Annotated in this window: 105 protein-coding genes (2 of these 105 only partly in view); 61 read left to right on the top strand and 44 right to left on the bottom strand. The window is 61.9% G+C overall.

Annotated features, from left to right (window positions below; translation table 11 throughout):
• Together OPV09_RS27275 and OPV09_RS27270 are read left to right on the top strand one after the other, a co-directional pair.
• On the top strand, positions 1-196 hold the 3' portion of the coding sequence (locus tag OPV09_RS27275; protein WP_338679949.1) for a hypothetical protein. It extends 782 nt beyond the left edge of the window; only the last 196 of its 978 coding nucleotides appear in the window; its start codon lies beyond the left edge, outside the window; its stop codon occupies positions 194-196.
• 248 nt (positions 197-444) lie between these two features.
• Positions 445-2,043, top strand: coding sequence for an ATP-binding response regulator (locus tag OPV09_RS27270; protein ID WP_338679948.1), 1,599 nt, complete (start codon positions 445-447; stop codon positions 2,041-2,043).
• Positions 2,044-2,069: 26 nt separating this feature from the next.
• On the opposite strand, the gene OPV09_RS27265 is transcribed toward OPV09_RS27270, so the two are convergent.
• From OPV09_RS27265 to tnpA, 5 genes are all read right to left on the bottom strand, one after another.
• Entirely contained in the window at positions 2,070-6,080 is a 4,011-nt protein-coding gene (locus OPV09_RS27265; protein WP_034754724.1) for a response regulator, read from the bottom strand.
• Between the two features lie 8 nt (positions 6,081-6,088).
• Positions 6,089-7,246, bottom strand: a complete 1,158-nt coding sequence (locus OPV09_RS27260) for a response regulator (protein WP_051959249.1) — start codon at positions 7,244-7,246, stop codon at positions 6,089-6,091.
• A gap of 600 nt (positions 7,247-7,846) precedes the next feature.
• Entirely contained in the window at positions 7,847-9,388 is a 1,542-nt protein-coding gene (gene tnpC, locus OPV09_RS27255) for an IS66 family transposase (RefSeq protein WP_338679944.1), read from the bottom strand.
• 29 nt (positions 9,389-9,417) lie between these two features.
• Positions 9,418-9,765 carry an IS66 family insertion sequence element accessory protein TnpB gene (gene tnpB / locus OPV09_RS27250; RefSeq protein WP_034754629.1) on the bottom strand — a complete coding sequence of 116 codons (348 nt, stop codon included), beginning with the start codon at positions 9,763-9,765 and terminating at the stop codon, positions 9,418-9,420.
• The gene (gene tnpA / locus OPV09_RS27245; RefSeq protein WP_217635066.1) at positions 9,762-10,199 is read right to left on the bottom strand and encodes an IS66-like element accessory protein TnpA; all 438 of its coding nucleotides are present in this window, start codon (positions 10,197-10,199) and stop codon (positions 9,762-9,764) included. Before tnpA ends, tnpB begins: the two co-directional genes overlap by 4 nt.
• Positions 10,200-10,691: 492 nt before the next feature.
• Here tnpA and OPV09_RS27240 point away from each other — a divergent pair.
• Positions 10,692-11,950, top strand: a protein-coding gene (locus OPV09_RS27240; protein WP_338679941.1) for an IS3 family transposase whose coding sequence is annotated in 2 segments (ribosomal slippage) — positions 10,692-11,031 and positions 11,031-11,950 — 1,260 coding nt in all. Because the reading frame shifts where the segments join, the coding sequence is not laid out codon by codon here.
• 502 nt (positions 11,951-12,452) lie between these two features.
• Here the strand turns inward: OPV09_RS27240 and OPV09_RS27235 are convergent.
• Positions 12,453-12,935: a GMC oxidoreductase gene (locus OPV09_RS27235; RefSeq protein WP_338679939.1), complete on the bottom strand. Its 483-nt coding sequence runs from the start codon at positions 12,933-12,935 to the stop codon at positions 12,453-12,455.
• On the opposite strand from OPV09_RS27235, the gene OPV09_RS27230 reads away from it, so the two are divergent.
• Complete coding sequence (locus tag OPV09_RS27230) at positions 12,872-13,210, top strand: FAD-binding oxidoreductase (protein WP_338682390.1); 339 nt, start codon at positions 12,872-12,874, stop codon at positions 13,208-13,210. The two genes, OPV09_RS27235 and OPV09_RS27230, sit on opposite strands and share 64 nt — an antisense overlap.
• Positions 13,211-13,710: 500 nt before the next feature.
• Here the strand turns inward: OPV09_RS27230 and OPV09_RS27225 are convergent, their stop codons facing one another.
• The 5 genes from OPV09_RS27225 to OPV09_RS27205 form a co-directional block, all read right to left on the bottom strand.
• Entirely contained in the window at positions 13,711-16,689 is a 2,979-nt protein-coding gene (locus tag OPV09_RS27225; protein WP_338679938.1) for a TniQ family protein, read from the bottom strand.
• Positions 16,690-16,691: 2 nt separating this feature from the next.
• A complete protein-coding gene (locus tag OPV09_RS27220) occupies positions 16,692-18,203 on the bottom strand; it encodes an AAA family ATPase (protein ID WP_338679937.1) in 1,512 nt (503 codons plus the stop codon).
• Positions 18,203-20,575 (bottom strand): hypothetical protein, encoded by a 2,373-nt coding sequence (locus tag OPV09_RS27215; protein ID WP_338679936.1) that lies wholly within the window; start codon positions 20,573-20,575, stop codon positions 18,203-18,205. The genes OPV09_RS27220 and OPV09_RS27215 overlap by 1 nt, the downstream gene beginning before the upstream one ends.
• The gene (locus OPV09_RS27210; protein WP_338679934.1) at positions 20,572-21,573 is read right to left on the bottom strand and encodes a hypothetical protein; all 1,002 of its coding nucleotides are present in this window, start codon (positions 21,571-21,573) and stop codon (positions 20,572-20,574) included. The genes OPV09_RS27215 and OPV09_RS27210 overlap by 4 nt, the downstream gene beginning before the upstream one ends.
• A 241-nt stretch (positions 21,574-21,814) precedes the next feature.
• A complete protein-coding gene (locus OPV09_RS27205; RefSeq protein WP_338679933.1) occupies positions 21,815-22,255 on the bottom strand; it encodes a helix-turn-helix transcriptional regulator in 441 nt (146 codons plus the stop codon).
• 289 nt (positions 22,256-22,544) lie between these two features.
• Here OPV09_RS27205 and OPV09_RS27200 point away from each other — a divergent pair, with 289 nt between their 5' ends.
• The 4 genes from OPV09_RS27200 (at position 22,545) to OPV09_RS27185 (ending at position 25,816) form a co-directional block, all read left to right on the top strand.
• Positions 22,545-23,195: a TetR/AcrR family transcriptional regulator gene (locus tag OPV09_RS27200; protein WP_034745948.1), complete on the top strand. Its 651-nt coding sequence runs from the start codon at positions 22,545-22,547 to the stop codon at positions 23,193-23,195.
• Between the two features lie 169 nt (positions 23,196-23,364).
• A complete protein-coding gene (locus OPV09_RS27195; RefSeq protein ID WP_338679932.1) occupies positions 23,365-24,015 on the top strand; it encodes a protein-L-isoaspartate O-methyltransferase in 651 nt (216 codons plus the stop codon).
• Between the two features lie 13 nt (positions 24,016-24,028).
• Positions 24,029-24,352, top strand: a complete 324-nt coding sequence (locus OPV09_RS27190) for a rhodanese-like domain-containing protein (protein WP_034745954.1) — start codon at positions 24,029-24,031, stop codon at positions 24,350-24,352.
• A 141-nt stretch (positions 24,353-24,493) separates the two neighbouring features.
• Positions 24,494-25,816, top strand: a complete 1,323-nt coding sequence (locus OPV09_RS27185; protein WP_034745957.1) for a TolC family outer membrane protein — start codon at positions 24,494-24,496, stop codon at positions 25,814-25,816.
• Between the two features lie 72 nt (positions 25,817-25,888).
• On the opposite strand, the gene OPV09_RS27180 is transcribed toward OPV09_RS27185, so the two are convergent.
• Entirely contained in the window at positions 25,889-26,356 is a 468-nt protein-coding gene (locus OPV09_RS27180; RefSeq protein WP_034745960.1) for a DMT family transporter, read from the bottom strand.
• A gap of 90 nt (positions 26,357-26,446) precedes the next feature.
• Between OPV09_RS27180 and OPV09_RS27175 the strand changes: the two genes are divergently transcribed.
• Complete coding sequence (locus tag OPV09_RS27175; protein ID WP_331777247.1) at positions 26,447-27,352, top strand: LysR substrate-binding domain-containing protein; 906 nt, start codon at positions 26,447-26,449, stop codon at positions 27,350-27,352.
• Between the two features lie 4 nt (positions 27,353-27,356).
• Here the strand turns inward: OPV09_RS27175 and gloA are convergent, their stop codons facing one another.
• The 4 genes from gloA to OPV09_RS27155 form a co-directional block, all read right to left on the bottom strand.
• Positions 27,357-27,764 (bottom strand): lactoylglutathione lyase, encoded by a 408-nt coding sequence (gene gloA, locus OPV09_RS27170; RefSeq protein ID WP_331777246.1) that lies wholly within the window; start codon positions 27,762-27,764, stop codon positions 27,357-27,359.
• 112 nt (positions 27,765-27,876) lie between these two features.
• Positions 27,877-28,299, bottom strand: a complete 423-nt coding sequence (locus tag OPV09_RS27165) for an OsmC family protein (protein ID WP_035828320.1) — start codon at positions 28,297-28,299, stop codon at positions 27,877-27,879.
• A 105-nt stretch (positions 28,300-28,404) separates the two neighbouring features.
• Positions 28,405-29,715 (bottom strand): sorbosone dehydrogenase family protein, encoded by a 1,311-nt coding sequence (locus OPV09_RS27160; RefSeq protein ID WP_338679926.1) that lies wholly within the window; start codon positions 29,713-29,715, stop codon positions 28,405-28,407.
• Between the two features lie 39 nt (positions 29,716-29,754).
• Positions 29,755-30,021 (bottom strand): hypothetical protein, encoded by a 267-nt coding sequence (locus OPV09_RS27155; RefSeq protein WP_070300998.1) that lies wholly within the window; start codon positions 30,019-30,021, stop codon positions 29,755-29,757.
• Between the two features lie 262 nt (positions 30,022-30,283).
• On the opposite strand from OPV09_RS27155, the gene OPV09_RS27150 reads away from it, so the two are divergent.
• From OPV09_RS27150 to can, 7 genes are all read left to right on the top strand, one after another.
• A complete protein-coding gene (locus tag OPV09_RS27150; RefSeq protein WP_235194145.1) occupies positions 30,284-31,255 on the top strand; it encodes an NAD kinase in 972 nt (323 codons plus the stop codon).
• A 47-nt stretch (positions 31,256-31,302) separates the two neighbouring features.
• Positions 31,303-32,970: a DNA repair protein RecN gene (recN, locus tag OPV09_RS27145; protein WP_338679925.1), complete on the top strand. Its 1,668-nt coding sequence runs from the start codon at positions 31,303-31,305 to the stop codon at positions 32,968-32,970.
• A gap of 185 nt (positions 32,971-33,155) precedes the next feature.
• Positions 33,156-34,265, top strand: coding sequence for a ferrochelatase (hemH, locus tag OPV09_RS27140; protein ID WP_338679924.1), 1,110 nt, complete (start codon positions 33,156-33,158; stop codon positions 34,263-34,265).
• A 344-nt stretch (positions 34,266-34,609) separates the two neighbouring features.
• Positions 34,610-35,146 (top strand): nucleotide exchange factor GrpE, encoded by a 537-nt coding sequence (gene grpE / locus OPV09_RS27135; protein WP_034745977.1) that lies wholly within the window; start codon positions 34,610-34,612, stop codon positions 35,144-35,146.
• A 91-nt stretch (positions 35,147-35,237) separates the two neighbouring features.
• The gene (gene dnaK, locus OPV09_RS27130; RefSeq protein WP_034745982.1) at positions 35,238-37,181 is read left to right on the top strand and encodes a molecular chaperone DnaK; all 1,944 of its coding nucleotides are present in this window, start codon (positions 35,238-35,240) and stop codon (positions 37,179-37,181) included.
• A 160-nt stretch (positions 37,182-37,341) separates the two neighbouring features.
• Positions 37,342-38,475: a molecular chaperone DnaJ gene (gene dnaJ, locus OPV09_RS27125; protein ID WP_034745985.1), complete on the top strand. Its 1,134-nt coding sequence runs from the start codon at positions 37,342-37,344 to the stop codon at positions 38,473-38,475.
• Between the two features lie 135 nt (positions 38,476-38,610).
• A complete protein-coding gene (gene can / locus OPV09_RS27120; protein ID WP_034788731.1) occupies positions 38,611-39,282 on the top strand; it encodes a carbonate dehydratase in 672 nt (223 codons plus the stop codon).
• 18 nt (positions 39,283-39,300) lie between these two features.
• Here the strand turns inward: can and OPV09_RS27115 are convergent, their stop codons facing one another.
• Positions 39,301-39,786 (bottom strand): tetratricopeptide repeat protein, encoded by a 486-nt coding sequence (locus tag OPV09_RS27115; RefSeq protein WP_081368238.1) that lies wholly within the window; start codon positions 39,784-39,786, stop codon positions 39,301-39,303.
• Between the two features lie 211 nt (positions 39,787-39,997).
• On the opposite strand from OPV09_RS27115, the gene OPV09_RS27110 reads away from it, so the two are divergent.
• The 4 genes from OPV09_RS27110 to OPV09_RS27095 are packed head-to-tail and all read left to right on the top strand — an operon-like array spanning position 39,998 to position 43,644.
• On the top strand, positions 39,998-40,882 hold the full coding sequence (locus tag OPV09_RS27110) for a TauD/TfdA family dioxygenase (protein WP_338679923.1): 885 nt from the start codon (positions 39,998-40,000) through the stop codon (positions 40,880-40,882).
• Between the two features lie 32 nt (positions 40,883-40,914).
• Complete coding sequence (locus OPV09_RS27105; RefSeq protein ID WP_425324013.1) at positions 40,915-41,928, top strand: ABC transporter substrate-binding protein; 1,014 nt, start codon at positions 40,915-40,917, stop codon at positions 41,926-41,928.
• Between the two features lies 1 nt (position 41,929).
• Positions 41,930-42,775: an ABC transporter ATP-binding protein gene (locus OPV09_RS27100; RefSeq protein WP_338679921.1), complete on the top strand. Its 846-nt coding sequence runs from the start codon at positions 41,930-41,932 to the stop codon at positions 42,773-42,775.
• Entirely contained in the window at positions 42,772-43,644 is an 873-nt protein-coding gene (locus OPV09_RS27095) for an ABC transporter permease (protein WP_338679919.1), read from the top strand. Before OPV09_RS27100 ends, OPV09_RS27095 begins: the two co-directional genes overlap by 4 nt.
• A gap of 12 nt (positions 43,645-43,656) precedes the next feature.
• On the opposite strand, the gene OPV09_RS27090 is transcribed toward OPV09_RS27095, so the two are convergent.
• Entirely contained in the window at positions 43,657-44,550 is an 894-nt protein-coding gene (locus tag OPV09_RS27090) for an HTH-type transcriptional regulator ArgP (protein WP_338679918.1), read from the bottom strand.
• Between the two features lie 136 nt (positions 44,551-44,686).
• On the opposite strand from OPV09_RS27090, the gene OPV09_RS27085 reads away from it, so the two are divergent.
• From OPV09_RS27085 to OPV09_RS27065, 5 genes are all read left to right on the top strand, one after another.
• On the top strand, positions 44,687-47,116 hold the full coding sequence (locus OPV09_RS27085) for a PBP1A family penicillin-binding protein (protein ID WP_338679917.1): 2,430 nt from the start codon (positions 44,687-44,689) through the stop codon (positions 47,114-47,116).
• Between the two features lie 4 nt (positions 47,117-47,120).
• Positions 47,121-47,744 carry a trimeric intracellular cation channel family protein gene (locus OPV09_RS27080; RefSeq protein ID WP_034746006.1) on the top strand — a complete coding sequence of 208 codons (624 nt, stop codon included), beginning with the start codon at positions 47,121-47,123 and terminating at the stop codon, positions 47,742-47,744.
• 97 nt (positions 47,745-47,841) lie between these two features.
• Positions 47,842-49,728 carry a beta-propeller domain-containing protein gene (locus tag OPV09_RS27075; RefSeq protein WP_338679916.1) on the top strand — a complete coding sequence of 629 codons (1,887 nt, stop codon included), beginning with the start codon at positions 47,842-47,844 and terminating at the stop codon, positions 49,726-49,728.
• 64 nt (positions 49,729-49,792) lie between these two features.
• The gene (locus tag OPV09_RS27070) at positions 49,793-50,344 is read left to right on the top strand and encodes a sigma-70 family RNA polymerase sigma factor (protein ID WP_338679915.1); all 552 of its coding nucleotides are present in this window, start codon (positions 49,793-49,795) and stop codon (positions 50,342-50,344) included.
• Positions 50,341-51,165: a hypothetical protein gene (locus OPV09_RS27065; protein ID WP_338679914.1), complete on the top strand. Its 825-nt coding sequence runs from the start codon at positions 50,341-50,343 to the stop codon at positions 51,163-51,165. Before OPV09_RS27070 ends, OPV09_RS27065 begins: the two co-directional genes overlap by 4 nt.
• Positions 51,166-51,169: 4 nt before the next feature.
• On the opposite strand, the gene OPV09_RS27060 is transcribed toward OPV09_RS27065, so the two are convergent.
• Entirely contained in the window at positions 51,170-52,315 is a 1,146-nt protein-coding gene (locus tag OPV09_RS27060; RefSeq protein ID WP_034746015.1) for an MFS transporter, read from the bottom strand.
• Positions 52,316-52,597: 282 nt separating this feature from the next.
• Between OPV09_RS27060 and OPV09_RS27055 the strand changes: the two genes are divergently transcribed.
• From OPV09_RS27055 to OPV09_RS27015, 9 genes are all read left to right on the top strand, one after another.
• Positions 52,598-53,365 (top strand): gamma-glutamyl-gamma-aminobutyrate hydrolase family protein, encoded by a 768-nt coding sequence (locus OPV09_RS27055; protein WP_034746016.1) that lies wholly within the window; start codon positions 52,598-52,600, stop codon positions 53,363-53,365.
• 56 nt (positions 53,366-53,421) lie between these two features.
• On the top strand, positions 53,422-54,792 hold the full coding sequence (locus OPV09_RS27050; RefSeq protein WP_099376355.1) for a glutamine synthetase family protein: 1,371 nt from the start codon (positions 53,422-53,424) through the stop codon (positions 54,790-54,792).
• Positions 54,793-54,804: 12 nt separating this feature from the next.
• Positions 54,805-56,265, top strand: a complete 1,461-nt coding sequence (locus OPV09_RS27045; protein WP_338679913.1) for an aspartate aminotransferase family protein — start codon at positions 54,805-54,807, stop codon at positions 56,263-56,265.
• A 200-nt stretch (positions 56,266-56,465) separates the two neighbouring features.
• Positions 56,466-57,614, top strand: coding sequence for an ABC transporter ATP-binding protein (locus tag OPV09_RS27040; protein WP_338679912.1), 1,149 nt, complete (start codon positions 56,466-56,468; stop codon positions 57,612-57,614).
• A 7-nt stretch (positions 57,615-57,621) separates the two neighbouring features.
• Complete coding sequence (locus tag OPV09_RS27035; protein WP_338679911.1) at positions 57,622-58,551, top strand: ABC transporter permease subunit; 930 nt, start codon at positions 57,622-57,624, stop codon at positions 58,549-58,551.
• Positions 58,548-59,393, top strand: a complete 846-nt coding sequence (locus tag OPV09_RS27030) for an ABC transporter permease (RefSeq protein ID WP_034746027.1) — start codon at positions 58,548-58,550, stop codon at positions 59,391-59,393. The genes OPV09_RS27035 and OPV09_RS27030 overlap by 4 nt, the downstream gene beginning before the upstream one ends.
• Before the next feature lie 196 nt (positions 59,394-59,589).
• Positions 59,590-61,077 carry an aldehyde dehydrogenase gene (locus OPV09_RS27025; protein ID WP_338679909.1) on the top strand — a complete coding sequence of 496 codons (1,488 nt, stop codon included), beginning with the start codon at positions 59,590-59,592 and terminating at the stop codon, positions 61,075-61,077.
• Positions 61,078-61,253: 176 nt separating this feature from the next.
• Entirely contained in the window at positions 61,254-62,546 is a 1,293-nt protein-coding gene (locus OPV09_RS27020) for a type II toxin-antitoxin system HipA family toxin (RefSeq protein ID WP_338679908.1), read from the top strand.
• A 1-nt stretch (position 62,547) separates the two neighbouring features.
• On the top strand, positions 62,548-62,880 hold the full coding sequence (locus OPV09_RS27015) for a helix-turn-helix transcriptional regulator (RefSeq protein ID WP_070301047.1): 333 nt from the start codon (positions 62,548-62,550) through the stop codon (positions 62,878-62,880).
• A 165-nt stretch (positions 62,881-63,045) separates the two neighbouring features.
• On the opposite strand, the gene panB is transcribed toward OPV09_RS27015, so the two are convergent.
• The 6 genes from panB to OPV09_RS26985 all read right to left on the bottom strand — a co-directional run bounded on the left by panB (position 63,046) and on the right by OPV09_RS26985 (position 68,374).
• Entirely contained in the window at positions 63,046-63,921 is an 876-nt protein-coding gene (gene panB / locus OPV09_RS27010; protein ID WP_338679906.1) for a 3-methyl-2-oxobutanoate hydroxymethyltransferase, read from the bottom strand.
• A gap of 109 nt (positions 63,922-64,030) precedes the next feature.
• Positions 64,031-64,507 carry a 2-amino-4-hydroxy-6-hydroxymethyldihydropteridine diphosphokinase gene (gene folK / locus OPV09_RS27005; RefSeq protein WP_319990562.1) on the bottom strand — a complete coding sequence of 159 codons (477 nt, stop codon included), beginning with the start codon at positions 64,505-64,507 and terminating at the stop codon, positions 64,031-64,033.
• The gene (gene pcnB, locus OPV09_RS27000; RefSeq protein WP_338679905.1) at positions 64,507-65,883 is read right to left on the bottom strand and encodes a polynucleotide adenylyltransferase PcnB; all 1,377 of its coding nucleotides are present in this window, start codon (positions 65,881-65,883) and stop codon (positions 64,507-64,509) included. Before pcnB ends, folK begins: the two co-directional genes overlap by 1 nt.
• Positions 65,876-66,547, bottom strand: a complete 672-nt coding sequence (locus OPV09_RS26995; protein ID WP_034747702.1) for an HAD family hydrolase — start codon at positions 66,545-66,547, stop codon at positions 65,876-65,878. Before OPV09_RS26995 ends, pcnB begins: the two co-directional genes overlap by 8 nt.
• Positions 66,547-67,215 (bottom strand): DnaA regulatory inactivator Hda, encoded by a 669-nt coding sequence (gene hda / locus OPV09_RS26990; RefSeq protein WP_046684405.1) that lies wholly within the window; start codon positions 67,213-67,215, stop codon positions 66,547-66,549. Before hda ends, OPV09_RS26995 begins: the two co-directional genes overlap by 1 nt.
• 76 nt (positions 67,216-67,291) lie before the next feature.
• Positions 67,292-68,374, bottom strand: a complete 1,083-nt coding sequence (locus OPV09_RS26985; protein WP_034746048.1) for an AI-2E family transporter — start codon at positions 68,372-68,374, stop codon at positions 67,292-67,294.
• Positions 68,375-68,562: 188 nt separating this feature from the next.
• Here OPV09_RS26985 and purM point away from each other — a divergent pair, with 188 nt between their 5' ends.
• Positions 68,563-69,606 (top strand): phosphoribosylformylglycinamidine cyclo-ligase, encoded by a 1,044-nt coding sequence (gene purM, locus OPV09_RS26980; protein WP_034788683.1) that lies wholly within the window; start codon positions 68,563-68,565, stop codon positions 69,604-69,606.
• Positions 69,607-69,670: 64 nt separating this feature from the next.
• Here the strand turns inward: purM and OPV09_RS26975 are convergent, their stop codons facing one another.
• Together OPV09_RS26975 and OPV09_RS26970 are read right to left on the bottom strand one after the other, a co-directional pair.
• Entirely contained in the window at positions 69,671-71,002 is a 1,332-nt protein-coding gene (locus OPV09_RS26975) for an MFS transporter (RefSeq protein WP_338679903.1), read from the bottom strand.
• 127 nt (positions 71,003-71,129) lie between these two features.
• The gene (locus tag OPV09_RS26970; protein WP_319990565.1) at positions 71,130-72,746 is read right to left on the bottom strand and encodes a choline dehydrogenase; all 1,617 of its coding nucleotides are present in this window, start codon (positions 72,744-72,746) and stop codon (positions 71,130-71,132) included.
• 163 nt (positions 72,747-72,909) lie between these two features.
• Here OPV09_RS26970 and OPV09_RS26965 point away from each other — a divergent pair, with 163 nt between their 5' ends.
• Positions 72,910-73,746 carry an IclR family transcriptional regulator gene (locus OPV09_RS26965; protein WP_083292463.1) on the top strand — a complete coding sequence of 279 codons (837 nt, stop codon included), beginning with the start codon at positions 72,910-72,912 and terminating at the stop codon, positions 73,744-73,746.
• Here OPV09_RS26965 and OPV09_RS26960 read toward each other — a convergent pair.
• The 6 genes from OPV09_RS26960 to OPV09_RS26935 are packed head-to-tail and all read right to left on the bottom strand — an operon-like array spanning position 73,743 to position 81,678.
• A complete protein-coding gene (locus tag OPV09_RS26960; RefSeq protein ID WP_070301051.1) occupies positions 73,743-74,957 on the bottom strand; it encodes a 6-phosphofructokinase in 1,215 nt (404 codons plus the stop codon). The genes OPV09_RS26965 and OPV09_RS26960 overlap by 4 nt on opposite strands.
• Before the next feature lie 33 nt (positions 74,958-74,990).
• A complete protein-coding gene (locus OPV09_RS26955; RefSeq protein ID WP_338679902.1) occupies positions 74,991-77,012 on the bottom strand; it encodes an alpha/beta hydrolase family protein in 2,022 nt (673 codons plus the stop codon).
• Positions 77,013-77,053: 41 nt separating this feature from the next.
• On the bottom strand, positions 77,054-79,102 hold the full coding sequence (locus OPV09_RS26950; RefSeq protein ID WP_331777221.1) for a sodium:solute symporter family protein: 2,049 nt from the start codon (positions 79,100-79,102) through the stop codon (positions 77,054-77,056).
• Entirely contained in the window at positions 79,099-79,413 is a 315-nt protein-coding gene (locus OPV09_RS26945) for a DUF4212 domain-containing protein (protein ID WP_338679901.1), read from the bottom strand. The genes OPV09_RS26950 and OPV09_RS26945 overlap by 4 nt, the downstream gene beginning before the upstream one ends.
• A complete protein-coding gene (locus tag OPV09_RS26940) occupies positions 79,406-80,947 on the bottom strand; it encodes a sensor histidine kinase (RefSeq protein WP_070301055.1) in 1,542 nt (513 codons plus the stop codon). Before OPV09_RS26940 ends, OPV09_RS26945 begins: the two co-directional genes overlap by 8 nt.
• The gene (locus OPV09_RS26935) at positions 80,944-81,678 is read right to left on the bottom strand and encodes a response regulator (protein WP_034746066.1); all 735 of its coding nucleotides are present in this window, start codon (positions 81,676-81,678) and stop codon (positions 80,944-80,946) included. The genes OPV09_RS26940 and OPV09_RS26935 overlap by 4 nt, the downstream gene beginning before the upstream one ends.
• Positions 81,679-81,933: 255 nt before the next feature.
• Between OPV09_RS26935 and recA the strand changes: the two genes are divergently transcribed.
• From recA to OPV09_RS26900, 7 genes are all read left to right on the top strand, one after another.
• Positions 81,934-83,037 carry a recombinase RecA gene (gene recA / locus OPV09_RS26930; protein WP_338679899.1) on the top strand — a complete coding sequence of 368 codons (1,104 nt, stop codon included), beginning with the start codon at positions 81,934-81,936 and terminating at the stop codon, positions 83,035-83,037.
• Between the two features lie 203 nt (positions 83,038-83,240).
• Complete coding sequence (gene recX, locus OPV09_RS26925) at positions 83,241-83,696, top strand: recombination regulator RecX (protein WP_034746072.1); 456 nt, start codon at positions 83,241-83,243, stop codon at positions 83,694-83,696.
• Between the two features lie 156 nt (positions 83,697-83,852).
• Positions 83,853-85,391, top strand: coding sequence for a class I SAM-dependent methyltransferase (locus tag OPV09_RS26920; RefSeq protein WP_338679897.1), 1,539 nt, complete (start codon positions 83,853-83,855; stop codon positions 85,389-85,391).
• Between the two features lie 277 nt (positions 85,392-85,668).
• Positions 85,669-86,229: a DUF2889 domain-containing protein gene (locus OPV09_RS26915; RefSeq protein WP_338679896.1), complete on the top strand. Its 561-nt coding sequence runs from the start codon at positions 85,669-85,671 to the stop codon at positions 86,227-86,229.
• A gap of 78 nt (positions 86,230-86,307) precedes the next feature.
• Complete coding sequence (gene sucC, locus OPV09_RS26910; protein ID WP_034746081.1) at positions 86,308-87,477, top strand: ADP-forming succinate--CoA ligase subunit beta; 1,170 nt, start codon at positions 86,308-86,310, stop codon at positions 87,475-87,477.
• A 13-nt stretch (positions 87,478-87,490) separates the two neighbouring features.
• On the top strand, positions 87,491-88,372 hold the full coding sequence (sucD, locus tag OPV09_RS26905) for a succinate--CoA ligase subunit alpha (RefSeq protein WP_034746085.1): 882 nt from the start codon (positions 87,491-87,493) through the stop codon (positions 88,370-88,372).
• 215 nt (positions 88,373-88,587) lie between these two features.
• Entirely contained in the window at positions 88,588-89,052 is a 465-nt protein-coding gene (locus OPV09_RS26900) for a pilin (RefSeq protein ID WP_338679893.1), read from the top strand.
• 21 nt (positions 89,053-89,073) lie between these two features.
• Here the strand turns inward: OPV09_RS26900 and OPV09_RS26895 are convergent, their stop codons facing one another.
• Positions 89,074-89,796 (bottom strand): flagellar brake protein, encoded by a 723-nt coding sequence (locus OPV09_RS26895; protein ID WP_034746089.1) that lies wholly within the window; start codon positions 89,794-89,796, stop codon positions 89,074-89,076.
• 162 nt (positions 89,797-89,958) lie between these two features.
• Between OPV09_RS26895 and OPV09_RS26890 the strand changes: the two genes are divergently transcribed.
• Complete coding sequence (locus OPV09_RS26890) at positions 89,959-90,339, top strand: DUF6713 family protein (RefSeq protein ID WP_338679891.1); 381 nt, start codon at positions 89,959-89,961, stop codon at positions 90,337-90,339.
• Here the strand turns inward: OPV09_RS26890 and moaC are convergent, their stop codons facing one another.
• The gene (gene moaC / locus OPV09_RS26885) at positions 90,340-90,846 is read right to left on the bottom strand and encodes a cyclic pyranopterin monophosphate synthase MoaC (RefSeq protein ID WP_338679890.1); all 507 of its coding nucleotides are present in this window, start codon (positions 90,844-90,846) and stop codon (positions 90,340-90,342) included. It abuts the gene before it with no gap.
• Between the two features lie 267 nt (positions 90,847-91,113).
• Between moaC and OPV09_RS26880 the strand changes: the two genes are divergently transcribed.
• Positions 91,114-92,622, top strand: coding sequence for a M48 family metalloprotease (locus tag OPV09_RS26880; RefSeq protein WP_419177869.1), 1,509 nt, complete (start codon positions 91,114-91,116; stop codon positions 92,620-92,622).
• Here OPV09_RS26880 and OPV09_RS26875 read toward each other — a convergent pair.
• From OPV09_RS26875 to OPV09_RS26860, 4 genes are all read right to left on the bottom strand, one after another.
• Positions 92,619-93,215, bottom strand: a complete 597-nt coding sequence (locus OPV09_RS26875; protein WP_338679889.1) for a DUF2946 family protein — start codon at positions 93,213-93,215, stop codon at positions 92,619-92,621. The two genes, OPV09_RS26880 and OPV09_RS26875, sit on opposite strands and share 4 nt — an antisense overlap.
• Positions 93,208-94,233: a YheT family hydrolase gene (locus OPV09_RS26870; protein ID WP_319990575.1), complete on the bottom strand. Its 1,026-nt coding sequence runs from the start codon at positions 94,231-94,233 to the stop codon at positions 93,208-93,210. Before OPV09_RS26870 ends, OPV09_RS26875 begins: the two co-directional genes overlap by 8 nt.
• Entirely contained in the window at positions 94,233-94,658 is a 426-nt protein-coding gene (locus OPV09_RS26865; RefSeq protein ID WP_034746103.1) for a YybH family protein, read from the bottom strand. Before OPV09_RS26865 ends, OPV09_RS26870 begins: the two co-directional genes overlap by 1 nt.
• A 72-nt stretch (positions 94,659-94,730) precedes the next feature.
• A complete protein-coding gene (locus OPV09_RS26860) occupies positions 94,731-94,925 on the bottom strand; it encodes a zinc-finger domain-containing protein (RefSeq protein WP_034746106.1) in 195 nt (64 codons plus the stop codon).
• Positions 94,926-95,183: 258 nt separating this feature from the next.
• Between OPV09_RS26860 and OPV09_RS26855 the strand changes: the two genes are divergently transcribed.
• The 11 genes from OPV09_RS26855 (at position 95,184) to OPV09_RS26805 (ending at position 106,498) form a co-directional block, all read left to right on the top strand.
• Positions 95,184-95,918 carry an AzlC family ABC transporter permease gene (locus OPV09_RS26855; RefSeq protein WP_338679886.1) on the top strand — a complete coding sequence of 245 codons (735 nt, stop codon included), beginning with the start codon at positions 95,184-95,186 and terminating at the stop codon, positions 95,916-95,918.
• A complete protein-coding gene (locus tag OPV09_RS26850; protein WP_034746111.1) occupies positions 95,911-96,261 on the top strand; it encodes an AzlD domain-containing protein in 351 nt (116 codons plus the stop codon). Before OPV09_RS26855 ends, OPV09_RS26850 begins: the two co-directional genes overlap by 8 nt.
• A 77-nt stretch (positions 96,262-96,338) precedes the next feature.
• Positions 96,339-97,550: a phosphoglycerate kinase gene (locus OPV09_RS26845; protein WP_331777216.1), complete on the top strand. Its 1,212-nt coding sequence runs from the start codon at positions 96,339-96,341 to the stop codon at positions 97,548-97,550.
• A gap of 110 nt (positions 97,551-97,660) precedes the next feature.
• Positions 97,661-99,109, top strand: a complete 1,449-nt coding sequence (gene pyk, locus OPV09_RS26840) for a pyruvate kinase (RefSeq protein WP_034780607.1) — start codon at positions 97,661-97,663, stop codon at positions 99,107-99,109.
• A 187-nt stretch (positions 99,110-99,296) separates the two neighbouring features.
• Positions 99,297-100,361 carry a class II fructose-bisphosphate aldolase gene (fba, locus tag OPV09_RS26835; protein ID WP_338679883.1) on the top strand — a complete coding sequence of 355 codons (1,065 nt, stop codon included), beginning with the start codon at positions 99,297-99,299 and terminating at the stop codon, positions 100,359-100,361.
• 104 nt (positions 100,362-100,465) lie between these two features.
• Positions 100,466-101,359, top strand: a complete 894-nt coding sequence (locus tag OPV09_RS26830; RefSeq protein WP_034746123.1) for a phosphoribosylaminoimidazolesuccinocarboxamide synthase — start codon at positions 100,466-100,468, stop codon at positions 101,357-101,359.
• Position 101,360: 1 nt separating this feature from the next.
• Positions 101,361-101,858 carry a 5-(carboxyamino)imidazole ribonucleotide mutase gene (purE, locus tag OPV09_RS26825; RefSeq protein WP_319990579.1) on the top strand — a complete coding sequence of 166 codons (498 nt, stop codon included), beginning with the start codon at positions 101,361-101,363 and terminating at the stop codon, positions 101,856-101,858.
• A gap of 15 nt (positions 101,859-101,873) precedes the next feature.
• The gene (locus OPV09_RS26820) at positions 101,874-103,070 is read left to right on the top strand and encodes a 5-(carboxyamino)imidazole ribonucleotide synthase (protein ID WP_338679879.1); all 1,197 of its coding nucleotides are present in this window, start codon (positions 101,874-101,876) and stop codon (positions 103,068-103,070) included.
• Entirely contained in the window at positions 103,067-104,086 is a 1,020-nt protein-coding gene (locus OPV09_RS26815) for an L-threonylcarbamoyladenylate synthase (protein WP_338679877.1), read from the top strand. The genes OPV09_RS26820 and OPV09_RS26815 overlap by 4 nt, the downstream gene beginning before the upstream one ends.
• A 241-nt stretch (positions 104,087-104,327) precedes the next feature.
• A complete protein-coding gene (locus OPV09_RS26810) occupies positions 104,328-105,713 on the top strand; it encodes an SGNH/GDSL hydrolase family protein (protein WP_072454931.1) in 1,386 nt (461 codons plus the stop codon).
• A gap of 98 nt (positions 105,714-105,811) precedes the next feature.
• Positions 105,812-106,498: an OmpW/AlkL family protein gene (locus OPV09_RS26805; protein WP_072454932.1), complete on the top strand. Its 687-nt coding sequence runs from the start codon at positions 105,812-105,814 to the stop codon at positions 106,496-106,498.
• 38 nt (positions 106,499-106,536) lie between these two features.
• Here the strand turns inward: OPV09_RS26805 and OPV09_RS26800 are convergent, their stop codons facing one another.
• On the bottom strand, positions 106,537-107,043 hold the full coding sequence (locus tag OPV09_RS26800) for a flavin reductase family protein (RefSeq protein WP_034746143.1): 507 nt from the start codon (positions 107,041-107,043) through the stop codon (positions 106,537-106,539).
• Between the two features lie 177 nt (positions 107,044-107,220).
• Here OPV09_RS26800 and msrA point away from each other — a divergent pair, with 177 nt between their 5' ends.
• Positions 107,221-107,754, top strand: coding sequence for a peptide-methionine (S)-S-oxide reductase MsrA (gene msrA, locus OPV09_RS26795; protein WP_072454933.1), 534 nt, complete (start codon positions 107,221-107,223; stop codon positions 107,752-107,754).
• 22 nt (positions 107,755-107,776) lie between these two features.
• On the opposite strand, the gene OPV09_RS26790 is transcribed toward msrA, so the two are convergent.
• Positions 107,777-109,024 carry an SAM-dependent methyltransferase gene (locus OPV09_RS26790; protein ID WP_070301069.1) on the bottom strand — a complete coding sequence of 416 codons (1,248 nt, stop codon included), beginning with the start codon at positions 109,022-109,024 and terminating at the stop codon, positions 107,777-107,779.
• Positions 109,025-109,151: 127 nt separating this feature from the next.
• Complete coding sequence (gene pdxH, locus OPV09_RS26785; protein ID WP_083292465.1) at positions 109,152-110,351, bottom strand: pyridoxamine 5'-phosphate oxidase; 1,200 nt, start codon at positions 110,349-110,351, stop codon at positions 109,152-109,154.
• A gap of 112 nt (positions 110,352-110,463) precedes the next feature.
• On the opposite strand from pdxH, the gene OPV09_RS26780 reads away from it, so the two are divergent.
• Entirely contained in the window at positions 110,464-111,321 is an 858-nt protein-coding gene (locus OPV09_RS26780; protein ID WP_070301070.1) for a tRNA threonylcarbamoyladenosine dehydratase, read from the top strand.
• Here OPV09_RS26780 and thpR read toward each other — a convergent pair.
• Positions 111,318-111,836, bottom strand: a complete 519-nt coding sequence (gene thpR, locus OPV09_RS26775) for an RNA 2',3'-cyclic phosphodiesterase (protein ID WP_070301071.1) — start codon at positions 111,834-111,836, stop codon at positions 111,318-111,320. The two genes, OPV09_RS26780 and thpR, sit on opposite strands and share 4 nt — an antisense overlap.
• Positions 111,837-111,931: 95 nt before the next feature.
• Here thpR and OPV09_RS26770 point away from each other — a divergent pair, with 95 nt between their 5' ends.
• The gene (locus OPV09_RS26770; RefSeq protein WP_034746152.1) at positions 111,932-112,396 is read left to right on the top strand and encodes an FKBP-type peptidyl-prolyl cis-trans isomerase; all 465 of its coding nucleotides are present in this window, start codon (positions 111,932-111,934) and stop codon (positions 112,394-112,396) included.
• Between the two features lie 99 nt (positions 112,397-112,495).
• Positions 112,496-113,428 carry a cysteine synthase A gene (gene cysK / locus OPV09_RS26765; protein ID WP_128141793.1) on the top strand — a complete coding sequence of 311 codons (933 nt, stop codon included), beginning with the start codon at positions 112,496-112,498 and terminating at the stop codon, positions 113,426-113,428.
• Here cysK and OPV09_RS26760 read toward each other — a convergent pair.
• Positions 113,389-114,690: an SGNH/GDSL hydrolase family protein gene (locus OPV09_RS26760; RefSeq protein ID WP_338679874.1), complete on the bottom strand. Its 1,302-nt coding sequence runs from the start codon at positions 114,688-114,690 to the stop codon at positions 113,389-113,391. The two genes, cysK and OPV09_RS26760, sit on opposite strands and share 40 nt — an antisense overlap.
• Before the next feature lie 99 nt (positions 114,691-114,789).
• Between OPV09_RS26760 and OPV09_RS26755 the strand changes: the two genes are divergently transcribed.
• On the top strand, positions 114,790-114,836 hold the 5' portion of the coding sequence (locus tag OPV09_RS26755) for a LysR family transcriptional regulator (protein ID WP_338679873.1). 859 nt of this gene lie beyond the right edge of the window; only the first 47 of its 906 coding nucleotides appear in the window; it begins with the start codon at positions 114,790-114,792; its stop codon lies off the right edge, out of view.

Here is a 114,836-nt window from a genome sequence, read left to right as displayed (position 1 = left end):
GTTCGATGCCCTCATCCGATTGCCAGATTACCTGGCTGGGACCCTTGCTGACATTGGTCCAGACATGTCGTACTCGAAAGAGAAGTTTCGCGAAATGTTGCTCGGGGTCTTTGTTGACTCGCCAAATAACTGGCTCGTGCATTTGACTTCAAATGGTGAGCGTATCTCTGCGCGTTCCGTCCAATACCGCTCCTGACGCGGGTTACGTAGGTTTTTCCAAAGTTGAAGCATGAAGAAGGTAAGTAAGCGTCTGCCCAGTGACGTCTTGGCTAGTTGCAGGATTTGATCGATGATGGCGTCACAGCGATTGACGTTTTTATACAGCCTGGGCCAGAAGCCGACCTTGACGGCTTGAAATGCTTTCATTTCAAATCGATAAAAAAATGCCGCATAATAAATGAAACGGTGTGCTACCCCACGTAGCAGGCCTCACATGGGGGAGACATGGCACAAGTGCTGAGAATACTGGTGGTTGATGATGTTGAAACAATGCGCAAGGTCACGGCTGGCCAACTGGCCTCGCTTGGCTACGGATCGGTGGATCTCGCAGCCGATGGCTCTGAAGCTTGGCGCATGATTGAGCGCAAGCGTTATGATTTGGTGATCTCCGACTGGAATATGCCGGCGTTGACCGGCATCGCCCTACTGCAGATGATTCGTTCCAGTCCGCGCCATGTGCACATGCCGTTTATTATGATCACCGCCGAGGCCGAGCGCAGCCGCATCGAAACGGCCATCAGCAGCGGTGTCAGCGACCTGCTAGTCAAACCCTACACGGCGGGCCGGCTGGCCACCAGCATCAAGCGGGCGATGGCGCATCAGGTTGCAGCACCGGCGCCGGATAAGGAAACGAACATCGACGCGCCGCAGGCCGCCACACCCGTGGACGATGTGATCGTCAAGCCACCGGCGGCGGTCCATTTACAATCAAGGGAACCGTTGCCTCCGACATTGCTCCTGGTCGACGACACCGCTGACAACTTGTACGTGCTGGCCAATGTGTTCAAGGGCCGCTACCGCATCAAGGCAGCGCACAACGGCGAGAAAGCACTGGCCTTGTGCTGTGGCGACACGCCGCCAGACCTAGTGCTGCTGGACGTGATGATGCCCGGCATGGACGGTTTTGAAGTGGCGCGCCGCATGCGCGAGCATCCCAGCGCAGAAAATGTACCCATCATCTTCGTCACCGCCCTTACCGACGACGCCGCGCGCCTGCAAGGCATGGAGTTGGGCGCGGTGGACTTCATTACCAAGCCAATCGACCCGGCCCAGCTGAAGCTGCGGGTCGACAACTTCATGCGCTACGTCGAGCTGCGCCGCCACCTGCAAGCCGATTACGACAACATGCTCGCCATCGCCCGCCTGCGCGATGACGTCGAGGCCATGACGCGGCACGACCTCAAGGGACCGCTGGCCGGCGCCATCGGCATAGTGCAGTCGCTGATCGACGCCGCCGACATGGACCGCCGACAGCTTGAGAATTTGCGGCTGGCCGAGCAGGCCATGCTGCAGGTGACCGACATGGTCAACCTGTCCACCGAGCTGTACAAGATCGAGACGGGAAAATACGTGCTCCATGCAGCGCCGCTGCCCATCAGCGACATGTTGCGGCGGGTGGTTGAGACGGCACGCGCCACTTACGCGGGTAAGCAGCTGGTGTTGGCGGTCGACACCGATTTCGATGTCGGCATCGACGCTCCGCTAGCGCTGGGCGATGCAATGTTGACCTATTCGCTGCTGAATAATCTGATCAAGAACGCCTGCGAGGCAGCGCCAGAGCGCACCCGTGTCATTGCCACGCTGTACACCGGAAGCCCGTTGCGCATCGAGATAGTCAACAAGGGTGTGATCCCGGAACCGATACGCGAACGCTTCTTTGACAAGTTCGTCACCGACGGTAAGTCCGGCGGCACCGGCCTGGGCACTTATTCGGCACGCCTACTGGCGCGCGCGCAATACGGCGAGGTGGCCTTCGCCGTCGATGACGAGCTCCAGACCACCACCCTGATTGTCAGCCTGCCGTCGGTGCCGCCCCCGGCCTAAGGCGAATCGCGCGGCGGCCTTGCTTGTCAGGCTGGCTGCACCACGGCATCAAGCGCTTCCAGCGCAGCGTCGAAGTCGAAGCGTTCAATTGCCTGGCTGACTTTGCGCAGCTGTCGCGCCAGCGGGTGGCCGGCGGCTTGCGATTCCAATGTCTCCAGCACATCCAGCGCGGCGGTATCGCTGTCGGCCAGCAGCTTGCGCAGCTGGGCAAGTGTGGCGGTCGCGTCCGGCGGCAGGGCGGGAGCCGCTGCGATGGCCCCGGCCCGGGTGTTCTCTGCCGCTGCAGTATAGTTGCCCAGCGCCGCCAGGCCGAGCAGCACCGGCGCCAGTTCGTTTTCGACCGCCGTCAGCAGCACAGCCAGTTCGGCTTCGGCTACACCAGCTTTGCATGCCAGTTCCAGTGCGGTAGCTGTCGCCGCCACGCCTTTGGCACCGACGTTGCCGGCGGTGCCGCGCAAGGTGTGGGCTACCCGCGCCGCCGCTGTGGGGTCATCGCTTTGCCGCGCAGCCTCAAATTCCCCCCGCAGTCTAGCGTGGCCGTCGCGGAAGCGCACCAGCATGCGCAGGTAAAGGTCCTGCCGGCCCATGCTGGTCGCCAGGCCGGCGCGCTGGTCGATACCGGGGAGTTCGGCAGGTAGGGCCGCAACCACTTTGCCTGCGGAATCTGGCTGCCCCGCTGGGGGCGCTGCTAATGCCGACTGCGCCGGGCGGATCCACTTGCTCATGGTGGCGAACATGGCGGTGACGTTCAGCGGCTTGGAGATGTGGTCATTCATGCCGGCAGTCAACGCCATTTCGCGGTCGCCGGCCATGGCGTTGGCGGTCATGGCGATGATCGGCAGCTGAGCGTAGCGGGGTTGGGCGCGCAGGCGGCGGGTGGCTTCGTAGCCATCCATCACTGGCATCTGGCAGTCCATCAGCACGCCGTCGAAGGCGACGGTCCCGGCTTGAGCCAGTAGGTCCAGCGCCTGTTGCCCATCGCCTACGATGGTGAGCACGATGCCAGCGCTTTCAAGCAGCTCGCGCGCTAGCTCCTGGTTCATATCGTTGTCCTCGGCCAGCAGCAGGCGGGCGCCGGCCATGCGGGCCTGGTCGGCCGCGCTGCGGTCCTGTCGCTCTGCCTGGCGCGTTTCGGCCACCACGCCCTTGCCCAGTACCTCGCCGATTGCTTCGAGCAGCGTCGACGGGGTGACTGGCTTGGTCAGCACGGCTGGCAGCGCCACCTGCTGGAGCGCCGCCGCTTCCTGAGCGTCGTCCCGGCCGAAGGCAGTCACCATGATGACAGAAGGGATGTGAGTCACGGCGCCGCTCTGCATGCGCTGCAGCGTTTCGACGCCGTCCATGCCCGGCATGCGCCAGTCCAGTAGCACCAAGTCGTAGGGCAGGCTTTTGCGCTCAGCCTCGACCATGGTGCGCAGCGCGCTGTGGCCGCTGTCGGCGAGGTCCACCTCCAAGCCGAAACTGCGAGCCATTGTCGACAAGATTTCGCGCGCGCTGGCGTTGTCGTCGACCACCAGCACGCGCAGGCCGAGCAGCTCGTCGGCGTGGAACATGCGGCGCGGCTGCACCTCGGTCTGGCGTCCGAAACGGGCGCTGAAGTGGAAGGTCGAGCCCTCGCCCGGCATGCTCTCGACCCAGATCCGGCCATCCATCAGCTCCACCAGCTTCTTGGAGATGGCCAGACCTAGCCCGGTGCCTCCGTATTTGCGCGTGGTCGAGCTGTCTGCCTGGCTGAACGAGTGGAACATGCGTTCGCACTGCTCGGCCGTCATGCCGATACCGCTGTCGCGCACCCAGAAGTGAAGCTCGACTTGATCCCCGGCGTCGGCAGCCATCTCGATCCCGACCACGATCTCACCGCGTTCGGTGAACTTGGCGGCGTTGTTGCCGAGGTTGACCAATACCTGACCCAGCCTCAGCGAATCGCCTACCAATGCGGTCGGCAGGTCGGCCGAAGTGGCGAACAGTAGTTCCAGGCCTTTTTCCTCGGCCTTCAGGCCGATCATGCTGGCGAAATTCTCCAGCACGTCCTCCAGCCGGAACGGGGCCTGCTCTATGTTCATCTTGCCCGCTTCGATCTTGGAGAAGTCAAGAATGTCGTTGATGATGCCCAGCAGGTTCTCGGCCGAGCGGTGCACCTTCTCGATGTAGTTGCGCTGTTTTTTGTCGAGATCGGTGCGTAGCGCCAGATGGCTCATGCCGATAATTGCGTTCATCGGCGTACGGATCTCGTGGCTCATGTTGGCCAGGAAATCGCTCTTGGCGCGCGTAGCGTCCTCGGCGATCTCCTTGGCGCGCAGAACCTCGGCCTCCGCCAGCTTGCGGTCGCTGATGTCGCGCACCGAGGCGCACACGCAAACGCCGCGCTCGGCGATAGCCGGCAGCCGCGACAGGCCGATCTCGACCGAGAAGCGGCTGCCATCCTTGCGCATACCGTGCAGGTCGGCGCCTGTCATGCCCATCTGGCGTGCCGTGCCTTGCTCGATGAAACCATTGCGCGAGCCGACGTGGCGCCCGTGCGCCTCCGGCGGCACCAGCGTTTCGATCGGCAAGCCGGCCAACTCGCCGGCCTCGTAGCCGAACAGCTGGTCGAGCTGCGGGTTGGTCATCATGATCAGGCCGTGCACATCGATTACCAGCATGCCGTCCGGCGCAGCCTCGATGATGCCGCGATACCAGGCCTCGGTGGCTTTCAGCACCACCTGCTGCGCTTCGAGTTCGATCGCCATGGCCTGCACCGCGTGGCTGCGTGCCTTGATTTCCAGCGACATCGCCAGTTTGGGCAGCAGCTCGTCCATCAGCACCCGGCCCGATTCGCTGGGAGCGTCGAAGCCGGCCAGCTCCAGCACGCCCATCAGGCGCTCGCCGTGCAGCAGTGGCAGCACCTGCAGGTGGCGTGGGCGCGACCGCCCCAGTTGCGAGTGAATCTGCACGTAGTCGTCCGGCAGGGCGTCGAGCCGGAGCGGCTGGCGGTCCTGCGCGCACTGACCCAGCAGGCCACTGCCCAACGCCAGTTGCGGCGCCGGCGGATGGTCCGGATCGGCGGCGTAGCTGGCGGCAAGGCGCAATGCGGCGGCGTTTTCGTCAAGCAAGTAGAGCGCGCCCTGGCCAGCCTGCACCAGCGGCGCGAGTAGCGTCAACAGGCGCTGCGCGGCCTGGTCAAGGCTGGCCGCTTGCTGCAGTTCGGCCTGGATCGAGGCTTCCTGCGACTTGATCCAGCGCTGCATGTCGAGCTGGCGCGATTCGACCTGCAACTTGGCGATGGCGCGGGCCAGGTCGCCCGTTTCGTTCTGGTAGTCAGTATGCGGAATCACGCTGTCGAGCTGGCCGGCGGCCAGCGCATCGACCGCCTCGCGCAGGCGGTTGACCGGGCGCCGGATCGAGATGCTGATCCACCAGGCGCATAGCAGCGCCACCGCCAGGCCACCGATCAGCAGGGCGTAGGTGAGGGTGCTGCTGGTGAGGGCGAATTGGCGAATCTGGTAGATGGTGCTGCGGGCGTTGGAATCCTTGACGGCGGCGATCTCGGCCATCTGCCGGTCGGCGGTGCGCATCGCGTGCTGGAAGCGCTCGCTGTTGAGCAGGGCGTTGGCTTCGGCGTTGCGGTGCAGCCGCGCCAGTTCGATTGCCTCGTCGGCGATGCGCTCGGCGCGCGCCAGCATGCTTTCAAAGACGTTATGGCGTTGCTGGTTGTCGATGCGCAGCAGGGTGGCGCGGGCCTCGTCGACGGCAAAGTGTAGCTGCTCGCGCGTCTTGTCTAGCTGTTCGAGCGCCTTGTCGACGGCAACAGGGTCCGGGGCGTTGGCCACCTTGTGCAGCATTAGCTCGAAGCGGTTGAGCTGGATGCGGGCCTCCTTGACCTGTACGATGCCGATCATGCCCTCGCTGAGCAGGCGCTGCATGTCGCTACTCAACTGGTCTTGGGTGCGCAGGCTTTGCAACCCCAGCGCCAGGGCCAGCAGCAGCACTGCGCAAAAGCCGGCCGCAAGCTTCTGGCGCAGGCGCAGCCGTTCAAGATAAGCCAGGGGCGAACGCATGCCGGCGCTCACTGTGCAGGCAGGGTGTGTGCGATGGCGGCAGCCTGCTTGGCCATGTCCTGGTCGCTGTCGGCGTAGCGCGCGGCGATCTGCTGGAAGGCGGGCAGGTTGGCCAGGAAGGCGTCGCAGACGTCGGGATCGAAGTGCGAGCCGCGCCCCTCGGCGATGATCTGCACTGCCTTTTCATGCGGCATGCCTTCCTTGTAGACGCGACGACTGATCAGGGCGTCGTAGACGTCGGCCACCGCCATCAGCCGCGCCGAAATCGGGATGGCGTCGCCGGCCAGGCCTTCGGGGTAGCCGCTGCCGTCCCATTTTTCCTGGTGTGAGTAGGCGATCTCCTTGGCCAGGCGCAGGAAGTCGACGTCCATGCCCAGTTGTTGTTCGGCGTGGGCGATGGCGTCGCGCCCGAGCGTGGTGTGGGTCTTCATGATCTCGAATTCCTCGGGTTCGAAGCGGCCAGGCTTGAGCAAGATGCGGTCGGGGATGCCGATCTTGCCGATGTCGTGCAACGGCGCCGACTTGAACAAGAGCTTGATGGTGTCGGGGTCGAGGAAAGCGCGGAAGCGCGGATGCTCGCTCAGATGTTCGGCCAGCACCTTGACGTAGTGCTGGGTGCGGCGGATGTGGTTGCCGGTCTCGTTGTCACGCGTCTCGGCCAGCGAGGCCATGGCGTGGATCGTGACATCCTGGATCGCGCCCAGCTCGCGCGTGCGGCGCTGGACTTCCTGTTCCAGGTACTCGTTCTTGTCGCGCAGGAAGTCGGCCGCGTCTTTGACCTTGAGTTGGGTGCGTACGCGCGCCAGCACCACGGGCGGGCTGATCGGTTTGGTGATGTAATCGGCCGCGCCCAGCTCCAGACCGTGCGTCTCGTCCTCGCTGGAGGCCATAGCGGTCAAGAAGATGATGGGTATGTCGCGCGTGGCCGGGTCGCCCTGCAGTGCCTGCGCCACTTCGTGGCCGGTCATCCCAGGCATCATGATGTCAAGCAGGATGAGGTCGGGCGGCGGTGCATCGCGCGCGATGCGCAGTGCTTTCTCGCCGTTATTCGCTGCTTTGACCGTATAACTATCCTTGAGCAAGTTGGCCATCAACAGAAGATTATCCGGCGTGTCGTCCACGACAAGGATTACAGGCCTGATGGGACGGGTATAAGATGAGTTCATGCCTAAATGCTCCAATCAGGTCCGCACTAATTTGTTGCCTAGACTATATCTGTGTCCTGTGTGCAAGTAAACCGCATATTAGTTTTGCTATGCGAATCGCTCCCGTCCTACACTACATTCTCCGATCTCTAGGTATATATGGATTGCTCATCACTCAACATTTCGAAAATGACAGTGTGGGGAGGGTGCGCTTAGGGAGACCTCTGCCGCCAAGCTGAACTTCTGCTTTGAGGCCAGGCTGTGTGGAAACGCAGAAAAATTCTGGTTCTTCAAAAATCGGCCTCTCAAAACGCGCGCTACCCCGTTTTCTCGGTGGCGGGAATGGTAACCCTACCCACAAATATTTTGAGATTTGAAGTTTTCACCCAGCCTGGGGCGGAACCAGCCGCTCCCTGCCTCTGCTGGTGGCGTTACGGAAGTTGTCAGTTCAGGGACGACGTCGTTCGCAGCCATTTCGTTATCCCTTTGGATTAGTCGCAGCTATTCAGCGAAAAATCGTCGCAGCTTTTAGCAAAATCAAGTTGGCCTAGCCCTGTGCCGCAATACCTTTCGTCGCGTCTATTTCAGAAAGTCACAACACCGCTGGGAAGCGGCGTGATCTCAAAGGGCTGCTGGCAGCTTGCAGTTCCAAGGCAAGAAGTCATCAACCCGGTTGACGGGATGATCGGTGATATGCGTCAGCACGTGACGCAACCAGGCTTCGGGTGCGACACCGTTCAGCTTGGCCGTGCCGATCAACGAGTAGATCGCGGCGGCCCGTTCGCCGCCGCTGTCGGTGCCGGCGAACAGATAGTTGCGCCGACCAATGGCGACACCACGCAAGGCGCGTTCGGCCGCCGAGTTGTCAATCTCGATGGCGCCGTCGTCGCAGTAGCGCAGCAGCGCCGGCCAGAGCTTGAGCGCGTACAGGATCGCCGCCGCCGTGTCGGACTTGCGCGACAGCGTATCGAGCGTGGAGCGCAGCCAGTGCTCCAAGTCCTCGAGCAGCGGGCGCGAGCGGGCTTGCCGAACTTGTCGTCGTTCGTCGGGCGGCTTGCCCCGGATCTCGGCCTCGATCACATAGAGCTCGGCGATCCGGCGCAGCGCCTCGGTGGTCAGCGGCGTCGCGCGCGCCGCGTGCAGGTCGTGGAATTTGCGCCGCGCGTGCGCCCAGCAAGCCGCTTCCTGGATCGTGCCGTCTTCGAACAAAGCGTTGAAGCCAGCGTAGGCATCGGCTTGCAGCACGCCCTCGAACTTGGCCAAGTGGGTTTGCGGATGGATGCCCTTGCGGTCGGGCGTGTAGCCAAACCAAACCGCCGCTGGCGTGGTGTCGCCGGCGGGCCGGTCATCGCGCACGTAAGTCCACAGACGGGCCGTCTTGGTTTTGCCATTGCCGGGCGCCAGCACCGGGATCGGCGTGTCGTCGGCATGCAGCTTCGACGCCGTCAGCACGTGGCGGCGAATGGCATCGACCAACGGACGCAGCAATGCGCTAGCGGCGCCGACCCAGTCCGCCAGCAGCGCACGATCGAGGTCGACGCCTTCGCGGGCGTAAATGACGGCCTGGCGGTACAGCGGCAGATGATCGGCGAACTTCGCAACCAGCACATGCGCCAGCAGGCCGGGGCCGGCGATGCCGCGCTCAATCGGCCGGCTTGGCGCCGGCGCCTGGACGATGGCGTCGCAGCAGGAGCACGCCAGTTTCGGACGAACATGGCGGATCACGCGGAAGCTGGCCGGCACGAACTCCAGTTGCTCGGCCACGTCCTCGCCCAGCGGCCGCAGGCCGCCGCCACAAGCCGGGCAAGCATCGGCCGGCGGCGCATACACCTTTTCGTCTCGCGGCAAATGATCGGGCAACGGCCGGCGCACAGACTTCTTTCGCGGCGCCTGGTCGGCCGCCGGCATCTCGCGCGCCGCCTCGGCCTCGTCGACTTGCAGGTCTTCCAGTTGCAGCTCCAGCTGCTCGATTTGATGATCCAGCTTTTCCGATTTGCGGCCGAATTGCATGCGCCGCAATTTGGCGATCTGCAGCTTGAGGTGCTCGATCTCGACGGCGCGCGTGTTCAGCTGTTCGCGCAGCCCTTCAACCACCTCGTTTTGAGCGAGCAGCAGCACCTTCAAGGCGGCGATGTCGTTGGGCAGGTCGGCTGGGCTGAGCATGTGCCAAGTTTACGCGAGCCTTGTGTCGTTTACAAGGCCGACGTTGGTCTCCAGGTCCGTTCCGGCCGCCGCCAGTCGATGCCTTCAAGCAGCATCGACAGTTGCGCCTGCGTCAACGCCACCGAACCGTTGGTAGCCTGTGGCCAGATGAAGCGACCACGCTCAAGCCGCTTGGCCAGCAGGCACAGGCCATCGCCGCTCCACCACAGGAGTTTGATGAGGTCGCCGCGCCGGCCCCGGAACACGAATACGTGGCCGCTGAACGGATCTTCCTCCAGCGCCGTCTGCACTTTGGCAGCCAGGCCGTTGAAGCCGGAGCGCATGTCGGTGGTGCCGGCGGCAAGCCATACCTTGGTGCCGGCGGGCAGGCCGATCATCGTAGAACCCGATCGAGCACCTGCGCCAGCGCGGCCGCGTTGGGCTGGCCTTCGATTCGCACGCGCACTTCGCCCAGCTCCAGCATGATCGTGCCGTCGGCGTCGGCGTCGGCGTCGGCGTCGGCGGTGGAGTTGCCCGGAGCAGGCGCCGTTGGCGCCAGCACCACTGGCAATAGGCCATCGTCGCGAATCAACGCAGGCACGCCGAGGCGTCCTTGTTGATAGAGGCGGCGCCAGCTAAACACCTGGTTGGCGTTGACGCCGTGTTCGCGTGCAATGCGAGCCACCGAGACGCCCGGTTCCAGCGACAACGCCACCAATGCGCGCTTGAACTCTAAAGAATGCTGCCGATAATGGCCGCGCGCATTCGTCGAAGTGATTGGTTGAAAATTTGTGTCCATAATCAGAATTTGTGGGCACAAATGCTGTGCCAAAATTCGATCATGAATGACGGTGGTCAGGGAGTCCAGACGGCGCTGGGAAGACGCTTACGAAGGTAACTCTAGCAAACAGCGTTGGAAAACGTATTCGGTGCTCATGCACGAGGGGCCGGAACCGTTCGCGCTACGGTGTGGCATGGCATTTAGCCGACGGCAGCGTCGAGCCAGTAGGCATGTGCAGCGCATTCTCAAAAGTGGGGCACATGGGTGAGTCTACCCAGATCCTGGCGGAATTCCGCCGAGAACTGGTAAGGACTGTCGCGTACGCCGCCAGAATGCCGTCGCATGTGTATTCTAGACTCGTGGCGATTCAGTAGACGGTAACGGGAACAGGCGATGGCACTGCCAAATTGCAGCTATCAGCGCCAGGTTTCGCCATAGAAATTCCGCAGGTAATCCACTCTGTTGCGCAGCTTTGAAATAGCCCCTTGATTCACCAGACACAGCCTATGCGTTATTCTTACGGATAGGAATAGGACTGTGCATATGACTAGGAACAAGCAAACAATCGAGGTGGTGACGGTGGGCCAGGAGCGCCGCAGGCGCTGGTCTGCCGAGGAAAAAGCGGCGCTGGTGCGCGAGACTTACGAGCCAGGCATGAACGTGTCGCTGGTCGCTCGCAAGCACGGCGTCGGTGCAAGCCAGTTGTTCAACTGGCGTAAGCTCGAACGGGAAGGCGCGCTAACGGCGGTCACTGCTGGCGAATCGGTGGTACCAGCGAGCGAACTGGCCGCTGCACGCGCGCAGATAGCCCAGTTGCAGCGCATGCTCGGCAAGAAGACGATGGAGGCGGAAATCCTGAAGGAGGCCGTCGAGTTTGCTCGCGAAAAAAAGTGGATTGCGCGCTCGCCCTTGTCGGGCAAGGACGACCAGTGAAGCCGGTCTGCTCTGCCCTTGGCGTAGCGCGCTCACACGTAGCCCAGTTGCTGGTTCGTCCCGCGGACTGGATCGACGGGCGTACCACTCAGACGTTCCACCAACCTACCGACGCCATCCTGGTCGACGCCGTGCGCGCCGAGATTACAGCGCTGCCGACCTATGGCTACCGCCGGGCTGGCGCTCTGGTCAACCGCACGCGCGCCTTGATGGGCTTGCCAGCAATCAATCACAAGCGGTTTTATCGCGTGATGAAGGCGAACAGTCTGCTGCTACCCAAGGCGCCGAAACGCCCAGTGAGCAGCCGCGTGCACAATGGCGCGGTGGCGGTGGACGAACCCAATCAGCGCTGGTGCTCGGACGGCTTCGAGATCGCCTGCGACAACGGCGAAGTGGTGACCGGTGTGTTCATGAAGGATTGCTGTGACCGAGAAATCATTGCCTGGCGTGCGTGGGCCGAACGTGGCCTGCCTGGCGAGCCCGTGCGCGACATGCTGGTGGAAGCGGTCGAGACAAGATTCGGCCAGGCCAGCGTCGGCTCGACCCGGCTGGAATTCTTGAGCGACAACGGCGGCGCCTATCGAGCCCATGAAACGCACGCGCTGGTGCGCGCACTTGGGATTGAACCGGTGCATACACCGGTATGCAGCCCGCAGTCGAACGGCATGGCCGAGAGCTTCGTGAACACGTTTAAACGGGACTACGTGAACTTGATGGACCGCAGCAGCGCAGAAATCGTTCTGGCTCAACTGCCAGACGCCTTTATGCACTTCAACGAGGTCCATCCGCATTCGTCGCTGAAATGGAAATCGCCTCGCATGTTCAGGAGGGAGCTGGCGCGCCGGGCTCAGGAAAGCGGCGCTAACTAAACGATTGGCTGTGTCTGGTTATATTGGGGCAAGATCAGTCATCGCGTCCTGTTGACAGGCGATGCAGGACGTGAAGCGCTACAAGAAGTCATTAACTATGCTCCATTTGCTGGACTCGCGCTACCAGGTATTCGGTATTTTCAAGTGCCCCATCACGGCGGACGCCATAATGTTTCAACTGAGATTCTGGATCAGTTGCTTGGTCCTCGTTTGGACAAGATGCCTGACCAGCCAACTTGGAACGCCATATGCAGCTCCGCTAAGGCCGATGAGGACCACCCCCGAAAGTCAGTAATTCGCGCTGTGTTGCATCGCGGTGGGCACTGGGCGGCGACCGAAAGCAAGGATATTTACTTTAGTGCTGGTATCACACGCGATGGCTGGGTATCAATTCCTCAAGCAGAGTACCCCGAAGAGCAAGAGGAGTGAGCGAAGCCACAAGGGCGTATTTGTCGATGACCCGGGCGGAGCGCCGCTCAGTGTAGGCTGTCATGCTGACTTACTAGGCTAATGCAACTTCATGACCTGTCAAACGCTGAATTAGACCCTGCGTTATCCGATTCACGATTCCATAGATGGAAAGCTGAGGGTTGGCTCCGATGCCGGTTGGAAATAGTGATCCATCGTGGACAGACAGGTTCTCCAATTGCCAATGGAGGCCATCGGGGCGCGAGACACCTTTGCGTTCGTCGGCACTGAGGCCGCAGCTCCCCATGACATGGGCGCTCAAAATCTTCGTGAGATACGGCTCTATCGGCAGGGATTGGATGAGGCGCCGCGCATCTTCCAGCGTGCTGCATAGCCTAGCTTGCTCGTGCAGCGGGAACACCGATTTCGTCCCTGCTACGAACTGGATCTCGGCCATGACCAGCATGGCGCGGCGGGCCCCTTCCAACAGATAGGGCGTCAGCGGATACCGTAATCGAAGAGACGCCGAGTACCAAGACTTTACGCATGGTGGCCGAAGACGGCGCCTCCTTGCCACCGTTTCAGGCGAGCCAGTATGTCCACCTGTTCGTGGAAATCGACGGCGTATCTACCGCGCGGCCTTACGCCATCTCTTCGGCGCCGTCGCAGCACCAGTATTACGACCTGACCGTTAAGCGGGCCCAAGGCGGCTTCGTCTCCAACTACCTGCTGGATCACGTGGCCGCAGGCCAACACCTGCTCAGCTCCGGCCCCATGGGTATCGGCCGCGATGCCGGGGACTGCGCGTCATGCCCAGTCACTGCTACCAGGACATCAGTAACGATGAATTGAACTCGCTGATTGCTTATCCCCTTCAGAATTTCCAGGCGATTGGGACGACTCGTCGTTGGCATCGAGAAATAGCTTCTGCACGTTATGCCAATTGCTGCGTGATCTCGTCGCCTCTGCCTTGAGAAGTATTGATAGCTGGAATGCATATTTTCCGATGGCGTGGGATGAGCGCCGTTTAGCGTACGCTGGCTCGATGGTTTCCGAGTGCAGGTAGGGCCCGTACGGTGTTTCTTGAGATGCCAAAACGCGTGGGGTTCACGCTCAATCGGACCTAGTCGCGAATATGCCAGCATCGAATAATGCTTAGTACTGCCATGTCGATCCCTCTAATTCCCAGATCAATTTGATGATGTTTGTTTGCTTGCAGAATTGCCCCACTCTGTTTGACCCGCCTTCCACTTCCTGGCAAACGCTGCCACGCGGTCGTATGACCCTGCATAACCCAGCTCTTTCATGTCCTCATGGATCTGCCAAATTGAGCTGGCGAGTGCTGCCGTGGCTCAGAACAGCCCAGGCTGCTTGTTCTTTGAACGAATAGGTAACGTGGCGTCGAACCAGGTTTGGTCAAAGCGCAACAGCCAGCGAAACGAAGTCGGTGCAGCCCTGGCAAAACGGCTACGCGTTGCTTTGCCATCTGAATCCAGAAATTCCAGGCATCTTCTCCGGTGTGTTTGCGGCGCAGCCTCCGGAGCGTGCCGTGCCTGTTGAGATGGTGTGCAGTCCATCGTCGCTTGCCAGTGGCAATGCTGATGAAATGCCTGCCAGGAGCCGAATAGCCAATCGACCAGGAGCAGGTTGTGGATGGCCGAACGCGGCGGTGCCGGATGAATAAAGCTACGCTGCAAGATGGCGATACCCTGCGGCGAGAGCGCCGGCGTGAAGTCGCGATGCCCGCTCAGGAATTGGTAACGATGCACAAATTCGCTGGAAAATGGTACACGCCGCAGCATGCCCGTGGCCGTCAGCAGGCCGTGATTATCGAGCGCGTTGAGCAAAGTCGCGTGTACGGTGTCCGCGTCGATACTTTGCCGGGTATCCTTCAGCACATCCATGCCCAGCATAGTCAGGCGATTCAATGTATGGTAGTGCGCTGCCCAATCGACGTACGCCTTGAGGGGGGCCGCTTCGATTTGCTCCGGTAGCAGGAAGCGCTTGTGACGTTCGAGAGGCGCCAGCATGCAGCTCGCCAGAGGCGTGGCGTGGATGGGGCAGACGAATGCTGTGGGCAGATGGTGCGCACGACGCCAGAATGCCGTCGCATGGCAGCGCAGGTCACTTTCGACACAATGCAGACACATCCTCCATCGGCCGGCGGCACCGTTCGACAACGTCGACAAACCATAGCCTGCGGCGATGATTGGTGCGGGAGCCGAGCCGCTATTCCATGGGCGGCTGCCCAGCCGCTCAAAAAAGCCACTCAATGTCATATCAGCGAGAACACGTGCAGGATCGCCAAAGCAATCTTGGGTAACGTCACAAAACCGTTTCAGGTTGACGGGGAAGTCGGACACTCGCGTGTTGCGTGAATGGCCAAACAGACTTTGGCAGGCATCGATGTCATTTCTTGCCGCGTTGGCCAGCCGTATCCTTGCGACGACGCTATAAAGCGTTTCGTCGGATCGTGCAATCGGCAAGCAATGGATATCCATCTGGCTTCTCTTTACACGGATCGTATGGCCGAGCGTCAGGCACCCAGTTGTGTATCGCCAGCGCGGCCGCCAAATGGGGCCCCGGCGCGCGGTGCGCAGGCGATAAGCCCGACCTGCCTTGTAGAATTCGCGTTCGGGACAAGGGCCTTGCCAATTCTTGGCAAGGCCGCGCGATTTCAGGATTGACTTGATGACCTGAATTGAGCCTCCTCCACAAGGAACAAAGTCGGAAAAATATTCCATGATGACCCTGAATTTATTGACTTCGAGCTTGGATAGCGCAATGATTTTGTGTTCGGTCGTGTGCGGATCATGAAGACATTGCAAGGTCCACAGGATGCGCCTAGCATAAAAATGCCAGAGGCTTTCCTCATTGGCACTGATCGCCGCGGCAGTCAACGGAAATCCCGGCCCTGCAGGCCAAGAGGATTTAGACTTGGATTTTGATGCTTGCAACAATCGATTCTTGGTAACTCGCACGGGCCTGGCATTTTCCCCATATAACTCGACCGCGCTTGCCTTGACAGCTTCCGACCACTGGGCATCGCGCACAAGACGCTGTTCTCGAACTTTGAGTGCCCTAGCGGCATCTTTTTTTTGCTTTGCCGCCGCGCTGGCCAAGCGGCGTTCAATCACTTCGCTGGCATTTGGCAGTAATTTGACAACCCGTTTCATGCTGCCGAAATGATGGCGCCATAACTGTGCGATATCGTAATGATCGCGCTGCGCCAGATTGACCAGTTCATCGAGTAGCTCTTCTTCCGGTCGTTTTATGGATTCGACGTTGTCATTGGACGAGCGCGGGGCTACACCTGTAATATGCGGAGGATCACCAAGTTCGGGCTTGGCATACAGGATGGCGTCGGCGCGGCTGAGAAAGAGGGTGGCATCGCGGAAAAGAAAATAAGCGGCCATCAGGTGCCGCGTCAGCGGCGCCTCCACCGCAGAGTGGGCACAAAGAATATTGAGCCAATGCTCCGTTTTTCCAGATTTGTAAGCCGGATCAATCTTGGCGAACAATTCGGCGCCGAAATGCGCTTCGATTTTCCCCAACAACATACTGTGATTGACGCGCTTGTCTCCCCACTGGCATCCAATTTCAATTGCGCGCACTTTGTAGATATCGATCAATTGTTCGATACTCAATTTGCTTGGCTTCGCAGCCAGGAGCACTTGTGCAAAGCGGGCGAATTCAACCTCTACCGCAGACGCTGGTTGCAGGTCAGGCCGTGCTTGATCGGCAAGAGCGCAACCGCACTCGCACCCCATCCATGCGGACAGGATCAATTGCTTTGGCTCAGCGAATGGGCACCCGCACGACGGGCAGCGATCGAGCAATCGGATGGAATGTTTCCAGCACGCGGTGACACCTGGGATCTGGTGTGCGCGGTGGATGTATGGACAGCCATGATCGCGTTCATCGTCGACCAGGCAGTGGGTGCAGATATAGGTCAGCCGGTTGTCGCCCTTGATACGTCGCGGCAGTTTGATCAAGGGGGGACCTGGGATACGATCCGGATGCCTTGTGGCGGACTTGGGGCCGAAGAACTGCTGGAATAGTGGTAACAGGGTGCTGTCATTTTGCAGTTGCACCAAATTGTGGCGAGGCAAACCAGGTAATCTTTCGGCCAGCTTGTCGAGGTTAGGCTGCACCAGCCCTGTCAAACTGAACGGCGCTTTGTCGAACAACTGCTTGTACGTTACCTGGATCGTTGGCCGGCCACGGCGAATATGGTAACGGCTCACTCGCGAGCCGATTGTCTCATCGGGAAAGCCAAGAGGGAAAAAAGGCAGAATACTTGGTACGCGCGCATCGGTCTTGACGGGCATGCTTACGCTCCTGATGAGGATGGATTGATCTGTGAATTGTTGGCTTGGAGTTGTTCCAGGCCGCTGATCAGATGTTCTTGCAAGCCTTGATTGCGCATGTCCTCCGGGTCAAGACTGGCTTTTTTGATGGCGTTTTCCGCTTTTTGATTGGCTTTTCTGGTGCGATTGCGTTGTGCGGTTTCTTTCGACTGTTGCGCCACGGGTTTGCGTGTTTTAGGCGGTGATGATGCTTTCGGTGGCGTTTCCGGCGCTGCTGCCTCCGATGCTGTCGATGCGTCCTGGGAGGACGGGTGCAATCCCCAGCGCACCGCATAACTGCGCCAGGGAATATCGTCAAATTGCTGAAGAAGGAGGGGATTTTTGTCGCGAAAGCCAGCGATCAAAGCTCTGTCCTTGGCGCTGAAGTCCGGGCCGTTGAAAGCTTGCTCCATATGGACTTCAGTAACATAAGAACAACCTTCGTCGAGCGCCAAACGCTGCGAACTGGCGCGGATGCGACCTGCATAATCACGGATGCCGCCGCAATATTTGAACAGGATCGCACCGTCCTTGTCGGCAATCGGCGACGCTTCTGGCATCACGTTGTATCGCCACAGTGCAGGCGCAAGAACGTCGGTAAAGTCATAGTCAAACGACTCCATCGGGTGCATTTCGATGTTGCCACCCGAGCCTACCCGGCGCATATCCTGTGAAAATGAATCGAGCGCATCCATGCCAAGAGGGTTGCCCATCAGTACCAGAGGGATGCCGAAGTTGAGTAAGCGCAGGAAAAACGTCGCGGCGAGGCCGCCTCGCACGCCACCGGCGAAATTGCGACCTTGTAATTCATCGATGACCAACACGCCGACGCCGTGGTTGAGCAGGATGATGCCGATATGGACGGCGAGCTTTTCATTGCTCAGGCCAGCGATGTCACGGGCGCGAGCATAATTGGTGCCGATGGCAGCGTCGAGCGCAGTCAATATCTGGAGCAGCAGGCCGCCGAGCGAGCCGTCGTGGCTCATTGCCACGTACAGCCATGGAGCTTGAATCATGTGGTTCCAGTCGGCGCTTTTGGACGGGCCGTGGTCTATGCGTTGAGGAATGAGGCTCAGTGCACGCAAAATCTCGTAGCTTTTGCCGAGCCCCGTGATACCACTCGCGCGCAATCCTTTTGCGTAGCTGGGTAACCAAGGCAAATTATTGAGTTCCCGACCGGCGCAGCGGGCAAGCGCCATCATTTGTTGCCGCGACGAGACCAAGGCCGGATTGTGCGATGTGTAGCCGCGACGTATCACCCGGAACAGGCGGCTTGTCGTATCAATAGCTGTCAGCGTTGGCTCAAACATTTGATCTTGCAGCCGATCGAGTAGATCAAGGCGCGTCTGCATGTCGAGGTTCTTGATGTCCAGGCCGTCCAACGGCCAATTCGACAGGCGTTGTTCAAGATTTTGCGTCGACAAATGCACTTCAAGCGGTTCCAGAAAAGGATTGGGGACGGGCGGTGAGACGGTGGTTTGGGCGGATGAGAACATCAAAACTTCCTTTCACTATTAAAGCGGGATAGGCGATGCTTTCTGATATCGGTCAAGGTCGATAATGCCGGTGGCGCCGGTTCGGCTGGCACTGGCGGCGATGCTGTGGCCGGTGGCTGTGCCGAGGGTGGTGAGGGTGCAATAGGTTCGGTTGCGCGCCGCACGGCATCGTCGAGCTGGTCGCGTTTTTCTTGTGCCTGTGCAGCGCGAACATTGCCCGCCTTATTGCTCTGTGCAGTCTTTTTCCCGAGGCTGTCTTGCGCCAGTTTTTTCCTATCCCTGGCATCGGCTTCAGTTTCTTGCCTGAATGCCTGCTGATCGATCTCATCCTGGTCGCGGCGCGATGTTGTCGTCTGAACGTACAAGCGATCCGCGTCATTGAGCCCGCACAGATCAGCTATACCACCCTCGTGTAGCAGTATGGCGTCATCCTTGATGTTGGGGATAATGTGCGTTCCGTTTTTATCCATCAATAAAATGTGAGACAGGTCGTCCGGATCGGCCCGCACTTCGATGTGGATGTTGCCGCTTGCTATGGCATCGCGAATAAGGCCGGATTCGGCCAGATACTGGTGATTGAACCGTGCTCCGTTTAGTAATTCCACAGCATTGCCGGTATTGGGCCTATGCAATACAAGTCCCCTGCGCTGAACACTCGCGGTGAAGCGCGGTAACAAATGCGAGCGCAGATAGGTTGGGTCAACCGGTTTTCCGGCAACATAACCATTCAATTTTGCCCATCGATAGATAGCGATGCGGGTACGTGGAACGATTTCCCCTTGTGCTGCATATTCCCTGCGCATTTCGCTCGGCACCATGTGCAAGGGAAGGTCCTGTTTGGTATTGGCCCAGTGTATCCAGAGCAAGAGCAGGCGCGTATAGGAAAAGCGTGAGATCAAGGCTTTGGTAATCGCTGGCCGCTCGCCGCGCTTCGATGGGCGCCCTTTTGTAGTGCCAGTGATGTGATGGTCGAAATTGCGGTGTCGCGAATGGTGTCCCGACTCCGATGGACTGTTGCGGTCCGCTCTGCCGCTGGCAATAAATTCGATGCGCGACGCCAGGTCGTCTACCATGGTCGTGATGCCGCCCTTGCTGCGCAATTCCCCGTTATCGCTGAGGTATTTGGTGAAAAACAGCGCGGGAAAATCTTCAGGCGGCAGATCGAGGTCGTAGCGTTCAAGCATGGAAGTTTTGTCGGTCGCGGCCCTCAAAATCGCCATCTTGGCGTCGTCCGTGCCCAATCCTCCCATGCCGATATGCCAGCCAAGATACAGTCCGAGCCACGCATCGCGTACGAACAGGCCCCGGCCTACGCCGATCGGTTGTCGCGGGTCACCACATGCGACGAAATTGACGTCGACCGGGGACGCATCAAGCGATCCGACCTGCCCGATCGAGACGATGCCGTCGCGCACCGTGCCGGCCAAGTGACGATAATCACGGGCCCATTTCCCCTCACCCATTAACCTGCGCGCGGCGCCGGTGGCGTCCGGCGCTTTAGGTCCGTGATAGCGAAAATTGTCTTCAGTCGGTCGTAAGTGGGCATCCAACAGTACTGGTGTCAGCAGGCCTTGTTGAAGAACATGGCCGGTGCTGTAATACGTCCCGGTCATGGACAGGAAGGCTTGCCTCACGGTTGTGCCGGGATGGACGAACGAAATATAGCCATCCTGAATGTTCAGCACGTCCTGATCGGTCAGGATGAGTCCAGCTTTCTCCGTGTCGCCGGCTTTGACGGCCGTGTTTTTGCGCCCCAACTTGACCTGATTTTTTCCCCGACGCGGAACCGCAGGTGCGCCGGATCGACCAACATTATTGGGTATCAATGCATTTTTGATGCATCCAAAAGCATAATAACGATGCAATGCATCAAATACCTGTCCCGCACTGACGCCAGCCTCCCTTGCCCGCGCGCGCACCAGAGAATCGAGGCAGGCCAGGTTCGGTGGCCGTATGCCGGCGCCGCTGGGAATGAGTGGTGCGATCAAAGTCCATTTGCGGTCCCGTCGAAGTTCGAGCGTTGATCGGTGCCGGTCTTCCGGCGCGATAGCCGGGTCGTTGCAAGGTGGCCACAGGCGGCGAAAATCTTCATCGCCAAGGTGCCAGTGGTTCGGCAAGGCCAATGTCGTCGGTTTAATGGCATCCGTTTCAAGCCAGAATTTCAACTGGGATAGCTTTCTTAAAAAGAATCCCTTGGCGTAATAGCTTTTTTGCTTCTTGCCCGGCATGTCCCGGCCGATACTCGGAATCGGGATGAGTGTGACTTGATCCAGGTACGAAGCCACTTCCAGCACGCGATACAGGCCAGGAAGAGGCGAATTGTCCGAAGTCCCGGCAAGCACCAGGCCCGGCTCGATGGTCGTTTCCGTCATGGCCATGTATCTCCGAAAAAGCGCCGGCGCAAGTCGTCTCGCATGGCCCGCCCGCCTGGCCGGACTGGGTAGGAGGTCAGAATACGTTGCGATGGGTCGATGTCGATGCTCTGTGTCCATGCGCAGTGCTGGAACAATAGCCAGGCCTCGGCGGTCGTGAGGCGTAGCGTACGGGCCGCATGGAGCACTGCTTCGTTGATCGGCAGATCAAGGCTGGCGTTGAGGTAGTGCGCGAACTCGCCGGCCCAGGTAATGAGATGCGGTGCGCAATACAACGTCGACGCGTCCAACCAGACTTCAAGCTGTCCGGCCATGAGTTTCGGTATCAGGGCGGAACTGGAAACGAAATAGGAACAATCGATAGCGGCGGTATAGCGCCTTTCTAACTCCAGCCGTTCAAGCGTGCGCCAGTCGACCTCCTGAGTGGGGTCAACGATCGGTTTCGACGAGAAACCTGCCAGCCTATCTCCCCCTGGCAGCGGTGCTGTGGCCAGCAGGTCAAGGCTCGCCACATAGGGAACGCCGGAACCGATTTCGTAGCCATGATCGATACCGGCTTCACGGGCGATATCGAGCAAGCCCCGAGACCACGGTCTTTGGATGGGAGCCGTGCCCGGCGTTCCATCGAGCGGATGGGGATGAGCGATTGGCCATAGCGGAAATTGTTCGCGCAGGTCCCGCACACCTAGCCATAACAGCAGCAACGCGGTGTGGTATTCGCCACGTGAGTAATAATAGGCACCACGGCGCAAAGGCGGCATGGAGGTGGCCACCTGATTCGAATAGGGCGAAGGGTTGTTGCGCCGCAGGATCAACCAAGGCAAATAGCCGCTGCCGTGACCCATGCCATGGCCCAGCCTGATGCGCTGGCACAACTTCTTGTGCGTCATGCCTTTTTGTAGTCGATGCTTGGGCGTCGGCTCGGCCGGAACGGCAATCAAGTCTGATGGGGCATCGAAACGCCCCGAACTGGTCAATTGTTGCGTAGTTCCCGACATGGACCGCTCCATCTCCAGAATATGTTTTTCCGCACGCAATGACGCACCGAAGCATTCATGTCGTCTTAGAAACGAAAAAGCTCAAATTTTGGAGGTAAATAGCTCACATTATGGACGTCGGTCAATGCACGACTATCGAGTGCGACTATTTACGTGATGCTTTGGCAGGGCAGGATTAATAGCGCGGGGCAGAGTAGCCAACCGTCTTGTCCTGATCTGGTGCCAAGCCGCCGGCTTGGCATTACCGTATTATTTCGACCACATCGGTTCTGTCTGGTTCTCCTTTGCGCTTGAGGGGGCGCAAAGGTTTGAAAGGTGGGTGCGACAACATGACAGGCATGCGCAATGCCATTCGTATCAGTTCCACTTGGGCCGGGTGCAATGCACCGATCTGGCGCCGAAGTTCATTGAACATCCTGTACATCTCATCGGGTGCCTCATTGGGCAACATAATTTTTCGCTGGGACTCGTCCAGCGCTTCAAGCAAGCGTTTCTTCCAATGCTCGTCAAGCTGTAAACGCTGCACCAGGCGCTCGATGAAATCGATGGATGGCGGCCCCTTGGTGCCCAGCTCAATAGCTGAGATATAACTTTGTTCGTAGCCAAGTTGGGAGGCGAATTCAGCCTGCCGTAGCTCGCAAAATATGCGCAATTCCCGAAATACTGTTGAGAATGGGCTCATATGCTAACTTTAGAAGTAAATAAAACTATTAATAGGAGTATTATGGACACGTTTTTTCCTTTGTCAATAAAAATATGAGCAGGCCCCAGAAGTCACGGCACGTGCCACCCTTACGGAAACCCTCAACTACTTATATGATTCAAGTTGTTATTAAAATGACCTGATCGTCCATTCAAGTTTCTATTACTGTGTTCAAGTTTCTATTCCGACGTAACATGCCTCGCGCTTGACCTTGGCGGTAGACAGGACTACTATTAATGACTCAAAAGTAAGTTACTTGGAAAGATACATGCAAGCCCCGATTGATACCAAGCCCCGCTGGGAGCGGCGCAAGGATGCCCGCCCGCAGGAATTGCTCGCCGCCGCCCTCGACCTGTTTGTCGAACGGGGCTTTGCATCGACGCGCCTGGAGGATGTGGCCAAGCGGGCTGGCGTGTCGAAAGGCACTCTGTACCTGTACTTTGAGAATAAACAAGAGTTGTTCAAGGCCGTGGTGCGCGACAATATCGTGCAGTCGATCGGCGAGGCGGAAGACAGCATGGCCGCCTCGGACAGCAGCAGCGCCGAGTTATTGCGCAGCATGATGATGCAATGGTGGGAAGAGTTCGGCGCCACCAAGCTGGCCGGTTTGACCAAGCTGATGCTGGCCGAAGCGAACAATTTCCCGGAACTGGCGCAGTTTTACAACGAAGAGGTGGTCACGCGTGGGAATGCGCTGATTGCCACCTTGGTCGAACGGGGCATGCAGCGCGGTGAATTCCGCCAGGTCGATCCCGTGCTCGTCAGCACCATCCTCAGCGCACCCGTCACCATGCTGATGATGTGGACGCATTCCTTCCTGCCGTGCGAGGTCAAGAATATCGATCCGATCGCCTACATGGATGCGTTTATCGACATGAGCTTGCGCAGCCTGCAGGTGGAGGCGCCCGGGAAAAGCTGACGCGCCGTGTCCGCTGATACCGTTCAGTTGCCCCTTTTCCAAGGTTCGCCCCCCCAAATCTGCAGATCGTCGCAAATTCCCTCCATTCCCCGCCTTTATGGTTAACATGTGCTTTCAGCCAGTTCAACGATAAAATGGCGGATTATTACTTCACTTACCGAGTCCAAAGATGAATATCGAACAAGCCCGCTTCAATATGATCGAACAGCAAATCCGTCCATGGGACGTACTGGATATCGACGTGCTGGAGCTGTTGAACGTGGTCAAGCGTGAAGATTTCGTACCGGCCGCCTATAAAAACTTGGCCTTCGTCGATACCGAAATTCCACTGGGCGGCGGCGAATGCATGTTGACGCCGAAGCTGGAAGCGCGAATTTTGCAAGATGTAGCCGTCAAGAAGCATGAAAATGTGCTGGAAATCGGCACCGGCAGCGGCTACATGGCCGCTTTGCTGGCGCACAAGGCGCGGCATGTGACGAGCGTGGAAATCGTTCCCCAATTGAAAACCCTGGCCGAGCAGAACCTGACCGCCAATGGCGTGACGAACGTCACCGTGGAACTGGGCGACGGCGCCCAGGGCTGGAGCAAAGGCGCGCCGTACGACGTGATCGTCGTGTCCGGCGCCCTGGCCGTGTTGCCGGAAGCGTTGTTGCAACAAGTAAAAGTGGGCGGCCGCATCCTGGCCATCATCGGCGAAGCGCCGATCATGTCCGCGCATCTGATCACGCGCAGCTCGGACAAGGCCTACGACACGCGCAAGCTGTTTGAAACCAATGTCACGCCGCTGCAAGCTGTTGCACCGTCGCATTTCCAGTTCTGAGGCGACCGATTCGATGGAGCATTTGAGTGCACCGCAGCTGGCCGCCTGGCTGGCTGACCCTTCCCGCCCGCGTCCGTTGTTGCTGGACGTGCGGGAACAGTGGGAGTTTGACCTGTGCCACCTCGACGGTGCCACCCTGATGCAGATGAACTCGATTCCTGCCCGCATCGATGACCTCGATGAAGACGCCGAGATCGTCTGCATCTGCCATCACGGCATGCGCAGCATGCAAGTGGCGGCCTTCCTGGAGCGCAACGGTTTTGGCAAGATCAGTAATTTGACGGGCGGCGTGCACGCCTGGGCGCTGCAAGTCGACAGCGCGATGCCTAAATACTAAGTTATTTTGCAGTAGATGCACCCAGGCATGTTTTCCTGCATGCCTGCGGAGGCCTGTACCCCGCTCACCCGGCGGGCGCAAGGCAAGCGGTAGCAGATTTTTGATTCCATCAACTTTTGACGACTCCAACGGAGAAATGCAATGCGGAAACCCCTTATCGCCGTGCTGATGACCAGCGCCTTTGTCTCGATGACATGCTCGCTGCAAGCGCAGGCGGCCGATCTCATCCAGGTGTACCAGCAGGCGCTGGCCAATGACGCGCAGTATGCGAGTGCGCGTGCGGCCCTGTCGGCCGGGATGGAGCGGGTTCCGCAGGGGTTGGCAGGCTTGCTGCCGCAAGTGTCGGCTTCGGGCAGCAATACGCGCAACAGTATCGAGCCGATCACCAGCACGATTTCCATGCCGACGGTCAAGGTGCACACGAATACCTACAATCTGACCCTGGCGCAGCCGCTGTTCCGCTGGGATCGCTGGGAAACCTATCAGCAAAGCAAGCTGGCGCAGGCGATTGCCGAAGCGCAATTTGCACAGGTACAGCAAGATCTGATCACGCGCGTGGCGCAGGCGTATTTCGACGTGCTGAGCGCGCAGGACAACCTGGGCGCCACGCAGGCGCAAAAAGTGGCTACGACAGAGCAACTGGCATCGGCCAAGCGCAACTTCGAAGTCGGCACGCAAACGATTACCGACACGCACGAAGCGCAGGCGGCCTACGACCTGGTGGTGGCGCAGGAATTTGCCGCCATCAATGACCTGGCCAACAAGCGCAGCGCCTTGCAAACCATCATCGGCGAAGCGCCAACGTCGCTGGCGCCGATGCGCACGGGCGTGGTCATCAGCGCGCCGGAACCGGCCGCCATCGAACCATGGGTGAGCTCGGCGGAAGAGCAGAACTTTGGCGTCGTCACGGCCCAGTTCAACGTGGAATCGGCCAAGCGCGACATCGGCCGCAACCGCGCCGGCCATTATCCGACCCTGGACCTGATCGCCAACGCGGGCCACACCTACACGACGGGCGGCGGCAGCGGCAGTTCCAACAACAACGCCATCGGCGTGCAGTGGAGCATCCCGATCTTCAGCGGCTTTGCCGTCACCAGCAAGGTGCGCGAGTCGATCGCGCTGGAAAACAAGGCCCGCAACGACCTGGAAACGGCACGCCGCACGGCATCGCAAGGCGCGCGCCAGGCTTTCCTGGGCGTCAACAGCGGCCTGGCGCAAGTCAAGGCGCTGGAAGCGGCGGAAGTGTCGAGCAAGTCGGCACTGGAGTCGAACCAGCTCGGTTATCAAGTGGGCGTACGCATCAATATCGACGTCTTGAATGCGCAGAAACAATTGTTTTCGACGCAAAAAGACCTGTCGAAAGCCCGCTACGACACCATCATGAACGGCTTGCGCCTGAAGGCGGCGGCCGGCACGTTGAAGGAAACGGATTTGATGCCCGTCAACGCCTTGCTCGACAAGTAATCTTTTTTCTGCAGATTCAGATGAAAACCAGCCCCGGTGACGGCGCTGGTTTTTCTTCGTCTTGACCTGTTTTCACGCGGCACGGCTGTTGGCTATTTGCGTGAGGATCACCCCCGCCACCACCAGTCCCGCACCGGCCCAATGCAGCGGAGAAATGTGCTTGACGGCAAAGCCCAGCAAACCGTAGCGGTCGATGGCCAGCGCGGCCAGCATCTGTCCGCCGATGACGGCCGCCATGAAGGGGCCGGAACCCATGCGCGGGGCCAGCATCAGCGCGGCCGTAATGTAAAACACGCCGGCCGCGCCGCCCAGCCAGGACCAGCCCGGTCCACGCATGGCGAGACCGACATCGGGCGCGGGCACCCGCCAGACCAGCATCACGAGCGACGCGAGCACGGCGCTGACGGCCAGCGAGGCGAGCGTGGCCCACAGCGGGTGGCCCAGGTTGCGGCCCAGCGCGGCATTCGCGCCCGCCTGGAACGGGACGACGGCGCCGGCCAGCATGGCCAGCGGGGCAAATACGGTAATCCATCCATGCATGTGTGACTCCAAAGTTGAGTTGATGGAGTCATCGTATTATGCTGTCATCATTAAATCCAATTCGTAGTTTGTCAGCCAACTATGCAGCAAATGAATAATCTGCGGGCCGTGGATTTGAACCTGCTGGTAATCCTGGAAGCGCTGCTCAGCGAGCGCCATTTGTCGCGCGCGGCCGAGCGCTTGCACATGAGCCAGCCTGCCGTCAGCCATGCGCTGGCCCGCTTGCGCCATCTGCTCGGCGATCCGCTGCTGCTGCGTGGCAAGGGCGGCTTCCAGCCGACGGCGCGTGCTTTGGAGCTGGCGCGGCCGCTGGCCGAAGCCTTGCAAAGCGTGCGCTCCGTGCTCGGTGGCGCCGTCTTCGAGGCGGCCACGGCGCAGCGCGTGTTTCGCCTGGCCATGTCGGATTACGGCGCGGCGCTGATCTTGCCGCGTTTGCTGCGCCGCTTGCGCGTGGAAGCGCCCGGTATCGACCTGGCCATCAGCTATGCCAGCCGATCGGCCGTGATCGCTGGCGTGCAGGATGGCGAGATCGACCTGGCGCTGGGCGTGTTTCCGCAACTGCCCGAGCAGTTACATCGTGAAACCCTGTTCGAGGAAACATTCGTGTGCGCGCTCGATCCTGCCAGCCTGGCGTCCGGTGAAATGCTGAGCCTGGAAACCTATCTGGCGCGCCCGCATGTGCTGGTGGCATCCAGCGAAGGCGGCATGGCGGCCGAAGTCGATGCTGCCCTGGCCCAGCTGGGACAGACACGCCGCATCGCCGTGCGTGTGCCGTACTGGACGGTCGCACCGGAGGTCGTGAGGGGGACGGACTTGATCCTGACGGTGGCGCAGCGCGCCTTGCAGGACAGTGCGGCGCAGGGGCTGGCGCTGTATGCCGCGCCATTTGCCATCGCGCCGTTTGCGTTTGAAACGATACGGCACCGCCGCACGGACGGCGATGCGGGCATCGCCTGGCTACGCGCGGCCATTGCACAGGCCGCCGAGCCAGGCTGAGGACTTACAGCCCGCCGCCCTGGCCGTCGAACTTGCGTTCGATCAATTCGATCTTGTAGCCGTCCGGATCGGTGATGAAGGCGATGACGGTATTGCCGCCTTTGACGGGACCCGGTTCGCGCGTGACGTTGCCGCCATTCGCGCGTGCCGCGCCGCAAGCGGCGACGATGTCGTCGGCCGAAATGGCGATGTGGCCATACGCCGTACCCAGCTCGTAGCTGGTGGTGCCATAGTTATACGTCAGTTCCAGTTCCGCATGATCGGGATTCGAGCCATAGCCGACGAAGGCCAGGGTGTACTGGTATTCCGGATTGTCGCTGGTGCGCAGCAGCGTCATGCCCAGGACCTTGGTGTAAAAATCGATGGAGCGCTGCAGGTCGCCGACCCGTAACATGGTGTGCAAAATACGCATCGTAAATCCTTGATGGTGATAGGGGAATGGCAGGATTTTATGCGTTTTACGGCTTTCTTGCCGAGACCGCCCCTGCCGCCCGCTGCTACCGGGGCGGCGGACGGTGGCGTGCTTACTCCAGATGGGCGTCCAAGGTGATTTCCGTGGCCAGCAACTTCGATACGGGGCAACCGAGCTTGGCGCGCAGGGCCGCGTCCTGGAACGCTTCGTCGGTGGCGCCGGGAATGGTCGCCACCAGGGTTAGGTGCACGGCCGTGATGGCATAGCTGCCATCGATTTTTTCCAGGCTGACATCGGCCGTGGTTTTCAGGGCGGTGGCGCGCAGGCCCGCCTCGCCCAGCTGGCCGGACAGGGCCATGGTGAAGCAGGCCGCATGGGCCGCGCCGATCAGTTCTTCCGGATTGCTGCCGGGACCGTCTTCGAAGCGCGTGTTGAAGCCATAGGCTACATTGTCGAGCGCGCCGCTTTGGGTGGAAATAAACCCTTTGCCATCTTTAAGGCCGCCACTCCAGACGGCTGATCCTGTTTTTTTCATGATGTACTCCTTGCGTGGTTCGAGCGCCCATCATGCGCGTGCCACCCTTGCCCTTCCGTTCGTTGCGCCACACAGGGGGCGCATGCGCGCGCCGGGCATCGCCGCTCACGGCGCCGGCGTCACGCGCCAGATGACATTGCCCACGTCGTCCGCCACCAGCACCGCCCCCGCCTTGTCGACGGCCACGCCGACTGGGCGCCCCTGCGCCTTGCCATTGCTGTCCAGGAAACCGGCGATGATGTCCTGCGGTGGCCCGCTGGGCACGCCATTCGCGAAGGGCACGAAGATGACTTTATAGCCGCTGAAAGGCTTGCGGTTCCACGAGCCGTGCTGGCCGATGAAGGCGCCGCCCCGGTAGCGTTCGGGCAGCAAGGTGCCGTCATAAAACGCCAGCCCCAGCGAGGCCGTGTGCGCACCCAGCGCGTAGTCGGGCGCGATGGCGGTGGCCACCAGTTCGGGACGTGGCGGCTTGACCCGCGCATCGACGTGCTGGCCGAAATAACTGTAGGGCCAGCCATAGAAGGCGCCGTCCTTGATGGACGTCATGTAGTCGGGCACCAGGTCGTTGCCCAGCTCGTCGCGTTCATTGACGGCCGTCCACAGTGCCCCGCTGTGCGGCTGCCAGGCCATGCCGACGGGGTTGCGCAAACCCGTCGCATACACGCGTGCCTTGCCCGTCGCGCGCGTGACTTGCCAGATGGCGGCGCGGCCGTCTTCGGCCGACAGACCATTCTCGCCCACGTTGCTGTTCGAGCCGACGGTAACATAGAGAAATTTGCCGTCGGCACTGGCGATGACGTTCTTGGTCCAGTGGTGATTGATGGGGCCGCCCGGCAAATCCACCACCTTCACGCCAGGCGCGGTGATGCTCGTCTGGCCTTCCTTGTAGGGAAAACGCATGAGCGCATCGGCATTGGCGATGTACAGTTCGTTGCCGACCAGGGCCATGCCAAATGGCGAGTTCAATCCTTGTAGGAACACGCTGCGCGTTTGCGCCACGCCGTTTGCATCGACGCCGCGCAGCAAGGTGATGCGGTTGGCGCTGGGCGTGGCGGCGCCCGCCTTTTTCATCTGCATCTGCATGATGGCGCCCTTGATGCCCTTGTTGTCGTCGGGCTTCGGCGGCGCATTCGTTTCCGCCACCAGCACGTCGCCATTTGGCAGCACGTACAGCCAGCGCGGATGGTCGAGGTCGCGCGCATACGCATGGATGGCCAGGCCGGGCGCGACCACGGGGCGCTGCGCCGCCGTCCAGCGCTGCACGGGCGCCACATTGACGGTGGGAATCAGTTGCTTGTCCGGCGCGGGCAGCACGGGTTGCGGGCCGAAGCCGACGGGCATGGCGGGCGCCTGGGCATGGGCGGTAGTGGGGCCGCAGACGGCGGCCAGCAGCAAGGAACAGACGTAACGGTGCATGACGTACTCCATAACGCTAGCAGTGCGTGACAGTTGGAGTCAGCGTGCCTTCTTTGGTTCCAGCTGCGGGTCGGGACGGGCCTGTTTCGGTTCGGTGGGCTTGACCTTTTCCACGCCGGGCTGGGCGCGGCGGTCCGTGTCGACCAGGCCCTGTTCCAGGTCGCTGGCCGCCTGTTGCATGATCTTGCGCGGATGCACGTTTTGCGCATCGGGCGACTCATCGCGCTCGTGCGGCAGACGGTCGACGCCGTCATTCTTGACCTTTTCATCGGTATTGATCTTGCGTTCGCTATGCTGGGTAACCATATGGCCTCCTGACAGTAAAAGTAACGTGAAATCAGTGTCCTGCCGCGGCAGGCCATCTGCAAGCGGATTTGTCCATGCAGGGAGCGCTGGCGCACGCATGGACGATTCTTTTTCTGCGCTACACTGCGTGCAACACCAAGAACGCCCCTTGCGGGCACACGGCAGCCGCACTATACTGTGCATATGTACAGTATCATGCGATGCCGGCGTGCGACGCGACAGCCTGGGGCGGTTTGCCACCGAATTCACTACCGAGACTCTTATGCCCGTCGATAATCACGCCGAACAGCGCGCCGAACAGCCAGCAGCGACCTTGCCAGCCCCGGGCGAGCGCTTCAACCTGGGCGCCAAGACCATCGCCCTGGTCGTGCGCCAGAATACGGATGGCATTGCCGAACCCGTGAAAAGCATCGTCGATTTCCTGCAAGTGCTGGGCCACACGGTGGTCTTCGAGGCGGAGACGGCCGCGCACCTGAACCTGGCGTTTCCCGGCGTGCGCGCCATGTCGCCGGCCGAGATCGGCGCCGCCGCCGATTGCGCCATCGTCATGGGCGGCGACGGCACCATGCTGGGCATTGCGCGCCAGCTGGCGCCATTTGACGTACCGTTGATCGGTATCAATCAGGGGCGATTGGGTTTCATGACCGACATCCCGCTCGAGCGCATGCTGCCCGTGCTGGCGCAAATTCTCGGCGGCCGATTCAAGGCCGAACGCCGCACCTTGCTCGAAGGCAGCGTGCTGCGCGACGGCGAGTCGATTCACGTGGGCATGGCTGTCAACGATGTCGTCGTCTCGCGCGGCGCCGGCGCCGGCATGGCCGAATTGCGCGTCGAGGTCGATGGCCACTTCATGTACAACCAGCGTTCCGATGGTTTGATCATTTCCACGCCGACGGGCTCGACCGCATACTCGCTGTCGGCCGGCGGCCCATTGCTGCATCCGACCCTGGGCGGCATCGTGCTCGTGCCGATCGCCCCGCATGCGCTGTCGAACCGCCCCATCGTCTTGCCCGACTCGAGCCAGATCGTCGTGGAAATCGTGCGCGGGCGCGATATCAGCGTCAATTTCGACATGCAGACCTTTGCCAGCCTGGTGCAGCAAGACCGCATCCTCATCCGCCGTTCGCCGCACACGATTACCTTCCTGCATCCGGAAGGGTGGAGCTACTACAACACCCTGCGTGAAAAATTGCACTGGAATGAGTACCCGTCGGGCGAGGGCAAGCTCAGCTAACTTTTTCTCCACCTCAACCCGCGGTGCGCCGCCCAACCACAGAAGCCATGCTCCATACACTGTCCATTCGCGATTTTGTCATTGTCGATACCATTGAACTGGAATTTTCCGCCGGCTTCAGCGTGCTGACGGGCGAGACGGGCGCCGGCAAGTCCATCCTCATCGATGCGCTGACCCTGGCGCTGGGCGGGCGCGGCGACGCCAGCGTGGTGCGCGAAGGCGCGGCCAAGGCCGACATCACGGCCGATTTCTCCGTCAGCGACGTGGCGCAAGCCTGGCTGGTGGCGCATGAATTTGCCAACGACGATGGCGGCGCCCTGCTGCGCCGCGTGATCGACAACGCGGGCCGCTCGAAAGCGTACATCAACGGCATCCCCGCCACAGCCGCGCAGTTGCGCGAACTGGGCGACATGCTGGTCGATATCCACGGCCAGCACGCACACCAGTCCTTGCTGAAAAGCGAAGCGCAGCGCGCCTTGCTCGACGGCCAGGCGACGGCGCGCGAAGCGGGCGCGGAACAGGATGTGCGGCAAGTGGCCGCCCTGCACAAGCGCTGGCGCGCCCTCGTGCGCCAGCGCGAGGAATTCGAAACGAATGCGGCCAACGTGCTGTATGAGCGTGAACGCCTGGAATGGCAAGTGGGAGAGCTGGAAAAACTGGCCGCCAAGCCCGGTGAGTGGACGGACATCACGAACGAGCACAGCCGTCTGTCGCACGCGGCCAGCCTGCTGGAAGGGGCGCAGGAAGCCTTGTCCCTCATTTCCGAGTCGGAAGACCATCCTATCGTGTCGCAACTGTCGGCCCTGAACCAGAAGTTGGGCAAGCTCGTGTCCGTCGATGCGGAATTGCAGCCGATTGTCGACCTGATCGAATCGTCGCGCATTCAATTGCAGGAATCCGTGTATGCACTGAATAATTATCTGGATCGGGTGGAACTGGACCCGGAGCGCCTGCACCAGCTCGATGCACGCATGGAAGCCATGCACAGTACGGCGCGCAAATTCCGCGTCACGCCCGAAGAGTTACCCGAGGAACACGCGAAGCTGTCGGAAAAGCTGCAGCATCTGGCCGACGCTTCCGACATCGAAGGCTTGCTGCGCCAGGAAGCGAAGATCGAGGCCGAGTACCGCGCCGTGGCCGAGCGCCTGTCCGCCACGCGCCGCGCGGCCGCCCTGGAACTGGGGCAAGCCGTCACGCGCGCCATGCAGGAACTGAGCATGACGGGCGGCAGCTTTGAAATCGCCCTGCACCCGTGCGAACCGGCCGCCCATGGACTTGAGCAGGTGGAATTCCTCGTCGCCGGCCATGCCGGCACGGCGCCACGTTCCCTGGCCAAGGTGGCGTCCGGCGGCGAACTGGCGCGCATCGCGCTGGCCATTTCCGTCATCACCTCGCACGCCACCACCACACCGACCCTGATCTTCGACGAGGTCGACAGCGGCATCGGCGGCGCCGTCGCCGAGGTCGTCGGGCGGCTATTGAAACGCCTGGGGCAGGGACGCCAGGTGCTGTGCGTGACCCACTTGCCGCAGGTGGCCAGCCAGGCGAATCAGCATTTCCAGGTGGCGAAAAGCACCCTGGACAATGGCAAGACGGCCTCGCGCATCGACATGCTCGACGCCAAGGCCAGGGTGGAAGAAGTGGCGCGCATGCTGGGCGGCCTGGAAATCACGGCCACCACGCGCAAGCATGCACGCGAGTTGCTCGCGATTTGATTCATGGCTGGGGGCAGACCGGGGTCAGACCGGGGTCAGACCCGCCGGGTCTGACCCCAGCCCTTGGCTGTATCCGCGCTGAGCTTGACGTTAGCGGCATTGAGGGTCTGACCCCAGCACTTCGCTATTAACTCAATGCAACTATAATAACTGGCTAATCCATCCAACGCCTTCGAAGAGCCTTCATGTCATTTCAAACAGAACCGCCGTACACGCATGGCAGCATCGACCGCAGCGCCGTGGTGCTCGTCAACCTGGGCACGCCCGATGCACCGACCTCGTCAGCCGTGCGGCGTTACCTGAAGCAATTCTTGTCGGACCCGCGCGTGGTGGAGATTCCCCGCCTGGTTTGGTGGTTCATTTTGAACCTGATCATCTTGCCGTTCCGCTCCGGCCAGTCGGCCAAGAAATATGCATCGATCTGGACGCGCGAGGGCTCGCCCCTGAAAGTGCATACGCAAAAGCAGGCCAAGTTGCTGGCCGGCGCCCTGGCCGAGCGCGGCCATGACGGCGTGACGGTGGCGATGGCCATGCGCTACGGTTCGCCTTCCTTGCCGGAAGTGCTGGCCAAGCTGAAAAGCGAAGGCTGCGAGCGCATCGCCATCCTGCCGGCCTATCCCCAATACTCGGGCACGACGACGGGTTCCATCTACGACGCCGTGTTTGCCCATTACGCCACCGTGCGCAATGTGCCGGAATTGCGCTTCATTAAGCAATATCACGAGCACGACACGTATATCGACGCTTTGCGCGATTCCGTACTGAATCATTGGGAAGCGCATGGCCGTCCGGAAAAACTGGTGATGAGTTTTCATGGCGTACCCAAGCGCACCTTGCTGCTGGGCGACCCCTACCACTGCCAATGCCTGAAAACGGCGCGCCTGCTGGCGGAAAAGTTGAAGTTGACGAAAGAGCAGTATGTGGTGACCTTCCAGTCGCGCTTCGGCAAGGCCGAATGGCTGCAGCCGTACACGGCGCCCACCCTGGTGGCGCTGGCCCAGCAGGGCGTCAAGCGCGTCGATCTGCTGTGCCCGGGCTTTACCAGCGATTGCCTGGAAACCCTGGAAGAGATCGCCATGGAAGCGAAGCATGATTTCGAGACAGCCGGCGGCCAGCAGTTTCACTACATCGCTTGCCTGAACGAAACGCCGGCCTGGATTGCGGGTATGGCGGAAATTGCGGAACAGCACATGATTGGCTGGCCGACGATGAAGACGGCGGCGCAGCGCGAAGCGGACAAGAAAGCGGGCGAGCAGGCGCGTGCGGCAGCGCTGGCCTTGGGCGCGACGAATTAAGGATTGTAAATTTTTGACAATAAAAAGCCGCGCTTGCGCGGCTTTGTCATGTCTGGCGCGGCCAAGCAGCTTTCCAAATAGCAACACAGCCAGTGGCGATGGCGGCGGCGGGGCTGGTAGAATGCCCGCTTTGCCGTGGGAAGCCTGGAAAATCAAGGGATGCGCGCACGGATCGCTGGCCGAAATGGATAGCATTTTGTAATACGCTGTAACATGGACCGATGTAATTCCGGTTTTGCCACGCATACCCCTTGAAACAATAGGATATAGCCCCATCTGCCCGTTAGTGTTGTAAAGATAGTTAGACTAACTCATTTAAGTCATTGATTGTAGGAGCTTTTCAGATGCAAGATCAGGAAAACCAAGCTGTACCTAATCCGCAAGCGGACGCCGCGGCGACTGCCCCATCGACTCCCGCAGAGCCTACTTTGGAAGAGCAGCTGGCGAGTACCGAAGCGCGTCTTGCAGAGATGCACGATGCCTTCATGCGCGCCAAGGCTGATGGCGAAAATATCCGTCGCCGCGCGCAGGAAGATGTTGCTAAAGCGCATAAATTCGCAGTCGAGAGCTTTGCCGAAGCCATGGTGCCCGTCAAAGACAGCCTGGAAACGGCGCTGACGGTGGAAGCACCGACCATCGAATCGCTGAAAGAAGGCGTCGAGATGACCTTGAAGCAACTGAACGCCGCGTTCGAGCGCAACCGCCTGGTGGAAGTATTGCCAGTGCAGGGCGAAAAGCTCGATCCGATGAAACACCAGGCCGTTGCCGTGGTGCCGGCGGACCAGGAAGCCAATACCATCGTGTCAGTCCTGCAAAAGGGCTATATGATTGCGGACCGCCTGCTGCGTCCAGCCATTGTAACGACCGCGCAAGCAAAATAATCAGAGGGCGGCATCAAGCAAGCCTTGAAAACATGCCGCTTTGCCACATATAAGAACCATCTGAAATCTAGCAAATAAAAGGAAATAAATCATGGGTAGAATTATCGGTATCGATCTGGGAACCACGAATTCCTGCGTTTCCATCATGGAAAACGGTCAACCAAAGGTAATCGAAAACGCTGAAGGCGCACGCACGACGCCGTCGATTATTGCTTATCAAGAAGATGGCGAAATTCTCGTCGGCGCGCCAGCGAAACGCCAGGCCGTGACCAATCCGAAAAACACGCTGTACGCAGTCAAGCGTCTGATCGGTCGCAAGTTCGACGAAAAAGAAGTCCAAAAAGACATCGCGCTGATGCCGTACCAGATCATGAAAGCCGACAACGGCGATGCATGGATCGGCGTACGCGACAAAAAACTGGCTCCGCCGCAAATTTCGGCTGAAGTGCTGCGCAAGATGAAAAAAACGGCAGAAGACTACCTCGGTGAAGAAGTCACCGAAGCCGTCATCACCGTACCTGCGTACTTCAACGACTCGCAGCGCCAAGCCACCAAGGATGCCGGCCGTATCGCTGGCCTGGACGTCAAGCGCATCATCAACGAGCCAACCGCGGCAGCGCTGGCGTTCGGCCTGGACAAGACCGAAAAAGGCGACCGTAAAATCGCCGTGTATGACTTGGGTGGCGGTACGTTCGACGTGTCGATCATCGAAATCGCGGATGTTGATGGCGAGAAACAATTTGAAGTGCTGTCGACCAACGGCGACACCTTCCTGGGCGGCGAAGACTTCGACCAGCGCGTCATCGATTACATCATCGACGAGTTCAAGAAGATCAACGGCATCGACCTGAAAAAAGATCCGATCGCTCTGCAGCGCATCAAGGCTTCGGCCGAGCGCGCGAAGATCGAATTGTCGTCGTCGCAGCAAACCGAAATCAACGAGCCGTACATCGCCATGGCGAACGGCGCGCCGGTCCACTTGAACCTGAAGATGACCCGCGCCAAGTTGGAGTCGCTGGTGGAAGAGCTGATCACGGCCACGATGGAACCATGCCGCATCGCTATCAAAGATGCAGGCGTGAAAGTGTCGGACATCGATGACATCATCCTGGTCGGCGGTATGACGCGTATGCCGAAGGTGCAGGAAAAAGTGAAGGAATTCTTCGGCAAGGATCCACGCAAGGACGTGAACCCGGACGAAGCCGTCGCCGTGGGCGCAGCGATCCAAGGTTCGGTCCTGTCGGGCGAACGCAAGGACTTGTTGTTGCTGGACGTTACTCCTCTGTCCCTGGGTATTGAAACCCTGGGCGGCGTGATGACCAAGATGATCCACAAAAACACGACGATTCCGACCAAGTTCAGCCAAGTGTTCTCGACGGCCGACGACAACCAGCCTGCGGTGACCATCAAGGTCTTCCAGGGTGAGCGCGAAATCGCCGCCGGCAACAAGGGTCTGGGCGAATTCAATCTGGAAGGCATCCCGCCAGCATCGCGCGGCACGCCACAGATCGAAGTGACCTTCGACATCGACGCCAACGGCATCTTGCATGTCGGCGCGAAAGACAAGGCCACCGGCAAGGAAAACAAGATCACGATCAAGGCCAATTCCGGCTTGACCGAGGCTGAAATCCAGAAGATGGTCAAGGATGCCGAGCTGAACGCGGAAGAAGACAAGAAGGTCAAAGAATTGGCCGAGTCGCGCAACCAGGCCGATGCTCTGGTACACTCGACCCGGAAATCCTTGACCGAATACGGCGACAAGCTGGATGCGGGCGAGAAAGAGAAGATCGAAGCGGCCATCACCGACCTGGAAGCAAGCATCAAGGCGGGCGACAAGGCTGAGATCGACGCCAAGGTGGAAGCACTGTCGAGCGCATCGCAGAAACTGGGCGAAAAAATGTATGCCGACATGCAAGCGCAGCAAGCTGCCGGCGGCGCGGAAGGTGCACAGCAAGCTGCTGGCGCATCGGACGCAGGCGCCAAGCAAGACGACGTTGTTGACGCTGACTTCAAAGAAGTCAAAGACAGCAAGTAATGTCTTGCGCTCCCATAAACTGGGGGCAGCCGGGCTGAACGCTACATCGCGGGATTAGCCGCGAAGACCGGCCGAGCCGAGTCGTTGCCCAGTGCAGCACTCGACTCGGCTTTTTCGTGTAATTTTTACATCAGTAGATAGACTGCAAGGTGCCGACAACATGGCAAAGCGTGATTTTTACGAGACACTCGGTGTCGCAAAAAATGCTTCGGAAGAAGAGATCAAAAAGTCTTACCGTAAACTGGCGATGAAATACCATCCGGACCGCAATCCGGATAGCAAGGAATCGGAAGAAAAGTTTAAGGAAGTCAAAGAAGCCTACGAGATGCTGACCAATCCGGAAAAGCGCGATGCGTATGACCGTTATGGTCACGCTGGCGTGGACCCGAACATGGGCGGCGGTGGCGGCTTCGGCGGCGGTGCTGGCGGCTTTGCCGACAGCTTCGGCGATATCTTCGGCGACATCTTTGGCGGTGGCGGTGGACGCAGCCGCAATGCGGGGCCGCAGGTGTACCGTGGCGCCGACTTGCGCTACAACCTGGAAATTACACTGGAGCAAGCTGCTCACGGCTTCGACACGACTATCCGCGTGCCGAGCTGGGACAAGTGCGATACCTGCCACGGCAGCGGCGCCAAGCCGGGCACGTCGCCCACCACCTGCGGTACCTGCGGTGGCCACGGCCAGGTGCGCATGCAGCAAGGTTTCTTCAGCATCCAGCAAACCTGCCCGAAATGCCATGGCAGCGGCAAGGTCATCACCGACCCGTGCACGCCGTGCGGCGGCGCCGGTCGCATCAAGCGCAACAAGACCCTGGAAGTGAAAATTCCAGTCGGTATCGACAACGGCATGCGTATCCGTTCGTCCGGCAACGGTGAACCGGGCACGAATGGCGGTCCGTCGGGCGACCTGTATGTGGAAATCCACATCAAGCCGCACGCCGTATTCCAGCGCGAAGGCGACGACCTGCATTGCGAAATGCCGATCTCGTTCACCAAGGCAGCTTTGGGTGGCGAAATCGAAGTGCCTACCCTGAACGGCAAAGTGTCGTTCACGATCCCGGAAGGCACCCAGTCGGGCAAGACTTTCCGCCTGAAAGGCAAGGGCATCAAGGGTGTGCGCTCCGGTTACGCGGGCGACCTGTTCTGCCACGTGGCCATCGAAACGCCCGTGAAATTGACGGAAAAACAGAAAGACCTGCTGCGGGACTTTGAAAAGTCGACGACCGAGGGCGGTGCCAAGCACAGTCCGCAAAGCAAGACCTGGAAAGACAAGGTCAAGGATTTTTTTGAATAAGCACACGTAATACCATGCGCCGGGATGCTTCAACATCCCGGCGTTTTTTTCATCACGACTGAGCAATGTGCGGTATCGCCGGCCTATGGGCGCGATTTGCCGCCAATTCAGTCGTACGTACACAATGGGAGCGATATGACCGAACAGAAAAATGGCCCGGCCCTGGCGGAACTGCTGCAGCGTAACCGCCGCTGGGCCGACTCGATGGTGGCGAAAGACCCGAACTTCTTCAAGAACCTGGAAGCGCAAACGTCGCCCGAATACCTGTGGATCGGCTGTTCCGACAGCCGCGTGCCAGCGAATGAACTGCTGGGCATGGCGCCTGGCGACGTGTTTGTGCACCGTAATATTGCCAATGTGGTCGTGCATTCCGACCTCAATTGCCTGTCTGTCCTGCAATTTGCCGTGGACGTGCTGAAAGTCAAACATATCATCATCGTCGGCCATTACGGCTGCAAGGGCGTGCATGCTGCCATGACGGGCACGCGCATCGGCCTGGTCGACAACTGGCTGCGCCACGTGCAGGACGTGGGCCAGAAACACGAGCGCTATCTGGGCGACGTGCTGACGAGCCGCCAGCGCGGCGACCGTCTGTGCGAACTGAACGTGGTCGAACAAGTCTTGAACGTGTGCCAGACCACCGTCGTGCAAGATGCGTGGGAACGCGGCCAGGAACTCAGCGTGCACGGCTGGGTCTATGGCTTGAAGGATGGCTTGCTGAACGACCTGGAAGTGACCGTCACGGCTGGCCACGAGCTGGCGCCGCGCATGGCGACGCGCCTGGCCCGCTACGAAGCCATCGCGTAATCGATGCTGGCGCCGTGCCTACGGCGCCGCATTGTCCAGGCGGCTCAGGTAATCGGCCGCCTCCCGCACGCCCTCCTGCGCCGCCTGGCGCAACCAGGTTTTGGCCTGGGGAATGTCTTGCGGCGTACCCCGGCCTTCGGCCAGCGCCACGCCATAGTGGTAGCGCGCCAGCCGAGCATAGGCGGCGTCATCATTCGTATGTGCGCCGCGCCGCATCAGCGCCGTCGCCTGTTGCAAGTCCTTGGTCACGCCGATGCCCGTCTCATACAACTGGGCCAGCCAAATCATCGAATACACATCGTTCCAGCGCCGGATGCAATCTTCAAAGATGGCGACGGCGGCCGCATGGTCGCCCGTCTTGTCGGCCGCATAGCCGTACAAACACTTGATGCGTTTGTCGCTGTGCACATAGGCTTTGTAGCTGAGATCGCTTTCACCTTCGCTATCCTGCGCGTGGGCGAACGCAGGGAACAGCAAGGCGAGCAGCAGGGCGTAGGTGGGCATGGATTTCCTGGTCTATGGTTGAGAATTGGTAGGTAAGCAAATTGCGTGCTTGCCCCATTCCCGGGCAACGCTCCTGCCGCTGCGCCATTGCGTGACAGTGCCTGTTGCAGCGTGGCGCAACGCGCCGCGCATATCCATATAGTAAATGCTTCGTTTGCAAGCAAGGCTGGCCGGCATACAGTGGACTTCCCCAGACTCTTGGCGAACTCCCATGTCGGCCGTCCTGAAACCCGTGCAGTCCACCAGCCCTTTCCAGATCGAAACTTTCGATGCGCCCCTGGGCGCGCAAGTGCTGGGGCTGGACCTGGCGCAACCGCTGTCGCAGGGCGATTTCCAGCGCCTGCATCACGCTCACCTCGACCATCACGTACTGGTGTTTCGCGACCAGCGCATCACGCCGCAGCAGCAAGTCGATTTCAGCCGCCGCTTCGGCCCGCTGCAAATCCATGTGCTGCGCCAGTTCCAGCTACCCACGCAGCCGGAAGTGCTGATCATCTCGAACATCGTCGAAAACGGCCAGCCCATCGGCCTCGGTGACGCGGGCCATTTCTGGCACTCGGACTTGTCGTACAAGGAAGTGCCCAGCCTGGGCTCCATGCTGCACGCGCAAGAGTTGCCGGACGAGGGCGGCGATACCGTCTTTGCGAACATGCACTTGGCCTGGGAAAGCTTGCCGGCCGCGCTGCGCCATGCCGTGCGCGGCGCCCGTGCCGAACACAGCTACCTGAGCCAGTACGAGGAATTGCGCCGCCGCAACCCATGGCGGCCCGCGCTGACGCAGGCGCAGATCGATGAAGTCAAACCCGTCACCCATCCCGTCGTGCGCGTGCATCCGGAAACGGGACGCCGCGCCCTGTTTGTCAGCGAACATTTCACCACGCGCATCGTCGGCTTGCCCGACGATGAAAGCCGCGCCCTGCTCGAGGAACTGTTTGCCCATAGCGTGCGCCCCGAGCACCTGTATGTGCACCGCTGGCAACCGCACGACCTGGTGTTCTGGGACAACCGTTCCCTGATGCATTTGGCGACAGGTTGCCCGCCCGACCAGCGCCGCAAGCTCTACCGCACGACCATCGAAGGCGATGCGCCGTACTGATTTTTTTGAACGTAGTTGACCAAGGAGTGTCCATGTTGCCGATCTTGACTTTTACCCGCCGCCTGCTTGCCACCATTGCCGTGCTGTGCATGGCCATGCCCATGGCCCGGGCAGAAGGGCAGATCCGCATCGCGGGCCAGCATGGCATCACCTTCTTGCTGCTTAATATTGCGCAGGAACAAAAGCTGATTGAAAAGCATGGCAAGCAGCAGGGCGTTGATGTGAAAGTCGAGTGGATTACCTTGTCCGGCGGCCCGGCCATCAATGATGCTTTGTTGTCCGGCAATATCGATATCGCCGGGGCTGGCCTCGGGCCGCTCTTGACCATCTGGGACCGTACGAAAGGCCGGCAGAACGTGCGCGGCGTGGCGTCCCTGGGCAATTTCCCCTATTACCTGGTCAGCAATAATCCCAAGGTAAAAACCCTGGTGGACTTGACGGACAAGGACCGCATCGCCTTGCCGGCCGTCTCCGTTTCCGTGCAGGCGCGCATCTTGCAAATGGCCGTGGCGAAACAGTGGGGCGACAAGGAATTTGCCCGCCTCGACAAGATCACGCAAACCCTGCCGCACCCGGATGCGGCCGCAGCCATCATCGCCGGCGGCACGGAGCTCAGCGGGCACTTCGGCAATTCGCCATTCCAGGAACAGGAGCTGGCGCAAAACCCGAACGCGCACATCATCCTGAACTCGTACGACGTGCAGGGCGGACCCAGCTCGTCGACCTTGCTGTATGCGACGGAAAAGTACCGCAAGGACAATCCGAAAACCTACCGCGCCTTCATCGCCGCCCTGGCGGAAGCGGCGCAGTATGCGAGCAGCAACCCGCAAGGCGCGGCCGACATCTATATCAAGGTGAATAAAAGCAAGGTGGACCGCAATCTGCTGCTGAAAATCTTTGCCAACCCGCAAGTGCAATTCAAGATCGCGCCGCAAAACACCTATGGCCTGGCGCAATTCCTGCACCGCGTGAGCGCCATCCGCAATCTGCCCGATAGCTGGCGCGATTATTTCTTTGACGATCCCGCCATCACGCAAGGAGGCTGACATGAACGCGCCCGCTTTTCATCTGGTCCGTCCTCCCGTTGCGCTACAGCCATTACTCAGCGTCAAACATGTCAGCCTGGAATACCGCACCGAGCAGCGCACCGTGCGCGCCACGCATGACGTCAGTTTCGACGTGCTTCGCGGCGACCGTTTCGTGCTGCTGGGACCATCGGGCTGCGGCAAGTCGTCACTGCTGAAAGCCGTGGCCGGCTTCATCGCGCCGCGCGCGGGCAGCATCGCCATGCAGGGCCAGCCCATTCATAAACCGGGGCCGGACCGTGTCGTCGTGTTCCAGGAGTTCGACCAGTTGCCGCCCTGGAAAACCGTGCTGGAAAACGTCATGTTCCCCTTGCTGTCCAGCAAGCGGCTGGACAAGCAGGCGGCCCGCGAGCGCGCCCATCACTGGATCGCCAAGGTGGGCTTGGCCGGCTTCGAGGACGCCCATCCGCACACCTTGTCGGGCGGTATGAAGCAGCGGGTCGCCATCGCCCGCGCCCTGGCCATGCAGCCGGAAGTACTGCTGATGGACGAGCCGTTCGCCGCCCTCGATGCGCTGACGCGGCGCAAGATGCAGGAAGAACTGAGCCGCCTGTGGGAAGAGCTGCGCTTTACCCTCGTGTTCGTTACGCATTCGATCGAGGAAGCGCTGGTCGTGGGCAACCGCATCTTGCTGCTGTCGCCCCATCCGGGCCGGGTGCGTGCCGAATTGAACAGTCACCAGTTCGGCTTGCACAGCGCGGGCAGTGTGGAATTCCAGGCTGCCAGCAGCCGCATCCACGGCTTGCTGTTCGATGAGGAAGTAGCTCCCGTTCCGCAATCAGTTACCGCGCAGCGGGAAGCCGTATGAGCGCGCTGCTGGAACCACCGATCCGCCAGGAATTCGTCTATGCGGCGCCGCCACCAGCCGGCGTCACCGTCGAACGGACGCTGTCGCGCTGGCAGCGTGTGAGCCAGCACGCGCTGTGGCGCAAGGCGCTCATTTTGCTCAGCCTGGCCCTGCTGTGGGAAGGCGCGGCGCGCTGGACGCAGAACGATTTATTGCTGCCCAGTTTTTTGCAGACGGCGCAGGCGTTTATCGGCGGCATCGCCAGCGGTGAATTGCTTACGCGAACAGCCGCCTCCCTCGTCGTCTTGCTGCAAGGCTATGCGGTGGGCGTGCTGGCCGCCTTCGTGCTGACCTTGCTGGCCGTGTCGAGCCGCATCGGGCGCGACCTGCTGGAAACCCTGACGGCCATGTTGAATCCCTTGCCGGCGATCGCCCTGCTGCCGCTGGCCTTGCTGTGGTTCGGCCTGGGGCGCGCCAGCCTGATCTTCGTCATCGTCCATTCCGTGATGTGGCCGCTGGCCCTGAACACATACGCGGGCTTCCAGGGCGTGCCCGAGACCCTGCGCATGGCGGGCCGCAACTATGGCTTGAACGGCTTGCGCCTGGTGCTTCACATCCTCGTGCCGGGCGCCTTGCCTTCCATCGTCTCGGGCTTGAAGATAGGCTGGGCGTTTGCCTGGCGCACCCTGATCGCGGCCGAGCTGGTGTTCGGCACGACGTCGGGGCAGGGCGGCCTGGGCTGGTACATCTTCCAGAACCGCAACGAGCTGTACACGGACAAGGTGTTTGCCGGTCTGGCGGCCGTCATCGTCATCGGCTTGCTGGTGGAAAACATCGGTTTTCGCAGCCTGGAGCGCGTCACCTTGAAACGCTGGGGCATGCAACGGTAGTTGTCACGATAATTATTTCAGCATGCTGCGCGCCGCCGCGATGATTTGCCGCGACAGCTGCTCCATGCGCGGCGACTGCACCTTCCACGTGTGCCAGTACAGGGCCACGTCGGCCGGCGTCTTGGGCGTGAGCATTTCCACCAGTTCGCCATCCGTATTCGCTTTCAGCAGCAACTCGGGCACCATGCCGTAGCCGAGGCCGTAGCGGATGGCGTTGAAGTGCGAGGTGGCGCCCGGCACGTAATGGCAGGGGTAGGCCCCTTCTGGCAGCCCCAGCGCTTCTTGCAGGAACGACGATTGCAGGGTGTCCTTGCGCGTGTACGCGACGACGGGCGCCGTGCGCGCCGCCTTGCGCGTCAGCCCGTGCGCAAACCACTGCTGGCGGAACGCGGGCGTGGCCACCAGCCAGTAGCGCATCACGCCCAGCGGCTCGGCCGTGCAGCCGCGCATGGGTTTTGGCTCCGTGCTGATGCAGCCGATCGCCATGCCCGTTTCCAGCAAGGTGTAGGTGTGATCCTGGTCTTCCACGGTCAGGTCCAGCAGCACGCGCTCGCGTATCAGCACCTCGGACAGGGCCGGGAAAAACCAGGTGCCCATCGAATCGGCATTCAGCGCCAGCACCAGGGTCAGCGGCGCATCCTGCTGCACTGCCAGTTCCGCCTGCAAGTCCGCTTCCAGCAGCTTGGCCCGTTTCAGATACTGCATCAGCCGCTGGCCCATGCGCGTGGCGCGCGCGGGACGGCTGCGCACGATCAGCGAATTGCCCAGCTGGCTTTCCAGCGCCCGCACCCGCTGGGAAATGGCGGGGGAGGTCAGGTGCAGCCGCAGCGCCGCCTGTTCGAAACTGCCCGTTTCGACGACGGCGCGGAATGCTTCCGTATGTTTGGGATTGAGATCCATGGTCATCGCCTGCATAAGAAAAATTTATCAATACTAAATAATACTTACTTTTCATAAGGATGAGGATGTTGCAGTGCACAATGCCTCTTTGATGGAGTGCCGCGCGCCAGCGTACGGCCTCCTGGCAGCAAGGAATACCACCATGGAAGCACAAGCGAACGACAGCAGCACCCGCAAGCCCCAGTCTAAGCTGGCGCGCAATCTGAAATTCGGCCTGGGATTGACCCTGGGCCTGGGCATGGCCGCCGCGCTGGCGGGCGGCTGGTGGCTGCGCCAGGCGTGGCAGGATTTGCCGGCCGTCGAGCACCTGGCCCAGTACAAGCCCGCACTGCCGCTGCGTATTTTCTCGAGCGAAGGCGAGCTGCTGGCCGAATACGGCGAAGAGCGCCGCGAATTCCTGCCCCTCAAGGAAATCCCCCTGCGCATGCGCCAGGCCTTGCTGGCCATCGAGGATGCGCGTTTCTACGAGCATGGCGCCGTCGATTTCTATGGCTTGACGCGCGCCACCCTGGCCAACGTCGTCACGGGCCACCATGCGCAGGGCGCCAGCACCATCACCATGCAAGTGGCGCGCGACTTCTTCCTGTCGCGCGAAAAGACCGTGCAGCGCAAGCTGACGGAGATGCTGCTCGCCTACAAGCTGGAACAGCACTACGGCAAGGACAAGCTGCTGGAACTGTATATGAACCAGATTTATCTGGGCGAGCGTTCCTACGGTTTTTCCGCCGCCTCGAACATTTATTTCGACAAGCCGCTGGCCGACGTCAGCATCGCGGAGGCGGCCATGCTGGCCGGCTTGCCGAAGGCCCCGTCGGCCTACAACCCCGTCGCCAATCCCCAGCGCGCCACCGTGCGCCAGCATTACATCCTGCAGCGCATGCGCGAACTCGGCTACATCACGCCGGCCGAATACGACGCGGCCGTGGCGGAAAAACTGGCCCTGAACAAGGACCGCAACAGCTCCGTGCATGCGGCCGCATATGCGGTCGAGGAAGCGCGCCAGCTGATCCTGCAAAGCTATCCCGAAGGCGCCTACAGCATGGGCCTGGACGTGACGACGACCATCCGCATGGCGCCGCAGCGGGCAGCCGACAAGTCGCTGCGCAATGGGCTGTTGAATGCGCAGGCGCGCCGTGGCTACCGTGGCCCGGAAGCGCGCCTGGCCGCCTCCGAAGACAGCGTGGCGCGCCAGCTGGCCGCCTACCCGGACAGTGGAGAATTGCGCGCCGCCCTCGTGCGCAAGGTCGATACCGCCGGCAAGCGCCAGGTGATGGCGCAGCTGCGCAATGGCGACGAGATCGTGCTGACGGCATCGGAAGCGCGCCTGGGTGGCAAGCTGCAGTGGGATGGCAAGCGCGCCATCGCCGAGGGCAGCGTGATCCGCGTGGTGCGCGACGCGGCGAAAAAGGGCTGGCTGGTGAGCCAGCTGCCCGAGATGGAAGGCGCGCTCATTTCCGTCGAGGCGCACAGCGGCGAGATCGTCGCCATGGCGGGCGGCTTTGATTTTTACCGCAACCACTACAACCACGCCATGCAGGCCTACCGCCAGCCCGGTTCCAGCTTCAAGCCCTTCGTGTATTCGGCGGCGCTGGAAAAGGGCTATTTTCCGGGCACGGCCGTCGATGACACGCAGCGCTTGCTGCTGCCGCAGGAAACGGGCGCACGGCCATGGCGTCCGCGCAATTACGGCAACAACTATGAAGGCTTCATCAGCGTGCGGCGTGGTCTCGTGCGCTCGAAAAACCTGGTGGCTGTGAGCCTGATGCAGGCGGCCGGCCCCGGCTACGTGCAGCACTACGCCACGCGCTTCGGCTTCGAGGGCGCGCGCAATCCCGTCTCCCTGCCGCTGGCGCTGGGCGCGGGCGCCGTCACGCCGCTGCAGCTGGCGCAGTCGTATGCCGTATTCGCCAATGGCGGCATGCAGATGCCGCCGAAACTGATCAAGGAAGTGCGCAGCCGCAGCGGCGAAGTGCTGTTCAGCGATGCGGCGCCACGCGCCAAGGATGCGCCGGCGCCGGGCACCCAAGTCATCTCCACGCGCAATGCCTACGTCATGGATAGCATGCTGCGCGACGTCGTCAAGAGCGGCACGGGCCGCGGCGCGCTGGCGCTGGGACGCGGCGACGCTGCCGGCAAGACGGGCACGTCGAATAACGCCTACGACGCCTGGTTCGCCGGCTACTCGTCCGGCCTCGTCTCCGTCGTCTGGCTCGGCTACGACCAGCCGAAAAGCCTGGGCAATGCCACGGGGGGGACTTTGGCGCTGCCCGTCTGGCGCGACTACATGCAGGTGGCCGTGCAGGGCCGCCGCGAGCAGGTGCTGGCCGAACCGCCTGGCCTGGCCCTGCTCGACGGCGATTACGTGTATGCCGAATACCTGGCTGGCGACTGCCTGAAGGATAACTTTGCCTTTATCCACAGCAGCGTCGGCTGCGGCAGCGGCGATGCGGATACGCGCATGGCGCACGGTGACGCCGGCGATGGCGGCTCGAGCACGGGCACGAACGAAGCGCGCACCCTGAGCGAAGCGCGCGAACGCGAACAAATTCTCAAATCATTTTCGGAAGAGTAAGACCATGCTGCTATATACGATTTACCTGGTGGCGATCGTCGCCGAAGCGATGTCCGGCGCCATCATGGGCATGCGGCGCGGCATGGACTTGTTCGGCATCTGCATGATCGGCACCGTCACGGCACTCGGCGGCGGTACCGTGCGCGACGTGCTGCTGGGGCACTATCCGCTGGGCTGGATCGCGCATCCCGAGTACCTGCTGTTTACCATCGGCGCGGCCATTGTCACGGCCTTCGTCGCTCGCTATCTGCACCATCTGCGCGCCATCTTCCTGCTGGTCGACGGACTGGGCCTGGTGGCGTTTTGCGTGATCGGCTGCGACATCGCCATGTCGGCCAAGATGCATCCGGCCATCGTCGTGCTGGCGGGGATGATCACGGGTGTCTTTGGCGGCCTGCTGCGCGATATCCTGTGCAACCAGATTCCCCTCGTGCTGCAGCGCGAAGTGTATGCCACCGTGGCGCTGTTCACGGGCAGCCTGTACGTGGGCCTGCTGTACTTCAAGGTCGACAGCTCCGTGGCGCAGCTGGCGTCCATCGGCGCCGGTTTCCTGTTCCGCTTCCTGGCACTGCACTTCGAGTGGCGGCTGCCGAATTTCAATGGCGACCGCATACGGGGTTTTGAATAAGGTAAAACGCTGCGTGATTATTTTCACGCGTATTTAACCCCTTTTTCTGCGCTGCCGCGTTTCATGTTGGACACCCCAGCCAACCGGAGAAGAAGCGATGTCCAGCGCCCTCAAGATCACATTGACACTGTCCCTGCTGCTGTCGGCAGGCAGCCACGCCGCCGGCACGGCGCCGCGCAAGACCCTGGCGCCGTTCGCCAGCGAGCAGGCCTTGAGCAGCTACCTGCAGCAGCTGCAGGCGCGCCAGGCGGCCTTGCTGCGGGAGCAGCAGAAACTGCAGCGCGCCACGGCGCAGTCCATGTCGGCTCCACCCGCTCCTCCCGCCCCTCCCGCGCCGATGGCGGCCAAGGCTGCCCCCGCGCCATCGGCAGAAGCGGCGGAATCCGTCACCAATGTGCAGACGGCGGGCGTGGACGAAGGCGGCATCGTCAAGCTGCATGGCAAGCACCTGGTGATGCTCCGGCGCGGCAAGCTGTTTACGGTGGCGGTGGGGGGCAATGCCCTGCAGCCCGTGTCCTCGCTCGACGCGTTCGCGCCGGGCAGCGATCCTTCCGGCAGCTGGTATGACGAAATGCTGATCGATGGCGACACGGTCGTGGTGATCGGCTACAGCTACAGCCGTGGCGGCACGGAGATCGGCCTGTTCGACGTCAATGGGGACGGCAAGCTGGCCTACCGTTCCACCTATCACTTGCGCTCCAACGATTATTACTCGTCGCGCAATTACGCGAGCCGCCTGGTCGGCGGCAAACTGGTGTTCTATTCGCCCCTGTCGCTGAACTTGCGCCGGGGCGACCCGTTCGGCGGCTTCCCCGCGCTGCGCCGCTGGCGTCCTGACGCCGTGCCGTCCGACTTCAAGCGCATCGCCCCGGCCACGCGCATCTACCGTACCGATGAAGAACCTGAAACGGGCTTCGGCCTGACCCTGCATACGGTCACCGTGTGCGACCTGGCGCAGCGCGACATGCGCTGCGAAGCGACGGCCGTGATGGGGCCGCAGGGCCGCGTATTTTATGTGTCGGGCGAATCCGTTTTCGTGTGGACGACGCGGCGCGGCAGTGACTCGGGCGTGTTCCGCATTCCCCTCGACGGCAGCGCGCCCAGCGCCCTGAAGGTGGCCGGCGCGCCCGTCGACCAGCTCTCGTTCCTGGAAAGCGCTGACGGCCACCTGAACGTGCTGCTGCGTGCCGAGGGCCAGGGCGACGCCATGTGGGATGGTGCAAGAGGGCGGGGCGACATGGCCTTGCTGCGCGTACCCTTGGCGTCGTTTTCCGATGGCCGCGACAGCGCGCCCGCCAGCAGCTACAAGGCGCTGCCCGGTGGCGGCGGCTACGGCTTGCAGAACCGCTATGTGGGGTCCTATCTGTTGTACGGCAATCCGGGCAATCCGGGACGCCGCAAGGCGGACCAGGCCTGGCCGCGCCAGCCCCTGTACGCCGTGCGCTGGGCCGATGCGGGCAATGTGCAAGCCTTGTCCCTGCCGCACGGCGTGGAGCGCATCGAGGCGCTGGGCAATGACGCCGTGGTGATCGGCGCGCAGGGCAGGGATCTGCACTTCAGCACCATCGGCCTGGGGGCGCAGGCGGCGATTGCCACGCGCTACATCCGCGCCGACGCGGCGCAGGGCGAGTCGCGCAGCCACGGCTTTTTCTACAAGCCGCAAGCGGCCGGTGAGGGCGTGATCGGCTTGCCCATCCTGGGCGTGGATGAGCGGCCCGGGCTCAACAAGCCAGCCGCCTCCGTACTCTACTTGCGCAACAGCGGTTTGACTTTGACGGAACTGGGTGCGCTGGCCGCGCGGCCGGGCCAGGCGCCGGACGACGGCTGCCGCGCGTCCTGCGTGGACTGGTATGGCAATGCGCGGCCCCTGTTCCTGCAGGGCCGGGTCTTCGCTTTGCTCGGCTATGAACTGGTGGAAGGGGCGCTCAGTGATGGACAGATACGCGAAGTGCGCCGCATCAGCTATGCACCCACTGCACGTTGACGGCGTAGTGAAATTGCCGCTGCCGCGTAGTTCGGCTACACTGGTCCGCATGCCCGACACCCTGATGACCGCGACGGATGAAGACCTGATGCTGCGCTACGGCGCCGGCGACCTGCCGTCGTTTCGCGAACTGTACCGGCGCCACAGCCAGGGCCTGTACCGCTTCGTGGCCTGGCGTTCGCCGCGCCGCGCGTGGGTGGACGAGATCGTGCAGGATGCGTGGGCCAGCCTGCATGCGGCGCGCGCCGGCTACCAGCCGCAGGCGGCGTTCCGCACCTATCTGTACCAGATCGCGCGCAACCGCCTGATCGACCTGCTGCGCCAGCGGGAAGGACAGGAAATCGACGCTGCGGGCGAACTGGCGGACGAGGACGCATCGCCGCCGCAATCGCTGGAGCAGAAACAGCAGCATGCGTTGCTGCATGCGGCCATCGCCGCGTTGCCGGCCGAGCAGAAGGAAGCGCTGGTGCTGCAGCAGTTCAGCGGCATGAGCATTCTCGAGATCGCCGTCGTGACGGGGGCGGAAGCGGAAACCGTCAAGAGCCGGCTGCGCTACGCCATGCAGAAATTGCGCGCGGGCTTGGACAGCGCCGCTGGCGCGGGAGGACAGGCATGAATACGCACGATCAAAATAACGACAAACCGAACGACGCACCGATTGACGAGGAGTTGAACGCGCTGCTGGCCAGCCTGCCGCAGCCCGCGCCTTCCAGCGCGCTCGATGCGGCCATTCTGGCGGATGCGGAAAAAGCCTTGCAGCAGCCGGCAGCCGCGAACGACAGCGCCGATGGCGTGCTGCGCACCTTGCCGGCCAAGAAATCGCCGGATTACCTGCAGCGCTGGCGCGTTCCGCTGGGATTGGCCGCAGCCGTGCTGCTGACCGTGAACCTGATCGGCGTGGACTGGTTCGGCTCGAAGCCAGCGCAATTTCCTGTGGTGGGGGAACCGGTCACGCAGGAGGTGGTGCCGGCAGCGGCGCCAGTGCCGCAGGCTGCCGAATCGACCGCAGCTGCGCCAGCGCCGCGCGCCATGGCCAAAATGGCAGCCAAGCCAGCGCCGCCGGCGCCAGCCTCGTTTCCCACGCCGCAGGCGGTAGCAGTTGCCCCACCGGCGCCGCCAGCACCGCCGCCGCCACCGGCGCCTGCCACGGCGATGAGCGAGGCGATGGAGCAGCAAGCGGCCATGCAGGCCGAGTCCAGCCTGCAGCGCCAGGCACCCGTGCAGCGCGCGCTGGCCATGCCCGCGCCCGTCGCGGCTCGCTCCGCGCCGTTGCCGCCGGCCGCAAAACTCGACGCTGGCGTGTGGCTGGTGAAGATCGACGCCCTGCTCAAGGCCGGCGAGGACGCACTGGCGCGCGAGGAGTGGACGGCGTTCCGGCAGGCCTATCCCGACTATCCGGTGGCCGAGGAACTGCGGCAGCGGCTGGAAAAAAAGTAGCGGGTTAAACGATCCCCTTCCTGCGTTCCCACACGGCGCTGCCGACGAAAATGGCGGCGCATACCCACATCACGGCCGGCAGGGCGTTCACGCCCACCGATTGCATCAGGACGCCCGTCAGCAGGGGGCCGCCGCCACTTGTCACGCCCCAGGTGGCGTTGACGATGGCGCTGGCGCTGGTCAGCGACAGGCCCGTAAACCGTTCGCCGCAGGCCACCAGCGCCAGCATGTAGATGCCGCCCGCCGCCGCGCCCAGCAACAGCAGCAAGGTCCACCACAGCCACGGCGTGCCGACGGCAAACGGCAGCAGCGGCAGCAGCAGGCAGACGGCCACGCCGCAGCCCGCGTGGACTTTGGCGCGGCCGTAGCGGTCGGCCATCCATCCCAGCGCGAATTGCAGGCCCGTGTCGCCCACCAGCACCACGGTGGCCGACAGCAGGGCCAGGTCGGTGCCGATGCCGTGCTCCATCGCGTACAGCGGCAGCAGGCTCAATGCCAGGGTATCGAACAGGGCGAAGAAGGCGGCGCCCAGCACGATCATCGGCATGCGCGGCAGGATCAGGGTCCACTTCACGCCATGTTCTTCCGGCTCCCTTTCCGGGCCGCTGTTCGAGATCAGCATCAGGCCCGGCACGGCCAGCAAGAACAGCAGGCCGCAGGCGGCGAAGCTCCACGAAATCTTGTCGTTGAACAGCGCCACGAGGGCGGGGCCGATCAGCTGGAAAAACGTAAAACTGGTGGTGTACATGGCCACTACGCGGCCCCGCGAATTGTCGGGCGCCAGCCGGTTGACCCACGCCTCGCCGATGGTAAACAGCACGCCCATGGCGCCGCCGAACAGGAAGCGCAGCACGCTCCACGCCAGCAGGTGGTCGGTGCACTGCATGGCGATCGTCGCCAGCGACGCCACCCACACGGCGCCCAGCATGGTGGCGCGCGCGCCGAAACGCCCCACCCAGCGCGAAACGAATGGCGATGCGGCCAGGATGCCGAGGGCGCTGACGGCCGTGATCATGCCGATGATGTCCGTGCCCACGCCGCGCTGGTGCAGGGTCAATGCGGTGAGCGGCATGGTGGCGCCCAGGCCCAGGCCCACCACGCCGATGCTGACCACGAGGGCGAAGAAGTCGCGCCATGGCATGTGCTTCATGGCCGCCCCCTCGGGGTGAAAAAGGTGCCTGAAAAGGCTGAAAAACGGTGTGGATGCATGGGAAAGTAAGGGACTTTGCCTGCGGCGCTGGTGTTTGGCGCCGGACGGGCATATGATGATTTTATCAAGAGCAATATTGCAAAGCCGTAGTGTAGGCGATGTGTGCCATCGATGGCCATGCCCATCGGTGTGGCCGCTGCCTGCGGCTCTGCTGTACAGTGAAGCGAGCGGCAGCGCTGTCATGGCGTTGTCATTGGATCGTCACGCCAGCGAGGTAGCTCTATGCGCCGTCCCATCGTTCTCGTTCCCGCCTGCCAGCGCCAGCTTGGCAGCCACGCCTGGCACATGGCGCAGGACAAATACCTGCACGCCGTGCTGCACGGCGCCGGCAGCATGCCGCTGCTGCTGCCCGCCCTGGGCGCGGACGCGGACCTGGAAGCGGCACTGCACATCGCCGACGGCGTCATGCTGACCGGCTCCGCTTCGAACGTCGATGCGCGCCTGTATGGCGAAGACATCCTGCATCCCGACCTGCCGCAAGACTCCGCGCGCGACGCCACCACCTTGCCCCTGATCCGCGTCGCGCTGGCGCGCCAGCTGCCCTTGCTCGCCATTTGCCGCGGCTTCCAGGAAGTCAATGTGGCCCTGGGCGGCAGCCTGCACCAGGCCGTGCATGCGGTGCCGGGCATGCAGGACCACCGCGAGAACGTGCTCGATCCTTTGGAGCGCCAGTACGGGCCCGCGCACCGCATCAAGCTGATGCCCGACGGCCTGCTGTCGCGCCTCTTGGGCGGCGAGAGCGAGATGATGGTCAATTCCCTGCATGGCCAGGGCATCGCCCGGCTGGCCGATGGCTTGCTGGTGGAAGCGCTGGCCGACGACGGCCTGGTGGAGGCGTATAGCGTGGCCAGCGCCGCCGGCTTTGCCCTGGCCGTGCAATGGCACCCCGAGTGGCAGGTGGAAGACAACCCGCAGTCCATGCGCCTGTTTGGCGCCTTCGGCCAGGCATGCCGCGATTACCAGGAACAGCAGCACCGAAAGAAAGAATGACCGGCGCGCCGCACGCGTAGCACGCGGCGTTTGATCAAGACCAGCGAGAGGGAAACATGGCAATACGCGAAAATTTCACTTATACGGACATGGATTTGTGGCTCAATGAAAAGCGCGTCACGGAAATTGAATGCCTGGTCCCCGACTTGACGGGCGTGGCGCGGGGGAAGATCCTGCCGCGCGGGAAATTCACCCAGGAGCGCGGCATGCGCATCCCGGAAGCGGTACTGGGCATGACGGTGACGGGCAATTATCCGGTCGACGATGGCGGCTACGACCGCGCCATTTCCAGCACCGACCGCGACATGATTTTGAAGGCCGATCCCACCACCATCACCATGGTGCCGTGGGCCACGGACCCCACCGCGCAAGTCATCCACGACTGCTATTTTTCCGACGGCGCGCTGGTCGATTTCGCCCCACGCTCCGTGCTGCGGCGTGTGCTGAAACTGTATGCGGACAAGGGCTGGAAACCTGTCGTGGCGCCCGAGCTGGAGTTCTACCTGACGGCGAAAAACACGGACCCGGACTTGCCATTGAAACCGCCCATCGGGCGCAGCGGCCGGGCCGAGACGAGCCGCCAGGTGTACAGCATCGATGCCGTCAACGAGTTCGATCCCCTGTTCGAGGATATCTACGATTACTGCGAACTGATGAACCTTGACGTCGACACCCTGATCCACGAAATCGGCGCGGGGCAGATGGAAATCAACTTCCTGCACGGCGATCCTCTGGGCCTGGCAGACAAGGTCTTCTTCTTCAAGCGCACCCTGCGCGAAGCGGCCCTGAAACACGATATGTATGCCACCTTCATGGCCAAGCCCATGGCGGGCGAGCCGGGGTCCGCCATGCACGTGCATCAGAGCGTCGTCGACGCGAAGACGGGCTTGAATATCTTCAGCAATGAGGACGGCTCGGCCGCGCCCATCTTCAAGCATTACATCGCGGGCTTGCAGCGCTACATGCCGTCGGCCATGGCTATCGTCGCGCCCTATGTGAATTCCTACCGCCGCATCGTGCGCCACACGGCCGCGCCGATCAACATCCAGTGGGGCCTGGACAACCGCACGGTGGGCTTCCGCGTGCCCGAATCGGGCGTGCAGGACCGCCGCGTGGAAAACCGCATCATCGGCGCCGATGCGAATCCCTACCTGGCCCTGGCCGTCACTTTGGCCTGCGGCTACCTGGGCATGACGGAGCAGCTGGAAGCGACGCCGATGATGGTGGGCAGCGCCTACGACATGAAGTTCGAATTGCCGCAAGGCTTGCCCGAGGCTCTGCAACTGCTGCGCGCGGAAGACAAGCTGCGCACGGTGCTGGGCGAGCGCTTCATCGACGTGTATGCGGCCATCAAGGACCTCGAGCACCAGGAGTTCATGACCGTCATCAGCCCGTGGGAGCGCGAACATCTTCTGCTCCACGTTTAAGAAAGGATCTCAATGAGCACATCCAATAATCCGCTGGCGCCAAGCGCCGCCCTGGTTGCCTCCGTGGCGCAGAAAAACGCGGCGCCGCAGGTGTACGATACAAACGCCATCCAGCAGATGGACTCGGCCCACTACCTGCATCCATTTACCGATTTTAAAGATCTGGCAAGCAAGGGCGCCAGGGTGATGGTGCGCGGCGACGGCGTCTACCTGTGGGATAGCCAGGGCAAGAAGATCGTCGACGGCATGTCGGGCCTGTGGTGCGTGAACGTGGGCTACGGCCGCACGTCGATCTCGCAAGCCGTGTACAAACAGATGGAGACGCTGCCCTTCTATAACAGTTTCTTTGGCACGACGAACGTGCCGGCCGCGCAGCTGGCGGCCAAGCTGGCGCAGATATCGCCGCCGCAGTTCCAGCACGTGTTCTTCACCAGTTCCGGTTCCGAAGGCAACGACACGAATTTGCGCATGGTGCGCCGCTACTGGGACATCCTCGGCCACAAGGAACGCCACACCATCATCAGCCGCCACAACGCGTATCACGGCAGCACGGTGGCGGGAGCGTCGCTGGGCGGCATGGATGGCATGCATGCGCAGGGCGGCATGCCGATACCGGGCATCGCGCATATCGGCCAGCCCAATTATCTGGAGTCGGGCCACGGCTTGAGCCCGGAAGCGTTCGGCCTGAAGGCGGCCGGCTGGCTGGAAGACAAAATCCTGGAAATCGGCGCCGACAAGGTGGCCGCCTTCATCGGCGAGCCGGTGCAGGGCGCGGGCGGCGTGATCATTCCGCCCTCGACCTACTGGCCCGAAATCCAGCGCATCTGCGACAAGTACGGCATCTTGCTGATCGCCGATGAAGTCATCTGCGGCTTCGGCCGCCTGGGGCGCTGGTTCGGCTCCGAACTGTTCGGCATCAAGCCCGACCTGATCACGTTTGCCAAGGGCGTCACCTCGGGCTATGTGCCGCTGGGCGGCGTGCTGGTGGGAGACCGTGTCGCCAAGGTGCTGATCGAGCAGGGTGGCGAATTCACCCACGGCTTTACGTATTCGGGCCACCCCGTCGCCTGCGCGGCGGCGCTGGAAAACATCCGCATCATCGAGGAAGAGCAACTGGTGGCGAAGGTGGCCGAGGATACGGGACCGTACCTGCAGCAGTGCTTCGCCAGCCTGGGCGAACACCCGCTGGTCGGCTATGCGGACAGCTGTGGCCTGGTCGCGGGCCTGAACCTGGTGCGCAAGAAGGGCGCCACCGTGCACGAGAACGAGCTGTTCGACGAGGGTCAGGGCGTGGGCATGATCTGCCGCGGCCACATGTTCGACAACGGCGTCATCATGCGCGCCGTGGGCGAACGCATGATCGTCGCCCCGCCACTGGTCATGACGCGCGCGCAGATCGATGAAATGGTGGGCTTGATACGGCTGTGCCTGGACAAGACGTATGCGGATGTGAAAGCGAAGGGCTGGGTATAGCTCTGAGCTTGCTTAAATACTGGGGTCAGACCCGCCGGGTCTGACCCCAGCCTTTGCCGTTGGGTTTTCACCCAAATAAGCAGCATCTATGCATTTTTTGGACCGCAATGGCGGCAGTTCCGCTAAACTTCCATCCTGGCCGCTCTTTGTAGCGGCCAGTTTTTCATTTTGACACCCTCTTACCCAGAAGCTACCCACACATGACGATAGCAACACCAGCCGCGTCGGCCAGCGACGCCCCAGCGCCTTTCTTGCTGATTGATCAACTGGTCAAGGAATTCGATGGCGTACGCGCCGTCAATGATATTTCCGTGACGATCAACAAGGGCGAGATTTTCGCTCTGCTGGGCAGTTCAGGTTGCGGCAAGTCGACCCTGCTGCGCATGCTGGCCGGTTTCGAGACGCCGACGTCGGGGCGCATCGCCCTGGCGGGCAACAGCATCGTCGATGTGCCGCCGCACCAGCGTCCCATCAACATGATGTTCCAGTCGTACGCGCTGTTCCCCCATTTATCCGTGTGGGACAACATCGCCTTCGGCCTGCGCCGTGACGGCTTGCCGAAAGCGGAAGTGGCGGCGCGGGTCGAGCAGATGCTGGCGCTGGTGCAACTGGGCCAATACGCGAAGCGCAAGCCGCACCAGCTGTCGGGCGGGCAGCAGCAGCGCGTGGCGCTGGCGCGCAGCCTGGCCAAGCGGCCGCAATTACTGCTGCTCGACGAGCCGCTGGGTGCACTGGACAAGAAACTGCGCGAGCGCACGCAGATGGAGCTGGTGAACATCATCGAGCAGGTGGGCGTGACCTGCGTGATGGTCACGCACGACCAGGACGAAGCCATGAGCATGGCCACGCGCATCGCCGTCATGAGCGAAGGGCGCATCCTGCAGGTGGGCGCGCCTGGCGAAATCTACGAGACGCCGAATTGCCGTTTCGTGGCCGATTTCATCGGCAGCGTCAACCTGTTCGACGGCTGCATCACGCAGGACGAAGCCGATCACGTGGTGATCGCCACGCCCGATGGCGAGCACTATGTTTCGCACGGCATCACGGGCAACCTGGGCATGGATGTCTCGGTGGCCGTGCGCCCCGAAAAAATCGGCATCCAGATCGCGCCACCCGCTTTGGAGGAGCGTGCGTCACCAAATGAACACGGCTACAACTGCGCCCAGGGCGTGATCGTCGCCATGGCGTATTTTGGCAATGAAACCAGCTACCACGTGCGCCTCGACAGCGGCACTGTGGTGAAGGTGTCGCGCACCAACGCGGCCCGCCACGACGCCGCGCGCCTCGAGCGCGAACAGCGCGTGTGGGTGTGGTGGGATGGCGCCGACATCGTCGTGCTGACCAGCTGAGGCCATCATGACGTCCCTCCTGCAATCGCTGCGTAACTTGGTCACCCTGCGTTGGGTCACAGGGCGTAACGCCGTCATCGCCGTGCCGTCGCTGTTCCTGGCGGCCGCCTTCCTCGTGCCCTTCCTGATCGTGCTGCGCATCAGCCTGTCCGACATGGACACGGCGGGCAGTCCGTTCGGCGGCTTGCTGTCGTACGTTGACGGCATCATCGTGCTGAAGGTGAAAATCGCCAACTACCTGTTCATCGCCGCAGATGAACTGTATCTGCTCACCTACCTCAGTTCCATCAAGTACGCGACGATTACCACGGCCATCTGTCTGTTCATCGGCTATCCGTTCGCCTACTTCATGGCGCGCGCCAAGCCGTCGATCCGCCCCGTGCTGATGATGCTGGTGATGCTGCCGTTCTGGACCTCGTTCCTGCTGCGCGTGTATGCGTGGAAGGGCATCCTGGCCAACCACGGCTTGCTCAATGACCTGCTGATCGCGCTGGGCGTGGTGAGCGAACCGCTGCACATGATGAATACCTCGTTCTCGCTGGTCGTCGGCATGGTATACGCCTATTTGCCGTTCATGATCTTGCCCCTGTACGCCAACCTGGTGAAAATGGACATGCGCTACCTGGAAGCGGCGGCCGACCTGGGCGCCACGCCCTTGCAGGCGTTCTGGCGCATCACCGTGCCCCTGTCGAAGTCGGGCATCATCGCCGGCGCCATGCTGGTATTCATTCCGTCCGTGGGCGAATACGTGATTCCCGAGCTGCTGGGCGGCCCGGAAACCCTGATGATCGGCCGCGTGCTGTGGGATGAATATTTCACCAATAACGACTGGGCCATGGCGTCGTCGGTGACGGTGCTGGTGGTCTTGCTGATCCTCGTGCCGATGGCCATTTTTAACAAATACAAGACGGAGCAGGACGCGGAGGAGCGCACATGAACGGACGTACTTTCCTGCAGCGCTGGTTCGGCCGCGGCTGGCTCTCGCTCGGCTATCTGTTCCTTTACCTGCCCATCATCGTGCTGATCGTCTTTTCGTTCAACAGCTCGCGCCAGGACATGGTGTGGAGCGGTTTTTCGCTGCGCTGGTACAGCGAGTTGATGAGCGATACGGAGATCATCTCGGGCTTCGGTTTGTCACTGAAGATCGCCTTCATGTCGGCCACCTCGTCTGTCATCCTCGGCACGTTTGCCGCCTTTGCCTTGACGAGCTACCAGCGCTTCCGTGGCCGTACCTTGTTCTCGTCCATGGTCAGCGCGCCCTTGGTGATGCCGGAAGTGATCATCGGCCTGTCCCTGCTGCTGATGCTGGTGTCCATGCAAAAGGTCTTCGGTTTTCCCGAACGGGGCGTGCTGACCATCTGGCTCGGCCACACCCTGCTGGGCATGGCGTATGCGGCCGTGGTGGTGCAATCGCGCCTGCAGGAGATGAGTAAATCGCTGGCCGAAGCGGCCATGGACCTGGGCTGCCGCGCGCACCAGGTGTTCTTCCTCGTGACCCTGCCGAACATCACGCAAGCGCTGGCATCCGCCTGGCTGCTGACGTTTACTTTGTCGCTCGACGACGTGGTGCTCTCGGCTTTTCTGTCCGGCCCCGGTTCGACGACGATGCCGCTGGTGATCTTCTCGCGCGCGCGCCTGGGGCTCGATCCGCGTGTGAACGCCATCGCTGCGCTGACCATCCTCGTCGTGACGCTCGCCGTGATCGCGTATGCCGTGATGCTGGCGCGCGCCGACCGCAGACGCCGCAAGCAACTGTCCGCAGCGTATTTGGAAGACTAAGTAGGTCGTGGGAAATTATTGTGAAGTTATGACGAACAGAACCGGATGCTCTGCAAGGCGCCCGCTGCGACGCAGTGCGAGCACTGCTAGCAGCGGGCAACGCCGCAGAGCGCCGGGTATGGAAGTCAGAAATAACAATAATTTATTACGCCCTACTTAGGAGTAAGCTGGCGTTTTCACCTTGCAGGAGACGACCATGACGGAAAACACCAGCTGGCATGCGCGGGCCGCAGCGCTCACGATCGATGGCCGCGCCTTCATCAACGGCGAGCGCGTTTGGGCCACATCCGGCCAGACTTTCGACAATCTGTCGCCCATCGACGGGCGCTTGCTGGGGCAGGTGGCCCGCTGCGATGGTGCGGATGTGGATGCGGCCGTGCAGGCCGCCCGCGCCGCCTTTGACGACCGCCGCTGGGCAGGAAAATCGCCCGCGCAGCGCAAGCGCGTGTTGATCAAGTTCGCCGACCTGGTGCAGAAATACGGTCCCGAGCTGGCCCTGCTGGAAACCCTGGACATGGGCAAACCGATCAAATACAGCCAGAGCGTGGACGTGGGCGCCACGGCCAACTGCCTGCGCTGGTATGGCGAGGCGATCGATAAAGTCTACGATGAAATCGCACCGACCCCCGCCAACAGCCTGGCCTTGATCACGCGCGAACCGGTGGGCGTCGTCGCCGCCATCGTGCCGTGGAACTATCCGATGATCATGGCCGCCTGGAAGATCGCTCCCGCCCTCGCGGCCGGCAACAGCGTGATATTGAAACCGTCCGAAAAATCGCCGCTGACGGCGCTGCGCCTGGCCGACATCGCGCTGGAAGCGGGCGTGCCGGCGGGCGTCTTCCACGTGCTGCCAGGTTACGGCAACGAGGCCGGCGCCGCGCTGGCGCTGCACATGGACGTCGATTGCATAGGCTTTACGGGTTCCACGCGCACGGGGAAATTGATCGTGCAGATGGCGGGCCAGTCGAACCTGAAACGGGCGTGGACGGAACTGGGCGGCAAGTCCGCCAACATCGTGTGCGCCGATTGCCCGGACCTGGACAAGGCCGTGGCGGCTGCCGTCGATTCCATTTTCTTCAACCAGGGCGAAAGCTGCAACGCGCCCTCGCGCCTGTTCGTGGAAGAATCGATCAGGGAAGAATTTATCGCCAAGGCGCAGGCCATGCTGCCCCGCTTCCAGCCCGGTGACCCGCTCGACGAAGCCACCGTCATGGGCGCGATCGTTGACTCCACGCAGATGAAGACTGTCATGGGCTACATCGCTTCCGGCAAGCAGGAGGGTGCGCAGCTGCTGGGCGGCGGCGAGGCCGTGCGCGCGGAGACGGGCGGCTACTATGTGCAGCCGACCATCTTCGGCGTGGATACGAGCATGACGATCGCGCGCGAAGAAATCTTCGGCCCTGTCCTGTCCGTGCTGGGCTTTACGGATATCGCCGAAGCGGTGAAGCAGGCCAATGCCACGCCGTACGGCTTGCAGGCGGCCGTGTGGACGTCCGACATCACCAAGGCCATCCAGACGGCGCGCGCCCTGCGTGCGGGCACCGTGCACGTCAACCAGTACGATGGCGATGACATCACCGTGCCATTTGGCGGTTATAAACAGTCGGGCAACGGGCGCGACAAGTCATTGCACGCGCTGGACAAGTACACGGAATTGAAGACGACGTGGATACAGGTGGGATAATTTTTAAAATAGAACTTAAAAGGACTAATTTATGGTATTAATGGATTAAAATAGTTCTTTTAGGATCCATTAAAGTTTTCATGGCGATGTATTTTTTTAGAAATTGGATCGTATAAGTGCTAATTTAAGGATAAACTGAACACAATTAGTTACTATAAGATCCAATTGGAGCCGTCATGCACTGCCATTTTCAAATTTTTCATGATGATGCATGGCACGATTGCGCATCGCTGACTTTGCTTGATCCTGCAGGCGGCAATCCACGCACCGGTACCCTGTTCGAGTATGACCTCGATTATGCCTTCTTCAAGCTTGAGAGTGGACCTGTCTCGCTGCGGTTCCCCGTCACGGCAGAAATGCAGAAGCTGGCGCAATGGCCAGCTTTTATCTTTGACCTGATTCCCCAGGGAAGCGGCCGGACATATCTGCTTGGGCAGCTTCAACTGGCCGATGGTCCGGCTGCCGATTTTCCGCTTGCGTGTGCCGGTGCATTCAATCCAGTCGGGCGCGTGCGCATCGCCGAGGCCGTGCAGTACTACGCACACCATATGAATCGCCACGACAAGGGCAAGCCGCAGACCGGCTTTTCACTGGAGGAGATTATAGGTCGCGGCGATGCCTTCAATGAGCGCATGCTGATGCATAGCATGTTGGCCGCTGGCAGTCTGGGGGTACAAGGAGCGGCGCCGAAATATTTGCTGACCACGGACCATGCTGGTCTCTGGCATGCCGATGGCGCTCTGGCGGACAAGTATGCGGCTGCACATTTCATCGTCAAGCGTCCGCGCGGAAAGACCGCCAGCGACGCCAAGGTATTGAGAAATGAAGCCGCATACATGACTGTGGCGCGCGCGGTGGGCTTGCGCACCGAAGGCCAACTGCGCTACCAGGACGATACCTTGTTCATTCCCCGTTTTGACCGCCGCATCCGCGATGGAAAAGTGCTGCGACTGCATCAGGAAAGCGCCGCTTCGCTGGCAGGTATCGTTGGCTTTGAAGCCACGCCCAGCCAGTTTGTATTATTGCAGGCGCTGCGCGCCGTCGTCAGTGACAAGACTGCGGAAACCATTGAATTTCTCAAACGCGATATCTTGAACCTAGCCATGCGCAATACCGATAATCACGCACGCAATACGGCGGTACAACAAGTGGGTGCCGAGGTGCGCCTCACGCCGCTGTTCGATTTTGCACCGATGTATCTGGACCCGGATGGCATACCACGCGCGGCGCGCTGGTATCACCCGGATACCCAAAACGAGCTGCATGACTGGACGACGATACTGGCTACGATCGGCATGACGGACGTCGAGCGCGAGCAGGTTCGCCTCGCGCTATACGGATTTGCCCAGCAACTGACTGCGCTGGAACAGCATATGCAGGAGGCAGGCGTGGATGATGACATCATTGCTTTCCTTCGGCCACATATAGCCGGGCAGCTCGAACAGCTCAAGACATTGGGGGAGCACTGACATGGCGCGTACCAAAAAGACCGTTGACAAGGAGGAGCTGCGGCAGCGCAGGGCGGTGCTTTACGAAGCCATTGAAGCAGGAGCCATCACGCTACAGCACGCCGTCAAGGAAATGCGCGCCATCTCGCGCATGACGCAGGCAGAGTTTGCGACGCACCGGGGCGTGAGCACAAAGGTCATCAAGGAAATCGAGAGCGGCAAGGGCAATCCAACCATCCAGACGCTGAACCGCATAGGACAGTTCTTTGGACTGGAGGTGGCGTTTGTACGGACAGAAACGCTGCGCGAAAAAAAAATCGCCCCGGCAAGTACCGGGGCGATATCGCCTCAATAGGCTAAGTAATCCTCAGGAAATTATTGTGAAATTATGACGAACATAGCCGGATGCTATGCAAGGCGTCCGCCGCGACGCAGTGCGAGCACTGCGAGCGGTGGGCAACGTCGCAGAGTGCCGGTTATGGAAGTCAGAAATCACAATAATTTATGGGGGTTACTTGGATCAGAAGCAGTGTTCCAGCGCCGGGAAGCTGCCATCCTTGACGGCTTTCACATAGCCGGTGACGGCGTCGTCGATGCTGGCGGCGCCTTCCATGAAGTTGCGCACGAAGCGCGCTTTGCGGCCTGGGAAGACGCCCAGCATGTCGTGCATGACGAGCACCTGGCCCGAGCAGTCGGGGCCTGCGCCGATGCCGATCGTCGGTATCGTCAGCATGTCCGTCACTTCCTTGCCCAGCTGCGTCGGCATCGCTTCCATCAGTACGATGGCGGCGCCCGCGTTTTGCAGCGCCAGCGCATCGTTCTTCAGTTCGGCCGCGCTTTCCGTGCTCTTGCCCTGTACTTTATAGCCGCCCAGCTGGTGCACGGATTGCGGTGTCAGGCCGATGTGGGCGCAGATGGGGATGCCGCGCTCGGTGAGGAAACGGACCGTTTCGGCCAGCCAGGCGCCGCCTTCGATCTTGATCATGTGCGCGCCAGCCTGCATCAGGATGACGGCGTTCGCATAGGCTGTTTCAGGCGTGCCGTACGCGCCGAACGGCAAGTCGGCCATGATCATGGCCGACTTGCTGCCGCGCGCGACGGACGCCGTGTGGTAGGCCAGTTCGGCCACGGTGACGGGCAGGGTGGAATTGTGGCCATTGCAGACCATGCCGAGCGAATCGCCGATCAGCAGGATCTCCACGCCGCAGCGGTCCATCAGGGACGCGAAGCTGGCGTCATAGCAGGTCAGCATGGTGATCTTTTCGCCGGCGGCGCGCAGCGTGACCAGCGTGTGGATGGTCACGGCCTTGTTGGCGACAGGCTTGGCTGGCGCCGGCGCCGGTGTGGCGGCCTTGTCTTTGGCTGCCAGATCTGTTCCTTGCAAATAAGCGGACATAGGTATTCTCTAGAGTGAAAGGGGGTGATGCGATTGCGACGCCGCTAGTGTAGTACTTTATGCGGCGTGCTGCAGGGGCGGCATTGTAGTGTATGTCCGGCGCCGTGGCTCAGAGCTGGCTGATGGCCTGGTCGGCGACGCTTGCCAGGAAGGCTTGCGCCGGCCCGCGTCCGGGCACGACGATGGCGGGCGTCAGGGCCAGCAGCGGCACCAGCACGAAGGCGCGCTCGGTGAGGCGCGGATGCGGCACCGTCAGGGTGGCGCTGGCGATCTGTTCATCGCCGTACAGCAGCAAGTCCAGGTCCAGCGTGCGCGGGGCATTGCGGTAAGGCCGCTCGCGCCCGTGCGCCGCCTCGATGGCGTGCAGCGCCAGCAGCAGTTCTTCAGCCGGCAAGGTGGTTGTGATGCGCGCCACGGCGTTGATGTAGTCGTCACCGCTCGAATCGATGGGCGCCGTGCGGTAGCTGGCCGAGGCGTCGACCAGCGATGCGCCGGGCAGGCGCGCCAGGCGCGCGATCGCATCCTGCACGTTGGCGCGTGCGTCGCCCAGGTTGGCTCCGATGCCGATGTAGGCGGTGACCGTCATTATTTGCCGCTGGTGCTGCCGGTGGTCGAACCTCCGCCCGTGCTGGTCTTGCTGCGCGTGCTGCGGCGTGGCGGGCGCTTCTTCTTGACGGCCCCCGGTGCGGCATTGGCGCTGACAAGCAGCGCTTCGCGCGTTTCCTCGTCGCCTTCATAAAAGGCTGTCCACCATTCGCCGATGTCCATGTCGATCTCGCCCGAGGCGCAGCGCAGCAGCAGGAAGTCGTAGCCGGCGCGGAAGCGCAGGTGCTCAAGCAGTTTGTACGGCGCCTTGCCGACGCGGCGCTCGAAGCGCGGCTGCATCGACCAGATGTCGCGCATGTCGGAACCGATCTTGCGCTGCAAGGCCAGTTTTTCCGTTTGCGAGTCGAGCACGTCGTCGGCCGCCAGGTGCAGCGCGGGAATCGTCGATTCGCCTGCGGCGCGGTAGGCCGTCCATTTTTCCAGTACCTGGTGCCACAGCAGCGAGGCAAACAAGAAGCCTGGCGAGACGGTCTTGCCGGCGGCGATGCGCTGGTCCGTGGCGTCCAGCGCCAGCGTGACGAATTTCGCGCCCAGCGGCTGTTCCAGCACCACGTCGAGCAGCGGCAGCAGGCCGTGATGCAAGCCTTCCTTGCGCAGCTGCTGCAGGCAAGCCAGCGCGTGGCCGCTCATCAGGAGTTTGAGCATTTCGTCGAACACGCGCGGCGCGGGCACGTTGTTGATCAGCGGCGCCATGACGGGAATCGGAGCGGCCGTATGCGGCTCGATGGTGAATTTCAGCTTGGCGGCGAAGCGCACGACGCGCAGCATGCGCACGGGATCTTCGCGGTAGCGTTCTTCCGGCTTGCCGATCATGCGCAAGGTCTTGGCGCGGATGTCTTCCACGCCGCCGTGGTAGTCGAGTACTTCCTGCGTGGCCGGGTTGTAATACATGGCGTTGATCGTGAAGTCGCGGCGCAGCGCGTCTTCGTGCTGCAAGCCGAAGGTGTTGTCGCGCAGGACGCGGCCATGTTCATCCTTGGGCGCGGAGTCGGCACCGGCGCCGCGGAAGGTCGTCACTTCCAGCAAATCCTGGCCAAACATCACGTGCACGATCTGGAAGCGCTTGCCGATGATGAAGGCGCGGCGGAACAAACGCTTGACCTGTTCCGGCGTGGCGTTGGTGGCGATGTCGAAGTCTTTCGGTTTCACGCCCAGCAGCAGGTCGCGCACGGCGCCGCCGACGACGAAGGCCTCGAAGCCCGCTTCCTGCAGGCTGCTGGTGACGCGGATGGCATTCGACGACACCAGTTTCGGGTCGATTCCGTGTTGCGCAGGACCGAGCACGATGGGTGCCGTGGTGTCGCGCGCTGCCTCTTTTTTAACGCCGAGGATCTTGCGGATGAATTTTTTAATCATTGAATAAGTGAAGTGATGGCCAGCCGTGGAGGGATGCGTGTGCGCTCAAAGCGGTGTTGGGGTTGGTCGCGACCGGGTGGGTCACGACCGACAGCAGGGGAATGTCGTTGTGCGAATCGCTGTAAAAATAGCTGCGCTCGAACTGCCCCAGTTCCTTGCCCATCTTTTCCAGCCAGGCGTGGGTGTGGGTCAGCTTGCCCGCGCCCAGGGTCGGCGTGCCGACCAGTTTGCCCGTGACGTTGCCTGCGTCGTCATATTCGGGCATGGCGGCCAGCAGATGCTCGACGCCCAGCGCATCGGCGATGGGTTTGGTGATGAAATGGTTGGTGGCCGTGACGATGGCCAGCAGGTCGCCCGCGTCCTGGTGCTGTTTCAGCAGGGCCACGACTTCCGGACGGATGACCGGCATGACCACTTCCGCCATGAATTGCCGGTGCAGCGCTTCCAGGCGCTCGCGCGGGAATTGCGCCAGCGTGCCGAGCGAGAATTCCAGGTATTCCACCGGATCGAGCGTGCCGGCCTGGTATTGCGCGAAAAATTCGTCGTTGCGGCGGGTGAATTCGGCGGCGTCCACGGCACCGATGCGTACCAGGAATTCGCCCCACTCGTGATCCGAGTCGATGGGCAGCAGGGTGTGGTCGAGGTCAAACAGGGCCAGATTCATCATTCTTTCGCTTCCGCCTGCAGCAACTCGCGCAACAATGGCAAGGTGATCGGGCGTTGGGTTTCAAGGGAGTAGAGGTCGAGAGAGTCCAGCATCGTCGACAGCGAACGCATGTCGCGCCGGAAATGGGACAGCAGATAGGGTAACACGCCGGGCGACAAGGTCAAGCCGCGGGTGGTGGCCGCCTGGGTCAGGGCGGCGATTTTTTCTTCGTCGGTCAAGCCGTGGATCTGGTAGATCAGGCCCCAGCCCATGCGCGTGCGCAAGTCTTCGCGTACGGGCAGCACGGCGGGCGGCACGGCGCCGCTGCAGACCATGAATGCCTTGTTGGCGCGGATTTCATTGAACAGGGCAAAGGCATCGATCTGCGCCAGCGGCGACAGTTTTTCGCAGTCGTCGAGCAGGTACAGGTCGACGTCAGGCGAATATACGAATTCGGACTCGATCGAGAATGGCGAAATGTAGCGCGCGCGCTCGGTGCTGGCCAGGGCCTTGAGCAGGTGGCTCTTGCCGGCGGCCAGTTCGCCCCACAGGTAGGCAAAATGTTCGCGCGAAGTGCGCGCGGCGAACTGGCGCATCAGCTGCGCCACTTCGGCATTCTGTCCCACCTCGAAGGTATCGAGGCTGTGCGCCTGGTCTGTGCCTAAATCGAGCACCAGTTGTTTCATGGCGTACGCCTTGTCCTGTTTTTCATTACTGCATGTGCATCGTGGTATTGCTAGGTTGATATGATATCCGCTTTTACTAGGTATTATAGAAGCTGCTGGAGAGGTAGTGGCGTCTTAGATGCTTAAAAGCGACCATCAGGACGGCAGAAGCGGGTAAAGCAAGCAAAACGCCGACGAAACCGAACAATTGTCCGAAAGCCAGCAAGGCAAAGATCACGGCCAGCGGATTTAAACCGATGCGCTCGCCCACCAGGCGCGGCGTGAGGAAAAAGCCTTCGATGACCTGGCCGCAGCCGTAGATGACGGCCACGGCGATGACGCCGCTCCAGTCGGCAAACTGCAGCAGGGCGGCGATCAGCGCCAGCATCAGGCCCAGTCCGAAGCCCAGGTAGGGGATGAACACCAGCAAGCCCGTGATGATGCCTACAGGCAATGCCACTTCAAAACCGGCGATGGCCAGTGCCACCGAGTAATACGTGGCCAGCACCAGCATGACGAGCAACTGGCCGCGCAGGTATTGCGCCAGCAGGGTGTCGACTTCCTGTGCCATGCCCACCGTGCGGCCGACCCAGCGGCGCGGCACGGCGCCGGCGATGCGCGCGAGCATCGGATGCCAGTCCAGCAACAAATAAAACAGCACCACGGGAATCAACACCACGGTGGCCAGCCAGCCCAGCACGGCTGTGCCGCCGATGCGGGCCGAGGCGAGCACGGTGCTCCAGATTTCATCGCCGCTGGTGGCCATCTGCTGGCTCAGCATGCGCTTGATGCCCGTGCCGTCCAGGCGCACGCGGATACCGAGGTCGCGCAGTTTTGGCGCCAGGAATTCGTTCGCCTTGCTGAGGAATTGCGGGATTTGCGCCTGCAGCAGCGGGATTTCCTTTTGCAACACGGGCACGACGATCAGCACGAGCGCCGTAATGGCGAGGAAAAACAACACTACGACGACCAGCACGGCCAGCGGACGGGGCACATAAAAGCGCTTGTAATGGAGGCGCTGCAAGCGGTCGACGCCGGGATTGAGCACGTAGGCGAGGATGGCGGCGGCCAGGAAGGGCGTCAGGATGGGGCCGAGGCTGACCAGCAGCAGCAAAAATGCCAGCCAGACCGCGATCCAAAATGCTGTTTGCTTCTGTTCGGCGGTGATGGCGAATGGCATGTAGTTTGTACTGTTGCGTTAAAAAAAGGCAGTTAATTACGAAATAGCGGGGCTATTTGATAAAATAGCGACTTGATCGACCGAATTCACCCGCTGGCGCCCTGCCGCACGATGTTGAAAAACATGCTTGCGCGCGCGTGCCGGCGGGTATCCGCCTTCTATTTTACCGCCTCCGCTGCCACCACACCATGAACCAGACTTCTAATGTTTCCCTTTCCTACCGTGACGCTGGCGTCGATATCGACGCAGGCGACGCTTTAGTCGAAGCAATCAAGCCGTTTGCCAAGCGCACCCTGCGCGAAGGCGTGATGGGCGGCCTGGGCGGTTTTGGCGCCATGTTTGAAATCAGCAAGAAGTACAAGGAACCGGTGCTGGTCTCGGGTACCGACGGCGTCGGCACCAAATTGCGCCTGGCGTTCGAACTGAACCGCCATGACACGGTCGGCATTGACCTGGTCGCCATGAGCGTCAACGACATCCTGGTGCAAGGCGCCGAGCCGCTGTTCTTCCTCGACTACTTCGCTTGCGGCAAGCTGGACGTGGCCATTGCCACCGACGTCATCAAGGGCATCGCCCAAGGTTGCGAACAAGCCGGTTGCGCGCTGATCGGCGGCGAAACGGCGGAAATGCCGAGCATGTACCCGGCCGGCGAATACGACCTGGCAGGTTTTGCCGTCGGCGCCGTGGAAAAATCGAAAATCATCGACGGCACCAAGATCGCCCCGGGCGACGTGGTGCTGGGCCTGGCCTCGTCGGGCGTGCACTCGAACGGTTACTCGCTGGTGCGCAAGATCATCGAAGTGGCGAAACCTGACCTGGAAGGCGACTTCCACGGCCGTAAACTGGCCGACGTGCTGATGCAGCCGACGCGCATCTACGTCAAGCCGCTGCTGGCGCTGATGGATGCCATGGAAGTCAAGGGCATGGTGCACATCACCGGTGGCGGCCTGGTGGAAAACATCCCGCGCGTGCTGCAGCCTGGCCTGGTGGCCGAGCTGGATTCGAAGGCATGGACCATGCCGCCGCTGTTCACGTGGCTGCAACAGCACGGCGGCGTGGCTGACGCCGAAATGCACCGCGTCTTCAACTGCGGCATCGGCATGACCGTCATCGTCTCGCAAGAGAACGCGGACGCCGCCATCGCCCAGCTGCAAGCGGCCGGCGAAACCGTGTCGCGCATCGGCACGATCCGCGCTCGCGTGGGCGACGAGCATCAGACTATCGTCATCTAAGTTGTAGCTTGAATGGAAAAGGCAGGCACTCGCGAGAGGCCTGCCTTTTTTACGTCCCGATGTCTTACCTTGCGTGCGCCGTCTTCATGTGGACATCCGGCTGCGAGCCTCCTTTCCCGATCATGGCCACGCTGACGGCCGAGACGAGCGAGGCGAACAGGATGTAGCCGACGATGTGCCACGGCTCGCCATTGCCCGTCTTGAGCAGGTAGGTGGCGATGATGGGTGTCAGGCCGCTGGCGAAGATGCCCGAGAACTGGTAGACGAAGGAGATGCCCGTGTAGCGCACCTTGGCGTCGAACAGGTCGCAGAACAGGGCCGCTTCCGGGCCGTACACGGCCGAATACAGCACGCCCAGCGGGATGATCACGGAACACCACAGCAGCAGCGGATTGTCGGCATGGTTGAGCATGATCCAGAAGGCGGGAATCGACGAGAGGCCCGTGATCAATGAACCCCAGAAAAACACCTTGCTGCGGCCGATGCGGTCCGACAGCCTGCCGAAGAACGGAATGCAGAAGCACATCACGACGGCCGACGCCATCACGCCCATCAGCGCTTCCGTGCGGTCGATCTTGATGGTGTTGGTCAGGTAAGTGATGGAAAACACGCCGAAGATATTGAAGAATACGCCGTCGATATAGCGCGCACCCATGCCCTTCAAGACATTGCCCGGATAGCGTTTCAGCAGGTCGAAGAATGGAATCTGCGTCTCCGCGTTCTTTTCCTTGACGGCCTGGAACTCGGGCGTTTCCATCACGTTCAAACGTATCCACATGCCGATGAAGACGAGGGCCGCCGACAGGATGAAGGCGACGCGCCAGCCCCAGGACAGGAATTGCGTATCCGTCAGCGTGTACGACAGGATCGCCACCACGCCCGAAGCGAGGCACAGGCCGATGGCCAGGCCGATCTGCGGCAGGCTGGCATAGAAGCCGCGCTCCTTTGGCGGCGCATATTCATACGCCATCAGCACGGCGCCGCCCCATTCGCCACCGAGGCCGATACCTTGCAGCACGCGCAGGAACAGCAGCAGGCCAGGGGCCCAGTAGCCGATATGGTCGTAGGTCGGCAGCACGCCGATCAGGAAGGTGGATATGCCCATGATCATCAGGGTCATCACCAGCATGCTCTTGCGGCCGATCTTGTCGCCGAAGTGGCCGAAGATCACGCCGCCGATGGGGCGCGACAGAAAGCCCACGGCGAAGGTGCCGTAGGCCAGCATGGTCGAGACGAGCGGATCGCCGCCCGGGAAATACAGCTTGCTGAACACGATGCCGGCCACGACGCCGTATAAAAAGAAGTCATACCATTCGATGGTGGCGCCGATCACGCTGGCCATCACGACTTTCCGTAGCTCTTTGGCCTTTTTCGGATTGCTCGTATTGTTATCCATAATATCTAGTCTCCTATCGATATCGATTATGTGTTTTTTCTGATGCCTGGCTGATTGCCAAGTCATTGAGGGGCGGGCCGCTCTGCCCGCCGCTGGCATCCTCCTTTGGGAACGGAATGGGGTAGAGTCAAGCCGCCTTGGGCAGGCGCACGGCGTCCGCCAGTATCATGTCGGCCGCTTTTTCGGCGATCATGATGGTGGGCGCGTTCGTATTGCCCGAGACGATTTCCGGCATGATCGACGCGTCGACCACGCGCAGGTTCTGCATGCCGTGCACGCGCAGACGCTCGTCGACGACGGCCATGGCGTCATGCCCCATCTTGCAGGTGCCGCTCGGGTGGTAGATCGACTGGCTGAAGCGCCGCGCCGCGTCCAGCAGTTCCTCATCGCTCTGGAACTGCGGGCCGGGCACGAACTCGGAAATGATGTGCGGCGCCAGCGACGGGGCGGCGGCGATTTTTCGGGCCACGCGCAGGGCGGCAACCGCCGTCTGCTGGTCGCGCGGGTCGGACAGGTAGTTCGGGTAGATGCCAGGATAAGCGAGTGGATCGGCGGACTTGATCGACACGTGGCCGCGGCTGTGCGGGCGCAACTGGCACACGGACGACGTGAACGCGGAAAACGGATGCGCGCCTTCGCCCGGCTTGTCGGCGCTCAGCGGCTGCATGTGGAACTGGATGTCGGGCCGTTCCACGTCGGGCGACGACTTGGTAAACACTGTCACCTGGCTGGCCGCCAGGGTCAATGGCCCCGAGCGGGAAAACACATATTGCATGCCCACCCACAGCTTGCCCCACAGGCTGTTGACTTCATCGTTCAGGGTTTTCAGCCGCGTCTTGAAGACGAGGCGGATTTGCAGATGGTCTTGCAGATTCTGTCCCACGCCGGGCAAGTCGTGCACGAGCGGCACGCCCACTTCATCGAGCAGGGCGCGCGGTCCCACGCCCGAGCATTGCAGGATTTGCGGCGAGCCGATGGCGCCCGCGCAGAGTATCACTTCGCCGCTGGCGCGCGCCTGGCGCAGCTGGCCATCCTGCTGATATTCGATGCCGACGGCGCGCTTGCCCTCGAACAGCACGCGCGTGATTTGTGCGCGCACTTCCACGCGCAGGTTGGCGCGCTTGCGGGCGGGGCGCAAAAAGGCTTTCGCCGTGCTCCAGCGCAAGCCCTTGCTGGCTGTCTGCTGGAAATAGCCGACACCTTCCTGCGTGGCGCCGTTGTAATCGGCATTGAAGGGGATGCCGCTTTCCGTGGCGCCCGCAATAAAATGCTCGGCGATGGGGCGGCGCAGCCGCAGGTCCGACACCTTTAACGGACCGCCCACGCCATGGTAATCGCTGGCGCCGCGTTCCTGGTCCTCCGATTTTTTAAAATAGGGCAGCACCTCGGCATAGCTCCAGCCTGCATTGCCGAGTTCGGCCCAGCGGTCGTAGTCTTCCTTCTGGCCCCGCACGTACAGCAAGCCGTTGAGCGAGCTGGAGCCTCCCAGTACCTTGCCGCGTGGCCATTGCAACTGGCGCCCGGCGATGCCGGCGTCCGCTTCCGTGCGGTAGCACCAGTCGAGCTTGGGATCGTGCATGGTCTTGAAATAGCCGACCGGCACGTGTATCCAAGGATTGTTGTCCTTGCCGCCCGCTTCCAGCAGCAATACCTGATTGTTGCTGTCGTGCGACAGGCGGTTGGCCAGCACGCAGCCGGCGGAACCGGCGCCGACAACGATGTAATCGTAGTGTATTTGCAACATTGTTCTTGTCTCCTGCGTTGCGGTATCGCACCGCCTCGGCGGGCGTTTTTTGCGATACACTGGTCTTTATTGGTTATTTTTGGAACGTCTGGTTCCATTTATAAAAGACGTGCGGCACCGGGACAAGCGGAAACAGCCGCATACGCGAGAGGTGAAACAGAACATGCATGATGCGTTTCAAAAACGGCCGGGCGAGGCCGAAGAGGGTGGTCAAGTGGAGACCGGCACGACGGCGAGCCATGGCGACGAGGCGCGGGGATTGCGCGTGCTGCGTTTGATCGAGCATCTGGCCAGCGCCAGCCAGCCCCTGACCCTGTCGCAGCTGGCCGCGCGCATGCAAGTGCCCAAGGCCAGCATGATGCGCTTGCTCGATACCCTGGAGCAGCATGGCTATGTGCTGCGCACGCCCGTGGGACGCGGCTATGTGCCCGGTGCCGCCTCGACCAACCTGGCGCTGGCGACCCTGCGCAACAATGCCCTGATCCGCGTCAGTCGCAGCATCCTGGGCAGCCTGGTGGCCATCACGGGCGAGACGTGCAACCTGGCCATTCCCGAAGGCAATGCGATCGTCTACGTGGACCGCGTGGAAACGCAGGAACCGCTGCGCCTGCATCTGGTGCTGGGCAGCCGGGCGCCCATGCATTGCACGGCCAGCGGAAAGTTATTCCTTGCGCACATGAGTTTGCTGGAGCGGCGCGAGCTGCTGGCCATGCTGACCTTGGAAGCGCGCACGCCGAAAAGCATTACCGACCCCGTGTTGCTCGAGCGCGAGATCGTGCGCATCGCCAGGCTGGGCATCGGCATCGACGACGAGGAATTCGTGCACGGCATGGTGGCCGTGGCCGTGCCCATCTGCGCGGCCGACGGGCGCATCGTGGCGGCTGTCGCCTGCCACGCGCCCGTGGCACGCAAATCCGTGGAGCAATTGATGCAGCACGTGCCGCAGCTCAAGGAGGCGGCCGTGAAACTACGGCCGCTGTTGCTGGCGGAAAACAGCTAGGGTTTGAGCACCTTCGCCACTTTCGCCGCGCGCAGGCGGAAGGCATCGGGCATGCCCGAGCCCAGCAGCGGGCGCAGATACAGCCTGAAAGCATCGGTCACGTCCGTGCCGCTGGCGCTGATGAATTCGTCTTCCATGGTGCGCGTCTTGCCCGCAACCTCGGTAAGCGGCAGCAGCTCGTAATCGACGGAATAAAAGCCCGTGCGCTTGATGGCCACGGAACCGTCGCGGTCGCCCCACATGGCGAATTGCACCGCCTTTTCACCCACTTCGCGGGCTTCGCGCTGGTCCACGTCGGAAACGCAGCCGATGAAGGAACGCTGAAGATAGCCGAAGGTGTCGCCGCGCACGCGCTTGATGCCAAGTTTCGCCTTGATTTCGTCGCACAGCAGGTCGGCCAGCGCGCCCGTGCCCGACAATTGCACATTGCCATGCGCATCGCGTTCGACTTCTTTCGCCAGCAGGCTGGCGATCGGTTCGCCCGAGGCGTCGTGGATGCCTTCCGAGACGGCGATCACGCAGCGGCCATATTTTTCATAGGTCGCCTTTACGTCGGCAAGAAACTGTTCCAGCACGAAGACGCGCTCGGGCAGGTAGATCAGGTGCGGGCCATCGTCGGGGAACTTCTTGCCCAGCGCCGAGGCGGCCGTCAAGAAGCCCGCGTGGCGGCCCATCACCACGCCCACGTACACGCCGGGCAAGGCCGCGTTGTCGAGGTTGGCGCCGGCGAACGCTTGCGCGACGAAGCGCGCGGCCGAGGGGAAACCCGGTGTATGGTCGCTGCCCACCAGGTCGTTGTCGATGGTTTTCGGGATGTGGATGCAGCGCAGCGGATAGCCGGCCTTGTGCGCTTCCTCGCTGACGATGCGCACCGTGTCGGACGAGTCGTTGCCGCCGATATAAAAGAAATGTTCGATCTCGTGCGCGCGCAGCACTTCGAAGATTTGCTGGCAGTAGGCGATGTCGGGCTTGTCGCGCGTGGAACCGAGGGCCGACGATGGCGTGGCGGCTACCAGTTCCAGGTTGTGGCTGGTTTCCTGCGTCAGATCGACGAATTCTTCATTGACGATGCCGCGCACGCCGTGCAGCGCGCCATACACGCGCGTGACATGCTGAAAGCGCCGCGATTCGAGCACCACGCCCACCAGCGACTGGTTGATGACGGCGGTGGGACCGCCTCCCTGGGCAACAAGAATTTTTCCAGACGGCATGGGATTTCCTCGTAAGTGGAACGGCCCTCCAGCCTACTCCTTTTTTGTCGGGACGCTGTCTTTTCCGATAGTCCTGTCGAGGAATTTCTCCACCCGACCCCAGAAGTCGATGCGGTTCTTCGGCAATGTCCAGCCATGGCCTTCCTCGTCGTAGACCACCCATTCGACATCGCGGTTGTGCTGTTTGACGGCCGCGTAAAACTGCTTGCCGTGGTACAGCGGCACCCGCTGGTCGGCGGCGCCGTATGCCAGCAGCAGGGGCTGGGTGATGCGCGCCGCCTGGGCGATGGGGGAGGTGGCCTGGAACTGGGCCGCGTTGGCCGTCCGGTCGCCAATCAGCTCGGGCATGCCGTACTGTTTCCAGTCATCGCCGAGGTCGGACTTGAAACTCCAGTGGCCGCTATACAGCAGGTTGATGTCGGTCACGCCCACCCAGTCGATGGCGCAGCGGAACAGGTCGGGATCGTTGACCAGGCCCATCAAAGCGGCATAACCGCCATAGCTGGCGCCGGCGATGCAGATGCGGCGCGGATCGGCGATTCCTTCGGCGATGGCCCAGCGCGCGCCATCGGCGAGATCGTCCTGCATCTTCAAGCCCCATTGTTTCCAGCCGGCGCGAAAATGCTTGGCGCCAAAGCCTGTGCTGCCGCGAAATTCCGGTTGCAGCACGGCATAGCCACGCGAGGCAAGAAATTGCACTTCGGCATTCCATTGCCAGGAGCTGCCGCGCACATACGGGCCGCCATGCACGAGCACGACCAGCGGCAGCTGCTTGCCGGAAGTCGCGGCGGGCACGGTGAGCCAGGCGGGAATGGACAGGCCATCGCGCGCCTTGTAGCGCACCAGCTGCTGCTCGCTCATCTGCGCCGGCTTGATGAGCGGCTGCGCTTCGCCGATGATGCTCAGCTTGCCCGTATCGCTGTTGAACAGCGAGAATTTGCCCGGCTGCCGGTCGGAATACGAGGTCACCAGCATGAAGGGCGTGGCGGGGCGGGCCGCCAGCGAAACCAGGTTGATGGTCGATGGCAGCAGGGCGTCGATGCGCGCCTGGGTGGCCGTCATGGCCGGGTCGAACCAGCGCGTGGCGCGCGCATCGCTCAGGTGGCGCACGCCCAGCAGCTTGCCTTGCCCGACGATCAGACTGCCGCTGAAGTCATAGCCGTCGAGCGAGATGATGGGCGTGGGCACGATGCGGCTGCTGGCCAGGTCGTAGGCATGCACGGACAGCGTATCGCTGCCCATGCGGGCGCTCACATACAGGGTGCCGTCCGGGCCGAAGGAGAGCGGGGTGAAGGCGTCGGGGCCGCCGAGGTAGGCGTCGAACTGCGCCAGCGTGCGCCAGGCGCCGCTGGCCGGATCAAGGTACTGCACGCTTTCGATATTGCGCTCCCGGGTCACGGCCAGACGCGGTTCGCCATGCTGGTCGAGCAGCCAGCGGCGCACCTTGCCTGGCGGCTTGACGGCCGTGCTGCGGCCCGTGAGCGTATCGAGCTGCCGCAAGCCTTCGTAGTCGACTTCGCCCGTCGAGGCGTACACGGTGCTGCGCACATACACGGCCTGGGTATCCTGCGCACCGCGCTGGCCCGTCAGGTAGGTATGCCAGGGCAGCAGTTTATAGATCGAGGTGGAGGCATCGGGCATGGCGCTGCGGGCGGCCAGCTGGCGAAAGTTGCCGCCGTCGCGGTTGACGGCAAACAGGCCCGGCCCGAAACGCATGTCGCCGGGCGCCGTCTGGCGGTCGCGCGTGTTCAGGATCAGGCGTTCGTTATTGACCCATTCGACGTCGCCCACGTCGACATCGCTGAATTGCGCCACGACCTTGATGCTGTTATCGAGCAGGTTGACGATGGCCAGCCGTTCGCGATTGTTCGCGCCGCTCACCTTCACGGCCAGATGGCGCGCATCGGGCGACAACTGGGGGCCGCTGAATTCGGGGTTGGCGAAGAAGGCCGACAGTGGTGGCGGCGCGATGGCCGTGTGCGCTTGTGCGGAAAGGGCAAACAGGCTGGCGCAGGCGGCCAGGATATGTAGCAGACGCAAGAAAGCCTGGGGCATGGTGTGTTGTAACCTGGAATAAAAAATTGACCTATGGACGCTCACTCCGGCGCCCGGATATGTTCGACCAGCCCTGTGCTGCGGCGTCCCGGCGCCGGCGTCAGCCAGCTGACGAGGATGGCGGCGGCCAGGCCGGCCGGCACGCCGAAGATACCGGCCGAGATGGGCGCGATATGGAACCATTGACCGCTGGCATTGCCGCCCAGCATGGTGCTCGTGTGCAGCATGTAATACAGGCATACGCCAAAGCCCGTCAGCATGCCGGCCAGTGCGCCCTGGTAGTTGGCGCGTTGCCAGAAGACGCCCAGCACCAGCGGCGGGAACAGGGTCGAGGCGGCCAGGGAAAAGGCCACGCCCACCAGCGACAAAATGTCCGCCGGCTTTTGCGAGGCCGCATAGGCGGCGATGAAGGCCACGGCCAGCAGCAGCAATTTTGAAATCGTCACGCGCTTTTGCGTCGAAGCCGTGGGATCGACCACCTTGTAATAGACGTCGTGCGACAGGGCGTTGGAGATGGCCAGCAGCAAGCCATCGGCCGTCGACAGGGCGGCGGCCAGGCCGCCTGCCGCCACCAGGCCGGAAATGACGTAGGGCAGGCCGGCGATCTCGGGCGTGGCCAGCACCAGCACGTCGGCATCGATGGAAATTTCCGCCAGTTGCACGATGCCGTCGCGGTTGACGTCGACGATGCTGATCAGGGGACTGAGCTTGTCCACGTTGGCCCAGTACGACACCCAGGTGGGCAGGTTCGCGTATTGCGTGCCCACGAGCGCCGAATAAATATCGTACTTGACCAGCACGGCCAGCGCGGGAATCGTGAGATAGATCAACAAGATGAAGAACAGGGTCCAGAACACGGACACGCGCGTTTCGTGCACCGAGGGCGTGGTGTACGATCGCATGAGGATATGCGGCAGGGCGGCCGTGCCCAGCATCATGCAAAACACGAGGGCCAGGAAATTGTTGCGCTTGATGTCGGACTGTTCGCGGTCCGCAGCGGGAAACGGCTGCGCATGCGGAATGATCGGTTCGGCGCGTTTCTGGTTCTGCGCCTGCGCTGCCTGCCACAACACGCGTGCCTCGTCCGGGCTTTTCGGATAGGCGATCAGGTAGCGCTCTGCGTTGCGGATGTCGAACAGCGAGGTATTGCGCTGGCGCAAACTGTCGAGCTGGCGCTGGGCCGCCAGACGGCCTTGTTCCCAGGAACCGGGCAAGCCGTCGATGCGCGCCTGGTAGCTTTGCGCGCGCTGGCGGAAGATGGCGCGCACTTCGTTCTCTTTCGGGTCCGTTTCCAGCACGTGTTCGCGCGCGCTCAGTTGCGTCAGCACCTTGCCGTAGGCGATCTGCGGCACGGGATTGTCCGCATGCTTGACCGACAGCCACATGGCGGGAATCAGAAAGGCGACGAGGATGATGATGTACTGCGCCACCTGCGTCCAGGTGATGGCGCGCATGCCGCCCAGAAAGGAGCAGACGAGGATGCTGGCCAGGCCCAGGAAGATGCCGACGGAAAAATCCACACCCGTGAAGCGCGAGGCGATCAGGCCGACGGCGTAGATCTGCGCCACCACATAGGTAAACGACACGATGATGGTGGCGGCCACGGCCACCACGCGCACGCTGGCGCCCCGCTTGTCGGTGCCGCTGCCGTAGCGGGCGGCGAGGAAATCGGGAATCGTGTACTGGCTGAACTTGCGCAGGTAGGGCGCGATCAATAGCGCCACCAGGCAATAGCCGCCCGTCCAGCCCATGATGAAGGCCAGGCCGTCGAAGCCGTTCAGGTACAGGCCGCCGGCCAGGCTGATGAAGCTGGCGGCCGAGATCCAGTCGGCGGCCGTGGCCATGCCGTTGAACATGGCTGGCACCCGGCGCCCCGCCACATAGTATTCGGTGACGTTCGAGGTGCGGCTGATGACGCCGATGGTGGCGTACAGGGTGATGGTGACGAGCATGAACAGGTAGCCGATCCACGCGCGCGGCATGCCTTCCTGTTCCAGCACGGACAAAGCCAGCAGGAAGGCGGCGAAACCGGCCGTAAACAGCAGGTAGTAGCGGCTCAGCCGCGCAAAGAAACTGCGCTGGCCGCTCATGCTTGCTCCTCGGTATGGAAATCCCGGTCGAGGCGCCGCATGCGCCAGGCATAGAAGGCGATGATGGCCAGGTACACGAGCGAGGCGCCCTGGGCCGCCATATAGAAGGGCAGCGGCCAGCCGAACAGGTTCAGGTGCAGCAGCTCGCGCGCATAGAACACGGTCAGAAAACCCGTCAGCAGCCAGACCAGCAGCAGGATGGCCGTCAGGCGCCGCGTCTTGCGCCAGTGCATATCACGGCGCGCCTGCAGCTCGGGGCTGGGCGTGCGCGCGGGCTGCGCCGGGGCAACGGGTGGGCTCGGCTTATCCATACGTGATGTCATCCTCTTCTGGCGCGTCCGGCAACAGCAGGGCGATGCTCAGGCGCAGCAGGGTGCCCGGCAGCTTCGGCGACTGCGCGCGCGGATTGTTAAAAATATCGACTTCGGCGCCATGCTGCTGCGCAATTTCGCGCACGATGGCCAGGCCCAGGCCGCTACCGTCGACATTGCTGCCGAGAATGCGGTAAAAGCGTTCGAACACGTGGGCCCGCTCGGCCGGCGCAATGCCGGGACCCGTATCTTCCACTTCCAGGATGGCCAGTTCCAGGGTGCTGCGCACGCGCACCGTGACGCTGCCGCCCGACGGCGTGTAGCGCAGGGCGTTGTCGATCAGGTTGCTCAGCAGCTCGCGCAGCATCATGGCATTGCCGGAAATCATGATCGAATACGCGGGCTGCTCGAAGCCCAGGTCGATATGCTGGGCAAACGAAGCTTGCACCCAGTCCTGCACCACGCCGCGCGCCAGTTCGCTCAGCTCGATCGGCTCGAACGCCGTGCCCGCCTGCGGCTGGTTTTCCGCGCGCGCCAGGGCCAGCAACTGGTTGACGAGGCGCGTGGCCGCTTCCGAACTTTTCGCCAGTTGCAGCAGCGAGCGGTGGATCTCGTCGTGGTCGGTCTGGCGCAGGGCCAGTTCCGACTGCATGCGCATGCCGGCCAGCGGCGTTTTCATCTGGTGCGCGGCATCGGCGATGAAGCGTTTCTGCATGTCGATCGACAGCGATAGCCGCGCCAGCATCTCGTTGAGCGAACCGACCAGCGGCGTGATTTCCTCGGGTACCTGGCCCGATTCGATGGGAGATAAATCGTCGGGTGGCCGGGCGCGTATGCGCTCCTGCAATTGCGCCAGCGGCGACAGGCCGCGCGCCAGGGCAAACCAGACGAGAGCCAGGATCACGGGCAGGATGATGAACTGCGGCAAAATCACGCCCTTGATGATTTCATTGGCCAGCTGGGCGCGTTTCTCCAGGGTTTCGGCAACTTGTACCAGCGCGCGGTGCGGCTCATCGTCGTTGTCGGCAGGAATGTCGAGATAGCTGAACGCCACGCGCACGGGCGTGCCGTGGATGGTGTCGTTGCGAAACAGCACCATGCCGCTGCGGTATTTGTCGGGATCCTGCGGCGGCGGCAAATCGCGGTCGCCGGCCAGGTATTCGCCGCGCGGACCCACCACCAGGTAATACAGGGTGTCGACATCGTCGCCGCGCAGCAAGTCGCGGCCATTATTATTGCTGCTGTTCTTGTCCGGCGCGCGGCGCAACATGGCGCCATCGGCCTGCTTGACTTGCTGCGTGAGCACGGTCACGCTGTCTTCCAGCGCATGGTCGAACGGCTGATTGGCGATGCCCTTGGCCACCAGATAGGTGATGGCGATGCTCATCGGCCACAGCAGCAGCAGGGGCGCCAGCATCCAGTCGAGGATTTCGCCGAACAGCGAGTGCTCGATCGTGTCATCCTGCTCCGTGGTGGGCGGCTCGAACCAGTCGTCGTCGTCCGGCTCGTCCGCTGGCGCCTCGCGCGCCTTCACTTGCTGGCGGGTCCGCTGGCCGGGCTTGCCGACTCGCCCGCTTCAGCGTTCAGGCGCGCCGCTTCCGAATATTTTTCCAGGCAATAGCCGAGGCCGCGCACGGTGGCGATGCGCACGCCGCCTACTTCGATCTTCTTGCGCAGGCGGTGCACATACACTTCGATGGCGTTGTTCGACACTTCCTCGCCCCATTCGCACAAGTGGTCGACCAGCTGCTCTTTCGAGACGAGGCGGCCGGTGCGGCCCAGCAGGATTTCCAGCAAGCCCAGTTCGCGCGCCGACAGGTCGAGCATCTGGTCGTTGATGTAGGCGCTGCGCCCCACCTGGTCGTAGCTGAGGGGGCCGTGCTTGATGATGGTGGCGCCGCCGCCGGCGCCGCGGCGCGTCAGGGCGCGCACTCTTGCCTCCAGTTCCGACAAGGCGAACGGCTTGGCCATATAATCATCGGCACCGAGGTCGAGGCCATTCACGCGTTGTTCGATGGAATCGGCGGCCGTCAGGATCAGCACCGGCAGCAGCGAAGCGCGCGCGCGCAGGCGGCGCAGCACTTCCAGGCCGGACATTTTTGGCAGGCCCAGGTCGAGGATCAGCAAGTCGAATTCCTGGGTGGACAGGGCCGTATCGGCCTCTTGACCTGTCTTGACGTAGTCGATCGCATAACCGGACTGGCGCAGCGAGCGGGTCAGGCCATCGGCCAGCACGCTGTCATCTTCGGCAAGTAAAATACGCATGGTGCACTTCCTATGCTTTGCGGCGGTAGAAGCTTGTATTGTGTTTCATTTTCCGCAAGGTGGCGAATTTTTGTGAAAATCCAGGCTTGTATTGATCTGTTTCAAAACAAATCCACGTTCCGCTTGCATTGATCACTGTTTTTTTATACAGTACTGTCTGTGTAAAGAATTTAACCCACTGGCGCTATCGCAGGCTGCACGGTTCACGTAGATGCGTCACGTGAATCCGCAACTGTAGAACGGCTGAAAGAACATATGGACGATAAAAAAGCTGTAGTACCCGCATCGGAAAAAGCCAAGGCGCTCGCCGCCGCACTGGCGCAGATCGAGAAGCAGTTTGGCAAAGGTTCGGTCATGCGCATGGATGCCAGCGCACCGATCGAAGAAGTGCAAGTCGTGTCGACCGGTTCGCTCGGCCTCGATATCGCGCTGGGCGTGGGCGGCTTGCCGCGCGGCCGCGTGGTGGAAATCTACGGTCCGGAATCGTCGGGTAAAACCACCTTGACCCTGCAAACCATCGCCGAAATGCAAAAACTGGGCGGCACGTGCGCCTTTATCGATGCCGAGCACGCGCTCGACGTCGGTTACGCGCAAAAGCTGGGCGTGAACCTGCACGAATTGCTGATCTCGCAACCGGACACGGGCGAGCAGGCGCTGGAAATCTGCGACGCCCTCGTGCGTTCGGGCAGCGTCGACCTCGTCGTCATCGACTCCGTGGCCGCGCTGACGCCACGCGCCGAGATCGAAGGCGACATGGGCGATTCCCTGCCAGGCCTGCAAGCGCGCCTGATGTCGCAGGCCCTGCGCAAGCTGACCGGTTCCATCAACCGCACCAATACCCTGGTCATCTTCATCAACCAAATCCGCATGAAGATCGGCGTGATGTTCGGCAGCCCGGAAACAACCACGGGCGGCAATGCGCTGAAATTCTACGCCTCCGTGCGTCTGGATATCCGCCGCACCGGCTCGATCAAGTCCGGCGATGAAGTGATCGGCAACGAAACCAAGGTCAAGGTCGTCAAGAACAAGATCGCGCCACCGTTCAAGGAAGCGCACTTCGACATCCTGTACGGCGCAGGCACTTCGCGCGAAGGCGAAATCCTGGACCTGGGCTCGGATGCCAAGATCGTGGAAAAATCCGGTTCGTGGTACAGCTACAACGGCGAACGTATCGGCCAGGGCAAGGACAACGCCCGCGCCTTCCTGCAGGAGCGTCCGGCGCTGGCCCGCGAAATCGAAAACAAGGTCCGCGCTTCGCTGGGCGTGCGCGAACTGCCGCCGCTGGCTGCTGAAAAGCCGGAAAAAGCGGATAAAGCCGCCGACAAGGCTGCCAAGGCTACGGAAGCCAAGCCAGAGTAGGTCGGATTAGCGCGGCAAAGCCGCGCGTAATCCGACAACACCACAGACGTCAACAATGTTGTCGGATTACGGTCCAAGGGCCCTGATCCGACCTACGCATGGCTTGCCGCAAGGTAGGACCATGATCGCCGTCCCGCGCTGTTGCGCCGGGCGGCGATTGTGTTTGGGTGATGTGATTGTGGAATGAAAGACAAGGTGGGTGTATGGCCGCAGTACAACTAAGCCTGAAGGGCAGGGCGCTACGCTTTTTGTCGATGCGGGAACACAGCCGCATGGAATTGCGGCGCAAGCTTCAGCGCCATGCGCAGGAGGGCGATGACGTGGAAGCCTTGCTCGACAGCCTGGAGCAAGCCAATTGGCTGTCGCAGGAGCGCTTTTCCGAGTCGCTGATCCACCGCCGCTCGGCCCGCTTCGGCAATAGCCGCATCATGGCGGAGTTGCAAAGCCATGGCATCGGCGGCGAGGCGCTGCAGGAACTCAAGGCGGGCCTGGCCGAAGGGGAAGTTGCGCGCGCCTGCGAAGTGTGGCGCCGCAAGTTTGGTGAAGTAGCGCAGGATGCCGAGCAGCGCAACAAGCAGATGCGCTTCCTGATGCAGCGCGGCTTTTCCCAGCGCGCCGTGCAAGCGGCCTTGAAGGGGCTGGATCCCGACGAGGAATGAGGCTGGCCATGGCGCGCCGGCCGGCCTCCGTCGTGCCCCATGAACTGCGCTTTCAAACGCCGTTTGTTTCCAGTATGGCGACGCCGCGCGATAAGGTATTCTGGCGCTCGAACGCTGTGCGATGCGCGCAGCACCACTGACCGTGACAGGATCGAGATGAGCAACTGGAATGCCGGCTATGTGGCCGAAATCGCCTATACCTATGGCTATTACGAAGAATTGAATCCTCTGCGCCTGCGGCTGCCCCTGCTGGCTGCCGGGCTTGCCTTGCCGGCCAGCGGCACGGCTTGCGAGCTGGGCTTTGGCCAGGGCATCAGCGCCAACATCCATGCGGCGGCGTCTTCCACGCGCTGGCATGGCAATGATTTCAATCCGTCCCAGGCCACCTTTGCGCAGGAGCTGGCCAGCGTGACCGGCGCCGGCGCACAGTTCACGGACGAATCGTTCGCGCAGTTTTGCCGCCGTGACGACTTGCCCGATTTCGACTTTATCTGCCTGCACGGGATCTGGAGCTGGGTCTCGGCAGAAAATCGCGCCTTGATCGTCGATTTCCTGCAGCGCAAGCTGAAAGTGGGTGGCGTCGCCTATATCAGCTATAACACGCAGCCGGGCTGGAGTGCCATGATGCCGATGCGCGACTTGCTGGCCGAGCATAGCCGCGTCATGAGCGCGCCCGGCGTGGGCGTGCTGGCACGAGTCGACGGCGCCATCGATTTTGTCGACAGGATGATCGCCGTGCAACCGCGCTACCTGGAGGCCAATCCCCTGCTGGCGGACCGTTTCGAGAAGCTGAAAGCGCTGGACCGCAACTATATTGCACACGAATATTTCAATGCGGATTGGCAGCCGATGGCCTTTTCCAGCGTTGCGGCCATGCTGGGCGAGGCCAAGCTGGAGTTCGCCTCGTCCGCCAACTATACCGCTCTGGTCGACATGCTGAACCTGACGGCCGAACACCAGCAATTCCTGGCCGAGATACCCGATCCCGTCTTCCGCGAGACGACGCGCGCCTTTCTCGTCAACGAGCAATTCCGCAAGGATTACTGGGTCAAGGGCGCGCGCAGGCTGACGCCGTTGGCCCAGGTCAGCGCCGTGCGGGCCGTGCGCGTGATGCTGGCCGTGCCCCGCGACGAAGTGGTGTTGAGCGTGCACGGGGTGCTGGGCGACGCCGATATGGACGAGCGCGTGTATGCGCCCGTGCTCGACGCCATGGCCGACCATCGCGTGTACACGATAGGCGAACTGGAGCTGCAACTGGCGGGTAGCGAAGCCGGCCTGGCCGCCTTGCTGCAGATCATATTGGTGCTGGTCAGCAAGGGCAGCGTGCTTGCCGTCCAGGACGAGGCCGACATCGCTGTGGCGCGGCCGCAGACGGCGCGGCTGAATGCGCACTTGCTGGAGCAGGCGCTGGCAAGAACCGACTTGCACAGCCTCGCCAGCCCCCTGACGGGCGGCGGCGTGGTTGTATCGCATTTACAACAACTGTTCCTGTGGGCAAAACAGCAAGGTTGTCCAACGCCGCAAGAATGGGTGCGCGCGACGTGGCCGGTACTGCTGCGCCTGGAGCAACTGCTGACGAAGGACGGGCAGCCCTTGTTGACGGAAGAGGAAAACCTGGCCGAACTGCTGGCGCGCGCGGAATATTTTTCCGCGCGCACCTTGCCCGTTTTACGCGCACTGGGTGTGGCTGACTGAAGCGCGGCGCCGGCCAGTGCGCCGGTGCCGCAGGCATGCTTTCAAGTTATCTGCATTGTGAATAATTGTCATTGATTTTGCGATTTTCGTTAATGATTTGCGGCAGACGGCACGACCAATAAAAAATTATGTTGCGGCGCAACTAGCGCCCTGTGTGCTACACTTTTAGGGTTTTTGCGGCGCCGCAGGTGCGGTTGCTGTTCGTAGAAGCTGCGAACAGAGTGCTTTAGGCACATGGCTGCTTACTAATTATGGCCGCGCAAGCGGCATCGGTCTTATGCCCCTGTCAACTCCCGTATCCCGGCGCGCCCTACGGCACTCCCGCGTTATCGACGTCCAAGCGTATATGCGCGACGACGGCCTGTGGGATATTGACGCCCATATCACCGACATCAAAAGCTATGACGCGACCCTGGCCTCCGGCCCCCGTCCCGCCGGCGCCCCTCTGCATGACCTCCACTTACGTATTACCGTCGATCGCGAACTGACCATTGTCGAGGCCGAAGCTGCCTCCGATGCCGTGCCCTATCCCGATTTTTGCGATACCATCGGCCCCGCTTACAGGGCGCTGATCGGTTTGAATTTATTGAAGAATTTCCGCCGCGACTTGAAACAGCGCCTGGCGGGAATCGCTGGCTGTACCCATTTGACCGAACTGGCGCAAGTCTTGCCGACTGCGACGGTTCAGGCATTTGCCGGCGATGTCTGGTCGACCCGTGACGGTGAGAATGCTGACTTGTCGCATGAAAAGCCGTTTCAACTCGACAAATGCCACGCCCTGCGCACCGATGGTGGGGCAGTTGCACAGTATTACCCGCGCTGGGTAGCCAAAGCGTGACCCCGGCGCTCTGTTTTTCCTGTTTTTTTTGCACCACTAACCGTATTTTTACAAATCAGTATCAGAAGGGAAGCCAGCATGAAAATCCATGAGTATCAAGCCAAAGAAATCCTCCGGCAGCACGGAGTGACGGTACCACGCGGTATTCCGTGCATGTCCGTCGAAGAAGCCGTCAAGGCTGCGGAAACCCTGGGCGGCCCGGTATGGGTTGTCAAGGCGCAGATCCACGCAGGTGGCCGCGGCAAGGGCGGCGGCGTGAAAGTGGCAAAATCGATCGAGCAGGTCAAGGAATACGCTGACCAGATCATGGGCATGCAGCTGATCACGCACCAGACCAGCGCCGAAGGCCAGAAAGTCAACCGCCTGCTGGTGGAAGAAGGCGCCGACATCAAACAAGAACTGTACGTTTCGCTGGTCACCGACCGCGTCACCCAGAAAATCGTCCTGATGGCTTCGTCCGAAGGCGGCATGGACATCGAAGAAGTGGCCGAGAGCCACCCAGAGAAGATCCATCACGTCACCATCGATCCAGGCACCGGCCTGACCGATGCCCAGGCAGACGACATCGCCGCCAAAATCGGCGTGCCTGCCGGTTCCATCGCCGACGCCCGCGTCAACCTGCAAGGCCTGTACAAAGCGTACTGGGAAACCGATTGCTCGCTGGCCGAGATCAACCCGCTGATCGTCACCGGCAGCGGCAAAGTCATCGCCCTGGACGCCAAGTTCAACTTTGACCCGAACGCCCTGTTCCGTCATCCGGAAATCGTCGCCCTGCGCGATCTGGACGAAGAAGATCCAGCTGAAATCGAAGCGTCGAAATTCGACCTGGCCTACATTTCGCTCGACGGCAACATCGGTTGCCTGGTGAACGGCGCCGGCCTGGCCATGGCTACCATGGACACCATCAAGCTGTTCGGCGGCGAGCCAGCCAACTTCCTGGACGTCGGCGGCGGCGCCACGGCAGAAAAAGTCACCGAAGCGTTCAAGATCATGCTGAAAAACCCAGGCCTGAAAGCCATCCTGGTGAACATTTTCGGCGGCATCATGCGTTGCGACGTGATCGCTGAAGGCGTGATCGCCGCAGTGAAAGCCGTCTCGCTGAACGTGCCACTGGTCGTGCGCATGAAGGGCACCAACGAAGACCTGGGCAAGAAGATGCTGGCCGATTCCGGTCTGCCTATCATCGCAGCCGACACCATGGAAGATGCAGCCAAGAGCGTCGTTGCCGCTGCTGCCGGTCAAGCTTAATTAAGGAATCAACATGTCCATTCTGATCAATAAAGATACCAAAGTCGTTACCCAAGGGATCACCGGCAAGACCGGCCAGTTCCACACCCGCGGTTGCCGCGACTACGCGAACGGCAAAGCTGCCTTCGTGGCAGGCGTGAACCCGAAGAAAGCCGGCGAAGATTTCGAAGGCATTCCTATTTTCGCTAACGTTACCGAAGCGAAAAAAGAAACCGGCGCCAACGTTTCCGTGATCTACGTACCGCCAGCAGGCGCGGCAGCGGCGATCTGGGAAGCTGTCGAAGCTGAAATGGATCTGGCCATTTGCATCACCGAAGGCATTCCTGTCCGCGACATGATGGCCCTGAAAGACCGCATGGCTAAAGCCAACAGCAAGACCTTGCTGCTGGGCCCTAACTGCCCAGGCCTGATCACGCCAGACGAAATCAAGATCGGCATCATGCCAGGTCACATCCACAAGAAGGGCCGTATCGGCGTGGTGTCCCGTTCGGGCACCCTGACCTATGAAGCAGTGGGTCAATTGACCGCACTGGGTCTGGGCCAATCGTCGGCAGTCGGCATCGGCGGCGACCCGATCAACGGTCTGAAGCACATCGACATCATGAAGATGTTCAATGACGATCCAGATACCGACGCGGTCATCATGATCGGCGAAATCGGTGGTCCAGACGAAGCCAACGCGGCTTATTGGATCAAAGACAACATGAAAAAACCGGTCGTTGGCTTCATCGCTGGCGTAACCGCTCCTCCAGGCAAGCGCATGGGCCACGCCGGCGCGCTGATCTCGGGCGGTGCCGATACGGCACAAGCCAAGCTGGAAATCATGGAAGCTTGCGGCATCACCGTGACCAAAAACCCGTCGGAAATGGCGCGTCTGCTGAAAGCCATGCTGTAATTTTCAGCCTGGTTCATGCAGTACAAAAAAGGAGCTTCGGCTCCTTTTTTTTTGTCCGCAAGACAGGCCAATTCCCGGCTTGGGGGGACGGCGCTGGTCCGAACCCGCCCAAATGCGTCGCTTTTCTTTCCAGGCGTACCGCCGCTGCCCGGGCGCGCCGCTGGCATGGCGCTTGCACCATGCACGGCACGAGCAACGCACAATGGGAGGATACGATGCGCGCGCAAAGCGGATTTACCCTGATAGAACTGATGATCGTGGTGGCCATCGCCGGCATCCTGGCGGCCGTGGCCATTCCCCAGTACGGCGACTATACGATGCGGGCCAAGGTCAGCAATGTGCTGGCGGCCGCTGCACCATTGAAAACGGCCGTGGCCCTGTGCGTGCAGGAAAATGGCGGCGAAGCGGCTGCCTGCAGCACGCCGACCCCGGCCGTGCCCAGCGCCATTCCCGTGTTCAGTGCCACGCGCGAAGTGGCCAGCGGAAAGGTCGACAAGGGCGATATCGTGCTGACCTTGGCGGCCGACCTGGGCACGGGTATCGGTGGACAAACCGTGACGATGACCATGAAGCCGGGCACCAGCAGCCTGACCTGGTTCAATAGCACCACCGTGACGAATCCGGCAGCGAAGGAAGCGATTACCAAAAGCAACATTCCCGACGTGACATCGACGCTGTAGGTGGCGTTTGCCAGTTGGGTATCAGACGATTTTTTGCCGGTCCGCGATCAGCGCTTCATACGTGAGGTTTTGCAGCAGGGTGTAGTGGGTCGGTTCCAGGTCGATGAATTGCACGCCGTACGTATGAATTTCAGCTACCCCGGTGGCGTGGCCATTCGACGGCTTGCCCACGCTCACGTTCTGGATGCGGGCGCGCGTGTTGACGCGCATCTGATGCTTGTTCGGCTGCACCAGCAGGGTAAAGCTCAGCGCCACGCCTTCGTCATCGGGCGTAAGCATGCTGGGCGCCTCGATCAGCGCGCCCGAGACGCTGAGGTTGACGATGAACACGGGCACGGCCGCCACGTCGCGGTAGCTCAGCTGCGCCGGAATGTCCACCTTGACGCGCATGGCCGTGCGCAGACTGGTGCCCTGGATGGCATCGGGAAAGCTCAGGTGGACATAGTTGAGCGGGCGGCCGAAGATGCGCAGCACGCTGCAGGAAAACGAACAGACGGTGACACCGGAAAATACGCGGATGGTCAGCTTGTCGCCCTCGTTGAGCATGATGGACGCGCCGTTTTCCATGGGAATCTTGACGATCAGGTACTCGTCTTTCACATAGCCGATCACGGTCGAGAAATGCTGGATGGGTTTGATGGTGCGGTGCGTGATGAACTGGATGCGTCCCCCCACCTGCAGATTCATGGCCTCGAAGTCGAAGTCCTGGAGCTTGGTTTCCGCGGCGGGTCTGTTGCTTGTCATGCGATGCTCATGTGGATATGGACGACTCGCAGTATGCATGATTTCTTGATGAAAAAGCATTTATATCAATGAAATTCATTTTTACATCGAAAGTGCCATAGGCACATGCCGGTGCGCGGTGCAGGCTTTACAATGAGATCAATATTGACGAATGTAAATCTTATGCCGCGCAGCTACTTCTGGACCATGTTGTTCCTGATCTTGCATCAAATCGACGCTGCCTACTGGAAAGAGTGGGAGATGTTTCATCTGCCGGGCGGCGTGCAGGGTTTTCTCGTGTTTAACCTGGCGGCGATTACCTTGGTGCTGGCCGGTTACCGGCACGTGCTGCTGGCCACCGCGCGGGCGCCCCTGTACGCTTGTGTCTGCGCCGCGCTGGGCGTGGGAACGTTCCTGATCCACGCCGGCTTTGCGCTGGCAGGGCTGGAGCAATTCCACTTGCCCCTGTCCATGGCCATCATCGTACTGTGCCTGGCCAGTGCCGTCTGGCTGCTGCGCGACTTGCGCCGCGTCCAAGGCCATCTTGCGCGCCACGCAAAATAATTACACCTCGGCGTGCCAATCGCCCGACTTGCCGCCATGCTTTTCCAGCACGCGCACATTCGTCATGACCATGCCCCGGTCGACGGCCTTGCACATGTCGTAGATCGTCAACAAGCCGATTTGCACGGAAGTGAGCGCTTCCATTTCCACGCCCGTCTTGCCCGTCGTATCGACCTGGGCGCGGCAGTGCACGCTGTTGGCCGCTTCATCCACTTCAAAATCGACGGTGACGCGCGTGAGGGCCAGCGGGTGGCACAGGGGAATCAGGTCGCTCGTGCGCTTGGCACCCATGATGGCGGCGATGCGGGCGATGCCCAGCACGTCGCCTTTTTTTGCATTGCCGGAAATGATCAATGCCAGGGTGGCCGGCTGCATGCGGATGGTGCCGGCGGCCACGGCGCTGCGCCGCGTGTCTTCCTTGCTGCCCACATCGACCATATGGGCCTGGCCCGTGGCGTCGAAATGGGTCAGTTCTCCGGCGGGGGCTTGCTTGTCTACTGTTGTCATGGCGTCAAAATAGGTAAGAAAAGGGAAGCGCGGCACTCCCTGTCACGACCTCATGCCACTGGCATGACGCGTGGGAATGGGCGCCGCTAACAAGGTATGATAGCACCCGTGAATTCAAAAACTCCCCTTCCGATCATCGTTGAAAATGCCGCTGCGGCATGGCTGCGCGGCTCCCGGCGCGCGTCCGTGCTGGCTGCCTTGTGGCTGGCGGCGCCCTGTGCGCTGGCGCAAACCTATACGTCCGCGCCAGCGGTGCCGGCCGCCAGCGTGGCGGCCAAGCCGGGAAGCGGCTGGACGCCGCTGGCCGTGCCGCCGGCGCCGAACCTGCCGAACTTGGGCGACACGTCGCGCGAAGACCTGTCGCCGGCGATGGAGCGCAAGATCGGCGAGGAAATCATGCGCGGCATCCGCGGCGACCGCGACTATCTCGACGACGCGCCTCTGCTCGAATACCTGAATACCTTCGGCAACGCGCTCGTGGCGGCACGCCCCAGCGTGCGCGGTGAAACGAATTACGACTATTTCTTCTTTGCCGTACGCGATCCCCAGTTGAACGCGTTTGCCTTGCCCGGCGGCTTCATCGGCGTGCACTCGGCCCTGGTGCTGGCGGCGCAAACGGAGGCGGAACTGGCGTCCGTGCTGTCGCACGAGATCGGTCACGTGGCGCAGCGCCATATCGCGCGCATGCTGGGCCAGCAGCGCCAGGACGCCCTGATGCCGCTGGCCGCCATGCTGCTGGCGGCGCTCGCTTCGAGGGCGGGCGGCGACGTGGCCATGGGCGTGTTTGCCGCCGGCCAGGGCCTGGCCATCCAGCGCCAGCTCAATTTCGGCCGCGACGCCGAACGCGAGGCGGACCGCATCGGTTTCCAGATCATGGGCGAAGCCGGTTTCGACACCACCGGCATGGTGGCCTTCTTTGGCCGCATGCAGGCGGCCAGCCGCTCGTACAGCGACTTGATGCCCGCCTATCTGCAGACCCATCCGCTGACGACGGAGCGCATCGCCGACATCCAGGCGCGCATCCGCGAGCAGCCGTACAAGCAGCGTGCGGACAGCCTGAGTTTCCATCTGGCCCGTGCGCGCGCCCGCGTGCTGCAGGATGAAAGCGTGCAAGGCCTGTTGAACGCCAAGGCCGTCTTCAAGACGCAGCTGGAGCAGCAAAGCCGCTTCCAGGTGACGGCCGCCCATTACGGTTTGTCCTTTGTCGCTGTCAAGCAGGGCAAGCCGGCGGAGGCGCAAAAGGAACTCGATGCGGCCAATGCGGCCCTGCACCAGCCCGTCGGGCCGAATGTGTTTACCTCGGGCGGCACGCAGGCGCCCAATTCCTTGCTGACGGCGATGGGGCTGGAAGTGCTGTTGATGCCGGCGCAAAAGAAGGAAGTGGCGCAGCAAGCCCTGAAGGCGGCCGATGCTGCGCGCCAGCAATTTCCCCTCTCGCGCGGCATTGCCCACCAGTATGCGGAAGCGCTGATGGCTGCCGGCAAGCTGGAGCAATCGACCGTGTATTTGCGCGAGCAGGTGCAGCTGTACAAGGAAGAGCCGGAACTGTACGACTTGCTGGCGAAAGCCTATGCGGACCAGGGCAAGATGACCTTGCAGCACATGGCGCTGGCTGAATCCTACGTGCTGCAGGGCGCCACCATGGCCGCGCTGGACCAGCTGACGATCGCCCGCAAATCGACGGACGCAACTTTTTATGACCAGGCCGTGATCGATGCGCGCGAGCGTGAACTGCAGGAAAAGCGCCGCGAGCAGATCAAGGACCAGAAGGGCTAGTTTTTATCGGCTTGCGGCGCCCGCTGGAAGCCGAAGGTCTGCGGCACGGAGTCATAGCCCAGCGGCTGCACGGCGATCTCCTTGCTGTCATGCAATAACATCAAATTGCCTTGAGCATGCTCCAGCCAGGCTAGCAGGGTCTCGTCGCTCAAGGCCAGCCCATCAACGCGCAGCGACGCCAGCACTTGCGCCATGTCGCGGTCGTCGACCTGCGCCACGATATCGGCGTGGCGCAAGATCAGCGCGCCGTTGTCGCACAGGTAAACCTGCTCGATTCTCGATAGTGGCGCGCCCGTCTGCAAGACAAAACCGTGTTGCGGGTCGCTGCGGGCGATGTACGGCGTCGCTTCCAGGTTCACATACACGCGCTGCGGGCCATTCTGGAAAAACCAGCAGCCGCGTTCATCCTGGGCGTAATTGCGGTTGATGAAATTCAACAGGGCCGCGTGGGCGATCTTGTCGCCGGGCAGTTGTTGCTGTTGCGCCTGCTGGTCGCGCATGCGCCATTGGCCGCGCGCGTCCAGGCCCAGCCAGCCGTAGCAGTGGGGTACGTTCGGCCATTTGACCAGGGCTTGCTTGACGAGTTCATCCATGTGTAGCGTTTTCCGTGTGAGTGCGCGCACCGCCAGCGTGCCAGCTTTGCGGTGCGAACGGCGCCATGTTGCCGTTTTCAAAGAAGGAAAGCAGCCGTTGCGGCAGCCAATACAAGCTTCCCGGCAGCTTGCCAGCGGCAAAGCCGACGTGGCCGCCGTGGCGCGGATACTCGAGCGTGACCTTCGGCGCGGCGCTGCGCGGCAAGAAGCGCCCGGGCAGGAAAGGATCGTTTTGCGCATTCAGCACCAGGGTCGGCACGGTGATATCTTGCAAGACGTGTTTGGCGCTGGCGCGGTGCCAGTAGTCGTCGGCGTCGCGGTAGCCGTGCAGCGGTGCCGTGACGACATTATCGAAGGCGTGCAGATCGCGCGCGGCCAGCATGGCGTCGCGCGCGAACAGGCCGGGAAACTGCTCGAGCTTGGCCAGGCATTTCGGCTTCAAGGTGTTCAGGAACATGCGCGTGTAGAGCCGGTTGGCGCCGGAAGACAGGGCCTTGCCCCCTTGCGCCAGGTCCAGCGGGGCGGACACGGCCGCTGCCGCATCGATGAAATCGGCCTGGTGCTGCGATTGGCCCAGCCAGCACAGCAGGGCGTTGCCGCCCAGCGAGACGCCGGCCGCATACAACTTTCCCGTGGCGCGCGGGCGCAGGCGCTGCACGATCCAATCCACTTCCTGCGCATCGCCCGAATGGTAAAAACGGGGCGCCAGGTTCGCCTCGCCCGAGCAGCCGCGAAAATGCGGCACGGCGCCCGACCAGCCGCGCGCGGCCACCTCGGCCATCAGTGAGCGCGCGTAATGGCTGTTCGACGAGCCTTCCAGACCGTGGAACAGCACCACGAAGGGCTGGCCAGGCTGGCCGTCGACCAGGTCGACGTCGACGAAATCGCCATCGGGCGCTTGCCAGCGTTCGCGGCGGAAGGCCACGGCCGGCTTGGCGAGGCATACGGCCGGATAAATCGTTTGCGCGTGGCCGCCAGGCAGCCACAGCGGGGCGGTGTAGGAAAGAGACAAAGCCATCAGTGCAGGATCTGCGTCCCCGCGGCGTCGGCCGGTGCGCCACCGGGGGCGATGGAAGCGTGGTGCAGCACGATGCGCCAGCCGCGCGGCGTTTTTACATACACATTCGTGGCCAGCAGATGCGCCGGGCCGCCTTCTTCCTGGGTCACGCCTTCGATCACCGTGTGCACCGAACTCATCAGATTGTGCGTTTCATGCAGCTGCGCCGGCACGATGTGCAGGCCGCCGCCGGCCAGGATGGTTTCCCACGAGGCGCGGATGGCGGCATGGCCGATCAGGCGCGCGCCACCCGGGTGGATGCAGACGATCTCTTCATCGTCGGCCCATAGCGCCATCAGCGCTTCGAGGTCGGCGCGGTGCAAGGCATCGTAGAACGCCGCTTCGACTTCGGCGGCGCTGCCATTGAGTTCTTTCAGACGTTTCATGACGACTCCGGGCTGATCGCTATAACTTGATGCAAATAAAAACGGCGCGCTGGGGGCGCGCCGCTGGGCAGTTTAATGATGGCCGGCGCTGGCGCCTTCCTTCAGCGTGTAGGCCGTGCCGCAGTACGGGCACTTGGCGACGCCGTCCTTGTTAAATTCCAGGAACACGCGCGGATGCGACGACCACAGCGGCATGGCCGGGTTAGGGCAGTGGGCTGGCAAGTCTTTACTGTCGAGTTCGACCGCTGGCTGGGTGGTTTTTGTCATCTTGTCATGCTCCGTGAGGCTGTATGGAAGGAAGTCGGCTGCTGCCAAAAGCACGATTTTAACGGATTCAGGCAGACAGCAAAAATCATGGCTAAAATGTCGGCTTGATCATCTTCGGCTGCGGCGCGGTTTTTCGCGACAATATGGCTGCCGTAGCGCCACCCTGACTGGATTTGCCTTGCCGGTATCACCGTTGCGGAGCCGTTCTCCGCGCACCATTGTTGTGCAGTTACCACACTCTCTTCGCCGGAGCGCCGCGTGAACGCCGTCCCGGCCGCCAAGGACGACGCCCTGCTGAAAGATGCCTGGCGCGCCGGCCTGAACTTGGGGGCGCCCACCCTGCTGGGCATCGCCGCCTGGGGCATGGTGGTGGGCGTGGCCATGGTGAAAAGCGGCCTGACTGTCGCGCAGGCGGGGGCCATGACCCTGTTTGTCTTTGCCGGCTCGGCCCAGCTCGCGTCCTTGCCCCTGCTGGCCGCGCAGGCGCCCGTGTGGGTGATCTTTGCCACGGCCCTCGTCGTCAATTTGCGTTTTGTCATTTTTTCCGTGCTGCTGGCCCCCCATTTCTCCCATCTGCCGTGGCGCCAGCGCTTTGCGCTCGGCTATGTGGCCGGCGACATCACCGTGGGCCTGTTCCTGCAACGCTACCCCCATGAAACGCCGGACCCGGCCAAGCTGCCTTTCCTGAAAGGCTTGATCTACCCCAACTGGCTGGCCTGGCAAATCGGTTCCTTCATCGGCATCGTGCTGGGCGCCGTCGTGCCGGCCGAATGGGGGCTCGGTTTTGCCGGCACCCTGGCGATCCTGTGCGTGACGGTGCCGCTGATCCTCAGCCGCGCCGCCCTGTGCGGCGTGCTGGTGGCGGGCGCGGTGGCCGTGCTGGCCTTCGGCCTGCCGTATAAGCTGGGCTTGCTGGTAGCCGTCGTGGTGGGCATGGTCAGCGCCATGGCCGTGGAAGAATTGACTGAGAAATGGGCAAAACGCCATGATTGACGGCATCGACTGGGGCAGGGCCGACGTGTGGATCGCCATCGCCGTGCTGGTGGTGGCAACGGCCGCCACACGCAGCACCTTCTGGCTGATCGGCCATCACATCACCATCCCGCGCCGCGTGGGCGAGATGCTGCGCTATGCGCCGGCCTGCGCGCTGGCGGCCATCATCGCGCCCGACCTGCTGATGGAAGGGCAGCAAGTGCACTTCGACTTATCCAATTTGAAACTCTTGTCGGGTATTGCTGCCACGCTCTTTTTCGTGATTCGCCGCAATATGCTGCAAACCATCGTCTTCGGCATGCTGGTTTTCACGGGCTTGCGACTGTTGCATGTTTTTCAGTAAAGCAGGACAAATCGGGGATTTGGTCTGGTCCTTGCGGTAAAATAGCGCACTTCCTTCCACTCGTCATCTGGATCGCCATGTCAGCTGTTCTCAACTTCATCCGTCTGCAAGATTTGATCGCCCAAAATGCACTGCAAGGCAAGCGCGTGTTTATCCGCGCCGACCTGAACGTCCCGCAAGATGACAGTGGCAAGATCACCGAAGATACGCGCATCCGCGCCTCGGTGCCGGCCATTCGCGCCGCCCTTGACGCTGGCGCCGCCGTCATGGTGACGTCGCACCTGGGCCGTCCGACGGAAGGCGAGTTCAAGCCGGCCGACAGCCTGGCGCCCGTGGCGGCACGTTTGTCCGAGCTGCTGGGCCAGGAAGTTGCACTGAAACAAAACTGGATCGATGGCGCCGGCCTGGAATCCCTGGCCGCCGGCCAAGTGGTCTTGCTGGAAAACGTGCGCGTCAACAAGGGCGAAAAGAAAAACAGCGATGAGCTGGCGCAAAAAATGGCCAAATTGTGCGATATCTACGTCAATGACGCGTTCGGCACGGCCCACCGCGCCGAAGCGTCCACGCACGGCATCGCCAAGTTCGCGCCCGTCGCCTGCGCCGGCCCGCTGCTGGCCGCCGAACTCGATGCGCTGGGGAAAGCGCTGCACGCGCCAGCCCGCCCACTGCTGGCCATCGTTGCTGGTTCGAAAGTATCGAGCAAGCTGACCATTCTGAAAGCGCTGTCCGACAAGGTCGATAACCTGATCGTCGGCGGCGGCATCGCCAACACCTTCATGAAGGCCGTCGGCTTGAACGTCGGCAAGTCGCTGGTGGAAGCGGAGCTCGTTGAAGAGGCGAAAGCCATCATCGAGATCATGGCCAAGCGCGGCGCGCAAGTGCCGATTCCCGTCGACGTCGTGTGCGCCAAGGAATTCTCGCCAACGGCAGCCGCTACCGTCAAGGACGTGGCCGACGTGGCGGACGACGACATGATCCTCGATATCGGCCCGAAAACGGCGGCCCTGCTGGCGCAGCAGATCGGCGCCGCCGGCACCATCGTGTGGAACGGCCCCGTGGGCGTATTCGAATTCGACCAGTTCGGCAACGGCACCAAGACCCTGGCCTTGGCCATTGCCGATTCGAAAGCTTTCTCGATCGCTGGCGGTGGCGACACCCTGGCGGCGATTGCCAAATACGATATTACCGATAAAATCAGCTATATTTCGACCGGTGGCGGTGCTTTCCTGGAGTTCCTGGAAGGCAAAACGCTCCCAGCAGTTGAGATCCTGATGCAACGCGCAGGCTGATCCGGCCTGACTGTCGTGCCACCAAGCGCAGCCTGACCGCTGCGCTTTTACCTTGCCGGGCGGCTCAGCCGCCAGGTCTTGCTCACCTTCGCTCGCGCACAAGGACTCCTATGCCACGCGGTACAAAAATCGTAGCAACAATCGGCCCCGCTTCCACTGACTTCGATATCCTGGTCAAAATGATACGTGCGGGCGTCGACGTGGTGCGCTTGAATTTTTCCCACGGCAAGGCGCAAGACCATATCGACCGCGCGGCGCTGGTGCGCCTGGCGGCCGCCGAGTGCGGCCGCGAAGTGGCCATCATGGCCGACATGCAAGGGCCGAAGATTCGCGTCGGCAAGTTTGAAAACACGCGCATCCAGCTCGAAGCGGGCGAGCGCTTCATCCTCGACGCCAAGTGGGGCGAAAACGGTGAACTGGGCAACCAGGAACGTGTCGGCCTCGACTACAAGGCCTTGCCGCGCGACTTGCACAAGGGTGACGTCTTGCTGCTGAACGACGGCCTCATCGTGTTGATCGTCGAGCGCATCCACGGCAGCGAAATCCACACCACCGTCAAAATAGGCGGCGAGTTGTCGAACAACAAGGGCATCAACCGCCAGGGTGGCGGCCTGTCCGCGCCGGCCCTGACGGCCAAGGATATGGAAGACATCAAGACGGCCATGAGTTTCCAGGCCGACTATCTGGCTATTTCCTTCCCGAAATGCGCGACCGACATGGAAATGGCGCGCCAGCTGGCCAATATCGCTGGCGAACCGTATCACCACAAGCCGATGATGATCGCCAAGATCGAGCGGGCCGAAGCCATTCCTGCGCTGCAAGAGATTCTCGACGCTTCCGACGGCATCATGGTGGCGCGTGGCGACCTGGCGGTCGAGGTGGGCAATGCGGCCGTGCCGGCCTTGCAAAAGCGCATGATCAAGATGGCGCGCGCGTCGAATAAATTAGCCATTACTGCCACGCAGATGATGGAATCGATGATCGTCAACGCCGTACCGACCCGTGCGGAAGTGTCCGACGTGGCGAATGCCGTGCTCGACGGCACGGACGCCGTCATGACGTCGGCCGAAACGGCCTCGGGCAAGTACCCGATCGAGACGGTGGAAATGATGGCCGCCATCTGCGTGGAAGCAGAACAGTCCGAATACAACAAGCTCGATGCCGATTTCCTCAACGTCACGTTTACCCGCATCGACCAGTCGATCGCGTACGGCGCGCTGTTTACGGCCCACCATTTGCGCGTCAAAGCCATCGTGGCGCTGACGGAATCCGGTTCCACCGCCTTGTGGATGAGCCGCCACAGCATCGACACGCCAATCTACGCGTTGACTCCTAGTGTGACGACTTTGCGCAAAGCCGCGCTGTATCGCAATGTTCGGGCGTATCATCTGATGCAGAACGCCCCCAGCGCGCAAGTGCTGAAGCAGGCGGAAGAGCTGCTGGTGGCGCAGGGCATCGTCCGCAAGGGCGACATGATCGTCGTCACCTGGGGCGAGCCGATGGGGCAGGTGGGCGGCACGAATGCCTTAAAAATCGTCACGGTCGGCGAATTCGAGTAAGAACGCCCACAAACCGCCCAGGGCGTTGTTGCATTGCCTCGTCGTACTAGTCGTACTGCCTTCGGCAACGCGCCTAGCCCTGAGCAGTTTGCTGGACGTTCTGGTTTGGTTGAAAGAATTCAGGCGCCGCCGCGGTCATTGACCGCGAAGCGCCGCAACGGTTTCTATTGTTATCTGGAGTATTACCATGTCTCTCGTATCCATGCGTCAACTGCTGGACCATGCCGCCGAAAACGGTTATGGCATTCCTGCTTTCAACGTCAACAACCTGGAGCAAGTGCAAGCCATCATGGCCGCCGCCGATGCGCTCAACAGCCCGGTGATCATGCAAGCGTCCGCTGGCGCGCGCAAGTACGCCGGTGAAGCCTTCCTGCGCCACCTGATCGACGCCGCCGTCGAAGCGTATCCGCACATCCCCGTCGTCATGCACCAGGATCACGGCCAGTCGCCGGCCGTCTGCATGGCCGCCATCCGCTCGGGTTTTACTTCCGTGATGATGGACGGTTCGCTGGAAGCGGACGGCAAGTCGGTTGCTTCCTACGAATACAACGTGGAAGTATCGCGTGAAGTCGTAAAATTCTCGCACGCCATCGGCGTGACGGTGGAAGCGGAACTGGGCGTGCTCGGTTCGCTGGAAACCATGAAGGGCGACAAGGAAGACGGCCACGGCGCCGACGGCACCATGACCCGCGAGCAACTACTGACGGACGTGGCACAAGCGGCCGACTTCGTGCAGCGCACCCAGTGCGACGCCCTGGCGATCGCCATCGGCACCTCGCACGGCGCCTATAAATTCACGCGCAAGCCGACGGGCGACATCCTGGCCATCGACCGCATCAAGGAAATCCACGCGCGCATCCCGAACACCCACCTGGTGATGCACGGTTCCTCGTCGGTGCCGCAAGAATTGCTGGCCATCATCCGCGAATTCGGCGGCGACATGAAGGAAACCTACGGCGTGCCAGTCGAGGAAATCCAGGAAGGCATCCGTCACGGCGTGCGCAAGATCAACATCGACACCGATATCCGCCTGGCGATGACGGCTGCGATCCGCAAATACCTGTTCGAGAACCCGTCGAAATTCGACCCGCGCGACTACCTGAAGCCAGCCCGTCTTGCTGCAGAGCAAATCGTACGCGCCCGCATGCAGGCATTCGGCTGCGAAGGCCAGGCGTCGAAAATCAAGGCGATGCCACTGGAAAAAATGGCCGAGCGCTACAGGGCCGGCGAGCTGTCGCAAATTGTGAAGTAAAATTCTGTCTGGAACGGGCCGGAGGCAATCCTCCGTGCCCGATTTTCTCGACCGGCAGGCACCCCTTGCCTGCCGGTTTCGTTTCATCCAACTATTCCCCCGCTATGAACAGCCTCTATCAGACTTCCATCCACTCCCTGCCATTGCTGGGCCACGGCAAGGTCCGCGACAATTACGCCGTTGGCGACGACAAGATCCTGATCGTCACCACGGACCGCCTGTCGGCCTTCGATGTCGTCATGAACGAGCCTATCCCCGGCAAGGGCAAGGTTCTCAACCAGATGAGCGATTTCTGGTTCGAGAAACTGGGCCATATCGTGCCGAACCACCTGACCGGCGTGGCGCCGGAATCCGTGGTGGCGCCCGAGGAAGTGGAACAAGTCAAGGGCCGCGCCGTCGTGGCCAAGCGCTTGAAACCGATCATGGTCGAGGCGGTCGTGCGCGGCTACATCATCGGTTCGGGCTGGAAAGATTACCAGGACACGGGCAGCATCTGCGGCATCAAGCTGCCAGCGGGCCTGCAACAGGCGGAAAAATTGCCGGAGCCGATCTTCACGCCGGCGGCCAAGGCCGAGCTGGGCGAGCATGACGAAAACATCAGCTTTGCTGAAATGGAAGAGCGCATCGGCGCGGAACTGGCCGCCAAGATGCGCGACGTCGCCATTCAACTCTACAAGACGGCCGCCGAATACGCTGCCACGCGCGGCATCATCATCGCCGACACCAAGTTCGAATTCGGCCTGGACGACAATGGCGTCATGCATTTGATGGATGAAGTGCTGACGGCCGACTCGTCGCGCTTCTGGCCCGCCGATTCGTATCAGCCTGGCATTTCGCCACCGTCGTTCGACAAGCAATTCGTGCGCGACTACCTGGAAACGCTGACCTGGGGCAAGACCGCACCGGCGCCAGCGCTGCCGGCCGACGTCATCGAAAAAACCCAGGCCAAGTACTTCGAAGCCATCGAACGCCTGACGGGCGAGAAGCTGAAGGCCTGAGATGATTGAGCAAAACAAGCCGCTGGTCGGCGTCATCATGGGCTCGTCTTCGGATTGGGACGTGATGCAGAACGCGGTCGCCATGCTGAAACAGTTTGGCGTGCCGTACGAAGCGCAAGTCATTTCCGCGCACCGCATGCCCGACGAGATGTATGCGTACGCGAAAAGCGCGCGCGCGCGCGGTTTGCGTGCCATCATCGCCGGCGCCGGCGGCGCGGCCCACCTGCCTGGCATGGTGGCGGCGATGACCATCGTGCCCGTGCTGGGTGTGCCCGTGCCGTCGAAATACTTGCGCGGCGAAGATTCCATGCTGTCCATCCTGCAAATGCCCAAGGGCGTGCCAGTGGCCACCTTCGCCATCGGTGAAGCGGGCGCGGCGAATGCGGCGCTGACGGCGGTAGCGATGCTTGCCGCCAATGACGACGCCCTGGCCGAGCGCCTGGAAGCGTTCCGTGCCACGCAAACGGCCGCCGCCAAGGCCATGGTCTTGCCTGATTAATGTGTTTGAAAAATAATGAATAGTAAATCGACTTCCCCATTGCTGCCCGCCGCCAATCCACCGGCGTGGCTGGGCGTGATGGGTGGCGGCCAGCTCGGCCGCATGTTTGCCCAGGCGGCCCAGAGCATGGGCTATCAGGTGGCCGTACTGGAACCATCGGACGCCTGCCCTGCGGGGCAGGTGGCGCAGCGCCTCATCAATGCTGGCTACAGCGATGCAGCCGGTCTCGACGCTCTGGCGGCGCAATGCCTGGCCGTCACCACGGAATTCGAGAATGTGCCGGCCGACAGCCTGTCGCGCCTGGCCGAACGCGTGTTCGTGGCGCCGAACGCCCATGGCGTATCGGTGGCGCAGAACCGCATCGCGGAAAAGCGTTTCTTTGTCGACTGCGCGGCCAAGTCGGGCGTGCTGCCGGCGCCGCACATGGTGATCGCCACGCAAGACGATATCGACGCCATCGGCGACGACTTGTTGCCGGGTATCTTGAAAACCGTGCGCATGGGCTATGACGGCAAGGGCCAGTTCCGCGTGCGCACGCGCGACGAGGTGCGCGCCGCCTTTGCGGAAATGGGACAAGTAACTTGCCTGTTGGAAAAGATGCTGCCGCTGGCGTATGAAGTGTCCGTGCTGACGGCGCGCGGCGTGGATGGCGAATCGGTCGTCTATCCGATCGCCGAGAATGTGCACCGCGACGGCGTCTTGTTTACCACCACCGTGCCGGGCCCGAACGTGTCCGACGATTGCGCCACCAAGGCGCAGCGCGCGGCGCAAGCCATGGTGGCCGAACTCGGTTACGTCGGCGTGCTGTGCATCGAATTTTTCGTGCTGGAAGACGGCAGCCTGGTGGTCAATGAAATGGCGCCGCGCCCGCATAACAGCGGCCACTACACGATGGATGCCTGCGTTACGAGCCAGTTCGCGCAGCAGGTGCGGGCCATGGCGCGCTTGCCGCTGGGCGACGTGCGCCAGCATTCGCCGGCCGTGATGCTCAACATCCTCGGCGACGCCTGGTTTGCCGGCGACAGCGATGTGGTCACTGAACCGGCGTGGGACCAGGTGCTGGCGTTGCCGGGCGCCTGTCTGCATCTATATGGCAAGGACGATCCGCGCCGTGGCCGCAAGATGGGCCATTTGACCTTCATCGCCGCCACGTTGCCGCAGGCGCAGCAGCGGTTGCGCGACGCTTGCCTGATCCTGGGAATCGCGCCGTGAGCGTGCCCGCACAAGACCTGGCGGCGGCCGCTGCCGTGCTGGAAGAGGGCGGCCTCGTCGCCTTCCCGACGGAAACCGTGTATGGCCTGGGCGCCGATGCGGAAAACCCGGCCGCCGTGGCGCGCATCTATGAAGCCAAGGGCCGTCCCTCGGACCACCCCGTGATCGTGCACGTGGCGCCTGGGGCCGACCTGGCGCACTGGTCCGACGATATTCCTGTCGAGGCCGAACAACTGGTGGCCGCTTTCTGGCCCGGTCCGCTGACCCTGATCGTCAAGCGCGCCGCGCATATCCCCGACGCCGTGTCCGGCGGCCAGGATACGGTGGGTTTGCGCTGCCCGTCGCACCCGGTGGCTATCGAATTGCTACGCACTTTCAAGGGCGGCAAGGGCGGCCTGGCCGCGCCGTCGGCAAACAAATTCGGCAACGTCAGCCCCACCACGGCGCAGCACGTGCGCGATGAATTCGCGGCGGAACTCGACAGCGGCTTGCTGGGCGCGGTGCTCGATGGCGGGCAGAGCGACGTGGGCATCGAGTCGACCATCGTCGACCTGTCGCGCCTGGCCACACATGGTCCCGTATTGTTGCGTCCCGGCCATATCAGCAGCGAGCAGATCGCCGCCGTCATCGGCCGCGCACCGGCTGTTGCCGATGCAGCCGCGCCGCGCGCCTCGGGTACCCTGGAATCGCATTACGCGCCACATACGCCTGTTGCGATGCAGCACAGCGATGACGTGAGCGCCACCTTGAACCGCCTGCTCAACGACGGGCGCCGCGTGGCCCTGATCCATTACTCGGATCTGCCGCCGGCCAGCGCCAGCGTGCGCCTGGCCGCCAAGCCGGAAAACTACGCACATGCGCTGTATGCCTCGCTGCGCACGATGGACCAGGTCGGCGCCGAACTGATACTCGTCGAAGCGCCTCCGACCGGCCCTGAGTGGCTGGGCGTCAATGACCGTTTGCGGCGTGCCGCGTTCGGCTCAAGTGGTATCTTGCAGCAATTCCTGTCCGTCTGAAAAAAGCCCCGCAAGGGGCTTTTTATTGATGCAGCGCAATAGCAATGCTTGCCACGAAACATAGTAAATCCTCCATAATTCAGCAGATCGGCCGCTCGTGACAGGGCGCTGGCGATGTTGTTATTTCGTTGATTTTTAAAACATATTTTCTATACAAGCCTGAGGAACGATGGCATATTAGTTGGGTAGCGAATAGCACGCCCGTTCGTTTAGAAACCAGAAAAAAGACCGAGGAGACAAAATGCATCAAACAAAATTCGCGCTGGCCGTGCTGGCTGCGGCTGTCCTGGCAGGTTGCGGCGGCGCCAGTGGCGGTGATCAAGCCTTGAAAGTCAAATACACGGCGCAGGTGTCGTTCGGCGACAGCCTGTCCGATGTCGGCTCGTATGCCGTGGGTACGGTGCAGGCCAAAGGTGGCGGCAAGTTCACCATCAATGGCGACAATACCAAGATCAATCCTGAACTGACGGGCAAGAACTGGACCGAGCACCTGGCCGCGCAATTCGGCCTGGCCGCGCCATGCGCCGCCGAGACGGGTCTGGAGGGGAATGCGTCGCAAGGCCTTTCCGTACCGCGCGTCAAGCATGCCGGCTGCTACGGCTACGCCATGGGCGGTTCGCGCGTCACCAACCCCGTCGGTCCGAACAACAAATTGACGGGCAGTCCGCTGGGCGCCCTGACCGTCCCCGTGGTGACGCAGATCGCGAACCACCTGGCCGTTTCCGGCGGCAAGTTCAGCGGCACGGAAGCCGTTTTCGTGATGGCCGGCGGCAATGACGTGCTGTTCCAGCTGGGCGCATTGCAAGCAGGCGCGACCGCTGCTGGCCAGGCTGCCGGCGCGGCCGCTGGCGCCCAGGCTTTCGCCACCAACCTGGCCATGGCTCTGGCCGCTGGCGCCACCACCCCTGCGACGGCAGCAGCTGCCATCGGCGCCGCCATCAAGACGGCCAGCGCCGCGCCGGGCGCCACGTCGACGACCATCGTCGGCGCCGCCGTGCAAGCCGCCGTGATTGCCGGCAATACGAATGCCCCAACCCTGGCCCCCGCCCTGGCCGCCAAGGCGCAAGCCGATGCGACGGTGACGGGTAACGCTGCCGGCGCCAAGGCCGGTGCCGATTACGCCGTGGCTCAGGGACCGACGCTGGTTGCCGCCATGAAACAAGCGGGTACCGAACTGGTGGCGCTGGTCAAGGACCAGATCATCGCCAAGGGCGCCAACTATGTCATCGTCAACAATCTGCCTGACGTGGCCGGTACGCCGTCGGGCCTGAGCAAGGATGCCAATACCAAGGCGCTCATCAACGCCATGGTCAGCGCTTTCAACGGCGAACTCAGTGGCGGCCTGAACGGCAACGCGAAAGTCTTGCTGGTCGACGTGTTTGCCGTCAGCCATGACCAGGCCACCAACCCTGGCCCGTATGGCTTGACCAACGTCAGCGAGACGGCGTGCGACTTGAGCGCGCCAGGCAATATTCTGGGCAGCTCGCTGGTCTGCAATGGCACGAACCTGAAAGCGGGCGACGTCAGCCACTACTCGTATGCCGATGATGTGCATCCTACGCCGTTCAACAACCTGCTGCTGGCACGTTATGTGGCCAAGGACATGGTTGTGCGCGGCTGGCTGTAAGGATGGCCGTGCCAGCTGCGTCTCCGGGGCGCGGCTGGCGCTGGCAGCGACAAGACTCGATAGCGGAACACTCCGCACACAATGAATCAGGAGACAAGATGAAGAATCGTTTGAATACCGCTGTACGCGTGCTGGCCGCGGCCGCCGCGATGGCCATGGCGACGGGCGCTTCGGCGCAAAGCGCAGGCACCTGGATGGTCAAGGCCGGCGTCAACAAGATCACGCCGCACGTCGACAGTGGCGACATTTCCGCGCCGGCATTGCCGAACACCAAGGCCGACGTCAAGGCGGACACCAAGCCCATCCTGACCTTTGCCTACATGATCACGGACAATATTTCCGCTGAAATGATCCTGGGCGTGCCGTACAAGCATGAGCTGGTCGGCGATGGTTCCATCAAGGGTACGGGCAAGCTGGGGACGGCGGAAGCCTTGCCGCCGACGGCCTTCATCCAGTACCGTTTCTTCCAGCCCAATGCGATGATCCGTCCTTACGTGGGCGCGGGTTTGACATATGCCTATTTCCAGAAAGAAAAAGGCTCGGGCCAGATGACGGCCTTGCTCGATCCGGGTGGAAAACCGGTCACCTATCGCCTGGACAACAAGCTGGCAGGCAGCCTGGTGGTTGGCAGCACCCTGGCGATCAACGAGCGCTGGTTTGCCGACGTGGCCGTGGTCAAGACTTTCCTGAAAACCAAGGCGAAATTCTCGACGGGGCAGACGCAGAGCATCACGCTCGACCCGCTCGCCGTGAGTGTCAGCATCGGGTATAACTTTACCCTGTAAAACAAAAAATCCGCCTCGGCGGATTTTTTTTGTCCCGCTCAGGCTGGCGGTGTATTGAACTTCCCATTGTGGAAGATCAAGGGCGGTTGCGCGGCAAACGCGCATTGTTCCACTTCGCCCACGAAAATGACGTGGTCGCCTTCCGGATAGCGGCTGCGGTTGTGGCATTCAAACCAGGCCGACGCGCCTTTCAGGATGGGCTGGCCCGTGCGCGACAGTTCGTATTCGACGTCGTCGAACGGGTTCGGGGTGCGGCGTGAAAAGCGCGTGGCCAGTTCCGCCTGCTCGGCACCGAGCACGTTGATGACGTAATGCGAGTTGCCGCTGAAGATGGGCATGCTGTTCGCCACGGAACCGAGGCTCCACAGCACCAGCGGCGGCGACAGCGAGACGGAATTGAAGGAACTGGCCGTCAAGCCGCGGAAACTGCCATCGGCCAGGCGCGTCGTAATGACCGTCACGCCGGTGGCAAACTGCGACAGTGCCTGGCGGAAATGTGCCGTATCGAATTCTTGCGCTGGCGCGCGGGGAGAGCGTGTGTTCATGGGTGACCTGTCTATTTGCTGACATTATGCCAAAAATCGGCCACGCCAGCGCAATCGTGGCCGGCATGCCCCTTATGTGCGGTGCACCACGCACCGTTTCAAGCGGCACTGCAGGCTATGGCGCTTTGCGTTACAGTAATGAAATGATACGTCGCAGAGGCGTTGCGGGAGGACATCATGCATCAACAGACGGAATTGGCGGTATTCGGCGGTGGCTGTTTCTGGTGCCTCGATGCCGTGTACGCGGAAGTGCGCGGCGTGACGCGCGTCGAGGCCGGCTATACGGGCGGCAGCGTGCCCAACCCCACATATGAACAGGTGTGCACGGGCGAGACAGGCCACGCGGAAGTCGTGCGCCTGGAATTCGATCCCGCCGTCATCAGTTATCACGACTTGCTGGAAATCTTTTTTACTTTGCACGACCCCACCACCATGAACCGGCAAGGCAACGATGTCGGCACGCAATTTCGCTCCGTCATCCATTACCAGTCGGCGGAGCAGGAAAAGGTGGCGCGCAAGGTGCTCGCCGAGATGGCCGGCGTGTGGGATGCGCCCATCGTCACGCAGCTGGCGCCGGCAGCCACCTTTTATCCGGCCGAGGAGTACCACCAGAATTATGTCGAGCAGCATCCCTTGCAGGGCTATTGCGCGCTCGTCGTCGCGCCCAAGGTGGAGAAATTCCGCGCCATGTACGCGGGGCGCCTGAAGTAAGCGCCCCGCACGCGTCCGTCTGTCAGGGCGTGAGCACGGGCGCCGGCCTTGTTTCCTGCGTATTCTCCTGCGCATACATGTAGTTGCGCGACCAGGGCAAGGTGGACGAACGCCGCCCCGCCTTCACGCAGACGATCTGGTACAGGCTGATCAAATCTTGCTCGAAGGCATAGGCGCAACCAGCCAGGTAGACGTGCCAGATGCGGAAGCGCCGTTCGCCCGCCAGCGGACGGATCTGCTCGGCATGGGCTTCGAAATTTTCCGTCCACAGGGCGCAGGTGCGCGCATAGTGGCGCCGCAGGTTTTCCACGTCCAGCACTTCCAGTCCCCCCTGCTGCATGGTTTTCAGGACATTGCCGATGTGGGCCAGCTCGCCATGCGGGAACACATATTTTTCGATGAATTCGCCGCCGCCGTACGGCGTTTCGCCATTGTCCGGATCGGTCGAGGTGATGCCGTGGTTCATCGCCATGCCGTCCGGCGCCAGCAGCTTGTTGATGATGGAAAAGTAGTTGGGCAAATGTTTCAGGCCCACATGCTCGAACATGCCCACGCTGGTGATGCGGTCGAACTGGCCCGTCACGTCGCGGTAATCTTGCAGGCGGATATCGATCAGGTGCGCCAGGCCGGCCGCCGCCACGCGCTCGCGCGCCAGCGCGTACTGGTTTTCCGACAGGGTCACGCCCACGCAACGGGCGCCATATTGCTGCGCGGCACGCATGACGAGCGCGCCCCAGCCGCAGCCGATGTCGAGCAGGGTCTGACCCGGCTGCAGCTGGATTTTTTTCAGGATATGGTCGATTTTCTTGACTTGCGCCTGCGCCAGGGTTTCATCGCCCTGTTCGAAATAGGCGCAGGAATACACGAGGCCGGGGTCGAGAAACTGCTCATAGAAGGCATTCGACACATCGTAGTGATAGCGGATGGCTTCCGCATCCTTGCTCTTGTCGTGCGTAAAGCTGCGCACGATGCGGGCCAGCTTGCCTTCCGGCTTCAGGGTATTGCGTGCCAGGGCATTGCAGATGGAAATCATGTCCTGGGCCGTGCCCTTGACTTCGATATTGCCTTCCACATAGGCCGAACCCAGATTCGCCAGCGACGGGTTCAGCAGATAGCGGGCCGAGGCGACGGTTGGCAGGCGGATGGTGACTCTGGGCGCTTCGCTGGACAGGTCGACGTGCTGGCCGTTCCACAATTCTATGCGTAGCGGCAAGGCGGTTTTGCTGCGGATGCTGGCGATCCAGGACTTGAGTTGGTTTTGTACAAACAAAATGGCCTCCAATGAAGCGGCCCCGGCTGGAGCCGCAAATTGAGAAACAATGTCATTTAGTAACTTCTAACGTCATAGCCTACACCGATATTGACCAGCTTGCTTTGCGCCGCCTTGGCTATCCTGCTTATGGTTGCAAGCGCTGCATGCTCCATTGCCCGTCGGCACCGCGCGTAAACACGATGCGGTCGTGGAAGCGCGAACGGCGCCCCTGCCAGAATTCGATGCGCTCCGGCTGCAGGCGGTAGCCGCCCCAGTGGGCCGGGCGCGGCGGCTGCGCGTCGCCAACGGCGGCGGCCACGGCTTCGTAATTGCTTTCCAGCGCGGCACGGCTGTCGATGGGCGCGCTTTGCTGCGAGGCAATCGCCGACAGCCGGCTTTGCAGGGGACGCACATTGAAATACTCGTCGCTCTCGGCCGCCGTGGTTTTTACCACCGTGCCCTCGATGCGCACTTGCCGCTCCAGCTCGCGCCAGAAGAACAGCAGCGCCGCGTGCGGGTTGTGTTCGAGATGCTGGCCCTTGTCGCTGTGGTAATTCGTGTACCAGGTAAAGCCCCGCTCGTCGAACTGCTTGATCAGCACGATGCGCGAGCTGGGCTTGCCATCAGGGCTGACGGTGGACAAGTCCATGGCGTTCGGCTCCATCACTTGCGCGTTGACGGCCTCGGCAAACCATTTCTGGAACTGGGCGATGGGATCGGCCAGCACGTCCGTCTCGCTCAGGCTGGACTGGACGTAATCGGTGCGCATGGCGGCCAGCACGGCGGCCGCGTCCGCCACTTCTGGCAGATCGGGCGCGATGCCGCGGCGGCGCTGCATGGCCGTGCCCAGCTGCTCCATCTGCTGCGCGCTGAACAGGCGCTTGGCCATGGGCGCCAGCTGGCCCTCTTCCTTGCTCATATGGGCATGGTAGGCGGCAACGTAGGCGGCCACGCCATCGGCGGACAGCTGCGTGCCCGTACCGGCCGCGATCGCGTCCAGTTCCGGGCGCAGGGTCAGCCAGGCCTGGTCCATGCGCTGGTGGTCGGCCAGGATTTCCGGCACCAGGGTCGTCAGCAGGGCGGCATCGTCGCCCGTGGCGGTCGCTTGCAGCATCGGCATCAAGTCCTGCTCTTCATCGTCATGGTGCAGATGGGCGGCTTTATTGAAATATTGCAACACCGCCTTGGCCGCCTGCTGCGCATCCGCCGTGTTGCCGTGCTGCGCCAAATGGCCCAGCAGTTTTTGCAGGGTCGTCAGCTGCTTGCGGATCTTGTCGTGACAATGCTTGAGCACGGCGATGGGCTGGTCAAAGCCGGGAACGGAGTCGAACAGGGGAGAGGTCATGGCGAGTTCTCGTGGTGGGCGGTGTGGGGGCGTGGCGACAGTGCGGCTTGTCGCTGTGTCAATTCGGCTATTTTAGAATATCCGTCAGCGCAGTGTCCGTTAAAATGGCGCCATGCATACCTCCACCAATGAACTAATTTCCATGGACTTGACCGAGATCGATTTTGAGCGGCGTTTCGGCGGCATCGCCCGCCTGTACGGCGCGCCCGCGCTGGAGCGTTTCCGCGCCGCCCATGTGTGTGTGATCGGCGTGGGCGGCGTCGGTTCCTGGATCGTCGAAGCGCTGGCGCGCAGCGCCATCGGCCGCCTGACCCTGATCGATCTCGACAATGTTGCCGAATCGAACATCAACCGCCAGATCCAGGCCATGAGCGACACCATTGGCCAGGCCAAGATCACGGCCCTGGCCGAACGCATCGAGCTGATCAATCCGTTTTGCCAGGTCACGCAGATCGAGGATTTTATTACCCCCGATAATCTGGACCAACTGCTGGGCGGGCGCGATTTCGACTACCTCGTTGATGCCATCGACAATGCCAAGGCGAAAGCGGCCGTGATCGCATATTGCCGCGCGCGCAACATTCCCATGCTGACCATCGGCAGCGCGGGCGGGCAGACGGACCCGACCCTGATCGCCGTGCGCGACCTGTCGAAAACGGAACAGGAACCGCTGCTCAAGCGAGTACGCAAACTGTTGCGTACCGAATATGGTTTTCCCCGTGGCGTGAAAAACAAATTCAATGTCGACGCCGTGTTTTCCATGGAACCGTTGAGCACGCCCGAGAGCGCCGAAGCGTGCGCCATCGATGGCGGCGCGCCCGCCGGCGTGACGGGCCTGAACTGCGCCGGCTTCGGTTCCAGCGTGGTGGTGACGGCCAGCTTCGGCATGGTGGCGGCTGCGCATGCGCTGAAAAGCTTGCGCCAGGACAAATTGTCCGAGGTGCCCGTGTCGATACCGGACGCCGCCTAGCTTAATTTCCTGCTGGCCAGGATGCGGTAGTCGCCGCTGCTCTTGAGCGATTCCACCAGCACCAGCTCGTCCGCCAGCCAGGCGATGGGCGCGAAGTCCCCGATGGCCGGCGGCGGCGCTTGGCGCGCCAGGGTCACGTGCGGCGTAAAACGGTCGTGCTCGAAGCGGGGCGCCAGTCCCTGTTCCGCCAAGTTACGCATGCAGGCCGCGCGCAAGTCCAGCAGGGCGGGCGACGGCTGCGCCAGGGCGGCCCAGGCCAGCGCCAGCTTCGTAAAATGGCTGGCGTGATCGAACAGCAGGGGCATGGGATGCGCCGGTGTGTGCGCCAGAATGTCCAGCAGGGGCGGCAGGTCGCTGGCCGGGCGCTGGCCCAGGAAGGCCAGGGTCAGGTGCAGCTTGTCCGGACGCACGGGTTTGCCTTCCAGGCGCGCCTGCCAGGCGGCCAGGGCCGCGCGCGTGGCCGCATCAGGCCACAGCGCGTAAAACAGGCGGGGGCAGTGTGTATCGGGCGACAAGTTTTTCCTATCGTTGCGGCGGTTTGCTATTATTGGCGTTCCCTGCCCACTTGCACTGGCAGGGATCTTACCGAAACTCACTGAAAGAATACATCATGACGCGTAGCTCCGTTTTGTTTGCCCTGATCTGCTCCGTCGCCGCGTCGCTGGCGCAGGCACAGGCGCCAGCGCCTGTTCCCGCCTCGGCCGTCTCGCTGAGCCCCGGCCCTGTCGCCGATAAATTGATCCTGATCGACAACAAGGTCGGCACGGGCAAGGAAGCGTCCGTCGGCAGTAACGTCACCGTGCACTACACGGGCTGGCTCTACCGTCCGCTGGCGAAAGATTCGCGCGGCAAGAAGTTCGACAGCTCCGTCGGTCGTGGCCCGTTTGACTTCCCGCTCGGCAAGGGCATGGTCATCAAGGGTTGGGACCAGGGCGTGGCCGGCATGAAAGTGGGCGGCAAGCGCACCCTGATCATTCCAGGCGAACTGGCCTACGGTCCGCGCGGCGCCGGCAATGGCGACATTCCGCCGAACTCGGCACTGATCTTCGACGTGGAATTGCTGGACGTGAAGTAATTGTTCAGTTTGGCGGCGGCGCATGCCCGCGCCGCCGCCATTTACGCTCTGAAACGCGGTAGACTGGGTTCTCCTGAAATTGCTGTGGAGACCACACCCATGAACATCGCCAACGACGTCACTGAACTGATCGGCAACACCCCGCTGGTGCGCATCAACCGCATCGCCGCCGGCAGTGTGGCCACCATCCTGGCCAAACTCGAATTCTACAATCCCGCGCACAGCGTCAAGGACCGCATCGGCTTGGCCATGATCGTCGCCGCGGAAGCCGCAGGCAAGATCCATTCCGATACCGTCATCGTCGAGCCCACCAGCGGCAACACGGGCATCGCGCTGGCCATGGTATGCGCCGCGCGCGGCTACCGCTGCACCCTCGTCATGCCCGACACCATGAGCCGCGAACGCCGCATCCTGCTGCGCGCCTATGGCGCCGAGCTGGTGCTTACGCCCGGCAGCGAAGGCATGCTGGGTGCCATCCGCAAGGCCGAGGAACTGGTGGCGGCCGACCCGCGCTACCTGATGCTGCAGCAATTCAACAATCCCGCCAATCCCGCCATCCACCGCGCCACGACGGCCGAGGAAATCTGGCGCGACACGGATGGGCAAGTGGACATCGTCGTTGCCGGCGTGGGCACGGGCGGCACGATTACCGGCATCGGCGAAGTGCTGAAGGAACGCAAGCCCGGCCTGCAAGTGATCGCCGTGGAACCGGAAGCGTCGCCGATGCTGTCGAAGGGCACCAAGGGACCGCACCCGATCCAGGGCATCGGCGCCGGTTTCGTGCCGCAGATTTTGAACACGGCCATCTACGACGAAATCATTTGCGTCAAGAACGACGACGCCTTCGCCACGGCGCGCCTGGCCGCGAGCGATGAAGGCTTGCTGGTTGGCATCTCGTCGGGCGCCGCCTTGTGGGCTGCCCTGCAAGTGGCACGCCGTCCGGAAAACGCGGGCAAGCACATCGTCACCATCATCCCCTCGTTCGGCGAGCGCTACCTGAGCACGGCTTTGTACGCAGGCCTGGGCGACTGATTTGTAAATAGTCGGGACAGGTCTGTCCCTTCCGCCAGCGCCCGGTTGCCTGCGTCGCCCGGGTGCCGGTGGTCGCCCGAGTCGTAGGCGGGCAGCAGGCGCAGCGTGTGCGCCGGATCGCGCGCCAATGCGTCGAAGTCGAGCACCGCATCAAAGCTGCCGCTGGCGCGTATCCACGCATTCAATTGCTGGCGCAGCGCATCTTTTTCTGGCTGGTAATAGTTGCTCAAGGGCGTGCCGGGCAGGGCGCCTTCGAATGGCGTCAGGGTGGCCGCGATCACGCGCACACCACGGCTGTGCGCCTGGGCGATCAGTTGGGTGTAGCCGTTTGTTAACTCCTCCAACGTCGGCCGTTTTGACCGTGGCGCAAACGCCGTGCCGGGCCAGCTGATGTCATTGATTCCCAACAAGACGATCACCGTGCGCACGCCTGGTTGCGCCAGCACGTCGCGTTCGAAGCGGGCCTGGGCATTGTCTCCCATGCCGTCGGACAACAGCCGCGCGCCGGAAATGCCCGCATTGATCACGGCCACGCCGTGCGGCGCCAGACGCTTGGCCAGGAAATCGGGCCAGCGCGCATCCATCCCCAGGCTGGCAGTGGCGCCATCGGTAATTGAATCGCCGAGGATGGCCACAGTTTGCGCTCCCTGCGCCCCCGGCGCCGCTTCCACCTGGATGGCACTCAGTAAAAGGCGCGCCGTGGTGGTCTGCATGCCAGGCGCGTCATCGATGCGCGCGGCCCGCGTCTGGTCCTGCGGGGCGATCCACGCCGTCTCGCGCCCATCCCAGTGAAACGTGGAGACGGGACTGGCTTGCGGCAGGTGGATGCTCACCGTCAGGCGAGCCAGGTCCGGCACGGACAGGTCAACGGGGTCGCTGACGAGCGGCGCGCCCGGCGCCACGCTGGCTGCCGGCTGGCCGGAAAATGTGAGCGTGCGCAGGCTGCCCGCTTCGATGGCCGAACCGGAAGAGGCCAGCGCCACGGTGGCCGCGCCGATGCGTAGCGGCACCTTGCCATACGCATTCGACAGCACGATGCGCACGCGCGGGCCGCCCACGCTGAGGCGCGCCACTTGGCGCACGGTTTGCCCGTGCAGCACGGCGGGTACATTGCTGGGGAACAGGAAATCGCTGCTCCACACGGCGTGGGGGCTGGCCGTCCAGCTGGCCAGCCAGGAGGGTGCGGGATCGACCGCATGAGCGGCGGGAGCACTCAGCGCCAGGCTCAGCAGGATGGCGGGGAAGAGGGACAATCGTTGCATGGCGGCTCGCTTCATCAAGGGGAATGCCTGCATGATGAAAGCAAAGCCATTTATGTACTAGACTATCTCATCGAAGAACATTTATGAGTTGAATTCACAATGGCCAGACTGGAAGTGAACCGCTCCGGCGAGCTGGAAGTGTTCGT

The organism is Janthinobacterium sp. TB1-E2 (assembly GCF_036885605.1).
Lineage (GTDB): Bacteria > Pseudomonadota > Gammaproteobacteria > Burkholderiales > Burkholderiaceae_D > Janthinobacterium > Janthinobacterium aestuarii.
Note: the sequence above shows the minus strand (reverse complement) of the source record. Positions and strands in the feature narration are given on the sequence as shown.

Bases quoted from the DNA above. Each gene is read 5' to 3' on its own strand.
- OPV09_RS27270 (WP_338679948.1), top strand. From the start codon at position 445: ATGGCACAAGTGCTGAGAATACTGGTGGTTGATGATGTTGAAACAATG.
- OPV09_RS27265 (WP_034754724.1), bottom strand. From the start codon at position 6,080: ATGCGTTCGCCCCTGGCTTATCTTGAACGGCTGCGCCTGCGCCAGAAG.
- OPV09_RS27260 (WP_051959249.1), bottom strand. From the start codon at position 7,246: ATGAACTCATCTTATACCCGTCCCATCAGGCCTGTAATCCTTGTCGTG.
- tnpC (WP_338679944.1), bottom strand. From the start codon at position 9,388: ATGCTCAGCCCAGCCGACCTGCCCAACGACATCGCCGCCTTGAAGGTG.
- tnpB (WP_034754629.1), bottom strand. From the start codon at position 9,765: ATGATCGGCCTGCCCGCCGGCACCAAGGTATGGCTTGCCGCCGGCACC.
- OPV09_RS27225 (WP_338679938.1), bottom strand. From the start codon at position 16,689: ATGCCCGTCAAGACCGATGCGCGCGTACCAAGTATTCTGCCTTTTTTC.
- OPV09_RS27220 (WP_338679937.1), bottom strand. From the start codon at position 18,203: ATGTTCTCATCCGCCCAAACCACCGTCTCACCGCCCGTCCCCAATCCT.
- OPV09_RS27215 (WP_338679936.1), bottom strand. From the start codon at position 20,575: ATGACGGAAACGACCATCGAGCCGGGCCTGGTGCTTGCCGGGACTTCG.
- OPV09_RS27210 (WP_338679934.1), bottom strand. From the start codon at position 21,573: ATGTCGGGAACTACGCAACAATTGACCAGTTCGGGGCGTTTCGATGCC.
- OPV09_RS27205 (WP_338679933.1), bottom strand. From the start codon at position 22,255: ATGAGCCCATTCTCAACAGTATTTCGGGAATTGCGCATATTTTGCGAG.
- OPV09_RS27200 (WP_034745948.1), top strand. From the start codon at position 22,545: ATGCAAGCCCCGATTGATACCAAGCCCCGCTGGGAGCGGCGCAAGGAT.
- OPV09_RS27195 (WP_338679932.1), top strand. From the start codon at position 23,365: ATGAATATCGAACAAGCCCGCTTCAATATGATCGAACAGCAAATCCGT.
- OPV09_RS27190 (WP_034745954.1), top strand. From the start codon at position 24,029: ATGGAGCATTTGAGTGCACCGCAGCTGGCCGCCTGGCTGGCTGACCCT.
- OPV09_RS27185 (WP_034745957.1), top strand. From the start codon at position 24,494: ATGCGGAAACCCCTTATCGCCGTGCTGATGACCAGCGCCTTTGTCTCG.
- OPV09_RS27180 (WP_034745960.1), bottom strand. From the start codon at position 26,356: ATGCATGGATGGATTACCGTATTTGCCCCGCTGGCCATGCTGGCCGGC.
- OPV09_RS27175 (WP_331777247.1), top strand. From the start codon at position 26,447: ATGAATAATCTGCGGGCCGTGGATTTGAACCTGCTGGTAATCCTGGAA.
- gloA (WP_331777246.1), bottom strand. From the start codon at position 27,764: ATGCGTATTTTGCACACCATGTTACGGGTCGGCGACCTGCAGCGCTCC.
- OPV09_RS27165 (WP_035828320.1), bottom strand. From the start codon at position 28,299: ATGAAAAAAACAGGATCAGCCGTCTGGAGTGGCGGCCTTAAAGATGGC.
- OPV09_RS27160 (WP_338679926.1), bottom strand. From the start codon at position 29,715: ATGCACCGTTACGTCTGTTCCTTGCTGCTGGCCGCCGTCTGCGGCCCC.
- OPV09_RS27155 (WP_070300998.1), bottom strand. From the start codon at position 30,021: ATGGTTACCCAGCATAGCGAACGCAAGATCAATACCGATGAAAAGGTC.
- OPV09_RS27150 (WP_235194145.1), top strand. From the start codon at position 30,284: ATGCCCGTCGATAATCACGCCGAACAGCGCGCCGAACAGCCAGCAGCG.
- recN (WP_338679925.1), top strand. From the start codon at position 31,303: ATGCTCCATACACTGTCCATTCGCGATTTTGTCATTGTCGATACCATT.
- hemH (WP_338679924.1), top strand. From the start codon at position 33,156: ATGTCATTTCAAACAGAACCGCCGTACACGCATGGCAGCATCGACCGC.
- grpE (WP_034745977.1), top strand. From the start codon at position 34,610: ATGCAAGATCAGGAAAACCAAGCTGTACCTAATCCGCAAGCGGACGCC.
- dnaK (WP_034745982.1), top strand. From the start codon at position 35,238: ATGGGTAGAATTATCGGTATCGATCTGGGAACCACGAATTCCTGCGTT.
- dnaJ (WP_034745985.1), top strand. From the start codon at position 37,342: ATGGCAAAGCGTGATTTTTACGAGACACTCGGTGTCGCAAAAAATGCT.
- can (WP_034788731.1), top strand. From the start codon at position 38,611: ATGACCGAACAGAAAAATGGCCCGGCCCTGGCGGAACTGCTGCAGCGT.
- OPV09_RS27115 (WP_081368238.1), bottom strand. From the start codon at position 39,786: ATGCCCACCTACGCCCTGCTGCTCGCCTTGCTGTTCCCTGCGTTCGCC.
- OPV09_RS27110 (WP_338679923.1), top strand. From the start codon at position 39,998: ATGTCGGCCGTCCTGAAACCCGTGCAGTCCACCAGCCCTTTCCAGATC.
- OPV09_RS27105 (WP_425324013.1), top strand. From the start codon at position 40,915: ATGTTGCCGATCTTGACTTTTACCCGCCGCCTGCTTGCCACCATTGCC.
- OPV09_RS27100 (WP_338679921.1), top strand. From the start codon at position 41,930: ATGAACGCGCCCGCTTTTCATCTGGTCCGTCCTCCCGTTGCGCTACAG.
- OPV09_RS27095 (WP_338679919.1), top strand. From the start codon at position 42,772: ATGAGCGCGCTGCTGGAACCACCGATCCGCCAGGAATTCGTCTATGCG.
- OPV09_RS27090 (WP_338679918.1), bottom strand. From the start codon at position 44,550: ATGACCATGGATCTCAATCCCAAACATACGGAAGCATTCCGCGCCGTC.
- OPV09_RS27085 (WP_338679917.1), top strand. From the start codon at position 44,687: ATGGAAGCACAAGCGAACGACAGCAGCACCCGCAAGCCCCAGTCTAAG.
- OPV09_RS27080 (WP_034746006.1), top strand. From the start codon at position 47,121: ATGCTGCTATATACGATTTACCTGGTGGCGATCGTCGCCGAAGCGATG.
- OPV09_RS27075 (WP_338679916.1), top strand. From the start codon at position 47,842: ATGTCCAGCGCCCTCAAGATCACATTGACACTGTCCCTGCTGCTGTCG.
- OPV09_RS27070 (WP_338679915.1), top strand. From the start codon at position 49,793: ATGACCGCGACGGATGAAGACCTGATGCTGCGCTACGGCGCCGGCGAC.
- OPV09_RS27065 (WP_338679914.1), top strand. From the start codon at position 50,341: ATGAATACGCACGATCAAAATAACGACAAACCGAACGACGCACCGATT.
- OPV09_RS27060 (WP_034746015.1), bottom strand. From the start codon at position 52,315: ATGAAGCACATGCCATGGCGCGACTTCTTCGCCCTCGTGGTCAGCATC.
- OPV09_RS27055 (WP_034746016.1), top strand. From the start codon at position 52,598: ATGCGCCGTCCCATCGTTCTCGTTCCCGCCTGCCAGCGCCAGCTTGGC.
- OPV09_RS27050 (WP_099376355.1), top strand. From the start codon at position 53,422: ATGGCAATACGCGAAAATTTCACTTATACGGACATGGATTTGTGGCTC.
- OPV09_RS27045 (WP_338679913.1), top strand. From the start codon at position 54,805: ATGAGCACATCCAATAATCCGCTGGCGCCAAGCGCCGCCCTGGTTGCC.
- OPV09_RS27040 (WP_338679912.1), top strand. From the start codon at position 56,466: ATGACGATAGCAACACCAGCCGCGTCGGCCAGCGACGCCCCAGCGCCT.
- OPV09_RS27035 (WP_338679911.1), top strand. From the start codon at position 57,622: ATGACGTCCCTCCTGCAATCGCTGCGTAACTTGGTCACCCTGCGTTGG.
- OPV09_RS27030 (WP_034746027.1), top strand. From the start codon at position 58,548: ATGAACGGACGTACTTTCCTGCAGCGCTGGTTCGGCCGCGGCTGGCTC.
- OPV09_RS27025 (WP_338679909.1), top strand. From the start codon at position 59,590: ATGACGGAAAACACCAGCTGGCATGCGCGGGCCGCAGCGCTCACGATC.
- OPV09_RS27020 (WP_338679908.1), top strand. From the start codon at position 61,254: ATGCACTGCCATTTTCAAATTTTTCATGATGATGCATGGCACGATTGC.
- OPV09_RS27015 (WP_070301047.1), top strand. From the start codon at position 62,548: ATGGCGCGTACCAAAAAGACCGTTGACAAGGAGGAGCTGCGGCAGCGC.
- panB (WP_338679906.1), bottom strand. From the start codon at position 63,921: ATGTCCGCTTATTTGCAAGGAACAGATCTGGCAGCCAAAGACAAGGCC.
- folK (WP_319990562.1), bottom strand. From the start codon at position 64,507: ATGACGGTCACCGCCTACATCGGCATCGGAGCCAACCTGGGCGACGCA.
- pcnB (WP_338679905.1), bottom strand. From the start codon at position 65,883: ATGATTAAAAAATTCATCCGCAAGATCCTCGGCGTTAAAAAAGAGGCA.
- OPV09_RS26995 (WP_034747702.1), bottom strand. From the start codon at position 66,547: ATGAATCTGGCCCTGTTTGACCTCGACCACACCCTGCTGCCCATCGAC.
- hda (WP_046684405.1), bottom strand. From the start codon at position 67,215: ATGAAACAACTGGTGCTCGATTTAGGCACAGACCAGGCGCACAGCCTC.
- OPV09_RS26985 (WP_034746048.1), bottom strand. From the start codon at position 68,374: ATGCCATTCGCCATCACCGCCGAACAGAAGCAAACAGCATTTTGGATC.
- purM (WP_034788683.1), top strand. From the start codon at position 68,563: ATGAACCAGACTTCTAATGTTTCCCTTTCCTACCGTGACGCTGGCGTC.
- OPV09_RS26975 (WP_338679903.1), bottom strand. From the start codon at position 71,002: ATGGATAACAATACGAGCAATCCGAAAAAGGCCAAAGAGCTACGGAAA.
- OPV09_RS26970 (WP_319990565.1), bottom strand. From the start codon at position 72,746: ATGTTGCAAATACACTACGATTACATCGTTGTCGGCGCCGGTTCCGCC.
- OPV09_RS26965 (WP_083292463.1), top strand. From the start codon at position 72,910: ATGCATGATGCGTTTCAAAAACGGCCGGGCGAGGCCGAAGAGGGTGGT.
- OPV09_RS26960 (WP_070301051.1), bottom strand. From the start codon at position 74,957: ATGCCGTCTGGAAAAATTCTTGTTGCCCAGGGAGGCGGTCCCACCGCC.
- OPV09_RS26955 (WP_338679902.1), bottom strand. From the start codon at position 77,012: ATGCCCCAGGCTTTCTTGCGTCTGCTACATATCCTGGCCGCCTGCGCC.
- OPV09_RS26950 (WP_331777221.1), bottom strand. From the start codon at position 79,102: ATGAGCGGCCAGCGCAGTTTCTTTGCGCGGCTGAGCCGCTACTACCTG.
- OPV09_RS26945 (WP_338679901.1), bottom strand. From the start codon at position 79,413: ATGGATAAGCCGAGCCCACCCGTTGCCCCGGCGCAGCCCGCGCGCACG.
- OPV09_RS26935 (WP_034746066.1), bottom strand. From the start codon at position 81,678: ATGCGTATTTTACTTGCCGAAGATGACAGCGTGCTGGCCGATGGCCTG.
- recA (WP_338679899.1), top strand. From the start codon at position 81,934: ATGGACGATAAAAAAGCTGTAGTACCCGCATCGGAAAAAGCCAAGGCG.
- recX (WP_034746072.1), top strand. From the start codon at position 83,241: ATGGCCGCAGTACAACTAAGCCTGAAGGGCAGGGCGCTACGCTTTTTG.
- OPV09_RS26920 (WP_338679897.1), top strand. From the start codon at position 83,853: ATGAGCAACTGGAATGCCGGCTATGTGGCCGAAATCGCCTATACCTAT.
- OPV09_RS26915 (WP_338679896.1), top strand. From the start codon at position 85,669: ATGCCCCTGTCAACTCCCGTATCCCGGCGCGCCCTACGGCACTCCCGC.
- sucC (WP_034746081.1), top strand. From the start codon at position 86,308: ATGAAAATCCATGAGTATCAAGCCAAAGAAATCCTCCGGCAGCACGGA.
- sucD (WP_034746085.1), top strand. From the start codon at position 87,491: ATGTCCATTCTGATCAATAAAGATACCAAAGTCGTTACCCAAGGGATC.
- OPV09_RS26900 (WP_338679893.1), top strand. From the start codon at position 88,588: ATGCGCGCGCAAAGCGGATTTACCCTGATAGAACTGATGATCGTGGTG.
- OPV09_RS26895 (WP_034746089.1), bottom strand. From the start codon at position 89,796: ATGACAAGCAACAGACCCGCCGCGGAAACCAAGCTCCAGGACTTCGAC.
- OPV09_RS26890 (WP_338679891.1), top strand. From the start codon at position 89,959: ATGCCGCGCAGCTACTTCTGGACCATGTTGTTCCTGATCTTGCATCAA.
- moaC (WP_338679890.1), bottom strand. From the start codon at position 90,846: ATGACAACAGTAGACAAGCAAGCCCCCGCCGGAGAACTGACCCATTTC.
- OPV09_RS26875 (WP_338679889.1), bottom strand. From the start codon at position 93,215: ATGGATGAACTCGTCAAGCAAGCCCTGGTCAAATGGCCGAACGTACCC.
- OPV09_RS26870 (WP_319990575.1), bottom strand. From the start codon at position 94,233: ATGGCTTTGTCTCTTTCCTACACCGCCCCGCTGTGGCTGCCTGGCGGC.
- OPV09_RS26865 (WP_034746103.1), bottom strand. From the start codon at position 94,658: ATGAAACGTCTGAAAGAACTCAATGGCAGCGCCGCCGAAGTCGAAGCG.
- OPV09_RS26860 (WP_034746106.1), bottom strand. From the start codon at position 94,925: ATGACAAAAACCACCCAGCCAGCGGTCGAACTCGACAGTAAAGACTTG.
- OPV09_RS26850 (WP_034746111.1), top strand. From the start codon at position 95,911: ATGATTGACGGCATCGACTGGGGCAGGGCCGACGTGTGGATCGCCATC.
- OPV09_RS26845 (WP_331777216.1), top strand. From the start codon at position 96,339: ATGTCAGCTGTTCTCAACTTCATCCGTCTGCAAGATTTGATCGCCCAA.
- pyk (WP_034780607.1), top strand. From the start codon at position 97,661: ATGCCACGCGGTACAAAAATCGTAGCAACAATCGGCCCCGCTTCCACT.
- fba (WP_338679883.1), top strand. From the start codon at position 99,297: ATGTCTCTCGTATCCATGCGTCAACTGCTGGACCATGCCGCCGAAAAC.
- OPV09_RS26830 (WP_034746123.1), top strand. From the start codon at position 100,466: ATGAACAGCCTCTATCAGACTTCCATCCACTCCCTGCCATTGCTGGGC.
- purE (WP_319990579.1), top strand. From the start codon at position 101,361: ATGATTGAGCAAAACAAGCCGCTGGTCGGCGTCATCATGGGCTCGTCT.
- OPV09_RS26820 (WP_338679879.1), top strand. From the start codon at position 101,874: ATGAATAGTAAATCGACTTCCCCATTGCTGCCCGCCGCCAATCCACCG.
- OPV09_RS26810 (WP_072454931.1), top strand. From the start codon at position 104,328: ATGCATCAAACAAAATTCGCGCTGGCCGTGCTGGCTGCGGCTGTCCTG.
- OPV09_RS26805 (WP_072454932.1), top strand. From the start codon at position 105,812: ATGAAGAATCGTTTGAATACCGCTGTACGCGTGCTGGCCGCGGCCGCC.
- OPV09_RS26800 (WP_034746143.1), bottom strand. From the start codon at position 107,043: ATGAACACACGCTCTCCCCGCGCGCCAGCGCAAGAATTCGATACGGCA.
- msrA (WP_072454933.1), top strand. From the start codon at position 107,221: ATGCATCAACAGACGGAATTGGCGGTATTCGGCGGTGGCTGTTTCTGG.
- pdxH (WP_083292465.1), bottom strand. From the start codon at position 110,351: ATGACCTCTCCCCTGTTCGACTCCGTTCCCGGCTTTGACCAGCCCATC.
- OPV09_RS26780 (WP_070301070.1), top strand. From the start codon at position 110,464: ATGCATACCTCCACCAATGAACTAATTTCCATGGACTTGACCGAGATC.
- OPV09_RS26770 (WP_034746152.1), top strand. From the start codon at position 111,932: ATGACGCGTAGCTCCGTTTTGTTTGCCCTGATCTGCTCCGTCGCCGCG.
- cysK (WP_128141793.1), top strand. From the start codon at position 112,496: ATGAACATCGCCAACGACGTCACTGAACTGATCGGCAACACCCCGCTG.
- OPV09_RS26760 (WP_338679874.1), bottom strand. From the start codon at position 114,690: ATGCAACGATTGTCCCTCTTCCCCGCCATCCTGCTGAGCCTGGCGCTG.